The following is a 112,895-nucleotide window of genomic DNA, read 5'->3' on the forward strand; positions in this document are numbered from 1 at the left end:
GATATAGACGTAGCCTTTGGTCGCCTCGACCGCGATGCCGGCGATGACCATGCCTTCGATCAGGACGAAGGGATCGCCTTCCATGATCATCCGGTCGGCAAAAGTGCCGCTGTCGCCTTCATCCGCATTGCAGACAATGTATTTCTGCGGCGAAGCCGTATCGAGCACGGTCTTCCATTTGATGCCGGTGGGAAAGCCAGCGCCGCCGCGACCGCGCAGACCCGACTCCGTGACCTGCGCCACGATGTCGGCGGGGTTCATGGCAAGCGCCGCCTCAAGCCCCGCGAGGCCGCCGAGCCTGCGGTAATCCTCCAGCGAGACCGGATCGGTTATGCCGCAGCGCGCAAAGGTCAGCCGCGTCTGGCGGGCCAGGAATGGCAATTCTTCAGTCAGGCCAAGGGAGAGCGCATGGACGCCGCCCTCGAGCAGGCCGGAATCGAACAGGGCGGCAACGTCGGACGGCTTGACCGGACCATAGGCGACCCTGCCCCGCGGCGTTTCCACCTCGACGAGCGGCTCCAGCCAATACATGCCGCGCGAACCATTGCGCACGATGCGCGCATCGAGACCGCGCTCGCGAATGATCGCTTCGACCTTCTGCGCGACCTTGTCGGCGCCAAGCGCCAGCGCGCCCGAATCCCGTGGAATGAAAATCGTCACGGTCATAGGCGCACCTCGGCCACTATCTCTTCGAGCTTCTCGGCATCGAGACGGCCGATCACCTCGCCGTCGAGCATCGCCGCGGGGGCGCATGCGCACAGGCCGAGACAATAGATGGGCTCGAGCGTGACCGCCTCGTCGGAGGTGGTCTGGTGCCAGTCGATGCCGAGTTGCTGTTTGGCAAGAGCCGCAAGCGCATCGCCGCCCATGGACTGGCAGGCTTCGGCGCGGCAGAGCTTCAACACATGCCGTCCCGCCGGATGATCGCGATAATCGTGGTAGAAGGTGAAAACGCCATGCACTTCGGCACGCGAAATATTCAGCGCCTGGGCAACGATAGGCAACGATTCGGGAGGCACATAGCCGAATTCCTCCTGCAAACCATGCAGGATGGGCAAAAGCGGACCTTCCAAATTCTTGAATTGATCGATTATACCTATCGCCCTTGCAGCGATTTCGGTACCTGCGCTTTGCATTTTTGCAGCGCCCTCCCTAATTGTCTCTCCCACTCCTTAGAACAGATCAAAAAAGAACCGGCAGATCAATATCGCAGTACCGTCGATCGATAGAAATTTTCTATCAACTCATATCCATGGTGGAAGCGAGCGCCCGGGCCTCGTGCAACAGGGCGGATACGAGCGGCGTATGGGGCTCGCGGTCGGCGGCGACGAGGCCGACGAGGTGCCGCGCATCGGGCGCAACGATGGGGATGGCGCGGATAGGCTCGGCGAAACCGAGGCTTTCGGCGAGGTTCAACGGCATGATGCTCACCCATTTGCCGGTGCGGATATGGGAGAAGAGCACGATCATGGAATTGGATTCGAGCGTCGGCTGCACGTCGACGCCGACCTCCAGCAGATGCTTGTTGATCAGGCGCCGGTTCTGCATGTCCTTGGTCAAAAGGCAGAGCGGCAGGCTGCCGACTTCCGCCCAGGTCACGGATTTCCTGTCCGAATAGGCATTCCCCACCGCCGTGATCAGCTGATAGCGCTCGCTGTAGAGCGGCACCGAGGTCACACGGCCGAGCGGCTCATTGTCGAGATAGCTGATGCCGACATCGATCTCGAAATTGCTGAGAAGGGTCAGGACTTCGAGCGAGGTGCGCGAGATGATCGAGAAGGTGACGTCCGGATGTTTCTCGCGAAAGGGCGTCGTCAGGCGGGACACCATCGCCAGCGCGGTCGGGATGGCGGCAATGCGCAAATGCCCGGCAAGCCCGGAATGCGCGGCGCGAATCTCCTCGCGCATCGTGCGCGCATCGCCGACGATCCGCCGCGCCCATTCCAGCACGCGCTGGCCCTCGGAGGTCAGCCCGTTGAAGCGGGAACCGCGCTGCACCAGGACGGCGCCGAGCGTGTTTTCCAATTGGCGGATGGCGGCCGAAAGGGTCGGCTGGGTGACGCCGCATTCCTCGGCAGCGCGGCCGAAATGCTTGTGGTGCGCAAGAGCGATGAAGAACTCCAGCTTGTCGATCATTGTCCACCCTCCGCGCCGCCGCTCCTTGCGCCGGCTAGTCAGCATGCCTTTAAACTGGAAAGCGAAGCAATATGTAGTATGTTGCCTTCAACGATCACATTCCAAGGACAAAAAATGGATATCCGTCAGATCGACGACAATTATGCCGTGACCGGCCAGATCACGCCCGACGACGTTCGCGATATCGCGGCAGCCGGCTACCAGGCCATCATCTGCAACAGGCCCGATGGCGAATCCGCCGACCAGCCCGATTTCGCCGAGATCGCGCGCGTTGCCGAAAAGGCGGGCATACCGATCCACTATGTCCCGGTCGTATCGGGCCAACTGACGCAGGACGACGTCGATGCCATGGCTGCCGCGCTTGAGGAGACCGGCGGCCCGGTGCTCGCCTATTGCCGCTCCGGTGCCCGCTCGACCAATATTTACGGCATCGTCCAGCAGCAGAAGGGCTGAGCGATAGCGCCCGGCCTGATGTAAAGGTCAGTCGAGCGGAATTACCAGGCCGTCCCGCCCTATGGTGAGACGGCCGTTCCATTCGTGCCTCAGCGCTTCCGTCCAGTCCTTAAGGCCTATTGCTGCGTCATCCGAGGGGATCAGGTGATGCAGGACGAGATGGCCGGCATTGGCGGCTGTCGCGATGCGCCCGGCATCGCCCGCCATCGTATGGCTGGCGACAAGATGCTGCCGCAACCGTGCGCCATTGCCGGTGCGGGCGACGAGCCTGTCGATACCCTGTGCCAGCATTGCCTCATGCACGAGGATCGAGGCATTGCGGGCGAAGGCGGCGAGCGGCGGGAAATAGGCCGTATCGCCGGAAAAGACGATGGTTCGGGACCCGGTTTCGATCCTGAGCGCGAAAGCCTCGGCGACAGGCGGATGATCGACACGCAGCGCGCTTATCCTGATCGGCCCGTCCTCAAGTATGATCCCTTCCGCATAGGTCCGGATGTCGACCAGCCGGCGCAGGTCGGGCCGGCCTTCGTCCTCGATGCGCAGGTCGATGTCATAGCGCATGGATTGCAGGAAGCCGGCCCAATAGGCGTCGGTTCCCGCCGGGCCAAGGACGGTCACGCGCTGCGAAAGTCCGGCGGTCCAGGCGGTGTGCAGAAGCGGCCCGAGCTCCAGGACATGGTCGGAATGGAGGTGCGTCACGAGAATCATGTCGAGATCCTTCAGCGACATCCCCGCATCCACCAGCCCGCGCGTCACCCCGAGGCCGCAATCGACGACGATCCGCCTGCCGCAGCATTCGAGCAGCGACGACGTGGGCGAAGGACCGCCGGGGCGTATCGCCGGCCCGCCCTTCGTGCCAAGGAGAACGAGCCGTTCCGCCATTCTAGAAGAATGCCTGGATACCGGTCTGGGCGCGGCCGAGGATCAGGGCGTGCACGTCATGCGTGCCTTCATAGGTATTCACGGTCTCGAGATTCTGGGCGTGGCGCATGACGTGATAGCCGATCTGGATGCCGTTGCCGCCATGCATGTCCCGCGCCACGCGGGCAATATCCAGCGCCTTGCCGCAATTGTTGCGCTTGACGAGGCTGATCATCTCCGGCGCCATCCGGTCCTCGTCCATCAGCCGGCCGACGCGCAACGATGCCTGCAGCCCGAGCGCGATTTCCGTCTGCATGTCGGCGAATTTCTTCTGGAACAGCTGCGTGGCCGCGAGCGGGCGGCCGAACTGCTTGCGGTCGAGCCCGTACTGCACCGTTCGCTGCCAGCAATCCTCGGCGGCGCCCATCACGCCCCAGGAGATGCCGTAGCGCGCCCGGTTGAGGCAGCCGAAAGGTCCCTTGAGGCCCGATACGTTGGGCAATAGCTGTTCTTCGCCGACGACCACGCCGTCGAGCACGATTTCACCGGTGATGGATGCCCGCAGCGACAGTTTCCCGCCGATCTTCGGCGCCGAAAGCCCGGCCATGCCCTTTTCGAGGACGAAGCCGCGAATCTGGCCGTCATGGGCATCGGATTTCGCCCAGACGACGAAGACGTCGGCGATGGGCGAATTGGAAATCCACATTTTCGAACCGGAAAGCCGGTAGCCGTCGGCGACCTTTTCCGCTCGCGTCTTCATGCCGGCAGGATCGGAGCCGGCATCGGGTTCGGTGAGCCCGAAACAGCCGATCCACTCGCCGCTTGCGAGCTTGGGCAGGTATTTCCTGCGCTGCTCCTCCGAGCCATAGGCATAGATCGGATACATCACCAGCGAGGATTGCACGCTCATCATGGAGCGATAGCCGCTGTCGACGCGCTCGACCTCGCGCGCCACCAGCCCGTAGGCCACATAGGATGCGCCGGCAGTGCCATATTCCTCCGGCAGCGTCACGCCGAGGAGCCCGGCCTCGCCCATGAGGCGGAACAGTTCCGGATCGGTCTTCTCCTCCAGATAGGCTTCCTCGATGCGCGGCAGCAGCTCCCCCTGTGCAAACGACCGCGCGCTGTCGCGGATCATCCGCTCGTCTTCGGTCAGTTGATCTTCCAGAAGGAAGGGATCGGTCCACACAAAGGAAGGCTTCGAACTCGACATGTATCTTCTCCTCAATCAGTCAGGGAGAACTATCATCAAACCGCCCGCGATGGCCAGATCATGAGCATGGCAATATTGTTGGGATGTACGGATGCAACCGATTCCGGCGCGGACGCGAATCCGCTATAGATCGGCAATGGCCATCAGACAGCTCAAAGAGACCATCATCAACCAGATCGCCGCCGGTGAAGTCATCGAGCGGCCGGCCAGCGTCGTCAAGGAACTCGTCGAAAACGCCATCGACGCCGGTGCGACGCGCATCGACATCGCCACCGCCGGCGGCGGCAAGAACCTCATCCGCATCACCGATGATGGGTCGGGCATCGTTCCGGACGAACTGGCGCTGGCGGTTTCGCGCCATTGCACGTCCAAGCTGACCGACAATGTCCACGACATCAGGGCGTTGGGATTTCGCGGCGAGGCACTGCCATCCATCGGTTCGATTTCGCGCCTGTCGCTGAAATCCCGCACGCCGGATGCCGATACCGGCTTCGAGATCATGGTCGATGGCGGCCGCATGGCGGGGCCGCGCCCGACGGCCATGAATGGCGGCACCATCGCCGAGGTCCGCGACCTGTTCTTCGCGACGCCGGCGCGGCTCAAATTCATGAAGACCGACCGCGCCGAAGCGGCGGCGATCAGCGATGTCGTCAAGCGGATCGCCATCGCCTTCCCGCATATCCGCTTTTCCATCGCCGGCAGCGACCGCACGCCGCTCGAGCTAGCGGCGGCCGGCAGCGGCGCCGAGGGCGTCATGACCCGCATATCGCAGATTCTGGGACGGGAATTCCGCGACAATGCCCTCGCGATCGATGCGATGCGCGAAGATGTGCGGCTGTCCGGCTTCGTCGGCATCCCGTCTTTCAACCGCGCCAACAGCCTGCAGCAGTTCGCCTATGTCAACGGGCGGCCGATCCGCGACAAGCAGATCTGGGGCGCGATCCGCGCCGCCTATTCGGATGTCATGTCGCGCGACCGCCACCCCGTCGTGGTGCTGTTCATCAATATCGAACCGGAACTGGTCGACGTGAACGTGCATCCGGCGAAGGCCGATGTGCGCTTCCGCGATCCCGGCCTCGTGCGCGGCCTGATCATCGGCGCCATCCGCGATGCGCTCGCCCAGTCGGGCATCCGCGCCGCCACCAGCGGCGCCTCGGCCATGCTGCAATCGTTCAAGCTTGGCGGATCGTCGCCCGCGCCCCAGCCTCAACAATTCTGGCAGGGTGGCAGCGCTGCGCGGAATGCGAACTACTCGCTCGAAACCTCCCCCTATCGGCCCATGGCGGAGAGCGCAGCGGCGCCGGAGACATTCGGCCTTGCCGAAAGCGCAGCGGAATTCCTCTATCGGCCGTCCGAGGCGCTGGCAGCGGATATGCGCGCCGGCGTCAGCGAGGCTCCGCCCGAATTGACGACGATGCCGCTCGGTGCTGCGCGGGCGCAGGTGCATGCCAATTATATCGTATCCCAGACGGACGACAGCCTGGTCATCGTCGATCAGCACGCAGCGCATGAGCGGCTCGTCTACGAGGCGCTGAAGAATGCGCTGCATTCGCGGCCGCTGCCGGCGCAGATGCTGCTTATCCCGGAGATCGTGGACCTGCCCGAGGAGGATGCCGGGAGGCTCGTCGCCCATGCCGAAGCGCTGGCGCGGTTCGGTCTCGGCATCGAGGCCTTCGGCCCCGGCGCGGTGGCGGTGCGCGAGACGCCGTCGATGCTCGGGGAAGTCGATGTCCAGCGCCTGATCCGCGACCTCGCCGACGAGATCGCCGAACATGATACGTCCGACGGGCTCAAGGCCATTCTCGACCATGTGGCGGCGACGATGGCCTGCCATGGATCGGTGCGCGCCGGCCGTCGATTGAAGCCGGAGGAAATGAACGCGCTGCTGCGGCAGATGGAACAGACGCCCGGTTCCGGTACCTGCAATCACGGCCGCCCGACCTATATAGAGCTGAAACTGACCGACATAGAGCGTCTCTTCGGCCGGCGATGAGGCGGTGCCGGCGGCCCGGACTTGACCGTCCCCCGGCACAGGCCATAAATAACTGGAACTTGAACTGGAACGAATTCGATGAACCGATTTGAAGGCCCCGGCTCGCGCGAAGCCAAGATCCGCTACCTCGACGGCGATTTCCAGGTGCTGTCGCCGGGTGCCTATGTGCTTTGCTCCATCACCGCGGAGAAGATCCCGCTCGACGAGCTGAAATATTGGAGCGTCGCGCGGCAGGAAGCCTATGCCGACGCCCGCATCTCCTTTGAGCGCGAGCTGGAGACCAATCCATCGCTGCGCCAGAGGTCGAAAGGATGATACGCCGCGGCGCCATGCTGGCATTGGTGGGCATCGTCGCCGCCGCCTGTACATCGACGGGACCGGCCGAGCCGCCTTCGTTCAGCGGCCCCGCGAAAACCATCGGCGGCGATCTCGTCGGGCCGCCCTATTCCAGACTGTCGGCAAGCTCGGTGATCTTTATCACGGCCTATGACGTGGCCGGCGGCCTTGCCGATCGGGTGATCGCCAGGACGAGCTTTCGCAAGGGCGTCAGCGGGCATTTTCCCGTGCCCTATGAAATCGCCGTTCCGGCCGGTTCGGGCCGGGTAGCGGTCTATGCCGAAATCCGCGATGGCGGCCGGGTACACTTCACCAATGACCGGCAGTACAGCCAGACATCGGCAAGCCGGCTCGATATTCCCATGCGCGAGAGCCCCTTGCGCTACCGCAGCTATCGCGGCGGATTGTAGGCCCGCGTCTTTGCACGCGCGCACGTTTCGCGGATGATGTTCAGCGGCATCTGCGGCTGGCCGAACGAAAGCTCCACCTCCAGCACCAATATCTCATCCGCCAGCTTCTTCGCGGCCGCCCCGCCGCCGAGCAGCCGCACATGATCCTTGGCCGTGGTGACCAATTGCAAGCCCTTCTCCGCCGCCTCCCGCGTCAGTTCGGCGACATCCTCTTCCGTATAGGGGTGGTGATCGGGGAATGACCGGGTGGCGGCGACCGCCGCGCCGCTGTCGCTGAGCGTCGCATAGAACTTGCCGGGGTCGCCGATGCCGGCGAAGGCAAGGAGCGGCCCTTTCACTCCCGACAACGCCACCGGCTGCAGGATGGCCTCGTGGATGGGCTTTGCCGCCCGCGCGGCGCGGCGCACCACCATGTCGCCGCCCTCGCCGCGGCCGATCTTCAGAACCGCATCGGTGCGCACCAATTGATCGACGAGCGGCGCCCGCAACGGCCCGGCGGGAAGGACATGGCCATTGCCTATGCCGCGCCCTGCATCGACGACCATCAGCGCATAGTCAAAATGCAGGCGGGCACTCTGGAAGCCGTCATCCATGATGATGAAATCGCACTGCGCCGCCTGCAATTGCTGCGCGCCGGCGAAACGGTCGGCCGAAACGACAACGGGCGCATGCCTGGCGAGGAGCAATGGCTCATCGCCCACCAGATGGGCTGAATCATGATCGGGATCGACCCGGTGCGCCCCCGAATAGGCGCCGCCATAGCCGCGCGAGACGATGCCCGGGCGCAGGCCGGATGCGGCTGCGGCCTTGGCGAAGGCTATCGCAGTGGGGGTCTTGCCCGCGCCGCCGACGGTGAAATTGCCGATGCACAGGACCGGCGCCGAAATCGCGGGCGGATGCGCCCGCCGGATACGGCGTCCGGCGACCGCACCGTAAATGCTGGCAAGGGGGCTGAGGGCAAGAGCGCGCCAGTCCGGCTTTTCCCACCAGAACGGCGGCGCTTCACTGACCATGGCGCCCCGCCTCCATCATTTCCAGGCGCCTTCGCGATTGCCGAGCCGGGCCTGGAGCACCAGAGGCTGGATGAAGGGCTCAAGCGCGGTCATCGTCCGCGCCAGGGCGCCGCGCATATCCTCGACGGTCTTGACGCCGGCCTCGATCATGACGCGGCGCTCGTCGGGATTGTTGAAGAGGTAGTTGACCGCCCCGGCCAGCATGTCGCGGTCGCGCACCAGCTTCGCCGCACCGTTCTTGATGAGGCGCTGGTAGGACTCGCGGAAGTTCTGCACATTCCGGCCCGAAAGGATCGCCGATTGCAGCATGGCCGGCTCCAGCGGGTTCTGCCCGCCCTGCGCCGTGAGGGAGCGGCCGACGAACGAAATCTCGGCCAGCCGAAGGTAGAGGCCCATGTCGCCGATCGTATCGCCGAGATAAATGTCCGTATCCGGCCGAATGACATCTCCCCGGCTGCGCAAGGCGATGTTCAGCCCGAGTTTCTCGATCTCGGCGACGATCTCGGGCGCGCGGTCCGGATGGCGCGGCACCAGTATCGTCAACAGGTCGCGGTGGCGCGCCTTCAGCATCTGGTGCACCTGCGCCACGATCTCCTCCTCGCCCTGATGGGTGGAGATGGCGGCCCAGGTCTTGCGTGGCCCGATCATGCCCTGCAGCGCTTCGAGTTCGGCTTCGTTGACCGGCGGAATGGCCGTGTCGACCTTGAGATTGCCCGAAACGGTGACGGGCCGCGCCCCGAGCGCGCGGAAACGCTCGCCATCCACATCCGACTGGGCAACGACATGCGCCAGGTTCTCGAACAGCGCTTCGGCGATCGAGGCGCGCTTGTGCCAGGCCGCAAAGGACTTGTCCGACAGGCGGCCATTGACCAGCACCTGCGGAACACGGCGCTTGCCGAGTTCGAGGATCGTCATCGGCCAGATTTCGGATTCGCAGATGACCGCGAGATCCGGCTGCCAATGGCTGAGGAAGCGGTCCACCGCCGGTTTCAGGTCGAGCGGCACATATTGATGGATGACGCGGTCGCCCAGCCGCTCCTGCACCATTTTCGCCGAGGTTACCGTCGCCGTCGTCAGGACGACATGGATGCCCATGTCGGCGATGGTTTCGACCAGCGGCGTGACCGCCGACGTCTCGCCGACGCTGGCCGCATGCACCCAGACAAGCGGACCCTGCGGACGCGCCACGCTGGCGACGCCATAGCGTTCGCCTTGCCGCCCGCGCTCCTCCTTGCCCTTGCTCGCGCGGAAGGCGATGTAGGGACCGACCACGGGAAATGCGAGCGCACCGGCCCAACGATATGTGCCCAGCGCGATACGTGCCCATCTCTCACTCATGCGCACCATCCACCAGTTCATGGACTCTGGCCGTATTGGCATTCAAACTATTGGTCAATTCGATCCTTTTTGCTTCAAGCACGGCGTCATCGGCATCCTGGGGTACGAAAATCGGATCGCCCACGATCAGGCCTGACTTGCCGAACGGCAATGGAATTGTCGTCTTGTCCCAGCTCTTTTCCAGAACTTTTCGCCGTGACGTCAGATAGCAGATAGGAATGATCGGTCGGCCGGACAATTTGGCCAGCAACACGACGCCGATACCGGAATCGCGCGGCGTCCCATGGGGAATATCGGCGATCATCGCTGCTGTCTTGCCCTCCTTGAGGGCGTTTTTCAAGGCAAGCAGCGCCCGCGCGCCACCCTTCTTCGTCCCGCTGCTCCTGTCCCTGCCGCCCGATCCACGGATGATGTCCACGCCGAACCGTTCGGCAACGCGTGCATTCAGTTCCGCATCCTTGCTGCGCGAGAACATGGCGGCGAAGCGCACGCCGTCCGGCATCAGGAAGGGCGCCATCAGGTGCTGGCCGTGCCAGGCGACGGCGATGAAGGGCTCGCCGCCGCGCTTCATGTCATCGAGTTGTGACGATCCCGGCAATCGCGGATTGGTTGCATTCACCAGCCGGAAGAACTGGGTGATCAGCCACACGATCATGGTGCGCACCAGCGGCGAGTTGGCAAGCGGGCCGCGTATGGACCGCCAGAACCGCTTGAGCAGTCCCGGCTTCTTGCGCCGCTTGCTGGTCACGACCGCGTCGTTGTCGATCATATGGCTTTCGGGTTTCACGCGTCAGCTCGGCTTGCCCGTTTCCGGGTCGAGCAGCCTGTGCATGTGGACGATGAAATAGCGCATATGGGCATTGTCCACGGTCTGCTGGGCCTTGGCCTTCCAGGCGCGGTGGGCGCTGTCGAAATTGGGATAAATGCCGACGATGTCGAGATCATCGAGGTCGCGGAACTCCACCTCTCCGAGTTTCTTCAACTCGCCGCCGAAAACCAGATGGAGCAGCTGCTTGGGAGCCGATGTATCACTCATTTTTACCTATCCAAATAGTTGGTGAATTCAGTGCACTTTCTAGCCGAAGGTCGTCGCGGCGGCAACTTTCAACATGTCGTCCATGAACGAGGCGCCGGAAGCGACCAGCGCCCCGTGCCGATAATCGCCACGCTCGGCATCGTGCCGCCCGTAGGTGAGCGCTTCTCCCGCCGCTGTCAAGACGCGCCCGCCCGCCTCCGAAAGTATGAGATCGGCCGCCGCCAGATCCCAGTCATGCGAGTTGGGCCGCACGAAAGTGCCCGCCAGATCGCCCCGCGCCACCATGGCCAGACGATAGGCCAGCGACGCGATATGAGGCGCATGCTCGATGGCGTCCTGGAACTCGCGCGGCAGCTTCTTCAGGTACTGGCCCGGCGCCGCCACGCGAAACGGACGCGTCTGCGGCCGCGAACGGATGATGCCGCCATTGAGGCATGCGCCTTCCCCCGGCAGCGCCGTCATGACCTCTTCCCGCGCCGGACAGTCGAGCACTCCGGCGACGGGGCGGCCGTTTTCGATCACCGCGATACTGATGCACCAGACATTGCCGCCGCCGATGAAATCCCGGGTTCCATCGATGGGATCGACGACGAACAGGCGCTGCCAGGGCGAGGAAGAGCGCTCGTCCACCGTCTCCTCGGAAATCCAGCCATAATCGGGGCGCGCCGCCAGAAGCATGTCCTTCAGGTAGCGGTCTACCGCCAGATCGGCCTCGGTGACCGGCGAATTGCCGGATTTCAGCCAGGTCTGCGGCGACTGCTGGAAGAACGACATGGCGATGCGGCCGGCGCCCATCGCCGCTTCGCGGATCAGTTCGAGATCCAGTCTGTTTTGTTCACTTTCCGGCAAGTGTCATGCCTTCGATGACGAGTGTCGGGCTGGCGATACCGAAATTGCGGTCGATATCGTTGGCGGCGACGAGGTTGAGGAACATGTCCTTGAGATTGGAGGCGATGGTGACCTCGCTCACCGGATAGGTGATTTCGCCGTTCTCGATCCAGTAGCCGGAGGCGCCGCGGCTATATTCGCCGGTCACCATATCGACGCCCTGGCCGAAAAGCTCGGTGCAATAGAAGCCGGTGCCCACATCCCTGATCAATTCCCCGGGAGATTTCTCCCCGGGCTCGATGGCGAAATTCGTTGCGGACGGAACGACGGAAGAGCCGGAACGGACGCCGCGGCCATTGCCCTGCAGGCCGAGTTCGCGCGCCGTGGAGCCCGAAAGCAGCCAGTGCCGGAGCACACCGTCTTCGACCATCGCCAGCGGGACGCCTTCGACGCCTTCGCCATCGAAGGGCCGGGAGTTCGGCCCCCGGACCCGCAGCGGATCGTCCGTGACATGGATGGAACTGCTCAATATCTGCGTGCCCATGCGGTCTTTCAGGAAGCTGGTCTTGCGCGCGACCGAGCTGCCATTGATGGCGCTGGCGATATGGCTGGCAATGCCGCGGGCGACGCGCGGATCGTAGACGACCTTCACCCTGCCCGTGGCGGCCTGGCGGGCGTTCAGCCTCCTCACGGCCCGCTCGCCGGCGGAACGGCCTATGGCGGCGGGGTCTTCGAGTTCGCCGAAATAGAGGCGCGAGGAGAAGTCGTAGTCGCGCTCCATGCCCGTGCCGCTGCCGGCGATGGCGCTGACCGAACGCGAGAAACGCGAGCCCATATAATGGCCGGAAAAGCCGCCGGAGGTGACGAGGACGAGGCCGCCCATGCCGGCCGAGGCGGAACTGCCGCCCGAATTGGTAACGCCTTCCACCGCGAGCGCTGCCTCTTCGGCCGCTAGCGCGGCCTGCGTCAATTGCGCCGCATCGACCGTGGTCGGATCATAAAGTTCGAGATCGCGATATTGCCGCGCCAGCTCCTCCGTCGCCGCGAGGCCCTCGAAAGCGTCTTCCGGGGCGACTTTCGCCATGGCGACGGCGCGCGCGGCCAATGTTTCGGGGTCGGCGCCGCCATTGGCGGAAATGCTGGCGATGCGGCGGCCGACGAAGACGCGCAGCGCAAATTCGTCGCTTTCGGAGGCGTCGGTCGATTCGACCTTGCCGAGCCGGACGCTGACGCTCGTCGAGCGCGAACGCACCACCACCGCATCGGCGGCATCGGCACCGGCGCGCCTTGCAGCTTCGACCAACGCTGTGGCATTGTCTATGAATTCGCGCGAATTGACCGGCTCGACCATTATCATCCCTATGGTTGATTGCATGATAGGATACGAGGACTTATCTGACGAAGATCAGACCACTTCCTCCCCCTATATGGTGCAAATCGGGGTCTATCAAGGCAAACGAGCCCAACGAGCGCCAGAACTTGTCAGATACCGGATTCATATCGGATGCTTTCAGAAAGCGGCAATCTCTATTTCCAGGCCCTGGCCCTTCTGGCCGGCGCGATCATTGCAGCGCCGCTTTTCAAGCGGCTCGGCCTCGGAACCGTGCTGGGCTACCTGGCTGCCGGGCTGCTGATCGGGCCGGTCGCCAATCTGATTACCGACGGTGAACAGGTATTGCATTTCTCCGAGCTCGGCGTCGTCTTCCTGCTGTTCGTCATCGGGCTCGAACTCAAGCCGTCGCGGCTGTGGACCCTGCGCCACGCGATCTTCGGCCTTGGCGCGGCGCAGGTTCTCGTCACCGGTGCGGCATTGACCGGACTGATCGTCGCGCTGGCGCTGATGAGCTGGCAGGCGGCGGTGATCACCGGCTTCGGCCTCGCCCTGTCTTCCACCGCCTTCGCCATGCAGATCCTGGAGGAGCGCGGCGAAACCACCATGCCCCACGGCCAGGTGTCGTTCGCCATCCTGCTGTTCCAGGATCTGGCGATCGTGCCGCTGCTGGCCATGGTCCCGGTCCTCGCACCGGGATCGGCGACGCAGCAGGCGGACCCGCTCGGCAATTTTCTCATCGCGGTGATCTGCATCGGCGCGATCATCGCCGTCGGCCGCTACCTGCTCAATCCGCTGTTCCGCTTCATCGCCAATACCGGCGCCCGCGAAGTGATGATCGCGGCCGCGCTCTTCGTCGTGCTCGGCGCCGCGACGCTGATGCAGTTTGCCGGCCTCTCGATGGCCATGGGTGCATTCATCGCCGGCGTGCTGCTTGCCGAATCCTCCTACCGGCACGAACTCGAAGCCGATATCGAGCCGTTTCGCGGCGTCTTCCTCGGCCTGTTCTTCATGGCCGTCGGCCTCTCGCTCGATCTCGGCGTGATCCTCAACAATTGGTTGAGCATCTTTCTCGCCGTGCCGATCTTCATGGCGGTCAAGGCGCTGCTGGTCTATGTCCTCGCCCGCCTCTTCGGCAGCAATCACAATGACGCGATCCGCGTGGCATTCTTCCTGCCGCAGGGCGGTGAATTTGGTTTCGTGCTGTTTTCCGCCGCCGCCGCGGCCGGGCTGATGGGCGAGGATCTCGCATCCGAACTCGTCGCCATCACCACGCTTTCCATGGCCGTGATGCCGCTATCGGTAGCGCTGGGCAACAGGTTCCTCGTCAACAGGGACAGCGGCGACGAAATCGAAGAGAATTTCGACGGCGCCGGCGCCGATGTGATGATGATCGGCTTCTCGCGCTACGGCCAGATAGCGGCGCAGATCCTGCTGGCAGGCGGATCGGCCGTCACCGTCATCGACGCCTCCGCCGACCGCATCCGCTCTGCCGAGAAATTCGGCTTCCGCATCTATTTCGGCGATGGCACGCGCAAGGAAGTGCTGGAGGCGGCGGGCATAAGGCAGGCGAAGATCGTCGCCGTCTGCACCCACAGGAAGGAGACGACCGACAGGATCGTCGAGCTCATCCAGGCCGAATATCCCGATATCAAGCTCTTCGTGCGCTCCTATGATCGTGTCCACACCTTGAAGCTGCGCAGCCGCGGCGTGCATTATGAACTGCGCGAAACCTTCGAGTCCGGCCTTGTCTTCGGCAGGCGTGCGCTGGAAGAACTGGGCGTGCGGGAAGAGCTCGCCCATGAGATCATGGAGGACATCCGCCGCCGTGACGAGGACCGCCTGCACATACAGGCATCGCAAGGGCTTGCCGCCGGCAATGACCTGCTGCTGACGCGTCCGGTCACGCCCGAGCCCTTGATCAAGCCGCTGCGGGAATCGAAACGCATCGATCTCGCCGAAGGCGCCGCCGCCGAACCGGCGTCGGAGCCAGCCGAATGATCAAGCCCTGACGATCAGGCCCCTGATGATTGGACCCCCGATGACTGGACCCCCAATGATTGGACCCTGGCGGAACGAATCTGACATTCGCATCCCGGTTGACATCAGCCACCATAGCGAATGGCAAATTCAAAGTTCCACCAGGATCAGGTTTGCGGCTGGCCGACGATGAGAATGGCAGGATCGGTCGTGAGCAGCTTGCCCGCCACCGCCTTGACCTCGTCGAGCGTCACCGCATCGATCAATCCGGCGCGCTTGTCGATATAGTCGATGCCGAGTTTCTCGTCCTGCATCATGACCAGCGTATTGGCGACCGCCGATGACGAATCGAGGTTCGTCACCGCGAAGGACCCGGCGAGGTATTTCTTGGCCTCGGCCAGTTCCTCCGTCGTCGGCCCGTCCTTCGCCATGCGGGCGACCTCATCCTTGATCAGTTGCAGCGTCTCTTCGGCTCGATCGCTGCGTGTAGCAGTCGAGATGATCAATGCTGCCGCATGGTCGCTGGACTGCAGGCCCGAACTGACCGAATAGGCGAGGCCGCGTTTTTCGCGCACCTCATTGGTCAGGCGCGAGGTGAAGGTGCCGCCGCCCAATATGTGGTTCATGATATAGGAGGCGAAGAAATCCGGCGCATCGCGGCGGGTGCCGGGATAGACCAGGGATATGGTGGTCTGCGGCAGGGGATAATCGACGCGCGTCGTCTCGCCGAGCGCAGTCCTGGCGGCATCGACCGGCGCGAGTTCGGCTTTTTCCGGCAGGTCGCCGAACACCTTGTCGAGCAGGACCGATAGTTCTTCCGGGCTGATGGCCCCGACGACGCCGATGACGAGATTGTCGCGCGCGAACATGCGGCGGTGAAGCCCCGAAAGGTCGGCTTTCGAGATGCCGGCGAGACTTTCCGGCGTGCCATAGACCGGCCGGGCATAGGGATGGGCGCCATAGAGCGCCTCGGTGAATTTTCTCTCGGCGATGGTTTCGGGATCGCGCTCGGCGCCCTTGATACCAGCCACGATCTGCTGGCGCATCCGGTCGATCGGCGCCTGGTCGAAGCGCGGCCGCTGAACGGCCATTGCGACCAGATCGGTCACCTGATCGCGCTTCTCCGCCAGCATCCTGACCGAGCCCATGAGATTGTCCATGTCGGCCGTGAACCCCATTTCCCCGCCGGCTTCGTCCAGTTTCACCTGGAACGTTTCCGAATCGAGATCGCCGGCGCCCTCGTCGAACAGCGAGGTCATGAGGTTTGCGAGACCGGCCTTGCCGGCCGGGTCCTGCGCGGCGCCGCCCTTGAACGCGAACCGCATGGAGATCAACGGGACGAAATCGTCCTGTACGAGCCAGGCGCGGACGCCCTTGGGCGAAACGACTTCCTTGATCTCGACCGCATGGCTGGCGACGATCGTCGCGAACAGGATGAGCAATGCGGCGATGGAACGCTGGAACAGCGGCCTGATCATTGGACGGTTCCTTCTGCTGGCAGGACTTCGGAAGGTCCGGCGCCACCGCCGCCCTGGTCCTTGGCTTTCTTGTCGGGTGCGCCCGCTTCGGGCATGAGATAGGCGGTGACGGAACGGCCATCGACGAGGTAGCGGCGGGCAACCTCCTGGATATCCTCCTTCTTCACCGCCTTGATGCGGTCCGGCCATTCCTGGATGTCCTTGATCGTCTGCCCGACCGATAGCGTCGAGCCATAGATCCTGGCCATGCCCGTCTGGCTGTCGCGGGCGAAGATGATGCTCTTCAGGAAGCGGTTCCGCGCCGCGTCCAGTTCCTCCTGCGTCACGCCATTCTTGATGATGTTCTCGACCTGCGCGTCGACGCCGCGCTCGACATCTTCGAGCGAGGCCTCGCCCCTCGGCGAGCCATGCAGGGCGAAACTGCCGGAATCGAGGCCGTTGCCATCGAAGAAGGCTCCGGCCGCGGCGGCGACACCCTCGGATACGACCAGCGTCTGGTAGAGCCGGCCGCGCGGCGAGCCTCCGAGTATCTCGCTCAGAAGATCCAGCGCCTCGGCCTCCCCCGGCCTGGCATTGGCGTAGGAAGGCGCGACCCAGCGCTTCTGGAAACTTGGCCGCGATACGCGCGGATCGGCGAGCGAAACGATACGCTTGGTATTCTGTTCCGGCTCCTGCGGCCGTTCGCGCTTGCCGGGTTCGGCCCGGCGCGGCACCTTGCCATAGGTCTTTTCCGCCAGCGTCTTGACAAGGTCCGCCGTCACGTCGCCGGAAATGACGAGCGTGGCATTGTTCGGCGTATAATATTTCTCGTAGAAGGCCAAGGCATCGTCCAGGCCGAGCTTTTCCATCTCGTGCAGCCAGCCGATGACCGGCAGCCGATAGGGGTGGTTCTGGTAGAGGGTGGCGTTGACCTCCTCCGCCAGGAGACCGCTCGGGCTATTGTCGACGCGCGAGCGGCGCTCCTCCAATATGACCTGCCGTTCCGTGGCGACCACTTCGTCGGTCAGCACGAGGTTTTCCATGCGGTCGGCCTCGTAGGTCATCGCCATTTCGAGCGCCTGCGGCGCCAGCTGCTGGTAATAGGCGGTGTAATCATTGGAGGTGAAGGCATTTTCCTGCCCGCCGATTTCCGCCACCTTGCGGCCGAACTCCCCGGCCGGATAGTTCTTCGTCGCCTTGAACATCAGATGTTCGAGAAAATGCGCAATGCCGGATTTCCCCGGCAGTTCGTCGGCGGAACCCACATGATACCAGATCATATGGGTGACGACCGGGGCGCGATGATCCGGGATCATCACGACCTCCAGCCCATTGCCGAGCGTGAAAGAGGTTATCTCATTATTGTCCGCATCGGTCTTGGTCGCAGCCGGCGGCTCGGCCACGGCCTGCGGCGCGGGCGCCGTATCGGCATTGGCGGCCCCGATGGCAACCGGTGCAATGGTGGAGAGAAGCGCGGCAAGGCTGATCGAAACGATGGAACGCAGAAAGCTGGTGGGCATCAAATCAGATCCATTCTGGAAGCGGCATGTAGGGGTGGTCCGGGTGGTCCGGGACCAGCCTATCACGTCAATTTCACAAACCGAATTGTACTATTGGCGTAGACACGCTCCTCGACGACGGCGAAGCGCGGGTCCAGATCAATGATCACCCCGGTCTCCTCTTCCAAGACAAGAAGTGTGTCGGTTTTAAGCCAGCCGCCATCGAGCGCCGATCTGAAGGCCGTTTCACCGAGGCCGCGGCCATAGGGCGGATCGGCGAAAACCAGATCGAACGGCTCTATCGTGCCCGCGGGCCCGAGGCGCGTCGCATCGCGCCGGAATATCTTGGTATTGCCGAGAAGGCCGAGTTCCTCGACATTCGTCCGCACCAGGCCGCGCCCTTCCGCCGATTCCTCGATGAACACGCCGTAGCGGGCGCCGCGCGAAAGAGCCTCCAGCCCCAGCGCACCCGTGCCGGCGAAAAGATCGAGGACCCGCGTCGCCTCGAACTTTTCGGGATAGGCGTGGGTCAGGATGTTGAACAGGCTTTCCCGCGTCCGATCCGTCGTCGGACGAATGGCATTGGTCTGGGGGCTGGCCAGACTGCGCCCACGGAAGGTTCCGCCGACAATACGCATGTCGTCAGCCTCAGGGTCTCGGCTTGCGTGGCGGACGGCTTCCGCCGCCCGAGCTTCCGCCGCCAGAGCTTCCGCCACGGGGGCTTCCGCCGCCCGAACTTCCGCCACGAGGCCCGCCGCCGGTCCTGCCGGCCGGCTTTGGCCCGCCAAAGGGCCGATCGCTCTTGCCCGAGGCAGGTCCACGCGATGGCTTGCCGCTGGCGCCATAGGGACGTTCCGAACGCGAACGCTCTCCCTGCGTGCCGTAATTGCCCTGCGCCTCGCGCTCCTTCAGCTCCGCCCGTTCGCGCTTGCCGACACGCGGCGGACGGGGTCCATCGCGTTTCGTGCCCGCGGACGGGCCGCGCTCGGCGGCATCATTGTCGCGCCTCGGCCGATCGCCATTGGGCCGATCGCCATGGGGCCGATCACCATGGGGCCGATCGCCATAAGGTCGGCCGCCAAAGCTGCGCTTCGGCTCGTCGCCTTCCGGCTTGCGGGCGCGTGGCGGCCTGTCGCCATAAGGCCGGTCTTCGCGCTCGGAGCGGCGGTTTTCATCGCGGAAACGCTCCTTGCGCGCTTCGGCTTCCTTCACGCGCGTCGGATTGAGCGGCCGTGCGCCGGGCGCCATCCAGACATTGGTCGAACGGCTCTTGCGCGTCGTCGCCTCGGCCGGCTTGGCACCGGCGTCGCGGTCGCGCCTCGACGCCGCGCCGCGGCTGTCGGTTCTGCTGTCGGATCGGCTATCCGACCGGGCCGGTCTTTCACGCGGCCGCTCGAACGCGCTTTCGGCGGACCGGTCCGCATCGTCCGGGCGCGGTTCCCTCGGCTCGCCCTTCGGCTTGCGCGGTCCGCGTCCCCGCGCCACCGGCGAGCTCGATATCCATTCCGCCTGGCGTCGTTGCCTCGGCCGCGCCTCGCCTTCCGGCTGTGCCGGCTCGCTGCGCACCACTTCATTGCTGAATTCGTTGAGAACCGGCGCGTCGAAATCGGCACCGGATTCCTCGATCAGGCGATCGCCGAGCTGGTCGCGCAGGGTGCGGCCCTTCATCTCGCGCACCGCCCCTTCGGGCAGGTCGCCGAGCTGGAACGGTCCATAGGAGATGCGGATCAGCCGGTTGACCGACAGGCCGAGCGCGCCGAGCACGTTCTTGACCTCGCGGTTCTTGCCCTCGCGCAGGCCGACCATGATCCAGACATTGGAGCCCTGCTCGCGCTCCAGCGTCGCCTCGATGGCGCCGTAGAACACGCCCTCGACGGCAATTCCGTCCTTCAAGGTGTCGAGCTTTTCCTGCGTCACGCTGCCATGGGCGCGCACGCGGTAGCGGCGCAGCCAGCCGGTCGAAGGCAGTTCCAGCGCGCGCGACAGGCCGCCATCATTGGTGAGCAGCAACAGGCCCTCGGTATTGATGTCGAGCCGTCCGACCGAAAGCACGCGCGGCATTTCGGCGGGCAGGGATTCGAACACGGTCGGGCGCCCTTCCGGGTCGCGGTTGGTGGTCACGAGCCCGGCTGGCTTGTGGTAGAGCCAGAGTCGGGTGCGCTCCTTCTGCGGCAACGGCTTGCCGTCGACCTCGATACGATCGGTGCGCATGACATTGAGCGCCGGGCTGTCCAGCCGCTTGCCATTGACCGAGACGCGGCCGGCGGCGATCATCGTTTCGGCTTCGCGCCGCGATGCTATGCCGGCGCGCGCCAGGCGCTTGGCGATACGCTCGCCCTCTTCCGGCTGCGCCTCGTCCGGCGCGCGGCGCCTTGTAGCGTCGCTGCGGGGGCGGCTTGCTTCAGCCTTGCCGAAACTGCGCTTCTCGCCGTATGGTTTGCCGCCTTTGCGGCCGTCGTTCGAACTAGTCATGGATTGGTTGCCTTTCAGCAGGCCTCATAGAGCATCGGACGGCAAATAAGACGTCATTCTGTTTCGTGGATGGCGAGACGCTTCACGCGGAAGGTAGCAAGGCCGATGGTTGCGCATCGGACGAAACTGCCTGACAAAACGGCTGTCCGCAAGGCGGAGACCCGCAGCACCGGGTGAATTCAGGCCATTTCCAGGAATTGACCGCGCCCGATACATCGCATCGGTGACATCAATTCCCTGGCCTTCGTCCACACATCCCTCCGGCAGAATACGTCTTATTTGCCGCCCGATGCTCTAACAGCTATGAGGTGTGCATGCGAGTGATTTTTGGATGATAGGCCGCCGTGACCGAAAAAATTGATCCGATGACCATGGCGCTGGCCGAAGCCCGCCTCGCCGGCGAGCGCGGGGAAGTGCCGGTCGGCGCCGTCCTCGTCAAGGACCGCGCCGTGATCGCCGCTGCCGGAAACCGCACGCGCGAGCGCAACGACCCCACCGCCCATGCGGAAATCCTCGTCATCCGCGAAGCCTGCGAGAAACTGGCGACGGAAAGGCTCATCGGCTGCGATCTCTACGTGACGCTCGAGCCATGCACGATGTGCGCGGCGGCGATATCGTTCGCGCGCCTCCGCCGGCTCTATTATGGCACGCAGGACCTGAAGGGCGGCGGCGTCGACAATGGCGCGCGCTTCTTCACCCAACCCACCTGCCATCACGTGCCGGAAGTCTATTCCGGCTTCCGGGCGAGCGAGGCCGAGGGCCTGCTCAAATCCTTCTTCCAGGCCAGGCGGCTCTAGTCTTCGCGTATCCTCGCCGAAAACGCCGGATCGGTATCGGCGGCGATTGCCTTGCGGTTGACGAGCGCCGCCGCTTCGATCTCCTCCAGCGGCTTCTGCCGATCGATCGCGCCGAGATCGTGGAGATAGCCGGGTAGGTAGCCCGACAGCACCACCCGGTAGTCCAGCGGCAGGTCCGGTGTTATCGCCCGCATCATGTCGAAGATGACGGTGGTGCAATTGGCCGTCACGGTATTGTAGAAGCTTGCCTCCCGCGCAAGATGATTTGCCTTGTCCACATAGGACAGGAACAGCGCCTGGCGCATCTCCGGCTTCATCTCGATCCGGTAGCGGTAGACGTCCTCGCCGCGAATATTGGTGCGAAGCCGGATGATGTCGCGCTCGTCGGCAGCGATCATCGCCAGCTCGAACTGCTTGAAGAAACCGCCGATCTCGGAGAATTCCTCGCCCCTTTCCTTGCGGATTTCGGCCGAAAACACGATGAATTCGCCATTGCGGAAGCCGAAACTGACGAGCGTATGGGCGATTGCGGGATTGGACCAGTAGGACAGGAACAGGTCGACCGAGGCGAGTTCGCCGAGATCGTAGCTCCGGCTTTCCCAGCGCGGCGTGAAATCGTCACGCGAACGCCACTCGAAGTCGCGAACGTTCAGCAGCGTCACCTCCTGCCCGCTGAGGGTGCCGGTCACGGTCTGCGCCACGTCGTCGGCCCAGATCCGGTTGAGCGATGGCGTGATCGTCGCCCACCAGACCAGCAGGCCCGCCATCAGCGGCACGAGCACGGTCAGCGCCCTGCCCGACCTTCGATGCGCCGCGAGCCAGAGCACGGCAAAGCCGGCAGCCATCCACACGATGAGGCAGAGGAAGCGAGGGAAGAAACCCAACGGAAGCTGATACCAGAGCGCGAAGGCGCCCCAGAGAAACATGCCGAGAGCAAAAATGACGAGGAGAACACGGCCAAGAAATCTCAGAATGAACACCCGGTAGCACCCTCATTGGTCAGATCAGTTGACTATCCCACGTAGCTGGCCCACTTAGCTGGCCCCCGTAGCTGGCCCACGTAGCTGGCCCACGTGGCTGGCCCACGTAGCTGGCCCACGTGGCTGGCCCACGTAGCTGGCAACGGTGAAAAACAAAAACGGTTCCGTTTTTTAACGAAACCGTTTGCTTCATGAACCGATATTCGATGGACACCGTGGCGTCTCGCGATCATTCCCAGGGGATCAGATCGCGGAAGCTGAAGCCCTTGTCCTTGCGGGCCGCCGCCTTGCGCTGGCGTTCCTTGCGGGCCTCGTCCTCGCCAAGTTCGGTTGTGGAGGCCGTCGGCGCCGGGGCGCGATATTCGAGCGGCGGTTCGCTGAGATAGCGCCGCGTCGTCGGCGAACCGGCGGTGGAGGCAAGACGGCGCGCGCGGAACTCGGCACCCTTGTTATTGGTGGCGCCGGCCGGCACGACAGGCGGCGTCCGGTCATTATTCGCACCATATTCGGACGAATCGACCACCTTGCGGCCGCCCATGTCGTTCTCGACCTCGGGAACGAAGTTCGGATTGTTCTGGTTGGCCGTCGCCGTATCGCGGATGCGCCTGCGGCGCTGTTCCGGCGATTCCGGCCAGTTGGCCTTGTTCTGCGCCACGACGTCGTCCTGCGGCGCAGGCAATTGCGCGGCCTGGCCGGATGCCGGACGAACCAGCTCGGGGCGCGGATTATAGGCAACCGGGGCATTCTTCCTCGGGCCGAACGAAGCGATGTTGGAAACGTCATCCAGCAACTGGGCGCCGGCGGTCTTGTCCGTGCCGTAGCGCGGCGAGGACATGCAGCCGCCGAGGGCCATCGCCCCGACAAGCACGCTGAGTATTGTGATGCTTCCGTTCAAGTTCATACTCGCCACTTTCAACCCAAGCCTGGGCAATGCCCGCTGATTTCCCGCCGATCCTTATGCCCTGCCTTGAGAATAGGGCAACTCAATGGCAGCCTTTTACATGAGGCCCATGGCATTAAGCAAGCCGAGCCCCGAGAATGTGGAGAAAAGCCGGCCGGTCAGCGAGCGGCCGGCTTTCCGATCATGCGGCCAGCTTGCCGAGCCTGGCCAGTTCGGTGAGGGCGGCGGCATCCCGCGCCGACACGTCCGGATAGGCAGGATCCGAGCCGACATCATGGGTATAACGCCATGAGCGCGCGCATTTGGTGCCGCTCGCCTTTTGCGGCACGACCGCGACGCCGGCGACCTCGCCTGTGGTGAAGGCGCCGGCCGGCGCCTCGCCTGCGGTGATGGAGATCGCGCTGGTGATGCAGATCTCGGCCATGTCCAGCCCCGCGATGGCGGCAAGCAGTTCCTTGTCGGCAATGTGGACGACGGGCGCGGCTTCCAGCGAAGAACCGATGGTCTTCTGCGCCCGTTCGAGCTCCAGCGCACCGGTCACGACGCGGCGCACATCCTTGACCCGCCGCCATTTGGCCGCGAGCGCATCATTGCGCCATTCCGCCGGCGTTTCGCGGAACTGCTCGAGATGGATCGACTGCGCGTCCTTGTGCAGGTCGAGCCAGGCTTCCTCGGTCGTGAATGGCAGCATCGGAGCGAGCCATGTGACGATGCGGTCGAAGAGGTGCCGCACGACCTGCAGTGCCGCCTTGCGCTTCACGCTGGAAGGCGCGTCGCAGTAAAGCGCATCCTTGCGGATGTCGAAATAGAACGCGGACAGCTCCACATTCATGAAATCGACCAGGGCGCGGGTAATGCGCTTGAACTCGAAACCGTCATAGGCCGAGCGGACCAGCTCGTCGAGTTCCGCAAGGCGGTGCAGCATCAACTGTTCGAGTTCGGGCATCTCGGCATAGGGAACCACCTCGCCCTCGTCATGGGCGAGCGTCCCGAGCATCCAGCGGATCGTGTTCCGCAGCTTGCGATAGCTGTCTATGTTGGTCTGGATGATATTCTTGCCGAGCCGCTGGTCTTCCCAATAGTCGGTGGTCATCACCCAGAGGCGCAGGATATCCGCGCCGGAATCCTTGATCACGTCCTGCGGCGTCACGGTATTGCCGAGGGATTTCGACATTTTGCGCCCTTCTTCATCCATGGTGAAGCCATGGGTGACGAGCGTCTTGTAGGGCGCTACCCCCCGCGTCCCGCAGCTTTCGAGCAGCGAGGAATGGAACCAGCCGCGGTGCTGGTCCGACCCTTCGAGATAGACGTCGGCCGGCCATTTCAGGTCCGGACGGTCTTCGAGGGTGAAGACATGGGTGGAGCCGGAATCGAACCACACGTCGAGAATATCGCGAACCTGCTTCCAGGGCTCGCCGGCCCTTTCGCCGAGGAACCGCTCGCGGGCGCCATCGGCAAACCAGGCATCGGCGCCCTCCTGCTCGAATGCTTCGAGGATGCGGGCATTGACGGCTTCATCCATGAGGATATTGCCATCCTCGTCGGCAAAGACGCAGATCGGAACGCCCCATGCGCGCTGGCGCGAAAGAACCCAGTCCGGGCGATCCTCGATCATCGCGCGCAGGCGGTTCTGGCCGGCGGCCGGCACGAAGCGGGTCTCGTCGATGGCCGCCAGCGCCCGCGAACGCAGCGTCGTCCGGTCGCCGAGGTCCTTGTCCATATAGACGAACCATTGCGGCGTATTGCGGAAGATGACCGGCTTCTTCGAGCGCCAGGAATGCGGGTAGGAATGCTTCAGCCGGCCGCGGGCAAACAGCGCATCGCGCTGGATGAGCTCGTCGATGACCGCCTTGTTGGCATTGCCCTTCTTGCCATTGTCGTCGATGACGCGCGCGGCACCGCCTTCGCGGTCCGGACCGAAGCCCGGCGCGTCCTTGGTGTAATAGCCGGCATCGTCGACGGTGAACGGAATGGCGGAGGAGATTCCCATCGCCTCGATCGCCTGGCGCGAATCCATCCAGGCGTCGAAATCCTCGCGGCCATGGCCCGGCGCGGTGTGGACGAAGCCCGTTCCGGCATCGTCGGTGACATGATCGCCGGGGAGCAGCGGCACCTTGAATTCATAGCCGCCGCCAAGGCCCTTGAACGGATGGGCAAGCGTCGTCTGCGGCAGGTCGTCGGCGGTGACGGCCGACAGGCGTTTGAGCGAAAGCCTGGCCTTGGCCGCAAGCTCCTCGAGCAGGGCATCGGCGAAGACGAACCGGTCGCCGGGGCGCGGGCCGAAGTCGTTTTCCGCCGTTTCCACTTCATAGAGACCGTACTGGACCCGCGGCGAATAGGTGACGGCGCGGTTGCCCGGGATCGTCCACGGGGTGGTGGTCCAGATGACCACGCTGGCGCCGCGCAGATGTTCCGGGCCAGCCTCGACCGGGAACTTCGCCCAGATCGTGTCGCTCTCGTAGTCCTGGTACTCCACCTCGGCTTCGGCCAGCGCCGTCCGTTCGACGACGGACCACATGACCGGCTTGGAGCCGCGATAGAGCTGGCCCGACATCGCGAATTTCAGCAGTTCGCCGGCGATGCGGCTTTCCGCATGGAAGGCCATGGTCGTATAGGGATTGGCGAAATCGCCCTCGATGCCGAGCCGCTTGAACTCCTCCGTCTGGACTTTTATCCAGTTGGCGGCAAAATCGCGGCATTCCTTGCGGAATTCATTGATCGGAACCTCGTTCTTGTCCTTGCCGCGCGCGCGATACTGCTCTTCGATCTTCCACTCGATCGGCAGGCCGTGGCAGTCCCAGCCGGGGACATAATTGGAGTCGAAGCCGCGCATCTGGAACGAGCGGGTGATGACATCCTTGAGGATCTTGTTCAGCGCGTGGCCGATATGGATATTGCCATTGGCATAGGGCGGACCGTCATGCAGCACGTAGAGCGGGCGGCCCTTGCCGTCCTCGCGCAGCTTGCGGTAAAGGTCCATCTCCTGCCAGCGCCTGACCATTTCCGGCTCCTTGGCGGGCAGGCCCGCGCGCATGGGAAAATCGGTCTGGGGCAGATAGAGGGTCTTCGAGTAGTCGATCGGCTTCGGAGTATCGGTCATTTTTTCAGCTTGTAATGGGCTCGCGCGGTACGCTGCGGGCACGTTTTCAGAGAATGTTCAAAAAAGAGCGCCAGGGCGCCATTCCCGACCTTCCACACCACAAAGCTCCTGGCTTCAGGCACGCGGTAAGGCCGGGCCGGTAATTCGTATCGTCTGAATGGGTATGGACCGTGCTGCAGCCCGGAAAGCAGTTTTCATGGGGGCGCTTTTAGCAATCACTGCGGCCAGAATAAAGAGGCCGGCGCAAGAAACTTCAGCGCCGGCCCTGCCGGGCGCAAAGCGGCAAGCCGAAGAACGATCCGGGAAGGCGGGCTTTCGGCAAACTCGCCCTCAGGCGAAGTTGAGCGCCGCATCCAGTGGCGACAGCGGCCGCACGCCCTGCAGCAGCGCCCGCGCCTCCTCCTCGTCGCGCCGGATCTGCTGCATCAGCGGCTCCAGACCGTCGAACTTCTCCTCGCCGCGCAGATAGGCGAAAAAGGAGACGGCGCAGACCTCGCCATAGAGATTGCCGCTGAAGTCGAACACATAGGTTTCAAGCAGCGGCTCGCCCTCCGCATCGACCGTGGGCCGGCGGCCAAAGCTCGCCACGCCATCATGCAGCGAGCCGTCGGCCCGGCGAAACCGCACGGCGTAGATGCCGTGCTTGAGGTGTGTTTCCGGCGGCAGCGCCATATTGGCCGTGGGGAAGCCGAGCGTCCTGCCGAGCTGCTTGCCCTGGATGACCGGCGCCCTTACCCGGTGGCGGTAACCGAGGAGACCCGCGGCCTCGACCACTTCGCCCTCGCCGAAGAGCGAGCGGATGCGGCTCGAGGAGACCGCCTGCCCGCCTTCGTCGCGGAACGCATCGACGAGGGTGACATCGAAGCCACGCCCCTGCCCCGCATCCATCAGGAAGGCCGGACCGCCCTGGCGGCCCCTGCCGAAATGAAAGTCGAAGCCGGCGACGATCCGGCTGGCCCCGAGCGCCTCGACAAGAATCCGATCGACGAAATCATCCGCCGTCAGCTGCGAGAATTCGCGGGTGAAGGGGCATTCGACCACGGCGTCGAAGCCGAGGGCGCCCAGTATCTCGGCCTTTTCCGCTGCCGGGGTCAGCCGGTCCACCGGCTGGTCGGGGACGAAGACGCTTCGCGGATGGGGCTCGAATGTCAGCACCAGGCTGGCCCGGCCGCTGGCCCCGGCCGCTTCCAGCGCCTTTTCCAGCACCGCCTGATGGCCGCGATGCACGCCGTCGAAATTGCCGATGGCCACGACCGCATTGCGCAGATGGCCGGGCAGATGATTGGGGTCGCTCAGGCGCAGGATAGCCATGGCAGCCGTCACCTCACGCAAGGCCCGGCATGGTCGCCACCGGATTGCTGCCATGCTTTTCAAGGAAGGCGGTGAGCTTTTCGACGTCATGCACGCCGCCCATGACATAGTCGCCCGCATGGATGCCGCCCGATATATAAAGTACGTCGAGGCCGAACAGGTCGGCGCCCTTCACATCGGTCAGCATGCCGTCGCCGATGGCCAGCACCCGGTCATGGGCGACGGCGGCGCCTCTCGCCTCCCCGGCGGCGGCAATCGCCGCCTCGTAGATCGGACGGTGCGGCTTTCCCGCGATGAGCGTCCTGCCGCCCAATTGCCCGTAATCGCGCGCCAGGGCGCCCGCGCACCAGATGAGCCTGTCGCCGCGCTCCACCACAATGTCGGGATTGGCGCAGATGAACGGCAGGTCGCGCGAGCGAAAGCGCGTCAGCATCTCCGCATAGTCTTCCGGCGTCTCCGTCTCGTCATCGTAAAAGCCGGTGCAGACGACACCGTTCGCCTCGCGCTCCTCGACGAGTTCGACATCGAGCCCGTCATAAAGCGTCAGGTCGCGGTCAGGGCCGAGATGGAACAGCTGGCGCGGCGCCTTGCGGATCAGTTCGCGCGTGACGTCGCCGGATGTGACGATGCGGTCATAGGCGGCTTCCGGCACGCCCAGGGCGTGGATCTGCGCCGCCACACTGTCGAATCGGCGTGGCGCATTGGTGATCAGAACCACTGTCAGGCCGGCCTCGCGCGCCCGCTGCAAGGCGGCGTTCGCCGGTGCGAAGGAAGCAACCCCATTGTGCAATACGCCCCAGACATCGCAAAGGAGCACGTCATAGCGGTCCATTACATCGTCGATACGTTGCAGATGTATCATGCCGCTCATGCTGATCCTTTCAGAGAATGCAAAACCCGCCATCGCTTAGCCGATTGCGCCGGGGCTGTCACCACTCAACCGGATTTCGAACGAGGATGTTGACCATCAACATATAAACAACTATTCATATGTTGCAGATGAAAGGATACAAGATGGCGCATTCCGACGCAGATCATGGCCCGGACCATGGTCATTCCCACGGCCATGACCACGATCACTCCCATGGTCATTCTCATGGTCCGGGCCACAGCCACGTCCCGAAGGTTGGCGCCGGCAATGAGCGGAAAGTGCTTCTCGCCTTCCTGATCACCTTCACTTTCATGGTGGTGGAGGTTGCGGGCGGCCTCATCTCGGGTTCGCTCGCCCTGATCGCCGATGCCGGCCACATGCTGACCGATGCCGCCGCGCTCGCTTTGTCCTATGGCGCATTCCGCTTCGGCAGGCGCGCCGCCGACAGGAAGCGGACCTTCGGCTATCTGCGATTCGAGGTGATCGCCGGCCTCATCAACGCGCTGGCGCTGTTCGCCATCCTGATCTGGATTTCCTACGAGGCATTCGAGCGTTTCCGCAGTCCCTCCGAGATATTGGCGGGGCCGATGCTCCTCGTCGCCATCATCGGCCTCGTGGTCAATCTCGGCGTGTTCTGGATCCTCAGCCGCGGCGACAGCGAACATGTCAACATCAAGGGCGCCCTGCTGCACGTACTCGGCGACCTGCTCGGTTCAGTCGCCGCCATCGTCGCGGCGATCATCATCTATTTCACCGGCTGGACGCCGATCGACCCGATCCTCTCCGTGCTGGTCTGCCTGCTGATCCTGCGCAGCGCCTGGTCGCTCCTGCGCAACTCGCTGCATATATTGCTGGAGGGAGCGCCGGAAAATGCTGCACCGGAAGAGCTGGAGCGGCATTTGCTGCAGGCCGTTCCGGAGCTTGCCGGCGTTCGCCATGTCCATGTCTGGCTGATAACCTCGGGCAAGCCGCTTGCGACGCTGCATGTCAGGCCGAGGGACGGCGCCGATCCGCGCCTGCTGGTGCAGAGGGTCGAAAATGAACTGCGTGAAAAGTTCGGCATCGACCATGCAACGATCGCCATCGACTGGCCGGACATGGCAGCCGACGATTGCCGCCTGCAGGCGGGGGACGGCGCGCACGCGGATCATGACCATGCCGAACACCAGCATGGGGTTCACGACCATGCCGGCAAGGACCAGGCCGGCAAAAACCATGCCGGCAGGGACCAGGCCGGCAAGGATCAGGGAGGACACGGGCATTGACCGCCATACCCTCGCAGCTCGATACGACGATCCTGGCCGAGACCTTCCGCCTGCTCGGCGATCCGACGCGGCTGCGCATACTCTTCTACTGCCTCGAGGCGCCGCGACCGGTCGGCGATATCGCCGCCAGTCTCGGCCTCTCCCAATCGCTGGTCAGCCACCACCTTCGCCTGTTGCGCGGCGCGCGGCTGGTGCGGGGCAACCGGCAGGCCAAGCAGATCTTCTACGAGCTGGCCGACAGCCATGTCAGCGGCATGCTCGTCGACATGGCGCACCATGTCTGCGAGGAATCCGCCGACGACTGAGGGGGAGTCCTCACGCTGGGCCCTACCTCGCTCCGAAACAAGAGAGGCAATAATGTACCGCGTGCTTCGACAGGCTCAGCATGAGGGAGGTTGGGTGTTTGGCAGGGTGGTGATTCTGAGATGTTGGCGGTATTGAGAGCTCGCAGAACCATAACCATGCAATCAATCCAATTTCCTCATCCTGAGCCTGTCGAAGGGCGCAGCAACGTTTGTGCAATCCCTTTCTTTGCTTGCATCAAAATAGTGCGTGCTTCGACAAGCTCAGCATGAGGGAGGTTGGGTGTTTGGCAGGGGGATAATTCTGCGAGGTTTCAGACCCTGGCTCCCTGCTTTTCTGCAATCAAATCAATCATCCTCATCCTGAGCCTGTCGAAAGCCCCCCAACAGTAATGCAACACACGGCCCTCCTTGGGGGATAAGTGGAAACTTATCCCACCACTTTGAAACCGGGTTATTCTGCACAAATCCTTTCCAGTGGGGGAGCAGCTTCCGGCGCTGTTTCGATTGCTGGGGAAGGATGGCGTTGCCGGATAGTCGGAAGTGACAACCCCGACTGGCCGGCAAACTGCAGAAGGAAACGGGGGTGGCGCTTCGTTTTCCGGGTTGTTGCGTCTGACAAGCGCAACGATAGCAGGCAAAGACGTCGCGGGCGGTCTTCGGACCTCGACCCTGATACCACTACTGACGCGCTGAAGACCGCCCGTCTCCCCCCTTTTCAATGACCAGACGCGATTGCGCGGGCGTGGTGATGATTTTCCGTATTTAATCCACCTCGCCTATGCCGATCTCCACCACCCTCATGCTGAGCCAACCTCCCTCATGCTGAGCTTGTCGAAGCACGCACGATGCTTTTTGCAGCTTCCCAAAAAAGGGATTGCACAAACGTTGCTGCGCCCTTCGACAGGCTCAGGATGAGGGAAATTGGATTGATTGCATGGTTCTGGTTCTGCGAGCTCTCAATACCGCCAACATCTCAGAATCACCCCTCTGCCATCCACCCATTGCCCTCGGTATGAGGGAGGGTGCTAACCATGAGGAAAGTGAGCGCGGGGAATCTGGATCGATCGTGGAAACGGAGGTTGCGGGGATTGCCCGGCAGGGGCTGGCATGGCGGCACGAATATTTACCCCGCGTTCAGGAACATCCTGGATTTCCCCTGTGGTTTCCCTTGACTCTCGCAGCGCCTCCTACTATCTCCGAACCCAGTTAGCACTCACCCGCAACGAGTGCTAATAGTGCGGATGTTGCATCATCCGTCGATCGTTTTGTCACCAACTCAAGGGTTCTAACCATGGCCAAAACCAAGTTCCGCCCGCTTCACGACCGCGTTGTCGTGCGCCGCGTCGAATCCGAGGCGAAGACCGCCGGCGGCATCATCATTCCAGACACCGCCAAGGAAAAGCCGCAGGAAGGCGAAGTCATCGCAGTCGGCACCGGCGCTCGTGACGAAGCCGGCAAGCTCGTACCGCTGGATGTCAAGGCTGGCGACCGTATCCTGTTCGGCAAGTGGTCCGGCACGGAAGTGAAGATCAGCGGCGAAGATCTGCTGATCATGAAGGAATCCGACATTCTGGGCATCATCGGCTGATTGCCGGTACCCATCCACAACAACTTTAAATCAAACCGGGTTTGATCCCAGGAGAGATGAAAATGGCTGCCAAAGACGTAAAATTCAGCCGCGACGCGCGTGAGCGCATGCTGCGCGGTGTCAATATCCTTGCCGACGCCGTCAAGGTGACGCTGGGCCCGAAGGGTCGCAACGTCGTCATCGACAAGTCGTTCGGCGCTCCCCGCATCACCAAGGACGGTGTGACTGTCGCCAAGGAAATCGAGCTTGAAGACAAGTTCGAGAACATGGGCGCGCAGATGGTCCGTGAAGTCGCTTCGAAGACGAACGACATTGCCGGCGACGGCACCACGACCGCTACCGTTCTCGCCCAGGCCATCGTTCAGGAAGGCGGCAAGGCCGTTGCTGCCGGCATGAACCCGATGGACCTGAAGCGCGGCATCGATCTCGCCGTCGCCGAAGTCGTCAAGGAACTGGTCAAGAAGGCCAAGAAGATCAAGACCTCGGAAGAAGTCGCCCAGGTCGGCACGATCTCCGCCAATGGCGAGACCGAGATCGGCGAAATGATCGCCAAGGCGATGCAGAAGGTCGGTAATGAAGGCGTCATCACGGTTGAAGAAGCCAAGACCGCCGAGACCGAGCTCGAAGTCGTCGAAGGCATGCAGTTCGACCGCGGCTACCTGTCGCCCTACTTCGTGACCAATCCCGAGAAGATGGTTGCCGACCTCGAGGACGCCTACATCCTTCTCCACGAGAAGAAGCTGTCGAACCTCCAGGCGCTGCTGCCGGTTCTCGAAGCTGTCGTCCAGACCTCCAAGCCGCTCGTCATCATCTCCGAAGACGTTGAAGGCGAGGCACTTGCCACGCTCGTCGTGAACAAGCTGCGCGGCGGCCTCAAGATTGCTGCCGTCAAGGCACCGGGCTTCGGCGACCGCCGCAAGGCCATGCTGGAAGACATCGCCATCCTCACGGGCGGCCAGGTCATTTCCGAAGATCTCGGCATCAAGCTCGAAAGCGTCACGCTCGACATGCTCGGCCGCGCCAAGAAGGTGTCGATCAGCAAGGAAAACACCACGATCGTCGACGGCAATGGCAAGAAGGGCGAAATCACCGCTCGCGTCGGCCAGATCAAGCAGCAGATCGAAGAGACCACTTCGGACTATGACCGCGAGAAGCTGCAGGAACGTCTTGCCAAGCTCGCTGGCGGCGTTGCCGTCATCCGCGTCGGCGGTGCGACGGAAGTCGAAGTGAAGGAAAAGAAGGACCGCGTCGACGACGCTCTCAATGCAACGCGCGCTGCCGTTGAAGAGGGTATCGTTCCTGGTGGCGGCACCGCTCTGCTGCGCGCTTCGGCCGGCCTGACGATCAAGGGCATCAATGCCGATCAGGATGCAGGCATCAACATCGTTCGTCGCGCCCTGCAGGCTCCGGCCCGCCAGATCGCTACCAATGCTGGCGATGAAGCATCGATCGTCATCGGCAAGATCCTTGACAACAAGAAGGACACCTATGGCTACAATGCGGCCAATGGCGAGTATGGCGATCTGATCGCCCTCGGCATCGTCGATCCGGTCAAGGTCGTTCGTACTGCCCTTCAGGACGCTGCATCGGTAGCTGGTCTTCTGGTCACCACCGAAGCCATGATCGCCGAGACGCCGAAGAAGGAATCCGCTGCACCGGCAATGCCAGGCGGCGGCATGGGCGGCATGGGCGGCATGGACTTCTAATCAGTCCAGTCAGAAATGCGGAAAAGGCGGGCCACGAGCCCGCCTTTTTTGTTTGTTCCGAACCTATGCCGATTGGTGCCTGTTCGGCACCTGTTTTGGCGCCTATTCTGCGGCCTCGGGAAAACTCTCCACCAGGCCGTTTCTCGCGTCGAAACGGGCCCTCGCCGTCCGCACGCGCGCCTCGTTGGCGACGGCCCAGTCACCCAGCGCCCGCACCGGCACCAGCAGGTTGCGGCCAAGATCGGTCAGTTCATAATCCACCCGCGGCGGCACCGTCGGAAACACGGTCCGCGTGACGAACCCGTCGCGTTCCAGCCCGCGCAGGGTGCTCGTCAGCATCTTTTGCGATATTCCGGGGATCGTCCGTTTCAGCTCGTTGAAGCGCATCGGCCGCTTGCCGAGGAAGCTGACGACGAGGACCGTCCATTTGTCGCCGACACGCTGCAGGATATTGTGCACGGTGGCGCATGCGCTGGTTACTTCGAAGTGATTCGGTTTCAAAAAAGTGCCTCCTTGCCACGTCTCGAGATGGTCACTTATATAGCGCCGGTCACCAATCGTTACCACCCCCAAGCACAAAGGATTCACCGAGCATGGCAAAACTGAAGATCGGGATCATCGTCGGCAGCACGCGCATGGGCCGCTTCGCCGAATATCCGGCCAAATGGGCCTCCGAACTCGCCGCTGGCCGCAGCGACGTCGAGACCGAAATCGTCGATCTCCTCGACTATCCGATGCACTTCTTCGGCGAAGAGCGCAGCACGACGGCGGAAACCGAAACGGCCGAGCGCTGGAAGAAGAAGCTGCGTACGTTCGACGCCTATATCATCACCGTCGCCGAATATAATCATGCCCCGACCGCCGTGCTGAAAAACGCCATCGATCTTGGCGATTTCATCCACAAGCCCGTCGGCTTCGTCGGCTATGGCGGCGTCGGCGGTGCCCGGGCCGTGGAACATCTGCGCGGCATCTTCGTCGAGATGAGCGCCGCTTCGGTCAAGGCCGGCGTGCATATTTCCTATCCGGAATATCTGACCGTCGTCAAAGGCGAGAAGAAGCTCGGCGACTATCCGCATCTGAACGAGGCGCTGACCGCCCAGATCGACCAGCTCGCCTGGTGGGGCAATGCGCTGAAAGCTGCCCGCGAAAAGGCCTGAAGCATCGGGCGGCCTGTCCTGGCCGCCCCCTCACGCCCATTCGGCCCAGCGGCCGTGGAAATCGGCGCGGCCGAGCTTCATCGACCGTTCCCCCGGCCACAAAGTAAGGCCAATGTCCGCCGAGCCCGGCACATCGTCCGGCTCGATGGCGAGCCAGGCAAACGGCGTATCCTCCGTCGCCGCATCGCCGGCCTCGAAGATCGCCGACACAAGGCCGGCCTTGGTATCCTCATCCAGATATTGCCAGACGATCGTATGGAACAGCAGCCGCGTGCGGCCGCGCTCGCGCGGCATACGCAGCTTTTCCACGAGCCAGGCGGCGGCACCCTGGCGCTCCACCCGGTACCTGGCCTCCGCCGCCAGCGACAGCGCCTGGCTTATCCGCCGCAGCCGTTCCTCCTGGTCGGCCCAGACATAGGACAGCAGCCGCTCGCGGTCCCTCGCCGAGGCCGGATCAAGCGGATTGAGGTCGCAGCCCTGGCGCGAGCCGATCAGCAGCTCCTGGCTGGTATCGGGCGCATTGCCGCGCCATTGCGAGCGGATTTCAACGCTTGAATCGCCATTCCAGGCGGCCGCGCCGAAATCGAATCGATAGCGGTCGAATGCCAGGTTGAGGCCGGCGCTCGACCCGATCTCGTAGACGTCGATCGGCAGTCCCGTTCGCCCCGCCAGATGCAGGCAGGCGCCGAGAATGGCGCCGGAACGGGCCACCTCGTTCGTTTGCGGCGCACTGTCGAGATAGCCCGCCAGAAAAGCGTCGTGATTGCGAATCGCGCCCTCGATGGCGACCCATAGCCTGTCATCGTCGCTCTGGTTGGGCGGATAGACCGCCCGCAATTGCGGCGAGGCGCCGGAGCGAGCGAGGGCATGCAAGCCCCCTGCCGCACGCAATGGCAGCGCCGCATGCACCGGATCGCCCTGCCAATCGAGGATGCGGCTGCCAAAGCGGCTCGTTCCGTCGAGCTTCGCGGCCAAGACCTCGCAAAGCCGGGCGGTGAAGGGCGAACCGAGCGAAAGGCAGGCCTGCGCCTGCCGGACAAAACTGTCTCTCACGCTCATCAGCGCTCGGACCAGACGGCGCGTTCGACATAATCGATGCGCAAATTGCGGGATTCGGCCATGGCCCTCGCATCCTACAGGACGAGTTGCGTTTCCAGAATATCCTTGAGCTTGCGCAGGTCGCGCATCACCCAGGCGGCGTCGGCGGTGAATTTCTCGTCGTCCATGCCGGGCAGCCGGAAAAGCGTGAAACTGAGTTCCGAGCACTCGCCATTGGCGACGACGCGCAGCGGTATGTAGACTTCCTCGCCCGTTTCCGTCCGCACCCAATGGTCGAGCACGCCCAGATCGTTGGGCGGCACGAATCGCAGGCGCAGCTTGCCGGCGGGACCATCCGCCAGCCATTCATCGCCGAGCTTCTGCAGGCCGGACGTCAGCCCCGACGCCCATTCCGGAAGATTGTCCGGTACGCAGGCGTAGTCATAGACATCCTTCCAGTTGCGTTGAATGGAGATTTGAAGTGTCCGCGCTTCATGCATCGCAAGACTGGCCTCCCCAGCAGATCTATAATCGATTTTATCCCGGTGCCCCGAATCTGAAGTTCACTACATGGTTGCAGCAGCGTCCCCTGCTGCCATAGTGAGGCATATACCACACTAGCAGCTTATGGTCCGGGGACCAACATCTGCAACGGCAAACCTTGCCTCCCGCCCTGCTTCGCAGTAGTGATTTCGCCAACTTTCACAGGAAAACGCACCATGACTTCTACCCGTACCGAAACCGATACGTTTGGCCCGATCGAGGTTGCAGCCGACAGATACTGGGGAGCCCAGACGGAACGGTCGCTTCACAATTTCAAGATCGGCGGCGAGCGCCAGCCGATACCGCTGGTGCATGCGCTGGGCATCGTGAAGCGGGCGGCCGCGGAGACGAACATGGCCCTCGGCAAGCTGGACGAGGTCATTGGCCGCGCGATCACCGTCGCCGCCGAAGAGGTCATCGAGGGCAAGCTGGACGATCATTTTCCACTCGTCGTCTGGCAGACGGGTTCGGGCACCCAGTCCAACATGAATGCCAATGAGGTCATCTCCAACCGGGCCATCGAAATGCTGGGCGGAACGAAGGGTTCGAAGAAGCCGGTCCATCCCAACGACCATGTCAATATGAGCCAGTCGTCCAACGACACGTTCCCGACGGCAATCCATATCGCCACCGCCATCGAGGCGACGAAGCGGCTCTACCCGGCGCTCGATCACCTGACCGATGCGCTGGCCAGGAAGGAAAAGGCCTTCGCGGACATCATCAAGATCGGCCGCACCCATACGCAGGACGCCACCCCCGTGACCCTCGGCCAGGAATTCTCCGGCTACCGGGCGGCGCTGGAATATGCGCGCAGGCGGATCGAGCAGAGCCTTGGCGACGTCTTCCTTCTCGCCCAGGGCGGCACCGCCGTCGGAACGGGACTGAATGCACCGGTCGGCTTCGACACCGGCTTTGCCGAAGCCGTGTCCGACATCACCGGCCTGCCCTTCAAGACGGCGCCCAACAAGTTCGAGGCGCTCGCCAGCCATGGCGCGCTTGCCAATTTCCATGGCGCGCTCAACGCCCTTGCCGCCGATCTGTTCAAGATCGCCAATGATATCCGCTTCCTCGGCTCCGGGCCGCGTTCGGGTCTCGGCGAGTTGAAGCTTCCGGAAAACGAGCCGGGCTCCTCGATCATGCCGGGCAAGGTCAACCCGACACAGGCGGAGGCGCTCACCATGGTGGCGGCGCAGGTTTTCGGCAACCACACCACCGTGACCGTGGCCGCCAGCCAGGGCCATTTCGAACTCAACGTGTTCAAGCCGGTGATCGCCCTCAACGTCCTGCAATCGATACGACTGCTTGCCGATGCCATGGTCTCGTTCGCCGATAATTGCGTCGAGGGCATCGAGGCCGACGAAGTGCGCATCACCGACCTGCTCGAACGGTCGCTGATGCTGGTGACGGCGCTCGCGCCCGCCATCGGCTACGACAATGCGGCGAAGATCGCCAAGACCGCGCACAAGAACGGCACCACCCTGCGCGAAGAAGCGCTGGCCAGCGGCCACGTCTCGGCGGAAGATTATGACCGCCTGGTAAGGCCCGAACGGATGATCGCACCTGAATAAACCAAGGATCCGTTGAACAATCTGTTGTCAAATACGCGTCTTTGGTAAACAGATAAAGTCGCGTATTGACCCACGGTCCTTTACTCAGGAGAAAGTCGTATGGCTAACAATAGCATACTGGTACTTATAGGTCGTATTCTACTATCGTTCATGTTCATCATGGCGGGATGGGGCAAGCTGACTGCCATTGGCGGCACGGCGGGCTATTTTGCCAGCCAGGGCCTGCCGGCTCCGACGATCGTCGCCGTTCTCGTCGGTCTCCTGGAGTTCTTCGGCGGCATCGCGGTGCTCGTCGGCTTCCAGACCCGGATCGCCGCCCTGCTTCTCGGCCTGTTCACCCTCGCCGCCACCGCGGTCGCCCACCTCGACTGGAGCGGCGATGCGGGCATGGCGCAATTCATGTTCTTCCAGAAGAATCTCGGCGTCGCCGGCGGCTTCTTCGTTCTTGCAGCCCATGGCGCCGGTGCTTTCTCGCTGGACGCACGTCGCGCGTAAGACCAGCGTTCGCAAAACAAGAAAAGGCCGCTTCCGCGGCCTTTTTCATTGTCAGTTGGTGGGCTTTCCATCCCCGACGAGCACCGGCTTCTCGCGGTAGACCTCCGGGAACAGCTTGCTCAGGTTCTCGATCTTCGGCAGGTCATTATAGGCGATATAGGGCTGCGTCGGATGCAGCGTCGCATAGTCCTGATGATAGGCTTCCGCCGGGTAGAACGCCGTCAGCTTCGATAGCTTCGTGACGATGGGCGCCGAATAGACCTTCGCCTTGTCGAGCTGGGCGATATATTCGCGGGCGATGCGTTGCTGTTCGTCGGTCGTCGTGAATATGGCGGAGCGATATTGCGTGCCGACATCCGGCCCCTGGCGGTTCAGCTGCGTCGGGTCGTGCACGACGGAGAAATAGGCCTGCAACACCTTGCCGAGCGACACGACTTTCGGATCGAACGTCACCAAGACGGCTTCGGCATGTCCGGTGTCGCCATTGCTGACGCGGTCATAGTCAGCGCTCTCCCTGGTGCCGCCGGAATAGCCCGAAACGGCGCTGGTGACGCCCTTCATATGCTGGTAGACGCCCTGCACGCCCCAGAAACAGCCGCCGGCGAGCACGATCGACTGCACTTCCGACGGCGTTGCCTGGTCCAGTGCCGGCGGCGGCGCCATCACCGCAGTCTCGGCCGCAATGGCCGGCGCTGCAAATCCGAGGCAGGCGGCCGCAAACAGAATTCGGGAAAGTCTCATCGGATTATCCTTTCACCTCGGCCGCTGCCGGATTGAACTTCATGGCAATGCCATTCATGCAATAGCGCAGGCCGGTCGGTTGCGGCCCGTCGTCGAAGACATGGCCGAGATGACCGCCGCAGCGCCGGCATTCCACCGCGGTGCGGATCATGCCCCAGGATGTGTCGGATTTCTCGATGACGGCATTCTGCAACGGTTGCCAGAAGCTTGGCCAGCCGGTGCCGCTGTCGAATTTCGTCGCGCTGTCGAACAATGGAAGATCGCATCCGGCGCAGGCGAATATGCCCTTGCGCTTCTCGTGGTCGAGCGGGCTGGAAAAGGCGCGTTCCGTGCCCTCCTGCCGCAATACTTCATATTGATCCGGCGACAGCAGGGCCCGCCATTCGGCGTCCGTGCGCTCGATTTCAAACTTGTCTGCCGCTCGGGATGGGCTTGGGCCCATGAACCGCGAGAGCGCAGCGACTGCCACTCCCGTCAGCGCGGTTCCAAAAAGCGTCCGCCGTGTCATCATCCTGGCTCTCCCTGCATGATCTTACCGCACTTGGCGGCGATATGCAGGAATACGTATCGGCGGGATAAAAGTTACAGATCGGGCTTGCCGTTCACGCAGACTTGATGGGCCCGGCCCCGAGGACCATGGGAAAGGTCAGGCCGATGCGAGGCTGGTCTTGATGCGCTCGGCCACCTCCGCGACACCCGCCGCGTCGCTGGCGGCGCGCGAGGCGACAAGGCAGGCCTCGGACCGCAGGATGACGCCGTCCTCCAGTATCTTCAGGTGGTTTGCCTGCAGCGTGGACCCCGTGGAGGTGATATCGACGATGATATCGGCGGCGCCGGAGGCCGGAGCGCCTTCGGTAGCGCCGAGGCTTTCGACGATGCGATAGACCTGGATGCCGTGCATCTGCGAGAAGAACTGCTGGGTCAGCCGCCAGTATTTCGTCGCTATGCGCAGGCGCCGTCCGTGGCGCTGGCGGAAATCGGCGGCGACATCGTCGAGGTCGGCCATCGTCGAAACATCGTACCAGACTTCCGGCACCGCCACGACGACATCCGCATGGCCGAAGCCGAGGCGCGCTTCGATGCCGACGCGCTCGTCGGCGGCGGCGAGTGTCTCGCGAACGAGGTCTTCCCCGGTCACGCCGAGGTCGACGCTGCCATAGCCGAGTTCGCGGGCGATCTCCGATGCCGAAAGGAACAGGATATCGATGCGGCTCTCGCCGCGCACGCTGGCGCGGTAATTGCGCTGGTCCTTGGGCAGGACGACTTCCAGGCCGGCATTTTCAAGCACGGCGAGCGCCTGCTCCTTGAGGCGCCCCTTGGATGGCAAGGCGAGCGTGATCGTCATTCGGTCTCTCCCGCGATGCGCTCCAGCCGATCGAGCCAGATCGAAAACCCTACTCCGGGGATGGAGCCGACCGCGCCGAGCATCGTCAGCAGCCGGTCATAGCGGCCGCCGCCGACAATGGCGCCGATACCCGGCTTGCCGACGCAGACGACCTCGTAGACAAGGCCGGTGTAATAATCGAGCGGGCGCCCAAAGGCGGCGTCGTAGATGATCGTCTCATGCCCGATACCGGCTTCCATGATGGAGGCCGACCTTGCTTCGAACTGTTCGAGCGCCGGGCCGAGGTCGAAATCATTGGCGCGGGCAAAGCGCAGCAGATCGCCCGCGGCCGAGCGCAGCGGCACGCGGATGGCGAGGAAGGATTCCAGCGCCGAAAGTGCCCGCGCGGGCAGGCGGATCGAGGCGAGATCGGCCTTTTCGATCAGGCGCCGGGCAATTTCGAGCGGCGTGCGGCCGGCGCCGGGCGAAATGCCGGTATCCTGCATCTCCGTTTCCAGCCCGGCGGCGAGCGCAGCTTCGTCATGCTGCGCCACATGGCGGGCCAGATGCTCCGGCAGTTCGTCGCTGCGCCTGTCGGAGGCAAGGTCGGCGATGAGCGCCTTCAGCTGGCCGGGATTGCCGAAGGAGCGCGCAAGCCGCTTCTGCCAGCCGCGCGGCAGGCCGAGGGCGGCGAGAACCGCCTCGAATATGGCCTGGTCGCCGAGCAATGTCTCAAGCTCCGCCGCCGGTGCGACGAGACGGACGGCGGCAAGCGCATCGGCAAGCGAGCGGGCATCGGCGCGGGCGCGGTTGGCATCGCCAAGATCCTCTATGCCGGCCTGGAAGAACTCGCTGTCGCCCTCGCGCCGCTGCCGGAACACTTTGCCAAGATAGGCATAGCGCTTGGGCGTCTCGGCGTTACGGTCGATATGGTCGCGGCAGACGGGAATGGTGAATTCGGGACGCAGACAGAGGCTTTGGCCGTTTTCGTTCTCGGTCAGGAAAATGCGCCGCCGCAGATCCTCGCCCGCCATGTCCAGGAACTGGTCGGCCGGCTGGATGACCGGAATATCCACGAGTTCGGCCTCCCGCGCGCTGATCAGCGCGGCAAGCTCATTGGCGAAGGCCGGGGCGCGGAAAGCGTTCACGTCTGACCTTATCCCAATCCGTTGGCGCGGTCTTCCGCCTGCGCCTGCAATATCTTGCGGACCTCGGCCACCAATTCCGTCTCCCTGGCGGTAATCTGGGCCGGACGGCTTTCGCGCCAGGTCGTATTGTCTTCGATCTGCGCGGCGAGGCGCGCGCCCTCGACGAGGTCCTTGATCTGGATTTCGCCGTTTTCACGCTCCTGCGAGCCCTGGATGACGACGCAGGGCGCGCCGCGACGGTCGGCATATTTCATCTGCGGCTTCATGCCGGAGCCACCGAGATACATTTCCGCCCGGATACCCGCCTGGCGCAGTTCGGCAACCATTTTCTGGTAGCGTCCGAGGCTCGCCGTATCGCGGTCCATCACCAGGACGACCACCGGCCCTGCCCCATCCGATACGCCGAGCTTGCCGAGGTTCTTCAACGCCGTCATCAACCGCGAAACGCCGATCGAGAACCCCGTTGCCGGCACCGGCTCACCACGGAAGCGGGAGACGAGGCCATCATAGCGGCCGCCGCCGCCGACGGAGCCGAACACCACCTTCTCGCCCTTCTCATTGGTCACGTCGAAGGTCAGCTCTGCCTCGAAGACGGGGCCGGTGTAATATTCCAGCCCACGCACGACCGAAGGGTCGATCCTGACGCGGCCTTCATAGCCGCCCGCCCGGCACAGCGCCTCGATCGTTTCGAGTTCCGCAACGCCTTCGCTGCCCTTTTCATTGCCGCTGACCACCTGCCGGAGGTTGGCGATCGTCTCTTCGCCGCTGGCGCCGCCAGCCGAGGTGAAGTCGAGCACCTTGCCGATCGCCTCGTCATCGAGCCCGGCGCCCTTGGTGAAATCGCCGCTCTCGTCGAGCCGGCCCTTGCCGAGCAGCTCGCGCACGCCCTCGAGGCCGAACTTGTCGAGCTTGTCGATGGCCCGCAGCACGGTCAGGCGCCTGGCGATATTCTCATCGCCGGCAAGACCGATGGCGTCGAGCACGCCGTCGAGGACCTTGCGGTTATTGACGCGGATGACGTAATCGCCGCGCTTGATCTCCAGCGCCTCCATGACATCCGCCATCATCATGCACATTTCGGCATCGGCCGAGACCGACGGCGCGCCTACCGTATCGGCGTCGAACTGCATGAATTGCCGGAACCGGCCGGGACCGGGCTTTTCGTTGCGGAAGACCCAGCCGGCGCGATAGCTGCGATAGGGCTTGGCGATGGTTTCGAAGTTTTCAGCGACATGGCGCGCGAGCGGCGCCGTCAGGTCGTAGCGCAGCGACAACCATTGCTCGTCATCGTCCTGGAACGAGAACACGCCTTCGTTCGGCCGGTCCTGGTCGGGGAGGAACTTGCCCAGCGCGTCGGTATATTCGACGAGCGGCGTCTCGACCGGCTCGAAGCCATAGAGTTCGTAGACCTTGCGGATCTCGGCCATCATCTTTTCGGCGGCGCGCAGGTCCTCCGGGGCGCGGTCCACGAAACCGCGCGGAAGCCGCGCCTTAACCCTGTCCGCTTTCGTTGTCATGATGCTTGTCCGATATCCTGAAATGGGTACTCAATCTGAAATGCCGGCTGCGCCGGAACCTTCGGGGAAGGCTCTAGCGGATCACGCCCTGAAGGGCAAGGATCGAGACTAACGGGGCCGCCTGAACGCCGCGCGCAGATCCTCGACCTCCCGGCGGCATTTACACCCCTCGATATGGTCGTTGACCAGCCCCATGGCCTGCATGTGGGCGTACATCGTGGTCGGCCCGACGAAGCTCCAGCCGCGCTTCTTCAGGTCCTTGGACAGCCGCACGGAGGTGGGCGACGTGGGATTGGCGATCAGTGTCGGATAATCGACCCGCTTCGGCCTTTCGCCTTCATCCGGTTCGAACGACCAGAAATAGGCGGCGAGACTGCCCTTTTCCTCGATGAGTTCGATGGCGCGCTTCGCATTGTTGATCGCCGAATTTATCTTGCCGCGGTGCCTTATGATGCCGGCATCGGCCAGTAGCCGCTCCACATCGGCCTCGCCATAGCGCGCCACCTTGCGAAAGTCGAAACCGTCGAAGGCCGCGCGGAAATTCTCGCGCTTGCGCAGGATCGTCAGCCATGAGAGGCCGGACTGGAAGCCTTCGAGGCAGATCTTCTCGAACAGCCTTGTATCGTCCGCAACCGGGCGGCCCCATTCATGATCGTGGTAGCGGATATATTCCGGCAGATTGCCCGGCCAGGAGCAGCGGGCAAGCCCGTCCTCGCCCGTCATCAAGCCTGTTTTCGCCGCCACTTCCGTGCTCATGCTCGACCCCGATCGTTAAAAATTAACCAATTGCGACAAGAGACCGGTAACCATAACCGACAGTTCGGCCGCGGAATCGCCCATGCGGCCGATTTGTTCATCTTTTTCTACTGGAACCGGGGCAAACTCAACCCGAAACCTGACATGTGCCGTCAGCAGAGTGGGCTGTCAGCAGTGTTCCATCGAGAAAATCCATGATGATACGTCCATTTCTCATCTGCCTGCTTGCCTCGGCGATTGCTTCCAACGCCTTTGCCAGCGAACGCTATGCCACGCGGCCTCCGGTGGTGCTGAGCCCGGACGTGTCGGCGCCCTGGGTCAAGCAATTGCGCCAGCGCCCGGTCGGCAGGCCAGCCAATTCGCGCAATGTCAATCCGCGCAATTATGTCGTTTTCGACGACGAGCCGGTGCGGCCGGTGAAGCCACGCCGCAGCAAGCGTGCGCCGGCCGCCAATCCCGCGGCGCGGGAAGTGTCATTCCAGCGCCCGGAAGCACCGCCGAAGAGCGTGAAGAAAAAGCGCGAGATGGACCCGAAATTCCTGCCGCAGACGGTTGCCTATGACGGGCCCGAGCCGGCCGGCACGATCGTGATCGACACGGCGCAACGCTTTCTTTTCCTGGTGGAGGCCGATGGCACCGCGCATCGCTACGGTGTCGGCGTCGGCAAGGAAGGCTTCGGCTGGTCCGGCACCAATACGATCAGCCGCAAGGCCGAATGGCCCTCCTGGCATCCGCCGGCCGAAATGATCAGGCGCGAGAAGCGCAAGGGACGCATATTGCCGGCCCATATGGAAGGCGGCGTCGCCAATCCGCTCGGAGCAAGGGCGCTCTATCTCGGCTCGACGCTTTACCGCATCCATGGCACCAATGCGCCCTGGACCATCGGGCAATCCGTATCGAGCGGATGTATCCGGATGCGCAATGAAGACGTCATCGAGCTTTATGAGCGCGTGGGCGTCGGAACGAAAGTGATCGTGCGCTGAACAGGCCTCTCGTGGGGGGCCAGTGCTGGGGACAGTGCCGGGGGCCAGTGCTGGGGGCCAGTACTGGGGACGGCGTCGGGGGACGCCGGAGAATGGGGATGGCGCGTTGCACCGCCGTCCCCATTCGACTGTTCAGTGCAGCCGCTGCGCCGGCAGATTGGCCGGCGGCGGCCCGCCATAGGCCCAGTCGAGCAACTGGACCGTGTGGACCAGCGGCAGTTTCGTGCCGCCCGCCAATTGCGTCATGCAGCCGATATTGCCGGTGGCGACCATTGCCGCGCCGGTCGCTTCGATGTTGGCGAGCTTCCGGTCGCGCAGGGTACGGGCAATTTCGGGTTGCATGATGTTATAGGTGCCCGCCGACCCGCAGCAAAGATGGCCCTCCGCCGGTTCCTTCACCACGAAGCCGGCGGCCTGCAACAATTCCTTGGGCTGGCGGATGATTTTCTGGCCATGCTGCATCGAACAGGCCGAATGATAGGCGACGACCAGGCCCGGCGCGTGCTCCGGCGCGGGCAGTTCCAGGGCCGCGAGGAATTCGGTGACGTCCTTCGCCAGCGCCGACACGCGCGCCGCCTTTTCGGCATAGGCGGGATCGAGCCGCAGCATATAGCCGTAATCCTTGATCGTCGTGCCGCAGCCCGAGGCGGTGATGATGATGGCGTCGAGACCGGCCGATTCTATTTCCCTCGTCCAGACGTCGACGTTGCGGCGGGCATTGGCCAGCGCCTCGTCCTCGCGGCCCATATGATGGACGAGCGAGCCGCAACAGACTTCGCCGGCCGGCACGGCGACCTCCACGCCCAACCGCGTGAGGAGACGGATGGTCGCCGCATTGATCTCCGGATCGAGCACGGGCTGGGCGCAGCCGGTCAGCAATGCGACGCGGGCGCGGGGCGCCGATGCGGGCGAATGGACGGCGGGACGGGCGGAGGCGGAATCGGCCATGACGGTGCGGGGCGCGAGTTCCAGCATCGCCGCAAAGGGCCGCAACATACCGACCTTCCTGAGGAGCGGCGCCAATGGCCGGGCCAATCTGGCGGCCTTGAGCGCCACGCGGAAGCGCGCCGGAAAGGGCAGTACCTTCGCCAGCAGGGTCCGCGTCAGCCGGTCCGCCAGCGGCCGCCGATAGGTCTTTTCGATATGGGCGCGCGCATTGTCGACGAGGTGCATATAGTTGACGCCCGACGGGCACGTCGTCATGCAGGCGAGGCAGGACAGGCAGCGGTCGACATGCTTGACGATCTGCGCATCGGCGTCACGGCCGTTTTCGAGCATGTCCTTGATCAGGTAGATGCGGCCGCGCGGGCTGTCGAGTTCGTTGCCGAGCGTGACATAGGTCGGGCAGGTGGCGGTGCAGAAACCGCAATGGACGCATTTGCGCAGGATCTTTTCGGATTCTGCGACCCCGGGATCAAGCAATTGTTCGGGCGTGAAATTCGTCTGCAAGCTTAAACTCCTGCGACCATGCGGCCGGGATTGAGGATGTTTTCGGGATCGAACTGCTGTTTCAGCCGACGGGAAAGCGCCGCCAGCGCCTCTGCCTGCGGCTGGAACACCGCGGTCGATGCGCGGACCGCAACGGGCGCACGCACCAGCGTCGCGTGGCCGCCGCCATATTTCGCGATGAGCGCGCGCACGGCTTCCGCCTCCGGATCGCCTTCCATGCGCAGCCAGACGAGGCCGCCCTGCCAATCGTAGAACGCATCGACAGCCGCGCCCATGCGCAGCGACGCCACCAGCTTCCAGGCCTCCATCGGCGTCATGGAAACGCGCCAGACCGGGCGTTCGGTGCCATCGGCGAAAGGCGTCACGTCGCGTATGTCGCGCCATATATCCGCCGAAGCGGCACCCGAGACAGCGTCGATGTCGCCCGCCGCCACCAGAAGCTTGCGCAGCATCGCGGCACGATCTGCTACGGATGGCGCGAAACCTTCAAGCCGCAGCAGCGTCGCGGCTTCGCCGCCGAGCGCGCCGTCGGCCACCCGCCCCGCCACATTGGCGGGCAAATGCGCGGCTGCCGATACTTCGCCGCTCGAGCCCATGGCGATGGCCATTGCCCGCGCCGCAGCTTCGTCGTCGAGCCCGCGCAGCATGAGCGTCGTTTCCGTTTCGGGCAAGGGCAGGACCTTGAAGGTGATTTCCGAGGCCACGCCGAGCGTGCCCCAGGAATTGGCCATGCCCTTGGAAAGATCGTAGCCGGTGACATTCTTGACCACGCGCCCGCCGGACTTGAACACTTCGCCGCGCCCGGAGACGACGCGGACGCCCAGCACGTGATCGCGCGCCGAGCCAGACTTCAAGCGGCGGGGGCCACAAAGGTTCGTCGCAAGCAGGCCGCCCAGCGTGCCCTGCCCCGCCGGCCCGCCGAGGAGCCGGCCATAATCCATGGGCTCGAACTGGAACGACTGGCCATTCTCCGCCAGCAGCTTCTCGAGTTCGGCGACAGGCGTTCCCGCCCGCGCCGACAGCACGAGTTCGTCCGGCTCGTAGAAGATGACGCCGCCATAGGCCGCGAGCGAAACCGCATGTTCCGTCTGCACCGGCCGCCCAAGGCCGCGCTTCGAGCCCTGTCCGACTATCTCGATGGGTGTCGCGGCGCCGAGCGCCCATTGAACCGCATCGACGATCTCCGCCTCGGTGCCGGGAGTAAACACTGTCATCAGAATCTCGGCAGGTCGGGAAAGGGCAGCTTGCCGCGGTGGACGTGCATCCGCCCGAGCTCGGCGCAGCGGTGCAATTGCGGGAAGACCTTGCCCGGATTGAGGAGATGCCTGTCGTCAAAGGCGCATTTGACCCGGATCTGCTGGTTCAGGTCGGTTTCGTTGAACATTTCCGGCATGAGGTCGCGCTTTTCGATGCCGACGCCATGTTCGCCGGTCAGGACGCCGCCGACTTTTACGCATAGACGCAGGATATCCGCGCCAAAATCCTCCGCTTTCGCCAGTTCTTCGGGAATATTGGCATCATAAAGGATCAGCGGGTGGAGATTGCCATCCCCCGCATGGAAGACATTGGCGACCCTCAGGCCATACTTCTCCGACAGCGCGCGCATGCCGGCAAGGACGCCGGGCAAGGCCTTGCGGGGGATCGTCCCATCCATGCAGAGATAATCCGGCGAGATGCGTCCGACCGCCGGGAAGGCTGCCTTGCGCCCGGCCCAGAAGACCATGCGCTGTTCCTCGCTCTGCGACACGATGCAGGTGGTCGCACCATTGTCGCGGCCGATCGCCTCCACCATCGTGATCAGGTGATCGACCTCCACCGCCGGACCGTCCAGCTCGATGATGAGCAGCGCTTCGACGTCGAGCGGATAGCCGGCATGGACATAATCCTCCGCCGCATGGATGGCGGGGCGATCCATCATTTCCATGCCGCCGGGTATGATGCCCGCGGCAATGATATCGGCCACGCACCGCCCGGCCTCCTCGCTGGTCGGGAACCCCACCATGAGCGCACGCGCGGTTGCCGGCTTCTGCAGGATGCGCACCGTCACTTCGGTCACCACGCCGAGCAGGCCTTCCGATCCCGTCACCAGCCCGAGAAGGTCATAGCCCTCGCTGTCGAGGTGCTTGCCGCCGAGCCGGATGATTTCGCCGTTCATCAGCACCATTTCGAGGCCGAGCACATTATTGGCCGTAAGACCATATTTCAGGCAGTGCACACCGCCGGAGTTTTCCGCGATATTGCCGCCGATCGAACAGGCGATCTGCGATGAGGGATCGGGCGCATAGTAAAAGCCCTCATGCTCCACGGCGCGGGTGATGCCGAGATTGGTCACGCCCGGCTGCACGATCGCGGCGCGGTTGGGATAATCGATCTCGAGGATGCGATTGAACCGGGACATGACCAGGAGCACGCCGTCCTCCAGCGGCAGCGCACCGCCGGAGAGCGATGTGCCTGATCCGCGCGGCACCACTTTCACATTGTTGTCATGGCAATATTTCAGGATGCGGGAGACTTGGGCGACTGTCTGGGGCAGCACGACCACCAGCGGCAATTGCCGGTAGGCGGTCAGCGCGTCGGACTCGAAGGCGCGCATTTCGTTGACGGCATCGACAACGCCCTCCCCCGGCACGATGTCGCGCAGGGCGGCAACGATAGCCGCCCGCCGCGACAGCGTCGCCTCGTCCGCCTTCGGCATCACCAGACCAGACATCAAACCTCCCTAACGGCCTACCCGCCTTGCAAACGAACCGGTTCGGCCTCAGACTCCCATCACCGCATCTGGACGCTGATCATGACCACAGTCAACTTCAAACAGGCCCGCGGGCCGGACAAGCTGCGCATCTTCGCGATCGGCGACGTTCACGGCAGGCTCGACCTTCTGAAGGAAATGTACCGGCTCATCCAGGCAGAGAACGAGAAGACGCCGCCATTCGACTGGGTCATAGTGCATCTCGGCGACTATACGGATCGCGGGCCCGATTCCAAGGGTGTTCTCGATTTCCTCGTCGAGGCACAGCGGCGCAACCACCGCATCGTCGGGCTGGCCGGGAACCATGATGTCGGGCTGATCGATTTCATCGAAACCGGCGATCCGGCCGGCATATTCGCGCTCAATGGCGGCCGGCAAACCGCGCTTTCCTATGGAATCGACATCGATTTCCGCAATGCGCGCTCGGTCGCGGAGGGCCATCGCGCGCTGGTGGCGGCCATGCCGCCCGCCCATCTCGCCTTCCTGCGGGGCCTGGCGCGTTCGATCACGTTCGGCGACTTCTTCTTCTGTCACGCGGGGATCAGGCCGGGCGTCGAGCTTTCACGCCAGGATGCGGAGGATCTCATCTGGATCAGGTCGCAATTCCTGAACGATGCCCGGCTTTATCCCAAGGTGATCGTCCATGGCCACACGCCTGCGACCAATGTCGAAATCAGGCCGAACCGCGTCAATCTCGATACCGGCGCCTATGCGAGCGGTCGTCTCAGCGCGCTCATGATCGACTGCGCGGAGAAAACGCTGCTGGAGGCGCGCTGAGGGGCAAAAGTTCAGTGAAAGGAGGTGCTTACGCCATATCCATCCGAAGAGACCGTGTGTCCGCCGGCATCGACGGAGAACAGACCGACAGCCATGAACAATATTGCCGAAAGCATGAGGGCGGTCAAAAGGGCTGCATTTCTGGTGGTCATCGGAAGGGGTCCATCGTTTACTATCCTGGCGGCTGCCAGTTCGCTCGCCGCCAACTACAGGCCACACCTGTTACCAACTAGTGAATCAAGGACACGTTCCACACGAATCGGACAGGCCGCAGCGATTCGCAATTCAGCTGTTGCCCGGCTGCAACTATTCCGCGTTGCCGCAACCTAGATCAGCGCGACCCAGGCACGCGCCAATGCCAGCCCCGCTCTATCGGCCGCTGCGCCATTGCGCTGGCGGTGCATGGCATAGGCCTGCAGCCATTGCGGGTGGCCCGTTTCGATCTGATCGCGAAACGCCTCCGTCCATCGATCGACAAGCGCCACATCCGCCTCGAAATGAAACTGGATGCCATAGGCGGCCCGTCCGATCCGGAAGGCCTGGTTCGCGGTCTGGCCGCTGCTGGCAAGATGGATGGCGGACGGCGGCAGCGTAAAGCTGTCGCTGTGCCAGTGGAATATCGGGAAGCTGGCGCCGGCAGCGGCAAGAAACGGGTCGCGCAATCCCTCTTCGGTCAATGTGACGGGATGCCAGCCGAATTCGGGTGGCCGTCCGAGAATATTCGTGGCTCCATAGCCACGGGCGAGTATCTGGCTGCCGAGACAGATGCCGAGGACGGCCTTCCCGGCATCGCCGAACGCTGCCATCAGCTCGGCCAGTTGCGGCAGATAGGGGAAATCCTCGTCCGCCAGCGCGTTCTGGTCGCCGCCGAGGACGATCAGCGCGTCATGCGCGCCATGATCGGCGGGAAGCTCTTCGCCAAGATAGGGATGGCGATGGTCGATGCCGGCTTCCCGCTCGGACAGCGCCAGCGCCACGGCGCCGAGACCGGTGTCGCGGTAGTTTTGAATGACGAGGACGCGCATGGTGATTCCCGCTGGTGAAGGCCGCTTCGGGATATCACGGGGCACGGAGGACAGGAAGATGCCGTTGCAGAACAGGGTGACGCCCTTCGGCGAGATCGTCGCGGTGCCCGATCGCGGCCAGTTCATGGGCAATCGCGGCATCATACACGACCCTTCCGGCCGCACCCTGCTGCGGCGGCGGTGGACGACGCGGGCATGGATCATCTGCGTCTGCTCGTTCAGGAATGTCAGGCGGGACGTCATGGCGCGGCGAAGCTGGACCGAACTGTTCTTCTTCGACGAAGCGACGGCGCTCGCCGCCGGCCATCGCCCGTGCTTCTACTGCCGGAGGGAGCGTGCCCGGGCTTTCCAGTCTGCCTGGGCCGTCGGCAATGGCGACTATGCGCCGCCTCCCGCGCCCGCCATGGACAAGGTCCTGCACGCCCAGAGGCTGGAGGCTGGCGGCGCCAGGCGATATCATGATCTGCCCGACCCTATCGAACGGCTCCCGGGCGGGACCATGATCGCCGCCGATGGCGAGGCATTCCTGGTGCGGGACGGCAATCTTCCGCTGGTCGTGGCAGGGCTACCAGCCGGCGGCGGCGCCCGGCAATGCCGTCCTGCTCACCCCGCCGGCAACGGTGCTGGCGCTGCGGGCGGGATATCTTCCTTCCATCGGGCCTATGTCCTGAGCGATGCGGGCGTCGGCCGCAGGCTCCAGCCGAGGCTCGTTCCTGCCGCGGCCAGCAGAATGATGGCGGCGCCGATCAACTGGCTCGGCTGCAGGGCATGATCGAAGGCAACGTAATCGACGATGATCGCCGCAATCGGGTAGATGAAGGACAGCGCACCGGTGATATGGGTCGGCAGCCTCTGTATGGCGCTATAGAGCAGGATATACATGAGGCCCGTATGGATGATGCCGATGGCGACGATGCTCGCCCATTGCCGCGGCGATGCCGGCAGCGCATCGAATTGCGCAAAGGGAGCGAGCAGGACGACGCCGACCACGACCTGGATCAGGGCGATCAGATGCGGCGGCGTGCCGCGCAAATGCTTGGCGACGATGGACGCGATGGCATAGAGAAAGGCCGCGCCGAGCGCGAGGGCGATACCCGTCAGGTAATCGGCGCCATGCTGGCTGCCGCCCGGCTTTGCCTGCACGATGAGCACCATGCCGGCAAAGGCCAGGGACAGCCAGGCGAGCTTGCTGAAGGTGAGCTTTTCCTTGAAGAAGATCGCGCCAAGGCCGACCAGCATGAATGGCTGCACATTGTAGACCGTGGTGGCGATAGCGATGGAGGCGCGCGAATAGGCGGCGAAGAGCAGCACCCAGTTCAATACGATCGCGACGCCGCCGAGAACCGCGATGGCGAGCAGACGTGGCGGTATCGGCCGCAGCAGGCCCATATAGCCGCAAACCAGGAGCAGTGTCGCGGCGCCGATCGCGCAGCGCCAGAACACGACGGACGACACCGCCTGCCCCGACATCAGGACGAACCATCCTATCGTTCCCGAAATGAGCATGGCCGCCGTCATCTCGGCGCCGCCCCTGAAAATATCCCTGTCCATCGCATTTCTCCTTCTGTGCCCTGATATTATGCGGCGAACCGGGGTTTTGCCATGTCTGCACAAAAGTGATAGAGTTGGATGGCCTAATAAATTTAGGCTGCATGGGACAATCGCCTTATCTTACAAATGCAGGACAATCATGCTCGATCAGTTTGACAAGATCATCGTCGAGGCCCTGGCGGCGGATGCGAGAATTTCGCTGAAGGAACTGGCCAACAAGGCGGGGCTTTCCTCGCCCAGCGTCGCGGAGCGATTGAAGCGACTGGAGGAGCGCAAGGTCATCAGCGCCTTTACGGTCGAACTCGATCCCACGGCGCTCGGCTATAGTCTCTGCGCCATCGTCCGCGTCAGGCCATTGCCGGGCATGCTGCATATCGTCGAGCGCCTGATCCAGGAAACGCCGGAGATAACAGAGTGCGACAAGGTCACCGGCGATGATTGCTTCATCGGGAAACTGCATTTCCGGTCGATGCAGCAACTGGACTCCATCCTTGACCGCCTGGCGGAAAAAGCTGAAACCAACACGTCTATCGTCAAATCGACCACGGTGAAGCGCCGCCTGCCGCCGCTCGACTGACCCAGCCAGGAACGACCCATGCGTGCCAATTATCGAATGCAACGGCTCTATGTGACGGGCGATCTCGCCAAAGACGCGCGGATTGACGCCACGCCGGAGCAGGTCAACTACCTCGTGAACGTCCTGCGCATGGCGGAGGGAGATGAGGTTCTTCTCTTCAACGGGCGCGATGGCGAGTGGAAGGCCGTGCTGAAGCCGGAAACCCGGAAGAAGCTGGCGCTGGTGCCGGCGGAACCGGTTCGCGAGCAGCCGCCGCTGCCCGATCTGATCTATTGCTTTGCGCCGCTGAAGCAGGGACGCCTCGACTACATGGTGCAAAAGGCCGTGGAGATGGGTGCGGGCGTGCTGCAACCGGTGATCACCCAGCACACGCAGGTCTCGCGTATCGGTATCGACCGCATCAGGGCGAATGCGATCGAGGCAGCCGAGCAATGCGGCGTTCTCGCCATCCCGGCCGTCCATGAGCCGGTGAAGCTCGAACGGCTGCTGGATGACTGGGCGCCGGCGCGGCGCCTGATCTTCTGCGACGAGGGGCATGGCACGCACAATCCGCTGCCATTGCTGCAGGCGCTGCCGCGGCAACCGCTCGGCGTGATCATCGGGCCGGAGGGTGGCTTCTCGGAGCAGGAGCGGCAGGCCCTGCGCGCGCTGCCATTCGTGACGCCAATTCCGCTGGGTCAGCGCATATTGCGCGCCGATACGGCCGCGGTCGCCGCACTCGCCCTTATCCAGGCCACATTGGGAGACTGGTAGAAGCAACTTCTATTGATGGAAGCATCAGCGAAATTTGCTTGCGCTCAACCGCAAAAAATGGCCAATCACGCCCACGAATATTCAAGAATGGAAAACATCGTCCATGGCGCGCGACACGACCGACGAAACCGTCATCGATAATGAGGAAACACTGGCGGCCTACCTCGCCCAGGGCTGCAAACCGCAGGCCGCATGGCGCATCGGCACCGAACACGAAAAGTTTCCGTTCTATACCGAAGATCACAGTCCCGTTCCCTATGAGGGCGAGCGCGGCATACGCGCCATTCTCGAAGGCATGCAGTCGAAGCTCGGCTGGGAGCCGATCATCGACGAAGGCAATATAATCGGCCTCGTCGAACCCACCGGACAAGGCGCCATTTCCCTGGAGCCGGGCGGCCAGTTCGAGCTCTCGGGCGCGCCGCTTGCCTCCATCCACCAGACCTGCCGCGAGACGAACGCCCATCTGGCGCAGGTGCGCGAGATCGCCGAGCCGCTGGGCATCCGCTTCCTCGGCCTCGGCGGCAGTCCGAAATGGACGCTGGCCGATACGCCGCGCATGCCGAAATCACGATACAAGATCATGACCGACTATATGCCGAAGGTCGGCACGGACGGCCTGAACATGATGTATCGCACCTGCACGATCCAGGTGAATCTCGACTTCGCTTCCGAGACCGACATGCGCCGCAAGATGCAGGTATCGATGAAGCTCCAATCGATCGCCACCGCGCTGTTCGCCATGTCTCCCTTCACCGAAGGCACGCCGAACGGGCTGCTGTCATGGCGCTCCGACATCTGGCGCGATACGGACAATAATCGCTCCGGCGTCCTGCCCTTCGTGTTCAACGAGAATTTCGGCTTTGCCGATTATGTGGACTGGGCGCTCGACGTGCCGATGTATTTCGTCATGCGCCGCGGCCATTATTACGACTGCACCCATGTGACGTTCCGCCAGTTCATGAATGGCGACCTGAAGGATTCGATCCCGGACGGCGTTCCGAACATGGGGGATTGGGCGAACCATCTTTCGACGCTCTTCCCCGAGGTGCGCCTCAAGCGCTTCCTCGAAATGCGCGGGGCGGACGGTGGTCCCTGGCGGCGCATCTGCGCCCTGCCCGCATTCTGGGTCGGCCTGCTCTACGATGCGGAAGCATTGAACGCAGCCGAGGCGCTGACGCGCGACTGGTCCTACGAGGCGGTGCAGGAACTGCGCGACGAGGTGCCGGCAAAGGGGCTGCAGGCAAGTCTCGGCAATCGTTCCGTGCTGGAGATTTCGCGCGACGTGATCGCAATTTCCCGCCTTGGCCTGAAGAATCGCGGCATTCTCAACAGCGAAGGCTTCGACGAGACGCATTATCTGGCATCGCTCGAGGAAGTGGTGGCGCGCGGAACGACTTCGGCGGAGCAGATGCTGTCGCAATATCGGACGGTCTGGGGCAACTCGGTCGAGCCGGCATTCCTCGAATATGCCTATTAGGGCTTTCGCACGATGATCGCGGAAGCCGTCAGACAGGCGGATTGAACAGGGCGAGCAAGGAGGACTACGCATGACCAGAACCATTCTCATCACCGGCGGCAGCCGCGGCATCGGTCGATCGGCAGCGATCCTGGCGGGGCAAAGAGGATGGTCGGTCGGCGTGAATTATATCGGCAACAAGCAGGCGGCCGATGAAGTCGTCAAGGCCGTTGCGGATGCCGGCGGCAAGGCGATCGCCATCAAGGGCGACGTCGCCGACGAAGCCGACGTCGTCGCCATGTTCGAGCGCACGGTGGCGGAACTCGGTCCGCTCGACGGCGTCGTCGTCAATGCGGGCATCGTCGCCCCTCCGCAACGGCTCATGGACATGAGCGCCGAGCGCATGCGGCGGATATTCGACGTCAATGTCCTTGGCGCCTATCTGTGCGCCCGCGAATCCGTACGCCGCCTCGCCCGCTCCAGCGGCGGCAAGGGCGGCTCGATCGTCCTATTGTCCTCGGCGGCGGCAAGGCTCGGCGCGCCGGGCGAATATGTCGACTATGCCGGGGCGAAAGGCGCTGTCGATACGCTGGCGATCGGCCTTTCCAAGGAGGTCGGGCCGGAGGGCATCCGCGTCAACGCCGTGCGGCCGGGGCTGATCGAAACCGATATCCATGCGAGCGGCGGCCAGCCGGACCGCGCCCGGCGTCTCGGCGTGACGGCTCCGCTCGGCCGGGCCGGAACCGCCGACGAAGTGGGCGAATCGATCGTCTGGCTGCTCGGCGATGCGTCATCCTACGTCACCGGCGCCATCATCGACGTGACGGGTGGCCGGTAAGACATTTTGAGTAGCGCCGCGCGGCTTCTGTGCTATGCGGGGAAAAACATTCACGCGGAACATCGAGCCATGGCAAAATACAAAGCGCTGTCGGAAGCCTTCATTCCCGAGCTTCCCAATTATTATCAGGGCAAGGTGCGGGAGAATTACGATCTCGCCGATGACCGGCGCATCATCATCGCCACCGACCGGATCAGCGCGTTCGACCGGATTCTCGCTTCCATCCCGCTCAAGGGCCGCGTCCTGACGCAGACGGCGCGCTATCAGTTCGAGAAGACCGCGGATATCTGCCCCAACCATGTGCTGGAATATCCGGACCCGAACGTCCTGGTCTGCCGGAAACTCGAAATCCTCCCGGTAGAGATCGTCGTGCGCGGCTATCTGGCCGGGACGACGAGCACCTCCGTCCTGACGCAGTACAAGGCCGGCAAACGGCAGATGTACGGCTTCACCCTGCCTGACGGCATGCAGGACAATGAAAAACTGCCGCGTGCGATCATCACGCCGACTTCGAAGGCTTTCGACGGCGCACATGACGAGCCGTTGACGGCCGACGACATACTCCGGCAGGGCCTGCTCACCCCGCAACAATGGGAAATGGTTTCGGACTATGCCCTGCGGCTCTTCGAGCGCGGCCAGGCGATCGCGGCGGAGCGCGGCCTGATACTGGCCGATACGAAATACGAGTTCGGCACCGACAAGGACGGCCAGGTCGTCCTCGCCGACGAAATCCACACGCCGGATTCGAGCCGTTACTGGTTCGCCGACAGCTACCGGGCAGGCCAGCGGCCGGTCAGCTTCGACAAGGACTTCGTCCGCAACTGGGTGGTCGAGCGCTGCGACCCCTACAAGGATGACGTTCCGGAAATTCCCGAGGATGTGATCGACGCAACGACGAAGGTCTATGTCCAGGCCTACGAGACCATAACCGGCAACAGTTTTGACGCCGGCGATGCCTCGGTCGATCCGCTGGAGCGCATTCGCGGCAATCTCCGTTCGTACTTTTAAAGGCGCCCGCATTGGTGCTACTCTCCGTTCCTTGAGTTGGAGGAGGCATGGCAATGAATCTCGTCGATATGTTCCTGAAGGGTCAGGACGGTCAGAACATCGAAGCGCTGGCGCGGCAGTTCAATCTGTCGCAACAGCAGGCGCAGGATGCGATCGAGGCGCTGATGCCGGCCTTTTCACAAGGCCTGCGGCGCAATACCGCCGATCCGATGGGCATGGGCAGCTTCGTCCAGGCATTGTCGGGCGGCCAGCACGTCAATTATTTCGACAATCCGCAAGCCGCATTCAACCCATCGGGCGTAGCCGACGGCAATGCGGTACTCGGCCAGCTGTTCGGCTCGAAGGACCTGTCGCGAGCCGTGGCCGAACACGCTTCCAAAGTCACGGGCCTGACCACGGACACGCTCAAACAGATGCTGCCGGTCGTCGCCTCGATGCTGATGGGCGGCTTGTACAAGAAGTCCACCGGCCAGTTCGCCGCTGCCGGGCTTGGCGGCGGCAACGTCATCGGCGATCTTATCGAGCAGATGATGAAGCAGGCGGGCGGAGCAGCGGCACAGCCCGGAGGACAGGCGCAGAGCCCCGGCGGCGCGGCCAACCCCTCGGCAAATCCTTGGGGCGACCTCATCGAGGGCATGTTCGGCGGCAGTCGCGGGCAGGCGCCGGGCAATGCCGGTGGCGGCATGGCTGGGGGCGGCACGGCGGGCGACAACCCGCTCGGCAGGATATTCGAGGAGATGATGCGGGGCGGACAGCCGCCCGCCGCTCCTTCGCAGCCCACGGGGCCCAATGGCAGTGGCGGTGCCGGACAGAACCCGTTCGGGGACAGTCCTTTCGGCAAGATATTCGAGGAAATGATGAAGGGCGCGCAGCAGCGCCAGCCGGCGCCGGCGCCCTCGCCCGAACCGGAAGCACCGCAGCCCTCGGCAACGCCTTCGCCGGCGGACAATCCGTTGAAGGACATGCTCGACCAGATGTTCGAGAGCGGCCGGAAGACCAATGAAACCTATCAGAAGGGCGTCGAATCCATCTTCGACCAATATCTGCGCGGCATGGACCGCAACCGCTAAAGAAAAAGCCCGGCCATCTTGCGAGATGCAAAATGGGCCGGGCAGGAGGCAGGCGGGGCGCCGGGAGGGGATTCCGGCGTGAATGGGCGCCTGCTAGCTCTGGCTAGCTGATGGACCGGGCAGCGCGAATGCGATTTCGCATATCGGCAAGCGTGCCCAGCCTTTCGCTGGGATCTTCCAACATCGAAGTCCCGAGGGCCGAATGAAGATCGGCCCGCGTCAATCCAATGTCATGCAGCATCTGATCGTTCCATTCGCCGAGGCTCATGATCGTGCGACGGTTGCGTTGGGCGACGACCAGGCGAATGACAAAGCGGTAAGCCTCGGACGCCGCTTTCGCGATCGTGCCCGTGAAGCCGGTTACTGCGGTTGTTTTCGTGATAGTCGTCATCGCCCATACTCCTTTTGAATGGCGATCAAGAAATTGAACTTGCGGAGAACCATTTCTCCGCCTTGCACGGACCTTTCGGCTCCATGCTTCCTGAACATCCGCAAAATGATACAGAAAGATTGATTATTCAAACGAATGTTTTTAATCTAAACCTTCAATATTAATGATGGATCATCAACCGGGATGCCCGCCATGAACGCACCGCTCGATCTAGATCAATTGCAGACATTTACCGCGATTGCCGATCTCGGCAGCTTCACCAAGGCCGCCGACAAGGTGAACAAGACCCAGTCTGCCGTTTCGATGCAGATGCGGCGGCTGGAGGAGCGTGTTTCAAAGCCGCTTTTCGAGCGCGACGGACGGATGAACCGCCTGACCGAGGATGGCGAGCGGCTCCTCGCCTATGCGCGCAGGATATTGCAGCTCAACAATGAAACGCTGGCGGCATTCGACGATACGCAGCTCCAGGGCCACATCCGCATCGGCACACCCGACGATTATGCCGACCGGTTCCTGCCCGAGATCATGGCGCGGTTTTCCCGCTCCAATCCGCGCGTCGAACTGTCGGTTGTGTGCGAACCGACCGTCAATCTCGACGAGATGATCCGCAAGGGCCAGCTCGACCTTGCCTTGGTCACGCAATGCGACGAGCAGCGCCGCTCCGAGGTGGTGCGCAGCGAGCAACTCCTGTGGGTGACTTCGGCGAACCACAATGTCCATGAGGAGGACGTGTTGCCGCTCGCGGTCGGCCGTCCGACCTGCATCTGGCGCGCTGCCGCCATCGACGTCCTCGATTCGATGAACCACGACTATCGCATCCTGTTCACGAGCTGGTCCGCCACGGTTCTCGCCGCCGCCGTTCTCGCGGGCCTCGCGGTTTCGATCCTGCCGGAATGCGCGCTTCGCCCCGGGATGCGCGTGCTGACCGAGGCCGACGGTTTCGGCCGGCTGCCGGAATTCGGCATCGGCATCATGCGCGGCCATTCCAAGCCTTCGGCAATCGTCGATGCGCTGGTCCAGCACATCGTCGAGAGCCTGGACAATCTCTCGATGCCGACACCCGTCAGCATGGCGCAGAACGCCGTGCCGATGGCGGCGAACCAGCGCCTGCGGCAGGTCCGCTCTACGGAACTCGTCCCCGGCTGGTAGCTACATGCTGCCTTGCCAGGCCTTGATCGCCTCGAGCGGGTAAAGCAGCATGACGACATTGAGCGTGAGATTGTCGCGGATCACCCAGCCGGCGAGCAGCTCGAAGAATATGGCGAGGACGACCGTCAGCCAGACTGGCGCGCGGGCGGCAAAGAAGAAGCCGAGGACCATGAACAGGATATCGCTGACCGAGTTCAGCACGCTGTCGCCCACATAGCCGAGCGCGATGGTGGCCTCGCGGTAGCGGTCGATCACCATGTCCGTGTTTTCGAAGATCTCCCAGGCCGCTTCGACGAATATGGCACCGAGAAGCCGTTCGCCCAGCGGACGGCGCCGCGCCGCGACCCAGAGGATTCCATAGAAGATGAAACCGTGAATGATATGGGATAGCGTGTACCAATCGGCGATATGCTGCGAATTGTCAGCCGAATTCGTCTCGCCGACCCAGAATTTCACGGTGCCGCAGGTGCAGATGGGATTGCGGCCCATGAACAGGAGGATCGCGGCTGCGATGGCTATCATCAGCAATGCGAGGACGAGATAATGCCGCAGGGAAAGGCGTGAGGCAGCAATGGTTTCAGTGGCGGGCATCTAACACTCCTGTCCTTTCGCGATGCTGACCAGCGGTTATTCGCCTGGGGGCAATAAAGCAATCCCATAATGCGCCGCTTGACCTTCCTTCCGCTGCCGATAGGAATAGGACATGACCGAAAAGACCGACTCCACCTCCAATGTCGCCGAATTCACCGTTTCGGAAATCTCCGGCGCGCTCAAGCGGACCGTCGAGGAAGCATTCGGCCATGTCCGGGTGCGCGGAGAAATATCCGGCTATCGCGGTCCGCATTCGTCGGGCCATGCCTATTTCTCGTTGAAGGACGACAAGGCGCGGATCGAGGCCGTGATCTGGCGCGGATCGATGAGCCGCCTGCGCTTCCAGCCGGAAGAAGGCATGGAAGTCATCGCCACCGGCAAGCTCACCACCTATCCCGGGTCGTCCAAATACCAGATCGTCATCGAACAAATGGAGCCGGCAGGGGCCGGAGCGCTGATGGCGCTTCTGGAGGAACGCAAGCGCCGGCTCGGCGCGGAGGGGCTTTTCGACGCAGCCGCCAAGCAGCTCATCCCCTATATGCCGCACGTGATCGGGGTCGTCACCTCGCCGACCGGAGCGGTCATCCGCGACATCATCCATCGCATCACCGATCGCTTTCCAGTCCATGTCATCGTCTGGCCGGTGCGCGTGCAGGGCGAGACCTCCGGCATGGAAGTCGCCAATGCGATCAGCGGCTTCAACCAGTTCGGCGGATCGCCGGAGCTGCCACGGCCCGATGTGCTGATCGTGGCGCGCGGCGGCGGCAGCCTCGAAGACCTTTGGGGCTTCAATGACGAAGCCGTCGTCCGCGCCGTGGCCGCGTCGCATATCCCGGTCATCTCGGCCGTCGGCCATGAGACGGATTGGACACTTATCGACCTTGCGGCGGATGTGCGCGCACCGACGCCGACCGGAGCCGCGGAAATGGCGGTTCCGGTCAAGGCCGATCTCGAGGCCGCGGTGGCGGGGCTCGGCGCGCGCCTTTCCTCCGGCATGTCGCGCTACCTTTCACGGCGCAAGGATACGCAGCGGGCCCTCGCCCGCGCGCTGCCATCGGCCGACCAGTTGCTGGCATTGCCGCGGCGCCACTTCGACGAGACGGCCGCAAGGCTCAGCCGTGCCCTTCTCGCCAATACGCAGAAGAAGCGCGGCGAATTCGATGGCTGCGCCCGCCTGCTTTCGCCAAGGCTGCTGCATCGCAGCTTCCGTGAGAGACGACAGGAACTTGCTGCAGTGGGAAACCGCCTGCCCCGCTGTCTCGACGTCTTCCTCAGGGATCGCCGCGCATCATATCTGCGGCGTGCGGGGCGCCTGACGGTGGAGCCGATCGCCCGCACCGCCATGCGCGGACGGCACCATTGGCAACAACTCGAACGGCGCCAGACCAACGCCATCGATCAGGTCCTCGAGCGCTTCAAACAGCGCAGCGGCGAATTGCAGCGCCTGATGAAGACATTGTCGCATGAGAGTGTCCTGGAGCGGGGTTTTGCTCTCGTGCTCGATGCCGAAGGCGTGCCGGTCAAGCGCGCCGCTTCGATCGCCATCGGCGACGAGCTGCTGCTGAAATTCCAGGATGGCGACGTCGGGGCAACGGCAACGGGCGGCCAGACTGAAAAACCACGGCCGAAGCCGACGCCCCCGGCCAAGAAAGCTCCGGTCCCCGTCGGCTCGCAGGGCTCGTTGTTCTGAACCCTTATTCCCTGGTCCAGCCGGGGCTGTTGAGCTCGATGAGCGATTTCGACCAGTCGTCGATAAATCCCTGCCGCTGCGCCCTGTCCTGGACCGCAAGCAGGGCCGGACCGATGCGGATCGGCTGCGCCACGCCGGAGGCCTTGAGGTTCTGCGGCCCGTCCACCTCCGCCGGCAGGGCGCCATCTTCAGAGAAATAGAAACCGTTGGAGCGCGCCAGTTCCTGACCGCGATCCGACAGGAGATAATCGAGGAAGCGGGCGCCAAGCTCCGCAGCCACGGCATTCTTCGGGATGAGAGCACCCCGGCTGAGCACGAGCGTGTAGTCACGCGGCACCACCACCCGCAATTGCGGATGGCGCAGCGCCGCATCATAGGCGTAGGAACCGAGCATATTATAGCCGATATAGAGGTTTCCCTTGGCGACTTCCTCCAATATTTCCCCGGTGCAGCAGCGGGCCACCGTGGCGGCGCGGGCCATGCTCTCCAGCAGCCGCCCGAATACGGCGCTGGTCTGGCGCGCATCATTGAAGGCCAGCAGGTAACCAATGCCGGAGAGGCGAATGTCGTAGGTGCCGACCTTGCCGCGATAGGTGTCGAGCTGTTCGCGCAGCAGATCGGCGAGTTCGAGATGCGTGCGCGGCACGTCGCGAGGCGGAACGCGCTCCGCATTGTAGACGAACACCGCAGGTTCGTAGGTGAAGCCGAACACCTCGTCGCGCCAGTTGGCCCATTCGGCGACACGGGCCGTTTCGGGCGAGTTGTGCGGCCGCGCGCAACCGTCATTGGCAAGCTTCACCAATTGATCGACCGAGGATGACAGCAGAAGATCGCCAAGCGGTTCCTGCTTGCGGCAGGCCTCGGCGGCAAGCGCGTTCAGTTCGTTCGTCAGATATTCCTTGTATTCTATCGACGTGTCCGGCCAGATCGTCTGGAAATCGGCGATAAGGGATTTCATCGCCGCAAGATCGGTCGAGGAGTGAATGGTCAGCCTGCCCTCCTCCGGGCCAAGCGCCTTGAAGAAGGTCGTGCTTCCGCTGTCCGCCAACGCTGCCGTTGCCGAAAGTGCCACGGCCAGGACGACCGGCAGGATGCGGTTCATCATGGGCGCGCTCCCTCCAGCAATGGCAGTCCCAGCACGACCGTGAAACCGCCGGCGTCGCCTGTACGGAACCGAAGGCTGCCGCCATGGGCCTTCGCCACTTCCTGGGCGATGGCAAAGCCGAGGCCGGTGCTGCCCTTGTCGGATTTCGACGTGGCGAAGCGCTGCGTCGCCTGTTCCCATTGTTCAGGCGGAATGCCCGGGCCATCATCCTCGACCTCGACATGGGCTTCGCCGTTCGCTGTCGTGACCCGCACCTCCAGGCGCTGGTCGACGCCATGGCGAAGCGCGTTGTCGATGACATTGACCACCGCCTCCCTGAGGCTCACCGCATCGCCGAGAACGAACGGGCGATCGTCCGGCGCCTCGAAAGAAATGACGATGTCCGGATCGACGGTGATCGGGATCGCCGCCCGATAGGCTCTCCTTGCGACATCGACGAGACTGACCGGCTCCAACTGCACGGAATCCGCCCGGTGGATCACCATGGCGTGGCTGAGCAGCTGGCTCGTCAGCCGCGACAGTTCATCGACCCGCTCGCGGGCGCGCTCGAAATGCTGGCGGTCCTTCTCCGGCAGCCTGGACGAGCCGACAATATCGAGCTGCGCCGCCAGCGCCGTAAGCGGGGTCCTGATCTGATGGGCCGCATCGGCAATGAAGCGCTGCAGCAGGTCGACCCGCTCGCTCAGCCGGCCCATGAAATGGTTGATCGAACCGACGAACGGATCGAGTTCGCGCGGCACCTGCACCGAAACCGGCGTCAGGTCATGCGGATCGCGCTTGCGTACCGCCTTTCCGAGACGCTCGACCGGTTGCAGCGCATAGCGGATGGCGAGCATGGCGCCGCCAAAGGCCAGGAGGCTCATGACGAGAACAAGGCCTGTCGCGCGCAAGGTGAGTTCCCAGGCGAGGCTCGATCGGGCCTCGTTGGTCTGCGCCACGATGACATAGGCGCGGCCGTTCACGGCGGGATCGGCCAATGGGCGAACGGCGCGCGCAATGCGCACCGGCTCGCCCCTGTAGACGCCGGCCTGGACATTCGGCACATCCGCGGGCTCGCGCGGCGGCATCTGCATTTCGAGGTCGTCATAGCCGGTCAATGTCCGCCCATGGGTATCTATGACGCGGTAGTAGATCCGGTCCCGCTCCGCCAGGCCCAGCAGTTCGAACGCCGATGCCGGAAGCCGCACCGCAAGCTTGCCGTCCTCGACGGCGAGGCTCTCGGCCATCTGCAGGGCAGCGCCCACCAGCAACCTGTCATAGGCCTTGTTCGCCGCAGTCTCGGCATAATACCAGGCAGCGGTGACGAGCAGGGCGACGCCTATGCCGAGAACCAGCGATATGCGCCGCGCCAGGCGGGAGAAAAGCGATGGTTCATGCCCCATCATCGGACACCAGCTGATAGCCAAGGCCGCGGACGGTGACGATACGCGCCCGGGCGCCTTCCAGCTTCTTGCGCAGCCGGCCGATATAAAGCTCGATGGCATTGGCATTGGCGGCTTCGTCGAAGCCGAATATCTGGTCGAGAAGCTCGTCCTTGCTGAAAACCCGGCCCGGCCGCGCCACGAGCACTTCGAGCAAGGTCAATTCGCGGCGCTTCAGCTGCACCTCGCGCTTGCCGACATGGACGGATCGGGCCGCGCGGTCGAGAGCGATATCGCCACATCTGATCAGGTTCGTGGCCTCGCCGCCGGTATGGCGCCGCATCAGCACCCGGGCCCGTGCCTCCAGTTCGCGAAAGTCGAAGGGCTTTACGAGGTAATCATCCGCGCCATGGTCGAGCGCGCTGACGCGATCGTCGATCTCCGACCTTGCGGTCAGGATCAGCACCGGAACCGATTTTCCGGCCTTGCGGATCTGCTTGAGAATCTCGAACCCGTCCATGCCCGGCAGCATCACATCGAGGATGATGAGCGCGTAGTCGGTAAAATCTATGATCTCGGCGGCGCTGCGCCCGTTCGTCTCCCAGTCGACGGCATGTCCCATCGCTTCGAAACGTTTGGCGATCGCCTCCCCCACATCATGCGTATCTTCAACCAGCAATATCCGCATCCGGCTTCATTGGCATGAATCCCCGACACCCGCAAACGCTATGTGGCGCCGGCCCTAGCTGCGCGGTCTTTGCCCGAGAAACAAGGGCTGCTGCCCCTCGACCAGATGGGCTATGCGATCGATGACAGTGCGGACCTCAGGCCGATGACGATCCTCATTGTGCATCACCAGCCATTGGCGATGGTGCAGATCGCCGATGGCCTCGCCGGCGCGCAGCAGGGCGGGATCGCTGTCACCGACAAAGCAGGGCAGCACGCCGCGCCCGGCACCGCTGCGCAGCAGATCATGCAGCATGCGCGGGGTATTCGCCCATATGGTGATCCAGAAATCGGTCTGTTGCAGCAGCCAGCGGGCCGACGGCGTCACGGCATCGTCGGCGCCGATCCCCACCCAGTTGCAATCGCGCACGATGTTGAAATGATTGGCGCAGAACGGCGCATAGGCCACATCGCCTATCGGCCGTGCCGCCAGAGTATCGCCTTCCGGATAGCGGTTGCGAATGCCGATCTCCGCCTCCCGGTGCGCGATGTCGAGACGGAGCTCCGCCGTCTTGAAGCAGAGCCTGAACGGATCGTCGGGCGACCAGATATGCGAAAGGTTCACCGCGAGGAAATGCGACATCCAGCTGCCTGCGGATATGCGCACCGTCGGCAGTTCGTTGGCACCGGCGTTCCAGGCCTGGATCGATTGCGACGCCTCGCCCATCGCGGTGACATGCGCCAGCAGGGCGTGGCCGTCCTTGGTCAGGGAATAGCCCGTCTGCTGGCGTATGAAGAGGCTGCGCCGCAGCCGGCGCTCGAGAGCAAGCAGGCGCCGGCTTATCGTCGCCGGGCTGGCCCCCGCCTTTTCCGCCGCGCCGGTCAGCCCGCCTTCCCTGGCGACATGAAGAAACAGCCGCAGATCGTCCCAGTTATCGTTTTTCAATTCTGAAAAGCCCGTTGCGTCCATGTTTGTAGAAAACAGCATAAAACCTGACCATTTTTCCAGATCAAAGCAATGTGTTTTTCGTCTGGAGAAGAAATGGACATTTATTTGTTCTGGATCGTGGCGCAACAGCAGATCAGGCTGAATGGCCGAAGCCGCATCTCGGAAGATGTATTCTACGAGAGCTTCACCCCATGGCGCGCGCGGCTCGGTGCATTCTGGCCGTTTGGACGACGCCGATGATTGATTTCGCCGCTGCGGTCGATACGGGCGACAGAATTTGCGTTGTACTATGTATTATTTGATGGGTTCCGGCTCTAGACGCGGCTGACGATAGGCTTATTCTGCCGCCAGATGTCACAAGAGAGCAATCAGCCATGACAATAAATCTGGCCGGCCGCGCACCCGCGCTGCAATGGCTGATCCTTGTCGCCCTTTCATTCCTGTTTTTTCTTGGCTTGCAGGCGCTTCATATTCCCGCCGCCTTGCTGCTCGGGCCGATGGCTGCGGCGATTGTCGTGGCCTCGGCGGAGGGAACAGTGCGCGTCCCTGTCCGCCCCTTCGTTCTGGCGCAGGGTGCCATCGGCTGCCTCATCGCCGGTTCCATAGCGCCATCGACATTGACGGAAATGGCGCGGGACTGGCCGATTTTTCTCGCCGTCATCGCCTCGGTCATCGTCGTGAGCAACACGCTTGGCTGGTTCCTGGCACGCTGGCAGGTCCTGCCGGGCACCACCGCCGTATGGGGTTCCTCGCCCGGCGCCGCCGCTGCCATGACCCTGATGGCCGAGGCCTATGGCGCCGATATCCGTCTCGTCGCCTTCATGCAGTATCTGCGCGTCGTCTTCGTCGCCGTCGTCGCCTCGCTCGTTTCGCGCATATGGGCGAGCGGCCCCTTGCACACCGCCGAGTTTCAATGGTTTCCACCGCTCGACTGGCTCGGCCTTGCGCAGACGCTGCTATTGATCGGCCTCGGCTCATGGCTTTCGGTGCGCCTGCGGGTCCCTGCCGGCCCCATGCTGGTGCCGATGATTGCCGGCATCGTCCTCCACAATGCCGGGCTGATGACCATCGTCCTGCCGCCATGGCTGCTTGCCTTGAGCTACGCCCTGATCGGCTGGAATATCGGCTCGCGGTTCACGCGGCAGATCCTCGTGCACGCAGCACGCGCCCTGCCCCGGGTCGTCGCCTCGATCATGATCCTGATCTCCCTCTGCGGCGGCATAGCCGCGATACTCGTCTTTGTCGCCGATGTCGATCCGCTGACGGCCTATCTCGCGACGAGCCCCGGAGGAGCCGATTCCATCGCCATCATCGCGGCATCAAGCAATGTTGATCTGCCATTCGTCATGGCCATGCAGACGGCGCGTTTTCTCATCGTCCTCATTACCGGACCGGCCATCGCCCGTTTCATTGCCAAGCATACCGGCCTCAGCAATATTCAGCGCCCGGACTGAACGGCACCGCTGCAAGTGCTTGCATTTCAATGGCGGGTTCACTATGGTTTGAAGCCTATTTAATCGATTTATATGCCCTGATTTCATCCGTATCTTATCGGCGTGTCGCCCAACCTGTTTCAGCATGACATCAAAACCCAATCTGCGCGCATTGATCGTGCATTCCGGAAAAGCCGAAAGTTCATACGTCCGGACGCTTATGCGTGAACTGCCGGTTCCAGCGCAGATCGTCGATGGCTTCGACGGCGCCGACCTGTGCTGCAAGCTTGCCAGCTCTCACTATCACCGTGATCTCCACATGCCGCGCTATCCGTTCGAGCTCTCGCGCTGCGAGGTTGCCTGTTTCATGTCGCACCGGCGTGCCTGGCAGACGATTCTCGAACAGAGGCTGGATGCCGGTCTCATCATCGAGAGCGAAATTGCCCTCACGGCGCAGTTCCCCGCTGCATTCGCGGCCGCTCTCGAACACCTGAAGCCCGATGATTTCATCCGTTTTCCGCTCCGCGACGACAAGGAGAGAGGCAGCACGATCCACGAAGCGGACGGCGTTCGCATCATCAAGCCAGTGCCCGTTGGCCTTGGCATGGCGGCGCAGCTCGTCGGCCGACAGGCAGCCGCACGGCTGCTTGCGGTAACGCAGCAGTTCGACCGGCCTGTCGATGCCATGCTGCAGATGACCTGGGTGACAGTCCTGTTCCCTTCGGCGGTAATACCGGGAGGCGTGGCGCAAGCTGCAACACCTTCCGACATGAGCGGCAATCGACACCGCAGGCCCCTGGCCGAGACGCTCCGCCGCCAGTTGATGACGCCATTTTACCGGCGGCAAGTGATGCGCTATTCGCAAGAAACCTGGGATGGACAATGAAGGTGCCGATCCTGCTCTATCACCAGATCGCCACTCCGCCGGCGAAAGGTGCTCCATTTCGCAGCATGTATGTCAGCCCGGCCAGCTTCCGTCGCCAGATGTGGCTGCTGAGACGGCTGGGGTTCCAGGGTCTTTCCCTGAGGGAGGCAATGCCCTTCATCCGCGGCGAGAAAACCGGAAAGGTGGCGGCGATAACCTTCGATGACGGGTTTTGCAATGTACACGCCAATGCGCTGCCGGTCCTGCAGGAATTCGGCTTTACAGCCACCAATTTCTTCGTCGCGAACCAGATCGGCGGTTCCAATGAATGGGATCGGCCACTTGGCATCGCCCATGCCGCCTGCATGGACGAGCGCCAGATCGAAGACTGGCTGGCGGCAGGAAATGAAGTCGGCTCGCACAGCCTGGACCACCGGCACCTCACCGCGATTGGCGCGGAAGAAGCGCGGCGGCAGATCCTTTCAAGCAAGTTCCGGCTCGAACAGATCACCCGCCAGCCCGTGACATCATTTTCCTATCCCTATGGCGACTGCAGCCCTTCCGTCCGCAGCATGGTCAAGGATGCGGGCTACGCCGTCGCCACGGGCACCGACAAACGTCGCGCCCAGGCGCAGGACGATATGACCGAGCTGCCACGCTGGACGATACGCCGAGGCGACACGCTGCTGCACTTCCTGCTGAAATGTTTGGTCCGATAGGAACTACCCCCGCGATAGGGCGACAATGCTTGCCTGCACCGGCAAGGCGAACGCATGTGCTATCGGACGGGAGGTGATGGGGGGGCTTGCGGAAATGGTACGGTCGGGTGGGCTCGAACCACCGACCTCAGGAGCCACAATCCTGCGCTCTAACCAACTGAGCTACGACCGCGTACCAGCCAAAAATTTGACACGCGTCACATACGGAGGATTGACGCTTTTTGCAAGCATGCTCTTGCAACAAATCACTTTAACGAACGGAAAAAGAAAAAAGGCCGGGGGAGGAGCCGGCCTTTTTCTACGATTGCGAGACTGGAGTGGGAGGAACCCCGTCTCGCGCCCGGACGGCTGGGAGGAGGAGTGCCGTCGGGGATTCTGTTGTCTTGTCGGCTCAGGCGACCTTGACGTCCTTGATGGCCTTCTCGACAGCGGACTTGACCGGAGCGGAGATTTCCTCGACGGCCTTCGAAGCCACAGCCTGGAATTCCTTGGCCTGACCGGTGAAAGCCTCTGCCTGCTTGCGCACGAAAGCGGACTGGAGCTCGATAACTTCACCGAACGACTTCACGCCGAGCAGAGCTTCGATGTGAGCGAAACCAGCTTCGGTGTTGGTGCGCAGGGCAGCCAGGGCCTTGAGCGAAATGGCAGTGCCATTGCTCTGGGCGGTTTCGAAAGTGGTCTCGAGGGTCTTCTGTGCCGTCTCGGCCTGATCCTTCAGCTTGGCGTAAACTTCCTTCGACTGGGCAACGCCCTTCTCGGTGAATTCGCGAACCTGATCGGTTACAGTGGAAGCATCAAATGCAGGCATGGCAAACGCATCATTCTGTTTTGCAGTCTTGCTCATAATCGGCCCTTCCTTGGTGCAGATATCGTTGATCTGCGCGTTGTTTGATGAACCCAATATAGCGCGCCTTATTGTGCATTGCAACATTTTTCTCGCATTGCAACATTCGAGGCCCGACGAGGCGGCTGTTTTATCGTCCCGACCGTTAAAAACTGCGCGCCGGGATTAACTAAAACCAGAGAAAGACCTGCCACAAAAGCCGACATACATGGACGCATGCGCGCCGGATCATTATTAATGAACTATTAAGAACAGCCATCGGGGTCTGTTTGCCGTGGAGTAGCTAGTGGCGTCCGGAACCTATCCGTTCATCGATATCGCAGTTCTCGATGAGATCCGGGAACGTTTCGCCAATGGCGACGCGCTGATCGTATTCTCGCCCGATCTCGCGAATGTCATCTGGGCCAATGGCGAAGGCGCGGCAGCGCTCGGCTATTCGTCGGTCGACGACGTTCTGGGCAGCGAGACCGTGCTAGGCGTCCAGGCACGGCGGCAATTGATGGCGCTCGACAATTTTCCGGCGATCGGCCATGGCCGGACCGTCTCGCTCCGGCTCGATTTCGGCCTTTCGAGCCGCATGCACACATTCCAGGCCAGCGACCTCACCTTGCCGCGCGGCGAATCCGCCATCCTGCTTTCCATCGCCAAAGGGCAACGCGATGCGTCCATGGCGCAGAATGCCAGCCTCGCCATCAGGGGTTTCGGCGACGAGACGACCCATGCCGCCATGATCGACGGCCAGGGCATAGTCCTTGCCTCGACGCGCCAGTTCGCCAGGCTGGGCTTCAGCGACAAGAGCCTCGCCGATCTGGTGCGCGAAGTGCGGCTGGAACGCAACAGGCTCGTCAAGCGGCCGGTTTCCACCCCGCGTGGCGCTATCCCGACCGGAATAGCACGGCTGACGGACAGCCCTGCCCTGCATCTGCTGTTCGCCATCGACGACAGGGCGGTGGAGGCAGACGCCTCCGGCCCCGAGAGCAACCCGGTGCGCAGCGAAGCGGCAGCTCCGACCACGCCCGCGTCGCAGGCTTCACTGCCGCTGGATGATATGGCCGGACCACCGGCGGCGTCCGTTTCCGAACCAGACCAGCCCTTGCCCGATCAGCACAACGAGCCAACCGCGCGGTTCGTCTGGAAGGTTGATGCCAATGGCGCGTTCACTGAAATCTCGCCGGAATTCGCCCGGGCTGTCGGCCCCGCCGCAGCGGATGTCATCGGCAAGACCTTCCGCGAAATCTGCATGCTGCACGCGATCGAGGACAAGGAGCGCGTCGCCGAATTGCTGGAGCGCCGCGATACGTGGTCGGGTCGAACCGTATTCTGGCCCATGGAAAACGGCGACAAGCGGGTGCCCGTGGAACTCGCAGCCCTCCCCATCTATTCCCGGGAGCGGGAATTCCTCGGGTTTCGCGGCTTTGGCATCGTCCGCCTGAGCGAAGCCGTGCAGGCGCAATCGCCGCTGATGACTGAGCCGGAGGACGCTGCCGAGACGGTAGTCGAAGAGCCCGCAGCTCTCGAGCAGATTGCCCGCGAGGCTGCGGAGCCCTCGCCCACCGATGGCGAACTCAGCAATGTGGTGACGCTGAAGGGCCAGCGCCTGCCGCGTGACGAGGGGCGGCTGAACGAAGCCGAACGCAATGCCTTCCGCGAGATCGCCGAACGCCTGCGCCGCGAAGTCCTGGCCGAGCCGACACCGGCGGAGAATGCCGTTCCCGAGGTGCCGGATGCTGAAATCGTGGGACCCGGCTTCGCCAAGCCTGCGGCATCGGAGCCGAAACAGGATTTCGCCGAAGAAATCCGTCATCACGCGCGGCGCGGCGTCGATACGACCATATTGGCAGCCCTGCCGCTGCCCGTCCTGATTCACCGCGAGGGCAATGTCGTCTATGCCAACCGCGCCATGCTCGATCTGACGGGCCATGAAAGCCCTGAGGCGGTCAATGCGGCGGGCGGGCTGAGCGCGCTCTTTGCAGAAAATGCAGAGGGGCATGGCGATCCGCACGAAATCGGCGGCATGCCGCTTCGGCGCAGCGATGGTTCAGTGTCACGGGTGGAGGCGCATCTCCAGGCCGTGCAGTGGTCCGGCGAAGGCGGTGAAACGGAACATCGGGCGCTGCTTCTTGCGCTTTCGCCGCATCAGGAAGGCGGCGAGCTTGCCGAAGAGGAGCGCCGGTCGCTGCAAACCAGGATCGACGAGCTTTCCACCATACTCGACACGGCGACCGACGGCGTGATCCTGCTGGATTCGTCCGGCTCGATCCGGTCGGTGAACCATTCCGCCGCCGCCCTCTTCGCCTATGAGCCGGATGAAATCGTCGGCAAGAATTTCTCGCTGCTGTTTGCCGTCGAAAGCCAGCGCGCCGCGATGGATTATCTCAACAGCCTTTCCGACAATGGCGTTGCCAGCCTGCTCAATGATGGGCGCGAAGTCATCGGGCGGGAAAGCCGCGGGCGGTTCATTCCGCTGTTCATGACGATTGGCCGGCTGGATGCCTCCAAGGGATATTGCGTCGTTCTGCGCGACATCACGCACTGGAAGCGGGCCGAGGAGGAACTCGTCAACGCCACGAAGGAAGCCGAGCGGACCTCGGCACAGAAAAGCGAATTTCTGGCGCGCATCAGCCATGAAATCCGCACCCCGCTCAACGCGATCATCGGTTTCTCCGAACTGATGGCGGATGAGAAATTCGGCCCCATCGGGAGCGAGCGCTACCGGGATTACCTGCACGATATCAGCCGTTCGGGCAATCATGTCCTGTCCCTCGTCAACGATCTCCTCGATATTTCGAAGATCGAGGCCGGCGCGGTCGAGATGAATTTCGAGGCCGTACCCCTGAACGACGTCCTGACCGAAGCCGTGGCTATTATGCAGCCGCAAGCCAACCGCGAGCGGGTCATCATCCGCTCCAGCCTGATGTCGCGGCTTCCCGATATCGTCGCCGATCATCGCTCCATCACGCAGATCGCGCTCAATCTTCTGTCCAATGCCGTCCGGTTCACCGGCCCCGGCGGTCAGGTCATCGTCTCGACGAGCTATGAGCCGGGCGGCGACGTGCTGCTGCGGGTTCGCGATACGGGCATCGGCATGACGCGCCAGGAAGTCGAGCAGGCATTGCGGCCATACAAGCAGATCACCACTCCGGCCAATGTCAGGCCGGGCGGCACCGGTCTCGGCCTGCCGCTGACGAAGGCGATGGCGGAAGCCAATCGTGCCAGCTTCAACATCGATTCCAGCCCCGGGCGCGGCACGATGGTCGAAATAAGCTTCCCTTCAACGCGCGTCCTCGCCGAATAGAGCCAGGGCCATCCGCGGACGGTCACTACATGACAGACGGCTGCCGGCTGTCCATAAAGTTGCTATAACGGCTTGAAATGCCACAGATGATCGCTAAACGGTTAAGCAGTGAAAAAAATGGCGATGACTGTGCGGCGGTCATTGCAACTCAATATCGGAAACGCTCATGTCCTGGTACAGGCCGAGAAACCTTCTCGTCGCGTTCGCTGTCATGGCGATCGTCGCTGGTGGTATCCTCGTGGCGCTGCCTTCGCTCGTCAGCACGGAAGTCATCCGTGCCCGGCTCGTACAGGAGATCAGCAATTGGACGGGCTATGAAGTCGAGGCCCGCCAGCCGGCCAATATTTCGTTCTTCCCTGTCTTCAGCGCCTCGATGGGCGATGTGACGATCCGCAATCCCTGGCAGAAAGAGGGCCCGGCCTTCATGCAGGCGGAGCGGATCGACGTCGAACTGTCATTGCTCTCGGCACTCATGGGCGATGTGGAATTCACGCAGACGCGGGTGATCCGGCCCCGTTTCGTTCTCGATGAACCGATCAAGAGCCTTTCCGAGATCGGCGACGCCCTCGCCCGCAGCGATGGGCGGATCGGCGACGTCATGCGCGAGGCGCGCGCCGCGATCGAGGCCAATCCCGCCAAGCCCGACATGAGTACCGTCTCCTCTCAGCCTTTCGGCCGGGTTCGGCTGGAAGATGCAATGGTGACATTCAAGCGGCCGATCAATGGCACCGAGGAACAGATTTCCAGCATTACCGGGGTGTTCGACTGGCCCCAGACGTCCGGCGTCGCGAGCTTTCAGGGCAAGGCGATCTGGCATGGCGAGGAAACGGAGATCGACAGTTCGGCGACCAAGGCGATCCTGCTCCTCGCCGGCGGAACCAGCCCGCTCCAGATCAATCTCAGCTCGACGCCGCTGACGCTCGCCTTCAACGGCTCGGCCAATATCGCCAAGGATCAGTTCTTCGAAGGCACCATCTCCCTCACCTCGCCCTCGCTCCGGCGCACGCTGGAATGGTCGCGCATGGCGGAGATTCCGGGTGCTCCCATCGGCAGTTTCACGCTCGATGCCTCCGTCGCCGGTTCGGGTACGCGGGTCAAGTTCGACGGGATGACGGCGACGCTGAACGACAATCCGGCCAAGGGCGTCATCGAGGTCGTGCTCAACCGCGACGCCCCGAGCATCAGCGGCACGCTGGCTTTCGAGACGCTCGACCTTCACTCGGTGTTTTCCGGTCTCATGCCCCTGCCCAACGGTTCGGCGGAGAGCGACAGGATGATCGGAACCGAGTTCCTCAAGCAGCTCAATCTCGATCTGCGCGTTTCGACCCAGAAGGCGACCGCCGGCAGCGTCAATCTTTCCGACGTGGCGGCGACGGCGCAGATCAGAAACGGCCGCGCCATGTTCGACATCGGCGATGCGGCGGCGTTCGGCGGCGCGGTGGCGGCAAGCTTTCAGCTTGCAGACGAAGGCGACGGCGCGACCATCGGCGAAATGCGGTTCAACGGCACCGACGTCAACAGTGCGCCGATCATCGCCCTGCTCGGCCTCGGGAACCGCTTCGAACTCGGCAAGGGCTCGGTTTCCCTCGTTCTGAAAGGCCCGCTTACCCGGTGGTCCTCCGTCCTCGCCGACGCCAAGGGCACGCTCAGCATGCGCTTCGGCAGCGGTCAAATTCGCAGCCTCGATGTCGAGCGGCTTCTCGGCAAGGCCAAGACCGAGCGGTTCTACAGCCTCAACGAGAAGACGGACGCGCTGCTGGCGTTCGACCGGCTGGAGATCAAGGCGAACATCGCCGATGGCGTGGCAGCGCTGGATGCCGCCCGCATGGAGAACAAGTCCGGGACGTTCAGCTTTGCCGGGATCGTCACACTGATGAGCAAGAGCCTTGCCCTCACCGGCGATTTTGCTGCGCCCGTGCCGGCACCGGAACCGCCCGAGGGTACGCCGGCCGACGCGCCGAAGCCGGAACCTGCGCTCAATCACACCCGGTTCTTCATCGGCGGTTCCTGGGACAATCCCTTTATCTCACCGATCGTTTCGCAATAGCCGGACCAGCGCGCGACGCAACCAGCCTAGGCAATAAGGTTGCGTGCCGCTGCCTGCTCGTCGCGCAGCCGTTGCACCTCGCGGCGCTTGTTGACGATCGAGGCGATGATCACTCCGACGGCGACGATGGCAATGAGCATGGTGCAGGCTGCATTGATCTCCGGCGTCACCCCGAGGCGAACCTGCGAATATATCCGCATCGGCAGCGTGGTCGCTCCCGGGCCGGAGGTAAAACTCGAAATGACCAGATCGTCCAGGGACAGGGTGAATGCCAGCATCCAGCCGGAAACAACGGCTGGCAGGATGACCGGCAGCGTTACCTTGAAGAAGGTTGTTACAGGTGTCGCCCCGAGATCCATTGCCGCCTCTTCAAGCGAGCGGTCGAAACTCACGAGGCGTGACTGGATGACCACCGCGACGAAGCACATCGAAAAGGTGATGTGCGCCAAAGTCACCGTCCAGATGCCCCTGTCCATGCCGATCGCGACGAAGAGCAGCAGCAATGACAGGCCGGTGATGACCTCCGGCATGACCAGCGGCGCATAGATCATCGCGGAGAAGAGCAGCCGGCCGCGAAACCTGGTGTAGCGGTTCAAAGCGAGCGCCCCCAGCGTGCCGAGCACGGTTGCGACCGTGGCTGAAATCAACCCGACGCGGATCGTCACCCATGCCGCATCGATGAAGCTCTGATTGCTGAACAGCGAAACATACCATTTCGTCGAGAAGCCGGCCCATACGGTGACCAGCCTCGACTCATTGAAGGAATAGATCACCAGCAGGACGATGGGCAGATAGAGGAACGCAAAGCCAAGGACCAGCGATACGATGTTGAAGCGGGACCATTGTGTATTCATCTCATCTCTCGCCTTGCGCTTTGGCCTCGGACCGCTGGAACAGCACGATCGGCACAACCAGCAGCAGCAACAGCACCACCGCCACGGCGGAGGAAACCGGCCAGTCGCGGTTGTTGAAGAATTCGCTCCACAATGTCTTGCCGATCATCAGCGTCGACGAACCGCCGAGAAGATCCGGAATGACGAACTCGCCGACTGCGGGAATGAATACGAGGAAACAACCTGCGATCACGCCCGGCAGCGACAGCGGGAAGGTAATCTTCCAGAATGCCGATATCGGCGGGCAGCCAAGGTCTTCCGCCGCCTCGACCAGCGAATAATCCATCTTTTCGAGGGACGAATAGATCGGCAGGACCAGGAACGGCAGATAGGAATAGACGATGCCGATGAAGACCGCCGTGTTGGTGTTGAGAATATTGAGCGGCGTGTCGATGACATTCGCCCACAGCAGGAACTGGTTCAACAGCCCTTCCGGCTTCAATATGCCGATCCAGGCATAGACGCGGATCAGAAAACTGGTCCAGAACGGCAGAATGACCAGCATCAGCAGCGTCGGGCGGATCGTCGCCGGCGCGCGCGCCATGCCATAGGCGATCGGATAGCCGACGATGAGCGTCAATATGGTCGAGACGGCAGCGATCAGCAGGCTCGACAGATAGGCCTTGTAATAAAGCGGGTCTTCGGTGAGCCAGACATAATTGTCCCAGGAGAACTGGCCGAATGCCTGCTTGACCGCCTCCCAGCCGCCGGCGAGATCGATCGCGGGGGCATAGGGCGGGATTGCCATCGCCACTTCGGAAAGCGAGATCTTGAAGACGATGATGAACGGGATCAGGAAGAACACCAGCAGCCAGGCATAGGGCACCAGGATGACGAGGCGGCTGGAAATGGAGGCTATCAGTTTCTGCACGTTGGCTCTCCTCAGGCCGTCAAAACGATGCCGGCATCCGTGTCGAAGCTTACCCAGACCACATCATCATAGCCGAGCGGGTCTTCGACCGTGCGAACCGCATTGAGGCTTGCCGCCTTGATGATCCGCCCGCTTGCGAGCTTGACGTGGAACACCGTCATGTCGCCGAAATAGGCGATGTCATAGAGTTCGCCCTGCGCGGCATTGACGGATTTGTCCGCCGGTGGCTTGCGGCTCAGGCGTATCTTCTCTGGCCGGATCGCGAAATTCACCTTCTGGCCGATAGTGCAGCTGCGCGAGGCATCGGTGCGGATCACCAGATCATCAGCGCCGGTGTCGATATCGATCTTGCCGTCATCGATGGCCGTGGCCGTGCCCTCGAACATGTTCACATTGCCGATGAAATCCGCAACGAACTTCGAATTCGGCGCCTCATAGACCTCGGCGGGTGTCGCCACCTGCATCACCTTGCCCTTGTCCATGATCGCGATACGGTCGGCCATGGTCATGGCCTCCTCCTGATCATGCGTCACCACGACGAAGGTCAGGCCGAGCTCATATTGCAGGTCCATCAGTTCGAACTGCGTTTCCTCGCGCAGTTTCTTGTCGAGCGCGCCGAGCGGCTCATCCAGCAGGAGCACCTTCGGCCGCTTGGCCACGCATCGCGCCAGGGCGACGCGCTGCCGCTGGCCGCCGGAGAGCTGATGCGGCTTGCGCTTGGCGAACTGCTCCAGCTTGACCAGCTTGAGCATTTCGGCGACGCGGGTTTCGATATCGCCCTTGGGCATGCCATCCTGCTTCAGGCCGAAGGCGATATTGGCCTCCACGGTCATGTGCGGGAACAGGGCATAGGATTGGAACATCATGTTGACCGGGCGGCGATAGGGCGGGATGCCTTTCATGTCCTGCCCGTCGATGAGGATACGGCCGGAAGTCGGCTCCTCGAAGCCCGCAAGCATGCGCAGAAGCGTGGACTTGCCACAGCCCGAGGCGCCCAGCAGGGCGAAGAATTCACGATTGTAGATGGTCAGCGACAGGTCGTCGACGGCAGTGAAATTGCCGAAAATCTTGGTAACGTTCTCGATAGAGATAAAAGGGGTTGCCTGCGGATCGGTCCATGGGGCGAATTTGCGGCGAAAACTACCCAATGATTTCATGATATATCCCAATTATCAGCCCGGCGGCTTGGTTTCAGAAGGCCTGCGGACGCTCCGGCCACCACAATTACTCTATACATTCGACGCTGCTTCAAGGTGACAACCGGAACAATCGCGCATGGCTGCGTATGGCTTCCGGTCGTCCCAGTGAAAACCCCGGCGCTGGGCCGGGGCTTTGAAGAAGATTACTGACCCGTCACTACCTTGGTCCACAGGCGCGTCACCACCCGTTGCACCTTGGTATCATAGGGTGCGACGGTGAAGAGCTTCTCGAGAACTTCCGGTGTCGGGTAGATCGCCGGATCCTCCAGGATTTCCTTGTCGATGAACTGCTGAGATGCCTTGTTGCCATTGGCGTAGAACACGACATTGGATGCCTTGGCGATGACTTCGGGCTTCATCATGTAGTTGATGAATTCATGAGCCTCGGCCACATGTGGCGCATCTGCCGGGACCGCCATCAGGTCGAACCACATCTGCGCGCCCTGGGCCGGGATCGCGTAATCGACGGTCACGCCGGCCTTTGCTTCGGCGGCACGGTCCCTCGCCTGGAAAATGTCGCCCGAATAGCCGAGTGCAAGGCAGATGTCGCCATTGGCCAGGCCGTTGATGTATTCGGAAGAATGGAACTTGCGCACATAGGGCCGGATCGACGTCAGAAGATCGGCGGCTTTCGCCAGTTCGTCCGGATCATGGCTGTCGGGGTTGAGGCCGAGATAGGCAAGCGCAGACGGCATGACATCCGAGGCGGAATCGAGAACATGGATGCCGCAATCCTTGAATTTCGCCGCCAATTCCGGCTTGAAGAGCACGTCCCATGTCGGCTTTTCGTCCGATCCGAGGATTTCCTTCATCTTTTCGACATTGTAGCCGAGGCCGGTGGTGCCCCACATGTAATCGACCGCATACTGGTTGCCGGGATCGTATTTTTCGACGCGCTGGTTGATGACGTCCCAGGTATTGGAAAGGTTCGGCAATTTGGACTTGTCGAGCTTCTGGAAGACGCCGGCGGCAATCTGCCTCTGCAGGAAATTGGCGGTCGGGACGACGACGTCGTAGCCGGTGCCGCCCGCAAGCAGCTTGGTCTCGAGGATCTCATTGGAATCGAAGGTGTCGTAGACGACCTTGATGCCGGTCTCCTTGGTGAAATCGGTCAATATCTGGGCGTCGATATAGTCGGACCAGTTATAGACGTTGACGACGCGCTCCTGCGCCGTCGCCGAACCGGCCAGGCCCAGCACCAGCGCAGCGGTCAAAATAGCGGATTTCATTCCCATTTATTGTCTCCATTCAGCCGGCATCCGACAGGTGCCGTTCAAACCCCAGATCGACGTTTCGCCGTATCCCCATTACCCACGCAGGACTGCTTTGCGCAACGGTCTTTTCCCACCTTTTTAGATTGCGGCAGCTTCGTCAACTGGCTTGATGCGCCGAGCGCAGGAAATTCCGACGCAGCGGGCGTTTTTGCGGTCGCAAGGACCATCAGGACTACTGGAAATCGAAGGCGCTCAGGCCCGAAACCATCTCATCGAGCCCGAGCGGGCGCGTAATGGGCGGTTCCGCGCGCGAGAGGCATGCGACGCGCTCGCACAGGCGGCAAGCGGGCCCGACCGGCGTCGCAGCCAGACCCTTGCCGCCCTGCGAATTCTGGCCCCTGCTTCCTGCAACGGCGCCATAGACGGTTTCATCGGCAAATCCGATGTCGCAGCCAAGAAGCAAGGCAGTGCGTCGCGGCCGCTCATTGAATGCGCCCTGCGGCCCCTCCTGGGTGCGGGCGAGCGTCAGGAACTCCGCGCCATCGGGCATTTCGACCGCCTCGACCAGGATCTGGCCCGGCTGGGAGAATGCCGCATGCACAGGCAGCCGCGGGCATTCGCCGCCAAAGCGGGAGAGCGGAAATCCCTGCGCGCCGGCGCGGCGGAGCCGGTTGCCGGCATTGTCGATCTCGAGCAGGAAGAACGGTATCGCCGCCTGGGCCGGCATGGTCGTCAGCCGGTTGGCGACCTGTTCGAACGAAACGTTGAAGCGCGCGCGCAGGATGTCGATGTCGTAGCGCGTACGGATGGCAGCAGCCTGGAATGGCTGGCAGGGCATCATCAGCGCATGGGCAGCATAGCGGCCAAGCTCGAAGCGGGCGATCCGCCGCGCTTCGTCGGAGGAGAGCTTCAGATCTTCGACTTCTGCCGCGATGATCACCTGCATCCGCGTCAGCGCCGCCTCCATCGCGATCTCGCGCAGTTGATCGAAGGGCGACAACCGTTCCGAGATGAACAGGCGCTGCGAATGGCGATCGTAGCGGCGACGCCAGTTCGGCATGGTCGCAACCGGGAGTATGCGAACGGAGATACCATGCTCGCTCTTGAGCCACGCCTTGAGAGCGCCGGAAAGATCATCTCCCGGGCGCAGCAGGCCGAGGAAGCTTTCGGCTTCGCCCTCGATGCGCGGGAAGTGGTTGGAACGCCGCTCAAGCACCTCGCGCACTTCATTGAGGGGAAGACGCGTTGCCGACAGCGAAGGCGCACGCCCTTCCCGCGCCAGGAGTTCGGAAAGGTCCGACAGTCTTTCCTGCTGCTCGCGATAGGCCCGGTAGAGCTTGATGACCCCCGCCGCAGCATTTGGCGCGGCATTGCTGATCTCTATCAGTTCCTGGTCGCCCGGAAGTTCCCCGGACAGCAGCGGATCGGAGAACACCTCCTTCAACGCTGCCATGGAAGAACCGGTCTCGAGTTGCAGCGTATCAAGCTCGATACGATAGGTTGCCGCAAGCTTCAGCAGCAGTTGCACCGTCAGCGGCCGCTGATTGCGCTCGATCAGATTGAGATAGGATGGAGAAATGCCCAGCGCCTCGGCCATGGCGGTCTGCGTCAGGCCGCGTTCATTGCGCAATCTGCGGATGCGCGGTCCGGCGAATATCTTGCCTTCCGCCATGGGTTCCCTCTCGCGACTGTGACAAGATTTACATCGTGTGCCGCTACGACAGCCTATTACAGAATTTACAAATTTACAATCTGGCTCTGTCAAATACACAACAGCATGACCCGAAGTTTGCGCGTGAAATGGCGATATTCCTAGGGGTATTTTGCAGCGCAATGTAAATTCAGTCACATCGACAAGACGCTGATCTGCGACTTGCTGAGCCTAAATCATCCGAATGGAGAGAATGATGACTGATTTTTACAATCTAGTTCCGAGTGCGCCCGCAGACCGTTTCGAGGGCATTCAGCGCCCTTACACGCCAGAAGACGTGAAACGCCTGCGCGGTTCGGTCCAGATCAGGCACACGCTGGCGGAGAATGGTGCAAACCGGCTCTGGCAGCTCATCCATGAGGAAGGTTTCGTCAATGCACTGGGTGCCCTTTCGGGCAATCAGGCGATGCAAATGGTACGGGCGGGCCTGAAGGCGATCTATCTGTCCGGCTGGCAGGTTGCCGCCGATGCCAACACGGCTTCGGCCATGTATCCGGACCAGTCGCTCTATCCTGCCAATGCCGCGCCGGAATTGACCAAGCGGATCAACCGCACCTTGCAGCGCGCCGACCAGATCGAAACGGCCGAGGGAAAAGGCCTTTCCGTCGACACATGGTTCGCGCCCATCGTTGCCGATGCGGAAGCGGGCTTCGGCGGGCCGTTGAACGCCTTCGAGATCATGAAGGCCTTCATCGAGGCGGGCGCGGCAGGCGTTCATTATGAGGACCAGCTCGCATCGGAGAAGAAGTGCGGGCATCTCGGCGGCAAGGTTCTCATTCCGACCGCGGCCCATATCCGCAACCTCAACGCGGCGCGGCTGGCAGCGGACGTCATGGGAACGCCGACGCTGGTCATCGCGCGCACCGATGCCGAGGCGGCCAAGCTTCTGACTTCGGATATTGACGAGCGCGACCGGCCATTCGTCGATTACGATGCCGGCAGGACGACGGAGGGCTTCTACCAGGTCAGGAACGGCATCGAACCCTGCATTGCGCGGGCCATCGCCTATGCTCCGCACGCGGACCTGATCTGGTGCGAGACCTCGAAGCCGGATCTCGAACAGGCACGGCGTTTCGCCGAGGGCGTGCGCAAGGCACACCCGAACAAGCTCCTTGCCTATAATTGCTCGCCTTCCTTCAACTGGAAGAAGCATCTGGACGAGGCGACGATCGCCAAGTTCCAGCGCGAGCTCGGGGCGATGGGCTACAAGTTCCAGTTCATCACGCTGGCGGGCTTCCATCAGCTCAACTTCGGCATGTTCGAGCTGGCGCGAGGCTACAAGGACAGGCAGATGTCGGCCTATTCGGAGCTCCAGGAGGCGGAATTTGCGGCGGAAGCCAATGGCTACACCGCGACCAAACATCAGCGGGAAGTCGGCACGGGCTATTTCGATGCGGTCTCGATGGCCATAACCGGAGGACAATCTTCCACGACAGCAATGAAGGAATCGACCGAAACCGCACAATTCCGTCCGGCAGCCGAGTAAAGGAGGTACACGATCATGGCACCGCAGACACGCGTAAAGGAACGGGCCGAAGAACAGGCCTCGCTTATGAATACCGACCAGCAGGCTGTCATCCGCATGGTGGCGAATGATCTGCACCGGCTGAACCAGTCCGTGATGAAGGCCGTCGATGCCGGCGTTTCCGTCGAACTCGTCCGCTCGGCCCGTCACCATGGCGGCGATGGCAACTGGGGAGACCTGCTAATACCGGTGGTCGTTACAAGGCAATAGTGCGGCGTCGCCTTCTCTGGTTCGGTCTGGGCCAGCCACGACGCACTGAACCGCCCGCGAGCAATCGCGGGCGGTTTTGCCTGTGCCTGCGTTTGCTGTCCGCGCACGGGTTCCCTTTGCCCGTTCTTTGCTCTATCGCTTGGCAAAGGCATCAAATCCGGAAAACGCCATGCACAAGGTCGTCATCAGCGGTACAGGCGTATTCACGCCCGAACAAACCATCAGCAATGCGGAACTGGTGAAGGCTTTCAACAGCTACGCGGAAAACGAGAACCGGCGCTACGCCGACGAAATCGCCGCCGGTACCCGCGAGGCCATCGCCATGTCCGACGAGGATTTCATCGTGCGAGCCTCGGGTATCGAGCGGCGCCACGTCCTCGACAAAAGAGGCATTCTCGATCCGCAGATCATGCATCCGGTCCTGCCGGAACGCAGCGACGAGGAACTTTCGGTGATGGCGGAAATGGCCCTGTCCGCCGCCGGCATTGCTCTCAAGCGCGCCGGGCGGGTTCCGGCACAGGTCGATGCGGTCATCTGCGCCGCCTCCAACCATGAGCGCGCCTATCCGGCCATCGCCATCGAGGTCCAGCAGGCGCTCGGGATCGGCGGGTTCGGCTTCGACATGAATGTCGCCTGCTCCTCGGCGACCTTCGCCATACAGGCTGCGGCCGACATGATCCGTTCCGGCTCGGCGCGAGCGATCCTGATCGTGAACCCCGAGATCTGCTCGGCACATCTCGAATGGCGCGACCGCGATTGCCATTTCATTTTCGGCGACGTCTGTACCGCATTGCTGCTGGAGCGCGCCGATCTCGCCGAAGCGCAAGGCAGCTTCGAGATCCTGTCCACCCGCTGCATCACGCAGTTCTCCAACAATATCCGCAACAATAACGGCTTCCTCCGCCGCACGCGCGAGGGACATATGACGGACCGGCGCGACATGCTGTTCCGCCAGGAGGGCCGCAAGGTCTTCAAGCAGGTCGTGCCGATGGTCGCGGATCTGATCCTGACCCATCTCGCCGACGAGAACATCGCACCGGCGCATCTTTCCCGGCTTTGGCTGCACCAGGCCAATAAGGGAATGAACGACCTGATCGGCGTCAAGGTGCTCGGACGGCAGCCGGAACCGGGCGAGCAGCCGAACATCCTGCAGGACTATGCCAATACGTCGTCGGCGGGCTCCATCATCGCCTTCTCGAAATATTCCGACGACCTGGCCAATGGCAGCATCGGCGTCATCTGCTCGTTCGGCGCCGGCTATTCGGCGGGAAGCGTCATCCTGCGGAAAGTCTGATCCACTAGATCCGGTCCATCAGGGCGTACCAGCTCAGAGCCAGGAACAGCAGCGGCGCGCGGAATGTCCGTCCGCCCGGGAAAGCCGGGACCTTCAACTCTTCGAACAGTTTCAGCCGATCGCGATTGCCGGCCACCGTCTCCGCGTAGAGCTTGCCGACGAAATTGGACAGCATCACGCCATGGCCGGAATATCCGCCTGCGGAGATCACATTGGGCATGACTTCGCGGACGAAGGGCTGCCGCGGCATGGTTATCCCGACGGAGCCGCCCCAGGCCTCGGTCATCTCGACATCGGCGAGCTGCGGGTAGATCTCGGCGATCTGGCGGCGGATATGCGTGCTGATGTCGCGCGGATTGTCGGCGGTATAGGCCTCGCGGCCGCCGAAAAGCAGCCGGCCGTCCTTCGCCCGGCGGAAATAGCGTACGACAAAGCGGGAATCGTCGACGCTCTCGCCGCCCGGCAGCACCGGACTATCGTCACCCAGCGGCACCGTCGCGCCGATAAAGGAACGGATGGGCATGACATGCGCTGCGCTGACCGGTTCGAGCTTGCCGCCATGGGCATTGACGGCGAGCAGGCATTTGTCGGCGGTCACCGTGCCGTAGCCGGTCTCGACCGTCACGCCCGCCGGCCCTGACACTATGTTCGTGACCGGCGTCTCCTCGTGGATGGCCGCGCCCGCGGCTGCTGCCGCCCGCGCGGTACCGATGACCAGCTTCATCGGCTGGATATGGCCCGTATTGGCATCATAGAGACCGCCGAGATAGCGTGTCGATCCGAGCCTGCGCGCCGTTTCGTCCGCGTCCATGTAATGAATATGGCGATAGCCGAACTGCTCGGCCATGATTTCGGCGTGCGCGCGGTAATGTTTCAGATAGCGCGGCTTGTGCACCACCGACATCTGGCCCGGCACATATTCGATGTCGATCGACCGGCTTTGCGCGAATTCGAGCAGATGCGCCTTGGCCTCTTCCGCCAGATCGAACAGCATCCGGGCGCGGGTCAGCCCATATTGCGCTTCAAGTTCCTCCGCCCAGGCGCGCTGGCCGGTGCCGAGCTGGCCGCCATTGCGGCCCGACGCGCCATCGCCGACGCGATGGGCCTCGAGCAGGACCACATCGGCGCCGGCCTCGGCAAGATGCACCGCCGCGGAAAGACCGGTAAAGCCGCCACCGACAATCACGACATCCGCCCGGCGCGACCCGTCCAGGCTCGGATAGCGCGGCCGGTCGGCGATTGTCGCTTCATACCATGAGACGCCAGGGGAGATCGGTGACTGATAGGGCATGGTCAAAACTTCTGTCTCAATTTCCGGCGCGGCGTCATGCGTCTGGAACGGTCAGACGTTCAGCAGCAGGAATTCGCGTTCCCAGGGGCTGATGACCTCCATGAACGTCTCGAATTCCGCCCGTTTGATCGCCGCGTAGGTCGTGGCGAAGGATTGACCGAGGACGGCGAGCAGGTCGCTGTCCTGTTCGAACAGCAGCGTCGCCTCGATCAGTCCGCGCGGCAGTTCTATCAGGCTGTCATTGACGGTGATGGAAGCCGGCGCATCCGGCTCGATGCGGTTTTCCATGCCGATCAGGCCGCAGGCAAGCGATGCCGCCAGTGCCAGATAGGGGTTGGCATCGGACGACGGGATACGGTTTTCGACGCGCCGCGCCGCCGGGTCCGAACGTGGGACGCGAAAGGCGGTGGTGCGGTTGTCATAACCCCATTTGACGTTGACCGGGGCCGAAGCCGCCGGTGTCAGGCGCCGATAGGAGTTCACATAAGGCGCGAACATGACGAGCGCCGAGGGCACATGTTTCTGCATGCCGCCGATGAAGTGGCGGAACGCTTCGCTCTCGGAGCCGTCGGCATTGGAGAACACATTGCGGCCGGTCTTCTTCTCGACGATCGACTGGTGGATGTGCATGGCCGATCCCGGCTGGCCCTGGATGGGCTTGGCCATGAAGGTCGCATACATGTCGTGCTTGAGGGCCGCCTCGCGGATCGTCCGCTTGAACAGGAAAACCTGGTCGGCGAGTTCGATCGGATCGCCATGGCGCAGGTTGATCTCGAGCTGCGCCGCGCCCTCCTCGTGGATCAGTGTATCGATCTCGAGGCCCTGGCTTTCGGAGAAGTGGTAGATGTCGTCGATCAGTTCGTCGAATTCGTTGACGCCCGCGATCGAATAGCCCTGCCCGCCGCCGATGGCGCGTCCGGAGCGGCCGACGGGCGGCGTCAACGGATAATCGGGGTCGGGATTCTTGCGCACCAGGTAGAATTCGATCTCGGGCGCGACGACGGGTTTCAGGCCCTTCCTGTTATAGGCCGCGACGACGCGCTTCAGCACGTTGCGCGGGGTAAACTCGACCGCCTGGCCCTCCTTGTTGACGAGGTCGCAGATCACCTGCGCCGTCGGATCGCTCTCCCAGGGCACGACCGACAGCGTCGACAGGTCGGGCATGAGCTTCAGATCGCCATCATCTTCCGGATAGGCGAAACCGTGGCCATCCTCCGGATAGGAGCCGGAAATCGTCGCCATGAACACCGCCGACGGCAGGGCGAGCGAGGTGTTTGAGGTGAATTTCTTCGACGGCATCATCTTGCCGCGCGCAACGCCCGCCTGGTCGGGCGTGATGCACTCGATGTCCTCGATATCCCGCCAGGCCAGCCATTCGGCGGCCTCGCGCCAGTTCCTTACACCGCGTGTTGCCTTGACATAGGCGGGCGTGCGCCGCCGAACTGCCGGAGTGCGCAGGGGCTTCTTGTCAGGAGTTTGGGAAGGCATCAATCACCAGTTTTTATTGCGGTGACAGGATGATAGCGCATATTCCGGGCCGATGGGAGGCGGGGCGGCGAAAATTGTGCATGTTCGCCGCCCGCGCGGATCAGGCCTTCGGCGCGTCGGCTCCGACGCTGGTTTCCGCCCATGCCTCGAAGTCACGCTGCATCTCGGCGATCTTCTCATGCGCTCCATCGAACGCCATCTTGCCCAGCAACAGGCGCAGCGGCGGCTTGTCCGCCTCCACGGCCTTGACGATCGCCTGCGCCGCCCGCACCGGATCACCCGGCTGGTTGCCGCTCTGTTCGCGCAACGCCTTCATGCGCTCGCCGGCGGACGCCTTGTAGTCCTCGATGGTCTGGGGCGCTTCATTTGCCGAGCGCCCCGCCCAATCCGTGCGGAAACCGCTCGGTTCGACGATCAGCACCTTGATGCCCAGATGCGCGACTTCCTTCGACAAGGATTCCGACAGCCCCTCGACGGCGAATTTGGTGCCATTGTAGAAGCCGACGGCCGGAAAGCCGCGGAGCCCGCCGATCGATGAAATATTGACGACGGTCCCGGAGCGCTGCCTGCGCATGAGCGGCAGCACCGCGCGGGTCATGTCCATGAGGCCCCAGACATTGATGTCGAACATCTTGCGGGCTTCAGCGATGTCGCTTTCCTCCAGCGAGCCGAAATAGCCGATTCCGGCATTGTTGACGAGCACGTCGATGCGGCCGAAACGCTCTTCCGCCTGCCTGACGGCAGCCCGGACCTCGTCGGGATTGGTGACATCGAGTTTGAGAACGAGGGCGTTTTCGCCGTGCCTTGCGGCAATATCCTCGACCTGCGCCGGGTTGCGCGCGGTTACCACCGTCGGGTAGCCGAGCGAAAGCGTGTGGAGGGCAAGCTCCCGGCCAAAGCCGGTCGAGCAGCCCGTGATGAACCATACGGGTTTTGAAGTCATGGGAATTTCCTTTAGCCTGGTGCCCAAGGGGTGGGGGTAAGGAGCTACGACCTCAATGTAGACCACGGAGCGCGCTATTCAAGAATGGCGGGGGCTCAGATGCAGCGGCCGCCATCGACCTCCATCGCCACGCCGGTCACGTAGGAAGCTTCGTCGGAAGCAAGGTATAGCGCCGCATTTGCCACATCCTGCGGCATGGCAAAGCGGCCGAGCGGGATCGACGCCTTGAACTGCGCCCGGCGCTCCGGCGTATCCTCGCCGAGGAAGAGACCAAGCATCGGCGTTTCGCCGACGGCCGGGCAAAGGCAATTGACGCGGATGCCCTTCGGGGCGAGTTCCACGCCCATCGATTTGGTCACATTGATCACCCAACCCTTGGAGGCGCTGTACCAGGCGAGGCCGGGCCGCGGACGCAGGCCGGCGGTCGAGGCGATATTGATGATATTGCCGCTTCCCTGCCGCTCCATGATCGGCACGACGGCCTGGGTCGAATAGTAGATCGATTTCATGTTCACGGCGCCTATGAGATCGAAGGTCTCCTCGTCGACGCCGAGCATCGAGCCGTTGCGGTGCGAGAAGCCGGCATTGTTGACGAGGATGTCGATCTGGCCGAAGCGCTGCATCGCCGCTTCGACCATGGTGTCGATATCGTCCTTGCGCGTCACATCGGCGTGAACGGCAAGCGCCTTCCCGCCAAGGTCGCCGGCGACCGTCTCGGCGCCGAGCAGATTGCGGTCCGCCACCACGACACTGGCACCCTCCTCCGCGAAACGCCGCGCCATGGCCTCGCCAAATCCGGAGGCCGCGCCGGTTATGATCGCGGTTTTTCCTGCCAGCCGGGTCATTTTTCCTGTCTCCTTCATGCTTTCTGACACTGAACCTTTATCGTGCAGCGCTAAAACGTTCCCATGGCGGCCGGCACGAATGCGCTTGTCCTGCGGGGCTGGTTCTGTACCATCGCCACCATGATCGCTCGAATCGTAGACGGAATGGTGAATGAAGCAAATCCATTTTGACGCAGGAGACCAATTCGGGTCTGGTCATTTTAAATCGATTAGATTATATAGGCCGCGTGGCGGAGCGCGGCATTCGGCAACGTAAATCAGGCATAGCGAGACCTATCCATGACTAGTCAGATTATTCCGGTCGACCCTTTCGATTGCATCGTGTTCGGCGGCACCGGCGATCTAGCCGAGCGCAAGCTCATCCCGGCCCTCTACCAGCGCCAGCGCGACGGCCAGCTCTCGGAGCCGACCCGCATCATCGGGGCATCGCGCACGCCGATGTCGGACGAGGAGTATCGCAAGTTCGCGCAGGCGGCGATCAAGGAATTCGTCAAGGCCGACGAGTATGACAAGCAGCAGGTGGATCAATTCATCAAGCGCCTGTCCTATGTCGCTGTCGATGCCACTTCCGAAAATGGCTGGGAAGAGCTGAAGGCGGCGATCGGCAATGACAATAAGCGTATTCGTGCGTTCTATCTGGCCGTCAGCCCCTCGCTCTTCGGCGATATTGCGAGCCGCCTGAAGAGCTACAAGCTCGTGACCGACAATACGCGCATCATCGTCGAAAAGCCGATCGGCCGCGACCTCGAATCCGCCATCGCGCTCAACGATACGATCGGTCACGTGTTCAACGAGCAGCAGATTTTCCGCATCGATCACTATCTCGGCAAGGAAACGGTGCAGAACCTCATGGCGCTGCGCTTTGCCAATGCGTTCTACGAGCCGCTGTGGAATTCGGCCCATATCGACCATGTGCAGATAACCGTGGCGGAGTCGGTGGGCCTCGAGGGCCGCGCCGGCTATTACGACAAGGCGGGGGCGCTTCGTGACATGGTGCAGAACCATATCATGCAGTTGCTCTGCCTCGTGGCGATGGAGCCGCCCGCATCGATGGATGCGGATGCGGTGCGCGACGAGAAGCTGAAGGTGCTTCGCTCGCTCAGCCCGATCAATTCCACCAATGCGGATGTTCTTACCGTGCGCGGCCAGTATCGCGCCGGCGCCTCGGCAGGCGGTGCGGTGAAAGGCTATCTGGATGAGCTCGGAAGCGCCAGCAATACCGAGACTTTCGTCGCCATAAAGGCCGAAATCGCCAATTGGCGCTGGGCTGGCGTGCCCTTCTATTTGCGCACCGGCAAGCGTCTTGGCACCCGCGCGTCGGAGATCGTGGTTTCGTTCAAGCCGATCCCCCATTCGATATTCGGCGAGAGCGCCGGCCGCGTCGTCGCGAACCAGCTGGTGATCCGCCTGCAACCGGATGAAGGCGTGAAGCAGTGGATGATGATCAAGGACCCGGGCCCGGGTGGAATGCGGCTGCGCCATGTGCCGCTCGACATGAGCTTTGCCGAGTCGTTCAAGGTGCGCAATCCCGATGCCTATGAACGGCTGCTGATGGACGTGGTGCGCGGCAACCAGACCCTGTTCATGCGCCGGGACGAAGTCGTCGCCGCATGGCGCTGGATCGACCCGATCCTCAAGGCCTGGGCGGAAACGGAACAGCCGCCGGCCACCTATACGGCCGGCACATGGGGGCCGTCCGCGTCGATCGCCCTGATCGAGCGCGACAGCCGCACCTGGCATGAACCGGAGTGAGACGAGACCGATGACGAGCGATCCGCGATTGAAGAGCTTTTCCGATGGCGATGCGCTGGCAGATGCCCTGGCGGTTTCCGTCGCGGACCGGCTGATCGCCGCCTGCAGGGACCATGGCGAGGCCGTCATCGCCGTATCGGGCGGCTCCACCCCGGCGCGTTTCTTCCGCAGGCTGTCCGAGAAGGACGTCCCCTGGAGCAAGGTCACGGTGACGCTGGTCGATGAGCGATTTGTCGCTCCGGACAGCGACCGGTCGAATCAGAAGCTCGTCAGTGATACATTGCTGCAGAACAGGGCGGCGCAGGCTGGTTTCGTTGGCCTCTACAATCCCGCAGCCGATATTGCCGCCGGCGCGAAAGCCGCGGCGGAAGCCATAGGCCGGATCAGGCGGCCGTTCGACGTCGTGATCCTCGGCATGGGCAATGACGGCCACACGGCTTCGTTCTTTCCCGGCGGCGACCGGCTGGCGGATGCGATCGCAGCGGACCAGCAAGCGCCGGTGCTGCCGATGCAGGCGAGCGGTGCGGAAGAGCCGCGGCTGACACTGACGCTGCCGCTGATCGTCAGCGCCGGGCTTGTCGTTCTGCATATCGAGGGCGACGGGAAGATGAAGACGCTGGATCGGGCGCTGGGCGAAGGCAGAACGGAAGAGATGCCCATTCGCGCGGTTTTGCGGCACGAGCCCGTCAATCTCGAAATTTTCTGGGCGCCATAGGCGCCAGCAGCGTGAATGCCCGGAATGCTCCCAACGTCCGGGCAACACCACTAGGAGCCGACCATGACCGTTACACAGCGGATAAAGAGCATTACCAACCGCATCCGGGAACAATCGAAACCGACGCGGGACACCTATCTCGATCATTTGCGTGAGGCGGCGTCGCGCAAGCCCAAGCGCACGGCCCTCGCCTGCGCCAATCTTGCCCATGGTTTTGCCGCCTGCAGCCCTTCCGACAAGGCTGCGCTGGCGGGCGATGTCGTGCCCAATCTCGGCATCATCACCTCCTATAATGACATGCTCTCGGCGCATCAGCCCTTCGAGACCTATCCGCGCCTGATCAAGGAGGCGGCCAAGGAAGCCGGCGGCGTCGCACAGGTTGCAGGTGGCGTGCCGGCCATGTGCGACGGCGTTACCCAGGGGCAGCCCGGCATGGAACTGTCGCTGTTTTCGCGCGACGTCATCGCCATGGCGACGGCTATCGGGCTTTCGCATGATATGTTCGACGCGGCGGTCTATCTCGGCGTCTGCGACAAGATCGTGCCCGGCCTCGTCATCGGCGCCTTGTCGTTCGGCCATGTGCCGGCGGTTTTCATACCGGCGGGGCCAATGACGACCGGGCTGCCGAACGACGAGAAGGCGAAGACGCGCCAGCTCTACGCCGAAGGCAAGGTTGGCCGCGACGCCTTGCTGGAATCGGAGTCGAAGTCCTATCACGGCCCCGGTACCTGCACATTCTACGGCACCGCCAATTCGAACCAGATGCTGATGGAGATCATGGGCCTGCACATGCCCGGCGCGTCGTTCGTCAATCCGGGCACGCCGCTGCGCGATGCCCTGACCCGCGAGGCGGCGAAGCGGGCGCTGGCCATCACGGCGCTCGGCAATGAATTCACGCCGGTCGGGGAGATGATCGACGAGCGCAGTGTCGTCAACGGCGTTGTCGGCCTGCACGCGACGGGCGGCTCGACCAATCACACGATGCACCTCGTCGCCATGGCGGCGGCTGCCGGCATCAAGCTGACCTGGCAGGACATTTCCGACCTTTCCGACGTCGTGCCGCTGCTGGCGCGCGTCTATCCGAACGGCCTTGCCGATGTGAACCATTTCCACGCTGCCGGCGGCATGGGCTACATCATCCGCGAATTGCTGGATGCCGGCCTGCTGCATGAGGACGTGAAGACGGTCTGGGGCGGCAATGAAGGCCTGCGCGCCTATACGATCGAAGCCAAGCTCGGCGAGAATGGCGGCGTGATCCGCGTCCCTATTCCGAAGGAAAGCGCCGACAAGAAGGTCCTCTCCACCTGTGCCGAGCCGTTCCAGGCGACGGGCGGGCTGAAGATGCTGAGGGGCAATCTCGGCACCGCCGTCATAAAGACCTCGGCCGTCAAGGCGGAACGCCATGTGATCGAGGCGCCGGCGCTCGTATTCGAGAGCCAGGCGGCGCTGCAGGATGCCTTCAAGGAAGGCAGGCTCGAACGCGATTTCGTCGCCGTCGTCCGCTTCCAGGGGCCGCGCGCCAATGGCATGCCCGAACTGCACAAGCTGACGCCCGCGCTCGGCGTGCTCCAGGATCGCGGCTATCGGGTCGCGCTCGTCACCGATGGGCGCATGTCGGGCGCATCAGGCAAGGTGCCGGCGGCGATCCACGTAACGCCGGAAGCGCTCGATGGCGGCCTCATCGGCCGGATACGCGACGGCGATCTCATCCGGCTCGACGCCGAGACCGGCACGCTGGAGGTGCTGGAATCTGTCGAGGTGCTGACGGCCCGACCACTGCCGGAGCCCGACCTCAGCCATAACAGCTATGGCATGGGCCGCGAGCTTTTCGCCACCTTCCGCAATGCGGTGGGACGCGCGGATGCCGGCGCATCGGTGTTCGGCTAGTGACCCGAATCTGAAGATCACTACATTACCGCAGCAGCGTCAGATGAACTTCAGATTCGATAGGGTCACCAGCAATTATATGTTTCTAGTGTGGTTTTCGGAATTGAAATACGCTCCGGCCCCTGCCGCCATAGTCAGGCGTATTTCAATTCCACCACACTAGGAAGCCACTGCTCAATAATTCGTGCGCCGCTCGTCGGAAGGCGAGCGGCCGAATTGCGCCCTGTAGCTTTGGGCGAAATAGGAATGCGACGTGAAGCCTGTCGCCAGCGCCACGTCGAGGATGGGCGAATGGGTCTGGCGCAGCAATTCACGCGCGCGCTCCAGGCGCAGGCTCATGTAATAGCGCCCCGGCGTCATGTTGAGATGACGCAGGAAGAGCCGCTCCACCTGCCGCACGGATAGACCGACCGCCTTTGCCAGCCGGACCGCGGATTTCGGCTGTTCGAGATTGTCGGCCATCAGCTCGACGATCTTGCGCAGTTTTTCCGATTTCCCCGTCAGGTCGCGCTCCGGGCCGACACGCTGCCGGTCCGTCTGCGACCGGATGCGCTCATGATGGAACTGGTTTGCCACTTCATTGGCGAGAGCGGGCGAGAAATCCTGCCGGATGATCTCCAGCATCAGATCGATGGAGGTGGTGCCGCCCGCGCAGGTATAGCGCTTGCGGTCGATCTCGAAGACGTTGCCGGTGCAATCGATATCGGGGAAACGCTCCTGGAAGCCTGCGCGGTTTTCCCAATGGATGGTGCAGCGGTGGCCTTCGAGCTGGCCCGCCTCGGCCAGGATATAGCTGCCGATGTTCAGCCCGCCGAGCGAGGCGCCGCGACGGCCGATGCTGCGAAGCGCGGCGATGACCTTCGGCTTGTCCTCGAATTCCGTCGTCAGGCCGGCGCAGACGAAGAAGATATCCGATGCCGGCAGGTCGGCCAGCGCATGCTGGACATTGATCTGCAGGCCGTTGGAAGCAGTCACCGGCGCGCCCGTCGCGGAAACGGTCGTCCAGCTGTAATAGGGCTTCTCGGCCATCCTGTTTGCCGTGCGCATCGTGTCGATGGCCGCGGCAAGACTGAACATGGGAAATTTATCGATCAGCAGAAATACGAAGTTCCTGCCAGCTTTCAGGGTTTCGGCCATGCGTTGTTTTAGCAAAACTCCACAACCGAGCAATCAGAAACGCGGCGGTTTTTTTCCAATCGAGCGAAAAGCGGCCACCAGCGTGTTCGCCATGAGCATGGCGATGGTCATGGGGCCGACGCCGCCGGGCACCGGCGTGACGGCCTTCGCGACGCTTGCGGCCTCGGCGAAATCGACGTCGCCGACAAGGCGCGTCTTGCCCTCGCCCTTTTCGGGCGCGGCGATGCGGTTGATGCCGACATCGATGACCACGGCGCCCGGCTTCACCCAGTCGGCCTTCACCATTTGCGGCCTGCCGACCGCCGCAACGAGAATGTCCGCCGTGCGGCACAGGGCGGCAAGGTCCTTCGTCTTGCTGTGAGCGATGGTCACGGTGGCATTATGCGCCAGAAGCAGGTTGAACATGGGCTTGCCGACGATGTTCGAACGCCCGATGACGACCGCGTTGAGCCCCGACAGGTCGCGCCCGAGTGCGCGCTCGATCAGCAGCATCGAGCCCGCAGGCGTGCACGGAACGAAGGCCGTCTCCAGTTCGCCGGTGCCGAGCTTGCCGACATTGATGAAGTGGAAGCCGTCCACATCCTTGTCCGGGGAGATGGTCTGGATGATGCGGCCGGAATCGATGTGCTTCGGCAGCGGCAATTGCACGAGGATACCGTGGATGAGCGGATCGGCGTTCAGTGTCTCGACAAGAGCGACGAGTTCCGCCTCCGACGTCGATTCCGGCAGGGTGTGCTGCACCGAATGAAAGCCGCATTCCCGCGCCTTCCGGCCCTTCGACGCCACATAGACCTGGCTCGCCGGGTCCTCGCCGACGATGACGACGGCTATTCCCGGCGTGATGCCGGAGGAAGCTATCAGCTCGGCGGCAGAGGCTTTGACCTTCGCAACCACGTCCTCGGCAATTTCCCTGCCATTGATCGTCACCGCCATTGTTCGCTCCTCGGACTTCACGCTCTCGGGTTGATCGCCATTCTGTTGATTTTGCGCTTAAACAATACCGCCAGAACGGCGTCTGCTGACGCAATAGCGAAAGCGGCGCGCGAGAGCAATGCGATGATGTGACCGCCTGGCCGGGTTTGCGCCCGATAGAACTTGGCTAAATCCGGGAATCCGAGCATGATCCCGGGCGACTGCAGCGAATCCGGGGATATTCATGCGCTATTCGGCCCTCAGCCTGTTCAAGAACGCCCTCACCGGCAACAAGGATTGGAAGCCCGCATGGCGAAAGCCCGATCCCAAGCCGGGCTATGACGTCGTCATCATCGGCGGCGGCCACGGGCTTGCGACGGCCTATTATCTCGCCAAGGAGCATGGCCTGCGCAATATCGCCGTGGTGGAGAAGGGCTGGCTCGGCTCCGGCAATATCGGCCGCAATACCACCGCTATCCGCTCCAACTACCTTCTCACCGAGAACCAGCATTTCTACGAGGCCTCGATGAAGCTGTGGGAGACGCTCTCCCAGGACCTCAACTACAATGTGATGTTTTCCCAGCGCGGCGTCGTCAACCTCGCCCATTCCCTGCCGCAGCTCGATGCCTATGCGCGCCGTGGCAACCAGATGCGCCTCAACGGCATCGATTGCGAGCTCATGACGCCGGAGCAGATCAGGAAGCTCGTTCCCGGCCTCGATATCGGTCCGAATGCGCGCTTTCCCATCCTCGGCGGGTTGATGCAGCGCAGCGCCGGCACGGCGCGCCACGACGCCGTCGTCTGGGGCTATGCCCGCGCCGCCGACCAGCTTGGGGTCGATATCATCGAGAATTGCGAAGTCACCGGCTTCATGAAGGATGGCGACCGCATCACCGGCGTCATGACGACGCGCGGCCCGATCAATGCGAAGAAAGTCGGTTGCGCCGTCGCCGGCAGCACGAGCGAACTGATGCGGCGCGCCGGCATAGACCGCCTGCCGCTGGAATCGCATGTGCTGCAGGCCTTCGTTTCGGAAGCGCTGAAGCCGGTCGTCGATACGGTGGCGACCTTCGGCGGCGGGCATCTCTATTTCAGCCAGTCCGACAAGGGCGGCCTCGTCTTCGGCGGCGATATAGACGGTTATAATTCCTACGCCCAGCGCGGCAATTTGCCCGTCGTCGAGGATGTGATGAGCGAGTTCGTCGCGCTCATTCCCGCGCTGGCGCGGGTGAAGCTGCTGCGCTCATGGGGCGGCATCATGGATATGAGCATGGATGGCTCGCCGATCATCACCACCGGCCCGCTGCCCGGCATGTATCTCAATACCGGCTGGTGCTATGGCGGGTTCAAGGCGACGCCCATTTCCGGCAAATGCTTTGCGTGGACCATTGCCAAGGACGAGCCGCATCCGCTGACTGTCCCGTTCGGGCTCGACCGGTTCTATCGCGGCTATGTCATCGACGACAAGGGCCAGGGACCGACGCCGCGCCTGCATTGATGCAACGAATTCGACATTCGCATGCCAGGCAGGCGCATCCCAGTCAGGCGTATGCGTGTCAGGCGCATCCCGGTCAGGCGGTCCGCCTGTCCTTTTCCTCGTCCAGCACCTTGCGCAGCCGGGCGATCTTTTCGAGCGCCGTCTCGATATTGGTATTGTCGTGCGGCCTAGCCTCGAAAAGTGCGTCGCCATAGGCGTAGAGGAATTCGGCCACCGCCTCGGCGTCGTCCGCCTCCATCGAGGCATCGCCCCTCGGCGAAGAATTCGCCTCCGCCCGCCTTATCGCAGCGCCAAGACGTGAACCGGGTTCGGCGGTCGCACCTGCATCGTTCCTGCCGCGGCTGCCATCCGGCGCCGGGCCGAGCGGTCCATCCCCGTCACTCCGGTTGCCGGCGCGGAAGCTTTCAATCATGCCGAGCAGCATGGCCAGGCCAAGGCCAGCCAGCAAGCCGCCGATCAGCCCGGCTATGGCCACCAGCTTGCGCGAACCGCCGCTGCTTTCCAGCGCAGGCCGCGCCGGTGAAATGACACGGATATTGGCCGTGCTGACACCTTCGAGCTCGCCCATTTCGCGGGCGCGCAGCAGAAAGGCCTCGTAGACCTCGCGTTTCGCCGTCACCTCGCGCTGAAGCTCGCGCAGCTTGATCATTTCCTCATTGTTGCTGGCGGTGCGCGCCTTCAGCTGGGCAAGGCGTCCCGCCAGTTCCTGCTCCTGCTGCGTCGACCGGTCGAGTTCGACCTGCACCGAGGACGCGATGCGCCGCAACTCGTTGCGGATCTCGGTGCGGATGCCGCTCACCTGTGATTGCGCCTGGATCAGCTGCGGGTGCCTCGGCCCGAGTTTCGTGGCAAGGCCGTCCGCCTGCTGCTTGAGCGCGCCATATTGCGAACGCAGCGCGACGATGACGCCGGAACGGAACTCCTCCGGCAAGGTATTGCCAAGGACACCCTCCACCGACGCATTGCGGATCGAATCCGCCTGCGCCTTGAGGCGGATGGTCTGGTTGCGCGCAGCGGTGAGTTCGTCATTGGTGCGCGTTATCTCGTCGTCGCTGATCAGCCGGCCCTGGACATCGACGAGGTCGTTGTCGGCCTTGAACTTCTGCACCGCGTTTTCCGCATCCTCGACGCCCTGCCGCAGATCGTTCAGCCGCGCCGTCAGCGCCTCCGTCGCCTGCCGCGCCGTATCGGACTGGATGTTCGCCTGCTCCTCGCGGAACACGTCGGAGACGGTATTGGCGATGAAGGCCGACTTGTCGGGATCGCGCGATTCGACGGTGATGTTGAAGATGAAGTTCTTGGTGCTGCGTTCGACATTCAGATGATCGTAGAGGTTGCGCAGCAGCAGCGTTTCCTGCGTTGTCGCGTCCGGCGTGCTGTCGGACGAAAAGAGCTCCCGCACGGCGGAAAGCAGGCCGGGTTCCCTGAGATCGCCGTTGAATTCGGGATCGGTCGCAAGACCGGCCTTGTCGATCACTTTCGTCAGGACGCTGCTCGACTGGATGAGACGCAGCTGGCTTTCGGCGATCGCCAGCGAAGCATCCACCGGCAATTGGCTGGAAGCGATCTCCTTTTCGACGATCTTCAGATCGCGCGGATCGACAAGCATCTCGACCGTCGACGAATAGAGTTTCGGCAAAGTCATGGCATAGCCGACGCCGATGAGCGTGCCGATGATGGTTGTCGCGAGGATCAGCGATTTCGAGCGCAGCACCCTGTTGATGACGATGCGGGGGTCGATGAGTGGCTTCCAGTCATCGGTTTCCGGCCGGGCCGGCGCTTGAACGGGCGCGTATACGGGATCTGACGTGTAAACGGGCGTCGCCGGCGGCGTCGGAACCCTCGCCTCGCTGCGCGGCTCCAGATCCGCGTCCGGTCGCCAACCCGGAGCCTCGTCGCCGTGCAAGGGCTGAAACTCGGTCGGTGTGAACTGCGGCGGCGGCACGTGATCGGTCTGGCGCTCCGCCGCATCGACGCGGCGGTTGAGTTCGGCCTTGATCGCGGCCATGTCGGCGCGCATGCGGTCTACCGCCGATTGCTGATCCGCATCCGGATCGAAATCGGGAAAAGGCGCGATCTCGGGCAGTGGCAGCGGCGCCGCATCCGTTTCCGCCGCGAGGCGAAGAGCGCGCATGCGCCGGTAATGGTCGAGATTGTCCTCGCCACGCGGCTCGTTGCCGGGCGTCTCCCGCTGATCCTCGACCTCACTTGCAAACGAGAGAAGCGAGCGTCGCTTCGCCGTCTCGTTATCGCCACTGCTCATTCGAATTGAACTCCAAGACCGTCGATGCGCGGTTAATCGATCATAAAAGTCTATGGGAAAAAATTCGTTAATGGTAGGCTTGGCATCGATCGTCCCGCCCGATATTGCTGCGTGAGCACAAGGTGTTAAGGCTTTTCGTCCAAGATGAGCCAACCGCCCTCAGGCAGGAAGTGAAATTGGTTCTGCGCCACATCAAAGCCAACCAAGGCATCATTCGCGATTATTTTTCGGTGATCAGCGGTTCGGCCGGCAGGCTCGTCATTTCGCTCGCCTATTTCGTGGCGCTCGCCAATACGCTGACCATTGCCGAATTCGGTCTTTTCGCCACTGCTTCGGCGACGGGCGTCATGCTGTCCCGGCTCGTTTCCTTCGGCTTCGTTTCTCCGCTCTACCGGGTGGCGACGGTCAAGCCGCATCTGATCGGCGCCTATACCGGCGGCTTCCTCGCCGCGGTGGTGCTGTCGCTGCCCTTTTTCCTGGCGGCAGCTTTTCTCGCCCATTTGATCTTCTTCGGCTCGAGCCTGCCGCTCGCCACTTTCGCCGTCATCGTCGGTGCCGAAGCGCTGCTCTGGCGCTCGCTCGAAGTCGTCGTCATCGTCAATAACGGCCTCAACCGGTTCGGCCGCGCCGCGATCCTCGTCGTCATCGGCACCGCCCTGCGGGCAATCGCCGCCGTGCTTTTCGCCTTCTCCTGGGTCACGAGCCTCGAGGCCTGGAGCTGGTGGTATGCCGGCGCCAATGGTATCGCATTGCTGATCGCCATCATCTATTTCTATCCGAGGGTCAGGCTGCGGCTGGTGCCACGGATCTATCGCCGGCGGCTCGCCGACTCCTTCGCTGTGGCAGGGGCGGAAGTGCTGTTCTATGTGCAGTCCGAACTGGACAAGCTGCTGGTGCTGGCCATTGGCGGTCCACAGACGGCCGGCGTCTATTCGATCATCATGCGGCTGGTCGATCTGACCGCCCTGCCCATCCGCTCGTTCAACATGATGCTGGTGCAGAAGCTGATGCGCACGCCCGACATGCTGCGCTCCCTCACCACGCGGATCGGCCTCGAAGCCGGCGTTTTCCTCGTCTCGGCGATCGGCCTCGGCGGATTGGCGCTTTTCCTGCATCTCTTCCCGCGGGCGCTGGGCGGCAATGTCGCCTCCGTCGTTGCGCTGCTGCCGCTGGTGCTGCTCGTCCCGGGCTTCCGCAATCTCCTCGAATATCAGGCTGAAATTCTCTATGCGCGCGGCCAGTCGGGCATTCGAGCGGTCAATCTTGCCGTTCTCGGCATCGCCAAGGCGGGCCTGCTCTACCTGCTCCTGACCCGCATGCCGGGCGTCGACGACTGGCTGGTCTGGCTCAATGCGGTTTTTGCCGCGCTCTATCTGCTCTCGGCGATCCTGACATATCGCGCCATCAGGCGGTCGGCACGCCGGGTCTAGAGCCGCAGCAATCGCCGGATGCGCCCGGTATTGTCGCCGGTGAAGGATTGTATGCCGATGGCCACCTGATGCGGCGCCATGCCTGCCACGAAGGCGAGAAGTTCCTCATCCGTGGGTGCCGGCGCGAACCAGTGGATGCGGCACAATTCCGCCCCATCGTGGAAAAATCCTTCTCCGCCGACGACTTCATCCGCATAGCGCCCATAGATCATACATTCGGAAAAACGCCGCTCGCGGCCGATGGCTGCAATCCAGTGCCGGCCCGACAGTCGTTCGATTTGGCTGCACATGTCGACCACGGTCTCGCGCCGCCAGGCGATCAGCGTGCCGACATAATCATGGCCCTCTGCACTCGTCACCGGCAGGCCGAGCAGCTTTCCGGCATTGGTCGACCAGATGCGCTGATCGCCCGGCACCGGCCGCAGCAGGTCGCCATCGCGGCGGAACAGCCGCAGATCGCCGCCGCGCCACAGCGACGCGCAGTCGAACGGCTTGAGAAATGTGACGTCGGAATCGACATAGAACAGGGCGGCGTCCTCAAGATGCGACGCAATGGCTATCCTGCGCAGCTGCTGTGCGTGCCAGCCGCGCAGCGGCATCGTCCGCGGCGAGAGCCAGAGCCTGCGGCGACCCAGATTTGTCGGGTCCGGAAAAGGCCTGATCCAGCCGGGAAGCAGGTCGCGCTCGTCCACCACCTGGCGGCGTGGACCCTCGAGCTGCTTGAACAGGGCGACGTCGCGGTGCTCGACCAGGATGTAATGCTTGCCGTGCCCGGTCACGAAACGATCCATCGTCTCGCATAACAGCCGGCAACGCTCGAAATCCGGAGCATAGCTCGCCGTTACCACCGCTACTGAACCCATTTGACGCCCTTCAATTTCGCCTGAAGCACGCGTATCAGGAAAAGCGGGTTTCCGACAATATAGCGCCGCCACAGCCGCCGCGGCTCCTGCATCAGCCGGTAGGCCCATTCCAGCCGCAGGCGCTGGATATGGGCCGGGGCGCGGGGCACGGCGCCGCCCATGAAATCGAAGAGCGCGCCGACACCGAAGGCCAGGATGCAATGTTGCGGGCCGAGCATCCGCGCCATGAACAATTCCTGCCGGGGAACGCCCATGGCGACCAGCAGGATATGCGGGGCGAAGTCCTGCAATGCCTGCGACAGGCGGGGCTCGTCGGCGGGGGTGAAAAACCCGTCGCTGATGATGCGGTATTCATGCTGCGGCGCAAGCTCGCGGAATTTAGCCGCCGCGCGCTTCACCACCTCCGGCCGGGCGCCGATGAGGCCGATACGCAGCGGCTGTTGCAGCGCCTGCAGCAGCGCCGGAGTGAAATCGGTACCGTTGAGATTGGCCGGAAATGGCGTGCCATGCAGCAGTTTCGAAGCTATATCGACGCCGATTCCATCCGGCAGGACCAGGAAATCCTGCAGAACCGAGCGAAATTCGCTGTTCTCGCAGGCGAGATTGGCGTTATGGGCGTTGAGCCAGGTCACGCGGGTGAATTGCCGCGATGAAATCCGCTCCGCCATCTCGGCGATCGCCTCGTCCCGGCGCAGAGGCGCTACCGGCACGCCGAGGATCAGGCGCCCCGGTATCGGGCCGTTGTCATCCATTCGACTGTTCCAGTCTTGCCAGCCCAAGCCGCAGTTGCGCGTCGAGCCGTTCGACCTGCGCGGCATGGAACGACGTTCCGTCGCAATCGAGGTTCTCTCCGGATCTGGAGCGGGCGACCAGCCGGTTGACGGCAGCGGCGAAGGTGCGTGGATCATCGGCGACCGTGCAATTGGCCGGAACGCCGGCGATGCCGCGGACCGAAAGCGAGGTCGCAACGCTCGGCAGGCCGAGTTCGAACGTCTCGATCGTCTTAAGCTGTACCCCGGTCCCTGCCCTGCTGATGAGCGGAATGACGGCGGAGCCTAGCACGAACTGCTTCGCGTCCGGCACGCGCCCGGCGAATTCGACCTTCGGCCATGCGGCCTTGAGGTCGGCAGGCGTCGCCCCGGCCACCGTCACGCGGATCTGAGGATCGAGATGCGGCGCGACCTCGCGCAGGAACCATTCGAGCCCGATCCTGTTCGGCTGCCATGTCCATGTGCCGATCAGGCCGATGTCGCGCTCAATGCGGCGCGGGCCCTGGCGCGGCGGCACGGTGCCGGTCGCAAGCGGCAGTGCCGCCGCCTTGTCGCTGCCGGCGAGACCGAGCGCTGCAATATCCTCTTCGGCAAGCGTGAAGACGAACGCCGCACGGTCGCACAGGCGGCGTTCCAGCCCGGCGAGCAACCGGGCCTCGCGGCCAAACAGGAATTTCTGGATGGGGCTGGTGGCAGCCTGCGCGTTTTCGGCGGCGGACCGGTGCTCGACATTATGCGCAACGAACATTTGCGGCCGGTCGTTGAAGCAGTCTTCGAAAGTTCCGGATAGTGGAACTCCGTTCAGCATATAGAAATCGAAGGGTTCGGCCCGTGCCATGGCTGCACGCAGATCCCGGCGCGAAACCACCCGCAATTTGACCGAAGAAACCGTCAATCCGGTGGCAAATGCCTTCGCTATCCACCCGATCTTGCGCAAGATGCCCGCCGTTTCGTTACGGACATCGACCTCGCCGAGTACGATCGTCTGCGCGGGATCGGCGGGCTTGCTCCCCGGCCAGATGAAACCGAGCACGGTCACCTTGACGCCAAGGCGCACCAGGCCGTCGATGATCGCCTTGTTGGCAATCTCGTAGCCCGTGGTAGGGTTTTCGTCTGGAACCAGAGATGTTACGAACAAAACATTCATCGATCTTGTTTTCTCGCCGCGCTTTCTTCGGCGCGTAATGAATTATTGAACAAGTGGCGTCTATACCCTGTGAAGATAAATAACGGATAAATAGTTTTGGGCGCGATCTTCGATGCAACTGCCTGACAATATTTCCATCGTGGCGCAATCGCCCGGGCTGGAACCGGAGAAGATCGAGGTCGTGGTGACGCTCCCGACCTTCAAGCGACCGGAACATCTGCTGAAGACACTGGCGTCTCTCGAAGCCCAGCAGACGCGCAGGCGCTTTGCCGTGATCGTCATGGAAAACGAAGCCGAGCGGCGGGACGGCGCGGCAGCGGCGCTCGAGCTGTTTGCCGGCGGGAAGATCCCCGGCCTGCTGATCATCGCCCATGATCGCGGCAATTGTAACGCCTATAATGCCGGCTGGCGGACGGCGCTTGCGGTCTTTCCGCGCTTTTCCTCGCTGGTCGTCATCGATGATGACGAGATCGCCGATCCGAACTGGCTGGAAAACCTCTGCGCCACGCGCGAAGCTTTCGGCGTCGATTTCGTCGGCGGCCCGCAAATCCCGATATTCGCGCGCAAGGAGCACCAATCCTTCGCATCGCATCCGGTTTTTCGCCCGCATTATTCGCAAACCGGGCCAGTTCCGATCCTTTATTCCTCCGGAAACCTCCTGATCGGGCGCAATGTCCTTGAGGCGATGCCGTTTCCATTTCTCGATCTCGCCTTCAACTTCATGGGCGGCGGAGATTCGGATTTCATCGACCGCAGCGTTCGCCGCGGCTTCCGCCTTGCCTGGTGCGCCGAAGCCCCGGTCTACGAGACAGTGCCCGAACGGCGTGTCGAGGCGAGCTGGATCAGGGCGCGCGCGCTGCGAAACGGCGTGATTTCAAGCCTTATCGAACGGCGCAAGCATGCCGGCGGCGCTTTCGGGCGCACGAAGACGACGCTGAAGAGCCTGGCGCTCCTCGCCGCATCGCCGGCAAGGGGCGCCGTGGCGGCGCTCAAATCAGGATCATTGTCCATTGGCGCCTATCCCATCTATATCGGGCTTGGGCGCGTGCTGGCGGATTTCGGATATTCGAATGAGCAATACCGGCAGCCTGAAAAGAATTGAAAAGGCGATCCCGCTTCGCCTCGCCGCAAGCCTGATCGCGGCGCTGGTCCTCTGCGTGCTCATCATCTCGTTCCGGCCTTTCCAGCCGGCCAGCACTGCCGCTGCCGGCAGCGGCGGCGATCTCGTCAACCAGCTCGGCTTCGGCGCTCTCGGCGGCCTGTCCATCATCGCGATGATCGGGCTGGCCGATCCGCGCCGGCTGCTCTGCCTCGCAAGCCCGCTCTGGGCGCTCATGTTCGGCTTCCTGTTCTATTCCACCCTGATCGCCGTCGATCCGGCCGCGGCGCAGCGCGCCGTGATCTTCACATTGATCGGCGTGCTCTGCATCATCGCGGTACTGGCCTTGCCGCGCGATGGCGATGGTTTCTCCCTCGTCCTCTCGATCGCGGGCATTGCCGTCCTGGTGCTGTCCTATGTCGGGCTTGCCGTCGTCCCCGACCTTGCCAGACATACGGCGGCGGAGGTCGAGGCCCAGCACGCCGGCCTCTGGCGCGGCATCTTCGCCCACAAGAACATTGCCGCGCCGGTCATGGCCGCCTTCGTCTTCGCCGGCATCTACCTGATCCGCCGCCGCTGGCTGAAGCCCGGCATCGCCATATTGCTGCTGGCGCTGGTGTTCGTCGCCCATACCGGCTCGAAAACCTCGACGGCGCTCGTGCCGCTGGTGATCCTGCTCGTGATGCTGCCCGGCCTGATGGGCCTTCGCCTGATCGCGGCGCTGATCATCGCCCTCGTCCTCTTCGCCTTCTTCTACTTCACCATCGGCACCGTGTTCTTCCCCGGCGCGCGCGATTTCCTGCTCAATCTCGGCGTCGATGCCACATTCACCGGCCGCTCCTCGATCTGGCAGTTCGCGCTGGAGAAACTGGCCGATACGCCCTGGCGCGGCTACGGGCTCGAAAGCTTCTGGGAAGCGCCCGTCGTGCAACAGGCGGAAAACCCCTATTATCTGGATTGGGACGTGCGCGGCATCGTTCATGCCCATAATGGCTATCTCGACATTGCCATCGCCATGGGTATCCCGGCACTCGTCTGCGCCATGCTGGTGCTGGTGCTTTTGCCGCTGATCGATTATGTCCGCTGCCTGAAGAAGCGCGAGAATATCTTCCTCGCCGATTTCTTCATGATGTGCCTGACCTTCGCGCTGATGAACGCATTTCTCGAAAGCTTCTTCTTCCGGCGCGCCGATCCGGTCTGGCTGCTGGTGGTCATGGCGACCTTCGGCCTGCGGCTTACCGCAAGGCAGGTCATATTGCCTCGTTCCGCCTAATCGGCGGCGCTTGAGTTGACCACCGCCGGCTTAGGCATCAAATTGCACCCGATTCATCTGGGAGAACAAAAATGGACGGTAATCTGGTTCTGGTCGGCTGCGGCAATATGGGTTTCGCCATGCTCAAGGGTTGGCTCGCCGCGGGCATCCTGAAGCCGGAGCAGATCGCCGTCGTCGAACCGGCGGATGCTCTGCGCGAACGCGCGGCGACGCTCGGTGTCGCCGCCGTCGCCGATGTCGCGGCCCTCGCCGAAGACTATCCGGCCCGCATCATCATTGTCGCGGTCAAGCCGCAGGTCATGGGCAATGTCCTGCCGGCCTACAAGCGCTTTGCCGGAAGTGCCACTTTCGTCAGCGTCGCGGCGGGCATAAAGGTCGGGTTCTTCGAAGATCATCTCGGAACGGGTACCGCCATCATCCGCACCATCCCGAATACCCCGGCGGCGATCGGCAAGGGCATGATCGTCACCTACCGCAACAGCCATGTCGATGCCACCGATGCGGCGCTGGTCGATGAATTGCTGAAGACGAGCGGCGAAGTGGCATCCGTAGCGGATGAAAGCCTGATCGATGCCGCGACGGCGGTCTCCGGCTCGGGCCCGGCCTATGTGTTCCACTTCATCGAATGCCTGACCGAAGCGGCGATCGCCGTGGGATTCGAGCCCGAAACGGCTGGGCTCCTCGCCATGCAGACCGTTTATGGCGCAGCCTCGCTCGCCGCCTCCAGCGCGGATTCGCCGACGCTGCTTCGCGAACAGGTAACGAGCCCGCGCGGCACGACCGCTGCGGCTCTCGATGTCCTGATGGGCCACGACAAGCTGAAGCAGCTCATGGCCGAGGCCGTTTCCGCCGCCCATCAGCGCGCCATTGAACTCGGTTCCGGCGCGGCGTAGACCGCCGCGACCACCGGGTCAGCTATCGGATAGCGATCAGCTCGGCTTTTTGGTCACGAGCGTGAGCAGCCCCTTGGAATCGAGGCTGGCGATGACGACCGCCTCGGAGGTCAGCCCCTTTTCCTTCAGCGCTGCGGTCACCTCAGGCGATTGATCGATGGAGGAACGCAGCTTCTTCACATCGCTGTCGCTGCGCTGGGCAACGGCATCATTGACCTGGGTTTTCGTAGCTTCCGGCAGCTCGTTGATATCGACGATGTTGATCGTCGTGATCTGCGGAGCTGCGCTCTGACCCGGCGTTTCCGCCTTTGGTGCCGTCTCGGTGGCGCTGGGTGCAGGTTGGGTCGCTGTCTGTGCATAGGCCACGGATGTGGCCAGTGGGAAGACCGCACAGAGCGCGGCCACTATCATCTTTCGCATCGTTATTCCTTTCACGTGATTGGCGAACGATCATGCAGAATCAGGACATCAACGTCCGATTCATTGATGACTCGCGCAGTTCACGCGGGGAATTGGCCCTCAACCTGCCGACGATCAGGTTATTTCGGGGCAATGTCGTGGCGAAAATGTGTCCAGGCCGAAGACTACCCCGCCCTGGCGGCCTCCGCCGGCGCCGGTTCCGCCAACTGGATCATCTCGCGCGCCAGCAATTCGTAGGAGCGGACGCGGGCGGCGTGATCGAAGATCATTCCCGTCACCATGACCTCGTCTGCGCCGGTACGGGCGATGAATTCCTCGACGCCGGCCTTCGCCGTTTGCGGCGAGCCAGCCACGGAACAGGAGAGCGAGTGGCGCAATATTGCCCGTGCCTGGAGATCGAGCGTCTCTTCATAGCCCGCGACGGGCGGCGGCAGCGGGCCCGGCCGACCGGTGCGCAGGTTGACGAAGGCCTGCTGCTGCGACGTCTGCAGCAATTTGGCCTCTTCGTCCGTATCGGCGACGAACACATTCAGACCGAGCATGACATAGGGTTTTTCGAGATAGGCGGAGGGCTGGAACCGCGCGCGATAGATCTCGATCGCCGGTTCCAGATCCGACGGCGCGAAATGCGAGGCGAAGGCATAGGGCAGGCCGAGCGCGGCGGCGAGCTGGGCGCCGAAGAGGCTCGAGCCAAGAATCCACACCGGAACATCGAGGCCGGCTCCCGGGACCGCGATCACCCGCTGACCTTCCTCGGGCTCGCGGAAATAACCGAGCAGTTCGACCACGTCCTGGGGAAAACCGTTGATGTCCTGATCGAGGTTGCGCCGCAATGCCTGCGCGGTCAGCTGATCCGTGCCCGGCGCCCGGCCGACGCCAAGATCGATGCGGCCGGGATGCAGTGCGGCGAGCGTACCGAAGGCTTCGGCCACCATCAACGGCGAATGGTTCGGCAACATGATGCCGCCGGCGCCGAGGCGTATCTTCGAGGTGCCGGCCGCGACATGCGCTATGACGACGGCTGTCGCCGCGCTGGCGATGCCGCGCATATTGTGGTGTTCTGCCAACCACAGGCGATTATAGCCGACACGCTCCGCGCTGCGTGCGAGATCGAGGGAGTTTCGGAGTGATTGGGCCGCGTTGCCGCCAACTACAATCGGTGAAAGGTCGAGAACGGATAATGGGGTCATTGCCAGAATATAGGCTGCCTCTTCCCCGGCGCAATAAGTGGCGGCCCGCCTGATGCTTCATAAATTTTGAACTCTGGTTCAATTCGCCATTCGAGGACGCCGCCGAGCGGCTTCGGCTACAGGCGATCCATCGGCCGGCCCGTCGGCCGCGTCAGAGGCGCTTGTCCCCGCTGGCCGCAGCACCAAGATTCAATCCATGCAACGGATGCAATTCAGCCTGGAGCTGTTCATCCGACTCGCGGATTGCCGTTTCGATGAAGTAGGCGATCATATCCAGCCCCTCCTGATCGGCGAGCGCGCACAACCTCGAAAGTTCTTCTTTCAGGACCTTCAATGTCTCCAAACGCTTGCTCATGCAATGCTCCCGCCCCGGACGTCCCTGCGAAGACTATCTGCGCAGAGACCCTGGATACTACCCGCGTTCAACAAAATATGGCGTTCTTGCTTGTTGCCGTTTCTGCAAAAATCGACGCCGCTCACTTTTGCCAGAATATATTTTTTTCGGATATCACAATAAATCTCTCTCGTCTCCATGTCGCTTGTATTATCAAGCAAAAATCTTCGTGAACTGCCTACGCAAGTTTTAAATATAATAAAACTTTAATAAATATGTATCCAGAGATGCTGTCGCTTTACCTGTCAAAGCTTTGAAAGTCTTACCTCTGCCTTGCCGCACAGCTTCCTGTTGCCGTTCTTCACCGCTTTGTCGATGATGCCGGAGGCGAGATCCGAAACGACTTCGACCGCGATGTCTTCGGGCAGACCGGTCTCTTGCATGCCGGCGCGCATGGCAGCCTCGCTGGCCGTGGAATCCGATCCGCAGACATAGGCCCGCGCTTCGAGGAGCGCGGCGCGCTGGAACTTCTTGTTGTAGATTTCGCTCGTACCGCTGTCGGCCTCATCCATGCTGAAAGCATGAGCGGCCATTCCGCTGCCGAGAAGCGCGGTGCCTAGAATTGTCGCGAATGCGATTGATCTGCCGTAGCGCATCGTACCGACCTTTCCTCGCGTGGCCGGAAAAATTCAGGAAATCGCCGCCATGCGAACCCTTTATTAACGGATGTGGTGGCGCAGATGTTCCATTCGGCGATTATCAAGACAATGTGAGGGTGCAACCGCAGGTCATGTTGCGATGCACACGGCGCAATGCTGCTATGCAATATTGTCTATGTCATTTCATCTGCGTTGCGCTATCTTTGGATCAGGAATTTTCGACGGTATCTCCTCCTCCCGATCCGTCGAAACGGATGGTCTCTTCTCCTCCCAGAAGACCCTCCATAACCAACGAAACCCACCGCACCTCCTCCCGCGGTGGGTTTTGTTGTTTCAGGACCCGGCTCCTGTCTCAGGACATTTCATTCTCAAAGCTTTCATTGCCATTGCCGTCACACCCGGAAATGAAAATGCCGCCTCCCGGAGGAAGCGGCATCTGATCGGCCTACGAAGAACGCGCCTATTGCGGACGGGCAGTCTGGATGCGCCGCTGTTCGACGCTCTCTTCGAATGAAAGCTTCTTCTCCGGCGTTGCCTTTTGCATCAGCTCCTTTGGCGGCGGCACGAAGGACGTATCCGTGACGGGAGATTTGCCGGCAGTACCCGGCGTTTTCATTGCGGTCGTGCAACCGGCAATGGCTATGAGTGACAGAACGGCAAGGATGGGAACTGCGCGCATTCGGCTTTCCTTTGTGGTGGGCCCAGAATCAGACGGGCATGCGGGGGTGCTTCCGTTGTACATCCAATCATGGCGATAGAAGGGTGGCAATCATGGCGACTGAAGGGTGGCAATCATGGCGACAGACGCGTGGCCCCTAGCGCACGAGGATTGCACGGAGATCATTGACGTTGGTGCCGGTCGGGCCGGGCACGAAAAGATCGCCCAGGGCCGAAAATGCCGTCCAGGCATCGTTGCCATTGAGAAAAGCTGCGGCATCGAGCCCCTTTTCATGCAGCCGTTCGACCGTGGTGCCATCGGCAAAAGCCCCGGCATTGTCTTCCGATCCGTCGATCCCATCCGTATCGGCCGCGAATGCGCTGATGCCCTCCGTCCCCTCTATGTCGATGGCGAGGGAGAGCAGGAATTCGGTGTTGCGTCCGCCCTTGCCCTTGTGGCGCACGGTGACCGTGGTTTCGCCGCCCGAAAGAATGACGACCGGCTTTGCGAAGGGCTGATTGCGCAAGGCGACATGTTTGGCCAGAGCCGAATGGACATGCGCGACCTCTCTCGCCTCACCCTCGATCGCGTCGGAAAGGATGAATGCTTCGACACCTGCCATGCGCGCGGCATCGGCCGCCGCCTGCAGCGAAACCCCTGCCGAGGCGATGACCTCGACCGCATGACCCTTGAAGACGGCATCGTTCGGCTGCGGGGCTGCTGCTGCTTCCGAGCGAAGATGCTTCATCGCCGCCGCCGGCAGGTCGAGCCTGTAGCGCTCGACGAAGCGCAGCGCATCCTCGCGGCTGGTGGCATCGGCTATGGTCGGACCCGAGGCGACAAAGGCCGGATTGTCACCCGGAATGTCGGAAACGATGAGCGAATGAACGCGGGCCGGATGTGCCGCAGCGGCGAGCCGGCCGCCCTTGATGGTCGAAAGGTGCTTGCGGATGGCATTCATGGCCGATATCGGCGCGCCCGACGCCAGAAGCGCCTTGTTGACCGCAATCTCGTCTTCGATCGTCATCCCCTCCGGCGGCGAAGGCAGCAAGGCCGATCCGCCACCCGATATGAGCGCAACGACCAGATCGTCGGCGCTGAGGCCGCTAACGGCGTCGAGAAGCCGCTTCGACGCCACGAGCCCTGCGGCATCGGGGACGGGATGCGAGGCCTCGATGATCTCGATCTCATCACAGGGCGCGCCAAAGCCATAGCGCGTGACGACGACGCCCTCGATCGGCGCATCCCCATGGCGCTTTCTCCATGCCCGTTCGAAGGCCTGCGCCATCTGCGCGGAGCCCTTGCCGGCACCGACGACGATCGTCCTGCCTCTCGGCTTCTCCGGCAGATGCGCCTCGATCGTGGCAGCCGGGTCCGCTGCGTCGACCGCCGCGCGAAACAGCGCCTCAAAAAACTTCCTGTCATCCATAGGCTCAGGCTTCCATGCAGAGCAGGAACGAATAATGGCGGTTCAAGGGATACTCCTCTGGCAGAATTGCGGCCCATCCTGACCACACGGCGAAAAAATGCGAGTGCTATTTCTGCTTTTCCGCATGAAATTGGCCAATTGGGCCCCGCTGGGACAGCAACGTCTCCACGGCGGCGGCAGCGGCCAGCAGCCGTCCGTCCGCGCCATGCCGTGCCATCAGCATGAGCCCGACAGGCAGTTCCGTATCGGGGATCGGCAGGCTTATGGCCGTCAGGTCGAACTGGTTGGCGATTTGCGTATTGCGCAGGAGCAGGCCCTCGACCTCCCTGTAGACCGCATCGTCGGCAACGGATTGATGTGTCGGCGCCACGATCGGCACCGTCGGCAGGGCGAGAAAGTCGAATTCCGCCAGCCGCGCATCCATTTCGCCCGCCAGCACCCGGCGTTTCTGCATCAGCGCGACATAGTCCCGTTCCGTCACGCCAAGGCGGCGCAGCAGCGGCCGCTGCACCCGCTGATCGACATCGAGCCCTGTCTTCTCGAGCCAGCCGGCATGGACGCGGCTCGCCTCGATACCGGCGATGGAGCCGATCGCCGTCGCCTCCGCCATGGCTTCGATGAGGTCGTCCAACGAGTGTTCCACCAGCAACGCGCCCGCATGCTCGCAAAGCGCGATCGCCCGGGCAAACCCGCCGGCGACAGTCTCGTCGAGCGCCTGCAGCGGAATGCCGACCGGTATGCCGATCTTCACCCCGGCCAGTTGGCGCGGCTGCAGCGGATGATATGGCTCGCCGGCTATGATCGCGTCCGCCAGCGCACAATCCGCCACGTTGCGTGCCAGCGGACCTATCGAATCAAGGCTCGGAGATAGCGGAAATGCGCCCGATAGCGGCACGCGCCTTGCCGTGGGCTTGAAGCCCGTGACACCGTTCAGCGCCGCGGGTATGCGCACCGAGCCGCCCGTGTCGGAGCCGATGGAAATATCGCTCGTCCCTTCCGCCACCGACACCGCCGCACCGATCGACGATCCTCCGGCAACCCGCGCTGGATCCACGGCATTGCCGGCCGGCGCGGAGTGCGGGTTGAGCCCGACCGCCGTGAAGGCGAACTCCGTCATCAATGTCTTGCCGATGATTATCGCGCCGGCGGCTCGCAGACGTTGCACGACCAGCGCATCGGCAGCAGCGGGCTCCGCCTCGCGCCGCATCAGCGATCCGGCCAATGTCGGCTCGCCTTCCACATCGAAGAGGTCCTTGATCGAGACGATGCGGCCATCCAGCGCACCGAGCGGCCGGCCCTCGACCCGGCGCTGGTCGGCGGCGTCCGCCTCCTGTCTCGCCCGCCCGGCATAGATGCGCGTGAATATCCGCTCATCGCCATTGCGGCCGGCAAGGACGCCGAGAACTTCGTCGACACGATCGCGCGCGGTTTGCTTCAAGGATTGCAAGGCTTTGGTCTCTCGAATGGCGGGGCGAATATTCATATCGGCTGTCGCGGCCACGGTCAAAACGGCAGGCGCCATGCACTGGACTCAACGCTGCATTGCAACAATTGCAGTTTTCAGCCGGGCCGAATTGACGGAGACTTATCAGCGGGAGGGTCAACGATAAAGGGGTAGAACATGAGCCTTCGCAACCGCATCAGGAAATACCGTCAATACCGGCAGAACCTCTACGAGTTGAGCGTCTGCACGGACCGCAACCTTGCCGATCTTGGCATCGCACGCTCCGACATCCGCCGCATCGCCTGGATGGCCTGCAATTGATCAGGTAGTGCTTGCGGGACCAGCCTCTGGTCTTTCCAGGGGCTGCGCCTCAGCGTCAGGCGAAAAACAGCACGTTCCTGCAAGCCGTTCGCAGCAACGAACGTGCATGGCAGAAAACCGTCCGGTCACATCAGGTTACATCCGGCCGCAAGGGCGAAACGTTCAGCAGGGCGGCTCGTCGCCAAGCTCCCTCGCCTTCCTCCGCAGCAATCCGTCTATTTCTTCCTGCACCTGCGATAGTCCCCAGCCATTGGCCAGGGCCTTCCGGTAGACGGAAAGCAATTGCACGGACGACACCTTGTCCAGATAGCGTTCGCGCAGAATATCACGGCAATTGACCGTCAATTGAACCTGATCGGCTCCACTTTCAGGAGATGTATTACTCACATCACGCACTCCCTGAGCGCGGCTCCACCCCGGTAATTGTCGCTTTCGGTCGTCAGCCGCAGCTTTATATTTGCAGAAAACCGGCGAATAGGCGAGTCTCGGCCTATCCGGGGCGATCAGGGG

The 112,895-nt window shown here is 62.8% G+C and carries 106 protein-coding genes, 1 tRNA gene and 1 pseudogene (1 of these 108 running past the window's edge); 42 read left to right on the forward strand and 66 right to left on the reverse strand.

Annotated features, from left to right (window positions below):
• From M8997_RS15735 to M8997_RS15745, 3 genes are all read right to left on the reverse strand, one after another.
• Positions 1–666 carry the beginning of an NADH-quinone oxidoreductase subunit NuoF gene (locus M8997_RS15735; RefSeq protein WP_250015121.1) on the reverse strand. Its footprint begins 891 nt before the window's first position, so 666 of the gene's 1,557 nt are visible here — the first part of the coding sequence; it begins with the start codon at positions 664–666; its stop codon lies beyond the left edge, outside the window.
• Entirely contained in the window at positions 663–1,136 is a 474-nt protein-coding gene (locus M8997_RS15740) for a formate dehydrogenase subunit gamma (protein WP_250015123.1), read from the reverse strand. The genes M8997_RS15735 and M8997_RS15740 overlap by 4 nt, the downstream gene beginning before the upstream one ends.
• 103 nt (positions 1,137–1,239) lie before the next feature.
• On the reverse strand, positions 1,240–2,136 hold the full coding sequence (locus M8997_RS15745; protein WP_250015125.1) for a LysR family transcriptional regulator: 897 nt from the start codon (positions 2,134–2,136) through the stop codon (positions 1,240–1,242).
• A 114-nt stretch (positions 2,137–2,250) separates the two neighbouring features.
• On the opposite strand from M8997_RS15745, the gene M8997_RS15750 reads away from it, so the two are divergent.
• Complete coding sequence (locus tag M8997_RS15750; RefSeq protein ID WP_250015127.1) at positions 2,251–2,589, forward strand: TIGR01244 family sulfur transferase; 339 nt, start codon at positions 2,251–2,253, stop codon at positions 2,587–2,589.
• 27 nt (positions 2,590–2,616) lie between these two features.
• On the opposite strand, the gene M8997_RS15755 is transcribed toward M8997_RS15750, so the two are convergent.
• Together M8997_RS15755 and M8997_RS15760 are read right to left on the reverse strand one after the other, a co-directional pair.
• On the reverse strand, positions 2,617–3,471 hold the full coding sequence (locus M8997_RS15755) for an MBL fold metallo-hydrolase (RefSeq protein ID WP_250015129.1): 855 nt from the start codon (positions 3,469–3,471) through the stop codon (positions 2,617–2,619).
• A 1-nt stretch (position 3,472) separates the two neighbouring features.
• Entirely contained in the window at positions 3,473–4,663 is a 1,191-nt protein-coding gene (locus M8997_RS15760) for an acyl-CoA dehydrogenase (RefSeq protein ID WP_250015131.1), read from the reverse strand.
• 136 nt (positions 4,664–4,799) lie between these two features.
• Here M8997_RS15760 and mutL point away from each other — a divergent pair, with 136 nt between their 5' ends.
• The 3 genes from mutL (at position 4,800) to M8997_RS15775 (ending at position 7,402) form a co-directional block, all read left to right on the forward strand.
• Entirely contained in the window at positions 4,800–6,656 is a 1,857-nt protein-coding gene (gene mutL, locus M8997_RS15765) for a DNA mismatch repair endonuclease MutL (RefSeq protein ID WP_250015134.1), read from the forward strand.
• A gap of 78 nt (positions 6,657–6,734) precedes the next feature.
• Positions 6,735–6,971: a DUF2093 domain-containing protein gene (locus tag M8997_RS15770; RefSeq protein WP_250015136.1), complete on the forward strand. Its 237-nt coding sequence runs from the start codon at positions 6,735–6,737 to the stop codon at positions 6,969–6,971.
• Positions 6,968–7,402, forward strand: a complete 435-nt coding sequence (locus M8997_RS15775; protein WP_250015138.1) for a YbaY family lipoprotein — start codon at positions 6,968–6,970, stop codon at positions 7,400–7,402. Before M8997_RS15770 ends, M8997_RS15775 begins: the two co-directional genes overlap by 4 nt.
• On the opposite strand, the gene lpxK is transcribed toward M8997_RS15775, so the two are convergent.
• Genes lpxK through M8997_RS15805 form a run of 6 tightly spaced genes read right to left on the reverse strand, consistent with a single transcriptional unit; the run spans position 7,384 to position 12,968 of the window.
• On the reverse strand, positions 7,384–8,415 hold the full coding sequence (gene lpxK, locus M8997_RS15780) for a tetraacyldisaccharide 4'-kinase (protein ID WP_250015140.1): 1,032 nt from the start codon (positions 8,413–8,415) through the stop codon (positions 7,384–7,386). The two genes, M8997_RS15775 and lpxK, sit on opposite strands and share 19 nt — an antisense overlap.
• A gap of 15 nt (positions 8,416–8,430) precedes the next feature.
• Positions 8,431–9,753 carry a lipid IV(A) 3-deoxy-D-manno-octulosonic acid transferase gene (gene waaA, locus M8997_RS15785; protein ID WP_250015142.1) on the reverse strand — a complete coding sequence of 441 codons (1,323 nt, stop codon included), beginning with the start codon at positions 9,751–9,753 and terminating at the stop codon, positions 8,431–8,433.
• Positions 9,746–10,522, reverse strand: a complete 777-nt coding sequence (locus M8997_RS15790; RefSeq protein ID WP_250015144.1) for a lysophospholipid acyltransferase family protein — start codon at positions 10,520–10,522, stop codon at positions 9,746–9,748. Before M8997_RS15790 ends, waaA begins: the two co-directional genes overlap by 8 nt.
• Before the next feature lie 21 nt (positions 10,523–10,543).
• Positions 10,544–10,789 carry a DUF4170 domain-containing protein gene (locus tag M8997_RS15795; RefSeq protein WP_250015146.1) on the reverse strand — a complete coding sequence of 82 codons (246 nt, stop codon included), beginning with the start codon at positions 10,787–10,789 and terminating at the stop codon, positions 10,544–10,546.
• A gap of 39 nt (positions 10,790–10,828) precedes the next feature.
• Positions 10,829–11,638, reverse strand: coding sequence for a 3'(2'),5'-bisphosphate nucleotidase CysQ (locus M8997_RS15800; protein ID WP_250015149.1), 810 nt, complete (start codon positions 11,636–11,638; stop codon positions 10,829–10,831).
• Positions 11,625–12,968, reverse strand: a complete 1,344-nt coding sequence (locus M8997_RS15805) for a TldD/PmbA family protein (protein WP_250015152.1) — start codon at positions 12,966–12,968, stop codon at positions 11,625–11,627. Before M8997_RS15805 ends, M8997_RS15800 begins: the two co-directional genes overlap by 14 nt.
• Before the next feature lie 153 nt (positions 12,969–13,121).
• Here M8997_RS15805 and M8997_RS15810 point away from each other — a divergent pair, with 153 nt between their 5' ends.
• Positions 13,122–14,948 carry a monovalent cation:proton antiporter-2 (CPA2) family protein gene (locus tag M8997_RS15810; protein ID WP_250015154.1) on the forward strand — a complete coding sequence of 609 codons (1,827 nt, stop codon included), beginning with the start codon at positions 13,122–13,124 and terminating at the stop codon, positions 14,946–14,948.
• Positions 14,949–15,094: 146 nt separating this feature from the next.
• Here the strand turns inward: M8997_RS15810 and M8997_RS15815 are convergent, their stop codons facing one another.
• The 4 genes from M8997_RS15815 to M8997_RS15830 all read right to left on the reverse strand — a co-directional run bounded on the left by M8997_RS15815 (position 15,095) and on the right by M8997_RS15830 (position 20,355).
• Complete coding sequence (locus M8997_RS15815) at positions 15,095–16,405, reverse strand: pitrilysin family protein (RefSeq protein ID WP_250015156.1); 1,311 nt, start codon at positions 16,403–16,405, stop codon at positions 15,095–15,097.
• A complete protein-coding gene (locus tag M8997_RS15820) occupies positions 16,402–17,904 on the reverse strand; it encodes a pitrilysin family protein (protein WP_250015158.1) in 1,503 nt (500 codons plus the stop codon). Before M8997_RS15820 ends, M8997_RS15815 begins: the two co-directional genes overlap by 4 nt.
• Before the next feature lie 62 nt (positions 17,905–17,966).
• Positions 17,967–18,521 carry a 16S rRNA (guanine(966)-N(2))-methyltransferase RsmD gene (gene rsmD / locus M8997_RS15825; protein WP_250015160.1) on the reverse strand — a complete coding sequence of 185 codons (555 nt, stop codon included), beginning with the start codon at positions 18,519–18,521 and terminating at the stop codon, positions 17,967–17,969.
• Positions 18,522–18,531: 10 nt separating this feature from the next.
• The gene (locus M8997_RS15830) at positions 18,532–20,355 is read right to left on the reverse strand and encodes a pseudouridine synthase (RefSeq protein ID WP_250015163.1); all 1,824 of its coding nucleotides are present in this window, start codon (positions 20,353–20,355) and stop codon (positions 18,532–18,534) included.
• A gap of 365 nt (positions 20,356–20,720) precedes the next feature.
• On the opposite strand from M8997_RS15830, the gene M8997_RS15835 reads away from it, so the two are divergent.
• Positions 20,721–21,152, forward strand: coding sequence for a nucleoside deaminase (locus M8997_RS15835; protein WP_250015459.1), 432 nt, complete (start codon positions 20,721–20,723; stop codon positions 21,150–21,152).
• On the opposite strand, the gene M8997_RS15840 is transcribed toward M8997_RS15835, so the two are convergent.
• The 5 genes from M8997_RS15840 to M8997_RS15860 form a co-directional block, all read right to left on the reverse strand.
• Positions 21,149–22,078, reverse strand: a complete 930-nt coding sequence (locus M8997_RS15840; protein WP_256473351.1) for a DUF4105 domain-containing protein — start codon at positions 22,076–22,078, stop codon at positions 21,149–21,151. The genes M8997_RS15835 and M8997_RS15840 overlap by 4 nt on opposite strands.
• A 283-nt stretch (positions 22,079–22,361) precedes the next feature.
• The gene (locus tag M8997_RS15845) at positions 22,362–23,033 is read right to left on the reverse strand and encodes a hypothetical protein (RefSeq protein ID WP_250015167.1); all 672 of its coding nucleotides are present in this window, start codon (positions 23,031–23,033) and stop codon (positions 22,362–22,364) included.
• Between the two features lie 181 nt (positions 23,034–23,214).
• The gene (ileS, locus tag M8997_RS15850; protein ID WP_250015169.1) at positions 23,215–26,133 is read right to left on the reverse strand and encodes an isoleucine--tRNA ligase; all 2,919 of its coding nucleotides are present in this window, start codon (positions 26,131–26,133) and stop codon (positions 23,215–23,217) included.
• A 330-nt stretch (positions 26,134–26,463) separates the two neighbouring features.
• Positions 26,464–27,444 (reverse strand): bifunctional riboflavin kinase/FAD synthetase, encoded by a 981-nt coding sequence (locus tag M8997_RS15855; RefSeq protein ID WP_250015171.1) that lies wholly within the window; start codon positions 27,442–27,444, stop codon positions 26,464–26,466.
• Between the two features lie 13 nt (positions 27,445–27,457).
• Positions 27,458–28,306 (reverse strand): TIGR01459 family HAD-type hydrolase, encoded by an 849-nt coding sequence (locus M8997_RS15860; protein WP_250015462.1) that lies wholly within the window; start codon positions 28,304–28,306, stop codon positions 27,458–27,460.
• A 152-nt stretch (positions 28,307–28,458) separates the two neighbouring features.
• On the opposite strand from M8997_RS15860, the gene M8997_RS15865 reads away from it, so the two are divergent.
• From M8997_RS15865 to groL, 4 genes are all read left to right on the forward strand, one after another.
• Complete coding sequence (locus M8997_RS15865) at positions 28,459–29,580, forward strand: cation diffusion facilitator family transporter (RefSeq protein ID WP_250015173.1); 1,122 nt, start codon at positions 28,459–28,461, stop codon at positions 29,578–29,580.
• Positions 29,577–29,885 (forward strand): metalloregulator ArsR/SmtB family transcription factor, encoded by a 309-nt coding sequence (locus M8997_RS15870; RefSeq protein WP_250015175.1) that lies wholly within the window; start codon positions 29,577–29,579, stop codon positions 29,883–29,885. The genes M8997_RS15865 and M8997_RS15870 overlap by 4 nt, the downstream gene beginning before the upstream one ends.
• 1,291 nt (positions 29,886–31,176) lie before the next feature.
• Positions 31,177–31,473: a co-chaperone GroES gene (groES, locus tag M8997_RS15875; RefSeq protein WP_250015178.1), complete on the forward strand. Its 297-nt coding sequence runs from the start codon at positions 31,177–31,179 to the stop codon at positions 31,471–31,473.
• 62 nt (positions 31,474–31,535) lie between these two features.
• Positions 31,536–33,179: a chaperonin GroEL gene (groL, locus tag M8997_RS15880; RefSeq protein ID WP_250015180.1), complete on the forward strand. Its 1,644-nt coding sequence runs from the start codon at positions 31,536–31,538 to the stop codon at positions 33,177–33,179.
• A gap of 102 nt (positions 33,180–33,281) precedes the next feature.
• On the opposite strand, the gene M8997_RS15885 is transcribed toward groL, so the two are convergent.
• Positions 33,282–33,680 carry a helix-turn-helix domain-containing protein gene (locus M8997_RS15885; protein ID WP_250015182.1) on the reverse strand — a complete coding sequence of 133 codons (399 nt, stop codon included), beginning with the start codon at positions 33,678–33,680 and terminating at the stop codon, positions 33,282–33,284.
• Between the two features lie 92 nt (positions 33,681–33,772).
• On the opposite strand from M8997_RS15885, the gene M8997_RS15890 reads away from it, so the two are divergent.
• Positions 33,773–34,336: an NADPH-dependent FMN reductase gene (locus M8997_RS15890; protein WP_250015184.1), complete on the forward strand. Its 564-nt coding sequence runs from the start codon at positions 33,773–33,775 to the stop codon at positions 34,334–34,336.
• Positions 34,337–34,366: 30 nt separating this feature from the next.
• Here M8997_RS15890 and M8997_RS15895 read toward each other — a convergent pair whose 3' ends face one another.
• Positions 34,367–35,395, reverse strand: a complete 1,029-nt coding sequence (locus M8997_RS15895; protein ID WP_250015186.1) for a DUF2332 domain-containing protein — start codon at positions 35,393–35,395, stop codon at positions 34,367–34,369.
• A gap of 74 nt (positions 35,396–35,469) precedes the next feature.
• Positions 35,470–35,874 (reverse strand): SRPBCC family protein, encoded by a 405-nt coding sequence (locus M8997_RS15900; protein WP_250015187.1) that lies wholly within the window; start codon positions 35,872–35,874, stop codon positions 35,470–35,472.
• Positions 35,875–36,093: 219 nt separating this feature from the next.
• Between M8997_RS15900 and fumC the strand changes: the two genes are divergently transcribed.
• Positions 36,094–37,485, forward strand: a complete 1,392-nt coding sequence (gene fumC / locus M8997_RS15905) for a class II fumarate hydratase (RefSeq protein ID WP_250015188.1) — start codon at positions 36,094–36,096, stop codon at positions 37,483–37,485.
• 99 nt (positions 37,486–37,584) lie between these two features.
• A complete protein-coding gene (locus M8997_RS15910; RefSeq protein WP_250015189.1) occupies positions 37,585–37,980 on the forward strand; it encodes a DoxX family protein in 396 nt (131 codons plus the stop codon).
• Positions 37,981–38,031: 51 nt separating this feature from the next.
• Here the strand turns inward: M8997_RS15910 and msrA are convergent, their stop codons facing one another.
• The 6 genes from msrA to M8997_RS15940 all read right to left on the reverse strand — a co-directional run bounded on the left by msrA (position 38,032) and on the right by M8997_RS15940 (position 43,466).
• Positions 38,032–38,721 (reverse strand): peptide-methionine (S)-S-oxide reductase MsrA, encoded by a 690-nt coding sequence (gene msrA / locus M8997_RS15915; RefSeq protein ID WP_250015190.1) that lies wholly within the window; start codon positions 38,719–38,721, stop codon positions 38,032–38,034.
• Positions 38,722–38,725: 4 nt separating this feature from the next.
• Positions 38,726–39,232, reverse strand: coding sequence for a peptide-methionine (R)-S-oxide reductase MsrB (gene msrB, locus M8997_RS15920; protein WP_250015191.1), 507 nt, complete (start codon positions 39,230–39,232; stop codon positions 38,726–38,728).
• Positions 39,233–39,367: 135 nt separating this feature from the next.
• The gene (gene hisG, locus M8997_RS15925) at positions 39,368–40,066 is read right to left on the reverse strand and encodes an ATP phosphoribosyltransferase (RefSeq protein WP_250015192.1); all 699 of its coding nucleotides are present in this window, start codon (positions 40,064–40,066) and stop codon (positions 39,368–39,370) included.
• Positions 40,063–41,193 (reverse strand): ATP phosphoribosyltransferase regulatory subunit, encoded by a 1,131-nt coding sequence (locus tag M8997_RS15930; RefSeq protein WP_250015193.1) that lies wholly within the window; start codon positions 41,191–41,193, stop codon positions 40,063–40,065. Before M8997_RS15930 ends, hisG begins: the two co-directional genes overlap by 4 nt.
• An 8-nt stretch (positions 41,194–41,201) precedes the next feature.
• Positions 41,202–42,710: a histidine--tRNA ligase gene (hisS, locus tag M8997_RS15935; RefSeq protein WP_250015196.1), complete on the reverse strand. Its 1,509-nt coding sequence runs from the start codon at positions 42,708–42,710 to the stop codon at positions 41,202–41,204.
• A 108-nt stretch (positions 42,711–42,818) separates the two neighbouring features.
• Positions 42,819–43,466 (reverse strand): DNA-3-methyladenine glycosylase I, encoded by a 648-nt coding sequence (locus M8997_RS15940; RefSeq protein ID WP_250015198.1) that lies wholly within the window; start codon positions 43,464–43,466, stop codon positions 42,819–42,821.
• Between the two features lie 194 nt (positions 43,467–43,660).
• Between M8997_RS15940 and M8997_RS15945 the strand changes: the two genes are divergently transcribed.
• Positions 43,661–44,449, forward strand: a complete 789-nt coding sequence (locus tag M8997_RS15945) for a L,D-transpeptidase (RefSeq protein ID WP_250015200.1) — start codon at positions 43,661–43,663, stop codon at positions 44,447–44,449.
• Positions 44,450–44,581: 132 nt separating this feature from the next.
• On the opposite strand, the gene glcF is transcribed toward M8997_RS15945, so the two are convergent.
• From glcF to M8997_RS15960, 3 genes are read right to left on the reverse strand one after another with little or no spacing between them, the layout of a single operon-like run.
• Positions 44,582–45,898, reverse strand: a complete 1,317-nt coding sequence (glcF, locus tag M8997_RS15950) for a glycolate oxidase subunit GlcF (RefSeq protein ID WP_250015202.1) — start codon at positions 45,896–45,898, stop codon at positions 44,582–44,584.
• Between the two features lie 2 nt (positions 45,899–45,900).
• Positions 45,901–47,112 carry a glycolate oxidase subunit GlcE gene (gene glcE, locus M8997_RS15955; RefSeq protein ID WP_250015204.1) on the reverse strand — a complete coding sequence of 404 codons (1,212 nt, stop codon included), beginning with the start codon at positions 47,110–47,112 and terminating at the stop codon, positions 45,901–45,903.
• On the reverse strand, positions 47,112–48,608 hold the full coding sequence (locus M8997_RS15960) for an FAD-linked oxidase C-terminal domain-containing protein (RefSeq protein ID WP_250015206.1): 1,497 nt from the start codon (positions 48,606–48,608) through the stop codon (positions 47,112–47,114). The genes glcE and M8997_RS15960 overlap by 1 nt, the downstream gene beginning before the upstream one ends.
• An 81-nt stretch (positions 48,609–48,689) precedes the next feature.
• On the opposite strand from M8997_RS15960, the gene M8997_RS15965 reads away from it, so the two are divergent.
• The gene (locus tag M8997_RS15965) at positions 48,690–49,424 is read left to right on the forward strand and encodes a metallophosphoesterase (RefSeq protein WP_250015208.1); all 735 of its coding nucleotides are present in this window, start codon (positions 48,690–48,692) and stop codon (positions 49,422–49,424) included.
• Between the two features lie 11 nt (positions 49,425–49,435).
• Here M8997_RS15965 and M8997_RS15970 read toward each other — a convergent pair whose 3' ends face one another.
• Both M8997_RS15970 and M8997_RS15975 read right to left on the reverse strand, forming a co-directional pair.
• Complete coding sequence (locus M8997_RS15970; protein WP_250015210.1) at positions 49,436–49,576, reverse strand: hypothetical protein; 141 nt, start codon at positions 49,574–49,576, stop codon at positions 49,436–49,438.
• A 174-nt stretch (positions 49,577–49,750) separates the two neighbouring features.
• Positions 49,751–50,449 (reverse strand): type 1 glutamine amidotransferase, encoded by a 699-nt coding sequence (locus tag M8997_RS15975; protein WP_250015212.1) that lies wholly within the window; start codon positions 50,447–50,449, stop codon positions 49,751–49,753.
• Between the two features lie 58 nt (positions 50,450–50,507).
• Between M8997_RS15975 and M8997_RS15980 the strand changes: the two are divergent.
• Positions 50,508–51,120: pseudogene (locus tag M8997_RS15980) on the forward strand (hypothetical protein).
• On the opposite strand, the gene M8997_RS15985 reads toward M8997_RS15980, so the two are convergent.
• Positions 51,110–52,000, reverse strand: a complete 891-nt coding sequence (locus M8997_RS15985; RefSeq protein ID WP_250015215.1) for a DMT family transporter — start codon at positions 51,998–52,000, stop codon at positions 51,110–51,112. The pseudogene M8997_RS15980 and the gene M8997_RS15985 overlap by 11 nt on opposite strands.
• Before the next feature lie 139 nt (positions 52,001–52,139).
• On the opposite strand from M8997_RS15985, the gene M8997_RS15990 reads away from it, so the two are divergent.
• The 6 genes from M8997_RS15990 (at position 52,140) to M8997_RS16015 (ending at position 57,702) form a co-directional block, all read left to right on the forward strand.
• Entirely contained in the window at positions 52,140–52,577 is a 438-nt protein-coding gene (locus M8997_RS15990) for an Lrp/AsnC family transcriptional regulator (protein ID WP_250015217.1), read from the forward strand.
• 18 nt (positions 52,578–52,595) lie between these two features.
• The gene (locus M8997_RS15995) at positions 52,596–53,330 is read left to right on the forward strand and encodes a 16S rRNA (uracil(1498)-N(3))-methyltransferase (protein WP_250015219.1); all 735 of its coding nucleotides are present in this window, start codon (positions 52,596–52,598) and stop codon (positions 53,328–53,330) included.
• A 103-nt stretch (positions 53,331–53,433) separates the two neighbouring features.
• Complete coding sequence (locus M8997_RS16000) at positions 53,434–54,807, forward strand: glutamate--cysteine ligase (protein ID WP_250015222.1); 1,374 nt, start codon at positions 53,434–53,436, stop codon at positions 54,805–54,807.
• A 70-nt stretch (positions 54,808–54,877) separates the two neighbouring features.
• Positions 54,878–55,624, forward strand: coding sequence for an SDR family oxidoreductase (locus M8997_RS16005; protein ID WP_250015224.1), 747 nt, complete (start codon positions 54,878–54,880; stop codon positions 55,622–55,624).
• A gap of 69 nt (positions 55,625–55,693) precedes the next feature.
• Entirely contained in the window at positions 55,694–56,632 is a 939-nt protein-coding gene (locus M8997_RS16010) for a phosphoribosylaminoimidazolesuccinocarboxamide synthase (RefSeq protein ID WP_250015226.1), read from the forward strand.
• Positions 56,633–56,685: 53 nt separating this feature from the next.
• Positions 56,686–57,702, forward strand: coding sequence for a DUF937 domain-containing protein (locus M8997_RS16015; RefSeq protein WP_250015229.1), 1,017 nt, complete (start codon positions 56,686–56,688; stop codon positions 57,700–57,702).
• A 103-nt stretch (positions 57,703–57,805) separates the two neighbouring features.
• On the opposite strand, the gene M8997_RS16020 is transcribed toward M8997_RS16015, so the two are convergent.
• Positions 57,806–58,093 (reverse strand): DUF1127 domain-containing protein, encoded by a 288-nt coding sequence (locus M8997_RS16020; RefSeq protein WP_250015231.1) that lies wholly within the window; start codon positions 58,091–58,093, stop codon positions 57,806–57,808.
• A gap of 192 nt (positions 58,094–58,285) precedes the next feature.
• Between M8997_RS16020 and M8997_RS16025 the strand changes: the two genes are divergently transcribed.
• A complete protein-coding gene (locus tag M8997_RS16025) occupies positions 58,286–59,242 on the forward strand; it encodes a LysR substrate-binding domain-containing protein (RefSeq protein ID WP_250015233.1) in 957 nt (318 codons plus the stop codon).
• Here M8997_RS16025 and M8997_RS16030 read toward each other — a convergent pair whose 3' ends face one another.
• Positions 59,243–59,833, reverse strand: coding sequence for a DUF2585 domain-containing protein (locus tag M8997_RS16030; RefSeq protein WP_250015235.1), 591 nt, complete (start codon positions 59,831–59,833; stop codon positions 59,243–59,245).
• 112 nt (positions 59,834–59,945) lie between these two features.
• On the opposite strand from M8997_RS16030, the gene xseA reads away from it, so the two are divergent.
• Complete coding sequence (gene xseA, locus M8997_RS16035; protein ID WP_250015237.1) at positions 59,946–61,523, forward strand: exodeoxyribonuclease VII large subunit; 1,578 nt, start codon at positions 59,946–59,948, stop codon at positions 61,521–61,523.
• A 4-nt stretch (positions 61,524–61,527) separates the two neighbouring features.
• On the opposite strand, the gene M8997_RS16040 is transcribed toward xseA, so the two are convergent.
• The 4 genes from M8997_RS16040 to M8997_RS16055 are packed head-to-tail and all read right to left on the reverse strand — an operon-like array spanning position 61,528 to position 65,601.
• Positions 61,528–62,628, reverse strand: coding sequence for an ABC transporter substrate-binding protein (locus M8997_RS16040; RefSeq protein WP_250015240.1), 1,101 nt, complete (start codon positions 62,626–62,628; stop codon positions 61,528–61,530).
• A complete protein-coding gene (locus M8997_RS16045) occupies positions 62,625–64,010 on the reverse strand; it encodes a sensor histidine kinase (RefSeq protein WP_371929591.1) in 1,386 nt (461 codons plus the stop codon). Before M8997_RS16045 ends, M8997_RS16040 begins: the two co-directional genes overlap by 4 nt.
• Positions 64,000–64,677: a response regulator transcription factor gene (locus tag M8997_RS16050; RefSeq protein WP_250015244.1), complete on the reverse strand. Its 678-nt coding sequence runs from the start codon at positions 64,675–64,677 to the stop codon at positions 64,000–64,002. Before M8997_RS16050 ends, M8997_RS16045 begins: the two co-directional genes overlap by 11 nt.
• Before the next feature lie 54 nt (positions 64,678–64,731).
• A complete protein-coding gene (locus M8997_RS16055; RefSeq protein WP_250015245.1) occupies positions 64,732–65,601 on the reverse strand; it encodes a LysR family transcriptional regulator in 870 nt (289 codons plus the stop codon).
• 96 nt (positions 65,602–65,697) lie between these two features.
• Between M8997_RS16055 and M8997_RS16060 the strand changes: the two genes are divergently transcribed.
• The 4 genes from M8997_RS16060 to M8997_RS16075 all read left to right on the forward strand — a co-directional run bounded on the left by M8997_RS16060 (position 65,698) and on the right by M8997_RS16075 (position 68,621).
• The gene (locus tag M8997_RS16060; RefSeq protein WP_250015246.1) at positions 65,698–65,844 is read left to right on the forward strand and encodes a hypothetical protein; all 147 of its coding nucleotides are present in this window, start codon (positions 65,698–65,700) and stop codon (positions 65,842–65,844) included.
• Between the two features lie 134 nt (positions 65,845–65,978).
• On the forward strand, positions 65,979–67,058 hold the full coding sequence (locus tag M8997_RS16065; RefSeq protein WP_250015247.1) for an AbrB family transcriptional regulator: 1,080 nt from the start codon (positions 65,979–65,981) through the stop codon (positions 67,056–67,058).
• Between the two features lie 253 nt (positions 67,059–67,311).
• Positions 67,312–67,923 carry a glycosyltransferase family 25 protein gene (locus M8997_RS16070; protein ID WP_250015464.1) on the forward strand — a complete coding sequence of 204 codons (612 nt, stop codon included), beginning with the start codon at positions 67,312–67,314 and terminating at the stop codon, positions 67,921–67,923.
• Complete coding sequence (locus M8997_RS16075; RefSeq protein ID WP_250015248.1) at positions 67,920–68,621, forward strand: polysaccharide deacetylase family protein; 702 nt, start codon at positions 67,920–67,922, stop codon at positions 68,619–68,621. The genes M8997_RS16070 and M8997_RS16075 overlap by 4 nt, the downstream gene beginning before the upstream one ends.
• Positions 68,622–68,716: 95 nt before the next feature.
• On the opposite strand, the gene M8997_RS16080 is transcribed toward M8997_RS16075, so the two are convergent.
• A tRNA-His gene (locus M8997_RS16080) sits at positions 68,717–68,793 on the reverse strand.
• A gap of 219 nt (positions 68,794–69,012) precedes the next feature.
• Positions 69,013–69,465 (reverse strand): phasin, encoded by a 453-nt coding sequence (locus M8997_RS16085; protein ID WP_250015249.1) that lies wholly within the window; start codon positions 69,463–69,465, stop codon positions 69,013–69,015.
• 286 nt (positions 69,466–69,751) lie between these two features.
• On the opposite strand from M8997_RS16085, the gene M8997_RS16090 reads away from it, so the two are divergent.
• Together M8997_RS16090 and M8997_RS16095 are read left to right on the forward strand one after the other, a co-directional pair.
• The gene (locus M8997_RS16090) at positions 69,752–72,760 is read left to right on the forward strand and encodes a PAS domain S-box protein (protein ID WP_250015251.1); all 3,009 of its coding nucleotides are present in this window, start codon (positions 69,752–69,754) and stop codon (positions 72,758–72,760) included.
• A 166-nt stretch (positions 72,761–72,926) separates the two neighbouring features.
• Entirely contained in the window at positions 72,927–74,807 is a 1,881-nt protein-coding gene (locus M8997_RS16095; RefSeq protein WP_250015254.1) for an AsmA-like C-terminal region-containing protein, read from the forward strand.
• Between the two features lie 26 nt (positions 74,808–74,833).
• On the opposite strand, the gene M8997_RS16100 is transcribed toward M8997_RS16095, so the two are convergent.
• The 5 genes from M8997_RS16100 to M8997_RS16120 form a co-directional block, all read right to left on the reverse strand.
• Positions 74,834–75,661 carry an ABC transporter permease gene (locus M8997_RS16100; RefSeq protein ID WP_250015256.1) on the reverse strand — a complete coding sequence of 276 codons (828 nt, stop codon included), beginning with the start codon at positions 75,659–75,661 and terminating at the stop codon, positions 74,834–74,836.
• Between the two features lies 1 nt (position 75,662).
• Entirely contained in the window at positions 75,663–76,571 is a 909-nt protein-coding gene (locus M8997_RS16105) for an ABC transporter permease subunit (protein ID WP_250015258.1), read from the reverse strand.
• Between the two features lie 11 nt (positions 76,572–76,582).
• Positions 76,583–77,728, reverse strand: coding sequence for an ABC transporter ATP-binding protein (locus M8997_RS16110; protein WP_250015260.1), 1,146 nt, complete (start codon positions 77,726–77,728; stop codon positions 76,583–76,585).
• Between the two features lie 185 nt (positions 77,729–77,913).
• Positions 77,914–78,999 (reverse strand): polyamine ABC transporter substrate-binding protein, encoded by a 1,086-nt coding sequence (locus tag M8997_RS16115; protein ID WP_250015467.1) that lies wholly within the window; start codon positions 78,997–78,999, stop codon positions 77,914–77,916.
• A gap of 217 nt (positions 79,000–79,216) precedes the next feature.
• Positions 79,217–80,656, reverse strand: coding sequence for a short-chain fatty acyl-CoA regulator family protein (locus tag M8997_RS16120; protein ID WP_250015261.1), 1,440 nt, complete (start codon positions 80,654–80,656; stop codon positions 79,217–79,219).
• Positions 80,657–80,891: 235 nt separating this feature from the next.
• Here M8997_RS16120 and aceA point away from each other — a divergent pair, with 235 nt between their 5' ends.
• From aceA to M8997_RS16135, 3 genes are all read left to right on the forward strand, one after another.
• Positions 80,892–82,181, forward strand: a complete 1,290-nt coding sequence (aceA, locus tag M8997_RS16125; RefSeq protein WP_250015262.1) for an isocitrate lyase — start codon at positions 80,892–80,894, stop codon at positions 82,179–82,181.
• A gap of 15 nt (positions 82,182–82,196) precedes the next feature.
• A complete protein-coding gene (locus tag M8997_RS16130) occupies positions 82,197–82,430 on the forward strand; it encodes a hypothetical protein (RefSeq protein ID WP_250015263.1) in 234 nt (77 codons plus the stop codon).
• Positions 82,431–82,599: 169 nt separating this feature from the next.
• Positions 82,600–83,724 (forward strand): beta-ketoacyl-ACP synthase III, encoded by a 1,125-nt coding sequence (locus M8997_RS16135; RefSeq protein ID WP_250015264.1) that lies wholly within the window; start codon positions 82,600–82,602, stop codon positions 83,722–83,724.
• A gap of 4 nt (positions 83,725–83,728) precedes the next feature.
• Here M8997_RS16135 and M8997_RS16140 read toward each other — a convergent pair whose 3' ends face one another.
• From M8997_RS16140 to M8997_RS16155, 4 genes are all read right to left on the reverse strand, one after another.
• Positions 83,729–85,015, reverse strand: coding sequence for an FAD-binding oxidoreductase (locus tag M8997_RS16140; RefSeq protein ID WP_250015265.1), 1,287 nt, complete (start codon positions 85,013–85,015; stop codon positions 83,729–83,731).
• 51 nt (positions 85,016–85,066) lie between these two features.
• On the reverse strand, positions 85,067–86,503 hold the full coding sequence (locus M8997_RS16145; protein WP_250015266.1) for a glutamine synthetase family protein: 1,437 nt from the start codon (positions 86,501–86,503) through the stop codon (positions 85,067–85,069).
• Between the two features lie 100 nt (positions 86,504–86,603).
• Positions 86,604–87,446 carry an oxidoreductase gene (locus M8997_RS16150; protein ID WP_250015268.1) on the reverse strand — a complete coding sequence of 281 codons (843 nt, stop codon included), beginning with the start codon at positions 87,444–87,446 and terminating at the stop codon, positions 86,604–86,606.
• 95 nt (positions 87,447–87,541) lie between these two features.
• The gene (locus M8997_RS16155; protein WP_250015270.1) at positions 87,542–88,291 is read right to left on the reverse strand and encodes an SDR family oxidoreductase; all 750 of its coding nucleotides are present in this window, start codon (positions 88,289–88,291) and stop codon (positions 87,542–87,544) included.
• A gap of 279 nt (positions 88,292–88,570) precedes the next feature.
• Here M8997_RS16155 and zwf point away from each other — a divergent pair, with 279 nt between their 5' ends.
• The 3 genes from zwf (at position 88,571) to edd (ending at position 92,645) form a co-directional block, all read left to right on the forward strand.
• Complete coding sequence (gene zwf / locus M8997_RS16160) at positions 88,571–90,043, forward strand: glucose-6-phosphate dehydrogenase (protein WP_250015272.1); 1,473 nt, start codon at positions 88,571–88,573, stop codon at positions 90,041–90,043.
• A 10-nt stretch (positions 90,044–90,053) separates the two neighbouring features.
• Entirely contained in the window at positions 90,054–90,758 is a 705-nt protein-coding gene (pgl, locus tag M8997_RS16165; RefSeq protein ID WP_250015273.1) for a 6-phosphogluconolactonase, read from the forward strand.
• A 63-nt stretch (positions 90,759–90,821) separates the two neighbouring features.
• Complete coding sequence (gene edd / locus M8997_RS16170) at positions 90,822–92,645, forward strand: phosphogluconate dehydratase (RefSeq protein WP_250015274.1); 1,824 nt, start codon at positions 90,822–90,824, stop codon at positions 92,643–92,645.
• Between the two features lie 174 nt (positions 92,646–92,819).
• Here edd and M8997_RS16175 read toward each other — a convergent pair whose 3' ends face one another.
• Together M8997_RS16175 and folD are read right to left on the reverse strand one after the other, a co-directional pair.
• Positions 92,820–93,782, reverse strand: a complete 963-nt coding sequence (locus tag M8997_RS16175; protein WP_250015275.1) for a GlxA family transcriptional regulator — start codon at positions 93,780–93,782, stop codon at positions 92,820–92,822.
• 33 nt (positions 93,783–93,815) lie between these two features.
• On the reverse strand, positions 93,816–94,715 hold the full coding sequence (gene folD, locus M8997_RS16180; protein WP_250015276.1) for a bifunctional methylenetetrahydrofolate dehydrogenase/methenyltetrahydrofolate cyclohydrolase FolD: 900 nt from the start codon (positions 94,713–94,715) through the stop codon (positions 93,816–93,818).
• A gap of 223 nt (positions 94,716–94,938) precedes the next feature.
• On the opposite strand from folD, the gene M8997_RS16185 reads away from it, so the two are divergent.
• Positions 94,939–96,192 carry a sarcosine oxidase subunit beta family protein gene (locus M8997_RS16185; protein WP_250015277.1) on the forward strand — a complete coding sequence of 418 codons (1,254 nt, stop codon included), beginning with the start codon at positions 94,939–94,941 and terminating at the stop codon, positions 96,190–96,192.
• A gap of 73 nt (positions 96,193–96,265) precedes the next feature.
• Here the strand turns inward: M8997_RS16185 and M8997_RS16190 are convergent, their stop codons facing one another.
• Positions 96,266–98,455 carry a Wzz/FepE/Etk N-terminal domain-containing protein gene (locus tag M8997_RS16190; RefSeq protein WP_250015278.1) on the reverse strand — a complete coding sequence of 730 codons (2,190 nt, stop codon included), beginning with the start codon at positions 98,453–98,455 and terminating at the stop codon, positions 96,266–96,268.
• 176 nt (positions 98,456–98,631) lie between these two features.
• On the opposite strand from M8997_RS16190, the gene M8997_RS16195 reads away from it, so the two are divergent.
• A complete protein-coding gene (locus M8997_RS16195) occupies positions 98,632–99,885 on the forward strand; it encodes a lipopolysaccharide biosynthesis protein (protein WP_250015280.1) in 1,254 nt (417 codons plus the stop codon).
• On the opposite strand, the gene M8997_RS16200 is transcribed toward M8997_RS16195, so the two are convergent.
• From M8997_RS16200 to M8997_RS16210, 3 genes are read right to left on the reverse strand one after another with little or no spacing between them, the layout of a single operon-like run.
• Positions 99,882–100,748 (reverse strand): DUF6492 family protein, encoded by an 867-nt coding sequence (locus M8997_RS16200; RefSeq protein ID WP_250015282.1) that lies wholly within the window; start codon positions 100,746–100,748, stop codon positions 99,882–99,884. The two genes, M8997_RS16195 and M8997_RS16200, sit on opposite strands and share 4 nt — an antisense overlap.
• Entirely contained in the window at positions 100,736–101,500 is a 765-nt protein-coding gene (locus M8997_RS16205; protein WP_250015285.1) for a WecB/TagA/CpsF family glycosyltransferase, read from the reverse strand. The genes M8997_RS16200 and M8997_RS16205 overlap by 13 nt, the downstream gene beginning before the upstream one ends.
• Positions 101,493–102,665 (reverse strand): glycosyltransferase family 4 protein, encoded by a 1,173-nt coding sequence (locus M8997_RS16210; RefSeq protein WP_250015287.1) that lies wholly within the window; start codon positions 102,663–102,665, stop codon positions 101,493–101,495. The genes M8997_RS16205 and M8997_RS16210 overlap by 8 nt, the downstream gene beginning before the upstream one ends.
• Positions 102,666–102,777: 112 nt before the next feature.
• Here M8997_RS16210 and M8997_RS16215 point away from each other — a divergent pair, with 112 nt between their 5' ends.
• The 3 genes from M8997_RS16215 (at position 102,778) to proC (ending at position 105,930) form a co-directional block, all read left to right on the forward strand.
• Positions 102,778–103,767 (forward strand): glycosyltransferase family 2 protein, encoded by a 990-nt coding sequence (locus tag M8997_RS16215; protein ID WP_250015289.1) that lies wholly within the window; start codon positions 102,778–102,780, stop codon positions 103,765–103,767.
• Entirely contained in the window at positions 103,736–105,037 is a 1,302-nt protein-coding gene (locus tag M8997_RS16220; protein WP_250015292.1) for an O-antigen ligase, read from the forward strand. The genes M8997_RS16215 and M8997_RS16220 overlap by 32 nt, the downstream gene beginning before the upstream one ends.
• A 71-nt stretch (positions 105,038–105,108) precedes the next feature.
• Positions 105,109–105,930, forward strand: a complete 822-nt coding sequence (proC, locus tag M8997_RS16225) for a pyrroline-5-carboxylate reductase (RefSeq protein ID WP_250015295.1) — start codon at positions 105,109–105,111, stop codon at positions 105,928–105,930.
• A gap of 36 nt (positions 105,931–105,966) precedes the next feature.
• Here proC and M8997_RS16230 read toward each other — a convergent pair whose 3' ends face one another.
• The 7 genes from M8997_RS16230 to M8997_RS16260 all read right to left on the reverse strand — a co-directional run bounded on the left by M8997_RS16230 (position 105,967) and on the right by M8997_RS16260 (position 112,103).
• Positions 105,967–106,350 (reverse strand): hypothetical protein, encoded by a 384-nt coding sequence (locus M8997_RS16230; RefSeq protein ID WP_250015297.1) that lies wholly within the window; start codon positions 106,348–106,350, stop codon positions 105,967–105,969.
• 164 nt (positions 106,351–106,514) lie between these two features.
• The gene (locus M8997_RS16235; RefSeq protein ID WP_250015299.1) at positions 106,515–107,540 is read right to left on the reverse strand and encodes an LLM class flavin-dependent oxidoreductase; all 1,026 of its coding nucleotides are present in this window, start codon (positions 107,538–107,540) and stop codon (positions 106,515–106,517) included.
• Positions 107,541–107,691: 151 nt separating this feature from the next.
• Complete coding sequence (locus tag M8997_RS16240) at positions 107,692–107,895, reverse strand: hypothetical protein (protein WP_250015301.1); 204 nt, start codon at positions 107,893–107,895, stop codon at positions 107,692–107,694.
• A gap of 284 nt (positions 107,896–108,179) precedes the next feature.
• Entirely contained in the window at positions 108,180–108,530 is a 351-nt protein-coding gene (locus tag M8997_RS16245; RefSeq protein WP_252597210.1) for a hypothetical protein, read from the reverse strand.
• 463 nt (positions 108,531–108,993) lie between these two features.
• The gene (locus M8997_RS16250) at positions 108,994–109,212 is read right to left on the reverse strand and encodes a hypothetical protein (protein ID WP_250015305.1); all 219 of its coding nucleotides are present in this window, start codon (positions 109,210–109,212) and stop codon (positions 108,994–108,996) included.
• Positions 109,213–109,348: 136 nt separating this feature from the next.
• A complete protein-coding gene (locus M8997_RS16255) occupies positions 109,349–110,620 on the reverse strand; it encodes a glycerate kinase (RefSeq protein ID WP_250015307.1) in 1,272 nt (423 codons plus the stop codon).
• 106 nt (positions 110,621–110,726) lie between these two features.
• On the reverse strand, positions 110,727–112,103 hold the full coding sequence (locus M8997_RS16260; protein ID WP_250015469.1) for an amidase: 1,377 nt from the start codon (positions 112,101–112,103) through the stop codon (positions 110,727–110,729).
• 138 nt (positions 112,104–112,241) lie between these two features.
• Here M8997_RS16260 and M8997_RS16265 point away from each other — a divergent pair, with 138 nt between their 5' ends.
• Positions 112,242–112,385 carry a DUF1127 domain-containing protein gene (locus M8997_RS16265; protein ID WP_250015308.1) on the forward strand — a complete coding sequence of 48 codons (144 nt, stop codon included), beginning with the start codon at positions 112,242–112,244 and terminating at the stop codon, positions 112,383–112,385.
• A gap of 162 nt (positions 112,386–112,547) precedes the next feature.
• Here M8997_RS16265 and M8997_RS16270 read toward each other — a convergent pair whose 3' ends face one another.
• The gene (locus M8997_RS16270) at positions 112,548–112,772 is read right to left on the reverse strand and encodes a hypothetical protein (protein ID WP_250015309.1); all 225 of its coding nucleotides are present in this window, start codon (positions 112,770–112,772) and stop codon (positions 112,548–112,550) included.
• Between the last annotated feature and the right edge of the window lie 123 nt (positions 112,773–112,895).

The sequence above is a fragment of the Phyllobacterium sp. 21LDTY02-6 genome, assembly GCF_023554255.2.
GTDB lineage: Bacteria > Pseudomonadota > Alphaproteobacteria > Rhizobiales > Rhizobiaceae > Phyllobacterium.

Bases quoted from the DNA above. Each gene is read 5' to 3' on its own strand.
- M8997_RS15975 (WP_250015212.1), bottom strand. From the start codon at position 50,449: ATGCGCGTCCTCGTCATTCAAAACTACCGCGACACCGGTCTCGGCGCC.
- M8997_RS15760 (WP_250015131.1), bottom strand. From the start codon at position 4,663: ATGTCGAGTTCGAAGCCTTCCTTTGTGTGGACCGATCCCTTCCTTCTG.
- glcE (WP_250015204.1), bottom strand. From the start codon at position 47,112: ATGACAGTGTTTACTCCCGGCACCGAGGCGGAGATCGTCGATGCGGTT.
- M8997_RS16215 (WP_250015289.1), top strand. From the start codon at position 102,778: ATGCAACTGCCTGACAATATTTCCATCGTGGCGCAATCGCCCGGGCTG.
- M8997_RS15860 (WP_250015462.1), bottom strand. From the start codon at position 28,306: ATGATACATCTGCAACGTATCGACGATGTAATGGACCGCTATGACGTG.
- lpxK (WP_250015140.1), bottom strand. From the start codon at position 8,415: ATGGTCAGTGAAGCGCCGCCGTTCTGGTGGGAAAAGCCGGACTGGCGC.
- hisS (WP_250015196.1), bottom strand. From the start codon at position 42,710: ATGACAACGAAAGCGGACAGGGTTAAGGCGCGGCTTCCGCGCGGTTTC.
- M8997_RS16100 (WP_250015256.1), bottom strand. From the start codon at position 75,661: ATGAATACACAATGGTCCCGCTTCAACATCGTATCGCTGGTCCTTGGC.
- M8997_RS15990 (WP_250015217.1), top strand. From the start codon at position 52,140: ATGCTCGATCAGTTTGACAAGATCATCGTCGAGGCCCTGGCGGCGGAT.
- M8997_RS16220 (WP_250015292.1), top strand. From the start codon at position 103,736: ATGAGCAATACCGGCAGCCTGAAAAGAATTGAAAAGGCGATCCCGCTT.
- M8997_RS16040 (WP_250015240.1), bottom strand. From the start codon at position 62,628: ATGATGAACCGCATCCTGCCGGTCGTCCTGGCCGTGGCACTTTCGGCA.
- M8997_RS15845 (WP_250015167.1), bottom strand. From the start codon at position 23,033: ATGAACTTGAACGGAAGCATCACAATACTCAGCGTGCTTGTCGGGGCG.
- M8997_RS16190 (WP_250015278.1), bottom strand. From the start codon at position 98,455: ATGAGCAGTGGCGATAACGAGACGGCGAAGCGACGCTCGCTTCTCTCG.
- M8997_RS16260 (WP_250015469.1), bottom strand. From the start codon at position 112,103: ATGAATATTCGCCCCGCCATTCGAGAGACCAAAGCCTTGCAATCCTTG.
- M8997_RS15960 (WP_250015206.1), bottom strand. From the start codon at position 48,608: ATGTCTGGTCTGGTGATGCCGAAGGCGGACGAGGCGACGCTGTCGCGG.
- M8997_RS16060 (WP_250015246.1), top strand. From the start codon at position 65,698: ATGGACATTTATTTGTTCTGGATCGTGGCGCAACAGCAGATCAGGCTG.
- M8997_RS15820 (WP_250015158.1), bottom strand. From the start codon at position 17,904: ATGCCCACCAGCTTTCTGCGTTCCATCGTTTCGATCAGCCTTGCCGCG.
- M8997_RS16020 (WP_250015231.1), bottom strand. From the start codon at position 58,093: ATGACGACTATCACGAAAACAACCGCAGTAACCGGCTTCACGGGCACG.
- M8997_RS15865 (WP_250015173.1), top strand. From the start codon at position 28,459: ATGGCGCATTCCGACGCAGATCATGGCCCGGACCATGGTCATTCCCAC.
- M8997_RS16205 (WP_250015285.1), bottom strand. From the start codon at position 101,500: ATGGATGACAACGGCCCGATACCGGGGCGCCTGATCCTCGGCGTGCCG.
- M8997_RS15970 (WP_250015210.1), bottom strand. From the start codon at position 49,576: ATGACCACCAGAAATGCAGCCCTTTTGACCGCCCTCATGCTTTCGGCA.
- M8997_RS16015 (WP_250015229.1), top strand. From the start codon at position 56,686: ATGAATCTCGTCGATATGTTCCTGAAGGGTCAGGACGGTCAGAACATC.
- M8997_RS15755 (WP_250015129.1), bottom strand. From the start codon at position 3,471: ATGGCGGAACGGCTCGTTCTCCTTGGCACGAAGGGCGGGCCGGCGATA.
- M8997_RS15740 (WP_250015123.1), bottom strand. From the start codon at position 1,136: ATGCAAAGCGCAGGTACCGAAATCGCTGCAAGGGCGATAGGTATAATC.
- edd (WP_250015274.1), top strand. From the start codon at position 90,822: ATGACCGTTACACAGCGGATAAAGAGCATTACCAACCGCATCCGGGAA.
- groES (WP_250015178.1), top strand. From the start codon at position 31,177: ATGGCCAAAACCAAGTTCCGCCCGCTTCACGACCGCGTTGTCGTGCGC.
- M8997_RS16175 (WP_250015275.1), bottom strand. From the start codon at position 93,782: ATGGCCGAAACCCTGAAAGCTGGCAGGAACTTCGTATTTCTGCTGATC.
- groL (WP_250015180.1), top strand. From the start codon at position 31,536: ATGGCTGCCAAAGACGTAAAATTCAGCCGCGACGCGCGTGAGCGCATG.
- M8997_RS16250 (WP_250015305.1), bottom strand. From the start codon at position 109,212: ATGCGCGCAGTTCCCATCCTTGCCGTTCTGTCACTCATAGCCATTGCC.
- M8997_RS15745 (WP_250015125.1), bottom strand. From the start codon at position 2,136: ATGATCGACAAGCTGGAGTTCTTCATCGCTCTTGCGCACCACAAGCAT.
- M8997_RS15895 (WP_250015186.1), bottom strand. From the start codon at position 35,395: ATGAGCGTGAGAGACAGTTTTGTCCGGCAGGCGCAGGCCTGCCTTTCG.
- M8997_RS16155 (WP_250015270.1), bottom strand. From the start codon at position 88,291: ATGACCCGGCTGGCAGGAAAAACCGCGATCATAACCGGCGCGGCCTCC.
- M8997_RS15810 (WP_250015154.1), top strand. From the start codon at position 13,122: ATGCTTTCAGAAAGCGGCAATCTCTATTTCCAGGCCCTGGCCCTTCTG.
- proC (WP_250015295.1), top strand. From the start codon at position 105,109: ATGGACGGTAATCTGGTTCTGGTCGGCTGCGGCAATATGGGTTTCGCC.
- pgl (WP_250015273.1), top strand. From the start codon at position 90,054: ATGACGAGCGATCCGCGATTGAAGAGCTTTTCCGATGGCGATGCGCTG.
- M8997_RS15965 (WP_250015208.1), top strand. From the start codon at position 48,690: ATGACCACAGTCAACTTCAAACAGGCCCGCGGGCCGGACAAGCTGCGC.
- zwf (WP_250015272.1), top strand. From the start codon at position 88,571: ATGACTAGTCAGATTATTCCGGTCGACCCTTTCGATTGCATCGTGTTC.
- M8997_RS16230 (WP_250015297.1), bottom strand. From the start codon at position 106,350: ATGCGAAAGATGATAGTGGCCGCGCTCTGTGCGGTCTTCCCACTGGCC.
- hisG (WP_250015192.1), bottom strand. From the start codon at position 40,066: ATGACGATCACGCTCGCCTTGCCATCCAAGGGGCGCCTCAAGGAGCAG.
- M8997_RS16130 (WP_250015263.1), top strand. From the start codon at position 82,197: ATGGCACCGCAGACACGCGTAAAGGAACGGGCCGAAGAACAGGCCTCG.
- ileS (WP_250015169.1), bottom strand. From the start codon at position 26,133: ATGACCGATACTCCGAAGCCGATCGACTACTCGAAGACCCTCTATCTG.
- M8997_RS16265 (WP_250015308.1), top strand. From the start codon at position 112,242: ATGAGCCTTCGCAACCGCATCAGGAAATACCGTCAATACCGGCAGAAC.
- M8997_RS16140 (WP_250015265.1), bottom strand. From the start codon at position 85,015: ATGCCCTATCAGTCACCGATCTCCCCTGGCGTCTCATGGTATGAAGCG.
- M8997_RS15775 (WP_250015138.1), top strand. From the start codon at position 6,968: ATGATACGCCGCGGCGCCATGCTGGCATTGGTGGGCATCGTCGCCGCC.
- M8997_RS16245 (WP_252597210.1), bottom strand. From the start codon at position 108,530: ATGCGCTACGGCAGATCAATCGCATTCGCGACAATTCTAGGCACCGCG.
- M8997_RS16010 (WP_250015226.1), top strand. From the start codon at position 55,694: ATGGCAAAATACAAAGCGCTGTCGGAAGCCTTCATTCCCGAGCTTCCC.
- xseA (WP_250015237.1), top strand. From the start codon at position 59,946: ATGACCGAAAAGACCGACTCCACCTCCAATGTCGCCGAATTCACCGTT.
- M8997_RS15855 (WP_250015171.1), bottom strand. From the start codon at position 27,444: ATGGCTATCCTGCGCCTGAGCGACCCCAATCATCTGCCCGGCCATCTG.
- rsmD (WP_250015160.1), bottom strand. From the start codon at position 18,521: ATGCGTATTGTCGGCGGAACCTTCCGTGGGCGCAGTCTGGCCAGCCCC.
- M8997_RS16255 (WP_250015307.1), bottom strand. From the start codon at position 110,620: ATGGATGACAGGAAGTTTTTTGAGGCGCTGTTTCGCGCGGCGGTCGAC.
- M8997_RS15770 (WP_250015136.1), top strand. From the start codon at position 6,735: ATGAACCGATTTGAAGGCCCCGGCTCGCGCGAAGCCAAGATCCGCTAC.
- aceA (WP_250015262.1), top strand. From the start codon at position 80,892: ATGACTGATTTTTACAATCTAGTTCCGAGTGCGCCCGCAGACCGTTTC.
- M8997_RS16145 (WP_250015266.1), bottom strand. From the start codon at position 86,503: ATGCCTTCCCAAACTCCTGACAAGAAGCCCCTGCGCACTCCGGCAGTT.
- M8997_RS15750 (WP_250015127.1), top strand. From the start codon at position 2,251: ATGGATATCCGTCAGATCGACGACAATTATGCCGTGACCGGCCAGATC.
- M8997_RS16115 (WP_250015467.1), bottom strand. From the start codon at position 78,999: ATGAAATCCGCTATTTTGACCGCTGCGCTGGTGCTGGGCCTGGCCGGT.
- M8997_RS16050 (WP_250015244.1), bottom strand. From the start codon at position 64,677: ATGCGGATATTGCTGGTTGAAGATACGCATGATGTGGGGGAGGCGATC.
- M8997_RS16110 (WP_250015260.1), bottom strand. From the start codon at position 77,728: ATGAAATCATTGGGTAGTTTTCGCCGCAAATTCGCCCCATGGACCGAT.
- M8997_RS16210 (WP_250015287.1), bottom strand. From the start codon at position 102,665: ATGAATGTTTTGTTCGTAACATCTCTGGTTCCAGACGAAAACCCTACC.
- msrB (WP_250015191.1), bottom strand. From the start codon at position 39,232: ATGATGACACGGCGGACGCTTTTTGGAACCGCGCTGACGGGAGTGGCA.
- M8997_RS15830 (WP_250015163.1), bottom strand. From the start codon at position 20,355: ATGACTAGTTCGAACGACGGCCGCAAAGGCGGCAAACCATACGGCGAG.
- waaA (WP_250015142.1), bottom strand. From the start codon at position 9,753: ATGAGTGAGAGATGGGCACGTATCGCGCTGGGCACATATCGTTGGGCC.
- M8997_RS16065 (WP_250015247.1), top strand. From the start codon at position 65,979: ATGACAATAAATCTGGCCGGCCGCGCACCCGCGCTGCAATGGCTGATC.
- M8997_RS16025 (WP_250015233.1), top strand. From the start codon at position 58,286: ATGAACGCACCGCTCGATCTAGATCAATTGCAGACATTTACCGCGATT.
- M8997_RS16095 (WP_250015254.1), top strand. From the start codon at position 72,927: ATGTCCTGGTACAGGCCGAGAAACCTTCTCGTCGCGTTCGCTGTCATG.
- M8997_RS16005 (WP_250015224.1), top strand. From the start codon at position 54,878: ATGACCAGAACCATTCTCATCACCGGCGGCAGCCGCGGCATCGGTCGA.
- M8997_RS15890 (WP_250015184.1), top strand. From the start codon at position 33,773: ATGGCAAAACTGAAGATCGGGATCATCGTCGGCAGCACGCGCATGGGC.
- M8997_RS16000 (WP_250015222.1), top strand. From the start codon at position 53,434: ATGGCGCGCGACACGACCGACGAAACCGTCATCGATAATGAGGAAACA.
- M8997_RS15835 (WP_250015459.1), top strand. From the start codon at position 20,721: ATGACCATGGCGCTGGCCGAAGCCCGCCTCGCCGGCGAGCGCGGGGAA.
- M8997_RS15940 (WP_250015198.1), bottom strand. From the start codon at position 43,466: ATGAGCACGGAAGTGGCGGCGAAAACAGGCTTGATGACGGGCGAGGAC.
- M8997_RS15805 (WP_250015152.1), bottom strand. From the start codon at position 12,968: ATGGTCGAGCCGGTCAATTCGCGCGAATTCATAGACAATGCCACAGCG.
- M8997_RS16045 (WP_371929591.1), bottom strand. From the start codon at position 64,010: ATGGGGCATGAACCATCGCTTTTCTCCCGCCTGGCGCGGCGCATATCG.
- M8997_RS15840 (WP_256473351.1), bottom strand. From the start codon at position 22,078: ATGTTTCTCTGGGGCGCCTTCGCGCTCTGGTATCAGCTTCCGTTGGGT.
- M8997_RS16150 (WP_250015268.1), bottom strand. From the start codon at position 87,446: ATGACTTCAAAACCCGTATGGTTCATCACGGGCTGCTCGACCGGCTTT.
- M8997_RS15815 (WP_250015156.1), bottom strand. From the start codon at position 16,405: ATGATCAGGCCGCTGTTCCAGCGTTCCATCGCCGCATTGCTCATCCTG.
- M8997_RS16235 (WP_250015299.1), bottom strand. From the start codon at position 107,540: ATGACCCCATTATCCGTTCTCGACCTTTCACCGATTGTAGTTGGCGGC.
- M8997_RS15900 (WP_250015187.1), bottom strand. From the start codon at position 35,874: ATGCATGAAGCGCGGACACTTCAAATCTCCATTCAACGCAACTGGAAG.
- M8997_RS15910 (WP_250015189.1), top strand. From the start codon at position 37,585: ATGGCTAACAATAGCATACTGGTACTTATAGGTCGTATTCTACTATCG.
- folD (WP_250015276.1), bottom strand. From the start codon at position 94,715: ATGGCGGTGACGATCAATGGCAGGGAAATTGCCGAGGACGTGGTTGCG.
- fumC (WP_250015188.1), top strand. From the start codon at position 36,094: ATGACTTCTACCCGTACCGAAACCGATACGTTTGGCCCGATCGAGGTT.
- M8997_RS16240 (WP_250015301.1), bottom strand. From the start codon at position 107,895: ATGAGCAAGCGTTTGGAGACATTGAAGGTCCTGAAAGAAGAACTTTCG.
- M8997_RS16200 (WP_250015282.1), bottom strand. From the start codon at position 100,748: ATGGGTTCAGTAGCGGTGGTAACGGCGAGCTATGCTCCGGATTTCGAG.
- M8997_RS16030 (WP_250015235.1), bottom strand. From the start codon at position 59,833: ATGCCCGCCACTGAAACCATTGCTGCCTCACGCCTTTCCCTGCGGCAT.
- M8997_RS15995 (WP_250015219.1), top strand. From the start codon at position 52,596: ATGCGTGCCAATTATCGAATGCAACGGCTCTATGTGACGGGCGATCTC.
- M8997_RS15790 (WP_250015144.1), bottom strand. From the start codon at position 10,522: ATGATCGACAACGACGCGGTCGTGACCAGCAAGCGGCGCAAGAAGCCG.
- M8997_RS16185 (WP_250015277.1), top strand. From the start codon at position 94,939: ATGCGCTATTCGGCCCTCAGCCTGTTCAAGAACGCCCTCACCGGCAAC.
- mutL (WP_250015134.1), top strand. From the start codon at position 4,800: ATGGCCATCAGACAGCTCAAAGAGACCATCATCAACCAGATCGCCGCC.
- M8997_RS16075 (WP_250015248.1), top strand. From the start codon at position 67,920: ATGAAGGTGCCGATCCTGCTCTATCACCAGATCGCCACTCCGCCGGCG.
- M8997_RS16120 (WP_250015261.1), bottom strand. From the start codon at position 80,656: ATGGCGGAAGGCAAGATATTCGCCGGACCGCGCATCCGCAGATTGCGC.
- M8997_RS16135 (WP_250015264.1), top strand. From the start codon at position 82,600: ATGCACAAGGTCGTCATCAGCGGTACAGGCGTATTCACGCCCGAACAA.
- M8997_RS15945 (WP_250015200.1), top strand. From the start codon at position 43,661: ATGATGATACGTCCATTTCTCATCTGCCTGCTTGCCTCGGCGATTGCT.
- M8997_RS16085 (WP_250015249.1), bottom strand. From the start codon at position 69,465: ATGAGCAAGACTGCAAAACAGAATGATGCGTTTGCCATGCCTGCATTT.
- M8997_RS15795 (WP_250015146.1), bottom strand. From the start codon at position 10,789: ATGAGTGATACATCGGCTCCCAAGCAGCTGCTCCATCTGGTTTTCGGC.
- M8997_RS15985 (WP_250015215.1), bottom strand. From the start codon at position 52,000: ATGGACAGGGATATTTTCAGGGGCGGCGCCGAGATGACGGCGGCCATG.
- msrA (WP_250015190.1), bottom strand. From the start codon at position 38,721: ATGAGACTTTCCCGAATTCTGTTTGCGGCCGCCTGCCTCGGATTTGCA.